The sequence below is a fragment of the Campylobacter sputorum genome, assembly GCF_002220775.1.
Lineage (GTDB): Bacteria > Campylobacterota > Campylobacteria > Campylobacterales > Campylobacteraceae > Campylobacter_F > Campylobacter_F bovis.
This window is the reverse complement of the sequence record NZ_CP019685.1, coordinates 230,687-346,029: the sequence shown is the minus strand read 5'-3', so window position 1 is coordinate 346,029 and position 115,343 is coordinate 230,687. Positions and strand designations below refer to the sequence as shown.

At 29.6% G+C, this 115,343-nt stretch carries 125 protein-coding genes, 2 tRNA genes and 3 pseudogenes (2 of these 130 running past the window's edge); 51 read left to right on the top strand and 79 right to left on the bottom strand.

Annotated elements, in window-relative coordinates:
* The 3 genes in view from CSPB_RS01820 to CSPB_RS01810 are tightly spaced (at most 56 nt apart) and all read left to right on the top strand, a layout consistent with a single transcriptional unit that may run on beyond the window.
* Nucleotides 1-395, top strand: the 3' portion of a protein-coding gene (locus tag CSPB_RS01820) for a transglycosylase SLT domain-containing protein (protein WP_227484203.1). Its footprint begins 196 nt before the window's first position; the window shows 395 of its 591 coding nt (coding positions 197-591); its start codon lies off the left edge, out of view; its stop codon occupies nt 393-395.
* A 56-nt stretch (nt 396-451) separates the two neighbouring features.
* Nucleotides 452-1,795, top strand: a complete 1,344-nt coding sequence (locus CSPB_RS01815) for a TrkH family potassium uptake protein (RefSeq protein ID WP_089192926.1) — start codon at nt 452-454, stop codon at nt 1,793-1,795.
* Nucleotides 1,792-2,442: a potassium channel family protein gene (locus CSPB_RS01810; protein WP_033916594.1), complete on the top strand. Its 651-nt coding sequence runs from the start codon at nt 1,792-1,794 to the stop codon at nt 2,440-2,442. The genes CSPB_RS01815 and CSPB_RS01810 overlap by 4 nt, the downstream gene beginning before the upstream one ends.
* Nucleotides 2,443-2,462: 20 nt before the next feature.
* Here the strand turns inward: CSPB_RS01810 and CSPB_RS01805 are convergent, their stop codons facing one another.
* Nucleotides 2,463-3,179: a TerC family protein gene (locus CSPB_RS01805; RefSeq protein WP_089192925.1), complete on the bottom strand. Its 717-nt coding sequence runs from the start codon at nt 3,177-3,179 to the stop codon at nt 2,463-2,465.
* 149 nt (nt 3,180-3,328) lie between these two features.
* Between CSPB_RS01805 and thrS the strand changes: the two genes are divergently transcribed.
* From thrS to CSPB_RS01790, 3 genes are all read left to right on the top strand, one after another.
* The gene (gene thrS, locus CSPB_RS01800; protein WP_089192924.1) at nt 3,329-5,146 is read left to right on the top strand and encodes a threonine--tRNA ligase; all 1,818 of its coding nucleotides are present in this window, start codon (nt 3,329-3,331) and stop codon (nt 5,144-5,146) included.
* The gene (gene infC / locus CSPB_RS01795; protein WP_089192923.1) at nt 5,143-5,661 is read left to right on the top strand and encodes a translation initiation factor IF-3; all 519 of its coding nucleotides are present in this window, start codon (nt 5,143-5,145) and stop codon (nt 5,659-5,661) included. Before thrS ends, infC begins: the two co-directional genes overlap by 4 nt.
* A 121-nt stretch (nt 5,662-5,782) precedes the next feature.
* Nucleotides 5,783-5,873 (top strand) — tRNA-Ser (locus tag CSPB_RS01790).
* A gap of 21 nt (nt 5,874-5,894) precedes the next feature.
* Here CSPB_RS01790 and modD read toward each other — a convergent pair.
* The 10 genes from modD to CSPB_RS01745 all read right to left on the bottom strand — a co-directional run bounded on the left by modD (nt 5,895) and on the right by CSPB_RS01745 (nt 11,470).
* Nucleotides 5,895-6,722 (bottom strand): ModD protein, encoded by an 828-nt coding sequence (gene modD / locus CSPB_RS01785; protein WP_089192922.1) that lies wholly within the window; start codon nt 6,720-6,722, stop codon nt 5,895-5,897.
* On the bottom strand, nt 6,706-6,879 hold the full coding sequence (locus CSPB_RS08735; RefSeq protein ID WP_227484202.1) for a hypothetical protein: 174 nt from the start codon (nt 6,877-6,879) through the stop codon (nt 6,706-6,708). Before CSPB_RS08735 ends, modD begins: the two co-directional genes overlap by 17 nt.
* An 85-nt stretch (nt 6,880-6,964) precedes the next feature.
* Nucleotides 6,965-7,096, bottom strand: a complete 132-nt coding sequence (locus tag CSPB_RS08900) for a hypothetical protein (RefSeq protein ID WP_256363467.1) — start codon at nt 7,094-7,096, stop codon at nt 6,965-6,967.
* A gap of 256 nt (nt 7,097-7,352) precedes the next feature.
* On the bottom strand, nt 7,353-7,736 hold the full coding sequence (gene modA, locus CSPB_RS01770; RefSeq protein ID WP_089192919.1) for a molybdate ABC transporter substrate-binding protein: 384 nt from the start codon (nt 7,734-7,736) through the stop codon (nt 7,353-7,355).
* 5 nt (nt 7,737-7,741) lie between these two features.
* Nucleotides 7,742-7,894 (bottom strand): hypothetical protein, encoded by a 153-nt coding sequence (locus CSPB_RS08575; protein WP_161492175.1) that lies wholly within the window; start codon nt 7,892-7,894, stop codon nt 7,742-7,744.
* A gap of 164 nt (nt 7,895-8,058) precedes the next feature.
* Nucleotides 8,059-8,898, bottom strand: a complete 840-nt coding sequence (locus CSPB_RS01765) for an ABC transporter ATP-binding protein (RefSeq protein WP_089192918.1) — start codon at nt 8,896-8,898, stop codon at nt 8,059-8,061.
* Nucleotides 8,895-9,554: a molybdate ABC transporter permease subunit gene (gene modB, locus CSPB_RS01760; RefSeq protein ID WP_089193899.1), complete on the bottom strand. Its 660-nt coding sequence runs from the start codon at nt 9,552-9,554 to the stop codon at nt 8,895-8,897. The genes CSPB_RS01765 and modB overlap by 4 nt, the downstream gene beginning before the upstream one ends.
* 16 nt (nt 9,555-9,570) lie before the next feature.
* Entirely contained in the window at nt 9,571-9,957 is a 387-nt protein-coding gene (locus tag CSPB_RS01755; RefSeq protein ID WP_161492174.1) for a TOBE domain-containing protein, read from the bottom strand.
* A complete protein-coding gene (gene modA, locus CSPB_RS01750; protein ID WP_089192916.1) occupies nt 9,944-10,678 on the bottom strand; it encodes a molybdate ABC transporter substrate-binding protein in 735 nt (244 codons plus the stop codon). The genes CSPB_RS01755 and modA (CSPB_RS01750) overlap by 14 nt, the downstream gene beginning before the upstream one ends.
* Nucleotides 10,679-10,687: 9 nt before the next feature.
* Entirely contained in the window at nt 10,688-11,470 is a 783-nt protein-coding gene (locus CSPB_RS01745; protein WP_089192915.1) for a TOBE domain-containing protein, read from the bottom strand.
* A gap of 172 nt (nt 11,471-11,642) precedes the next feature.
* On the opposite strand from CSPB_RS01745, the gene CSPB_RS01740 reads away from it, so the two are divergent.
* Both CSPB_RS01740 and dsbI read left to right on the top strand, forming a co-directional pair.
* Nucleotides 11,643-11,810: a hypothetical protein gene (locus tag CSPB_RS01740; protein WP_033916012.1), complete on the top strand. Its 168-nt coding sequence runs from the start codon at nt 11,643-11,645 to the stop codon at nt 11,808-11,810.
* 9 nt (nt 11,811-11,819) lie between these two features.
* Nucleotides 11,820-13,330: pseudogene (dsbI, locus tag CSPB_RS01735) on the top strand (disulfide bond formation protein DsbI).
* Nucleotides 13,331-13,361: 31 nt separating this feature from the next.
* Here the strand turns inward: dsbI and CSPB_RS01730 are convergent.
* Both CSPB_RS01730 and dnaE read right to left on the bottom strand, forming a co-directional pair.
* Nucleotides 13,362-14,051: an SIR2 family NAD-dependent protein deacylase gene (locus CSPB_RS01730; protein ID WP_089192914.1), complete on the bottom strand. Its 690-nt coding sequence runs from the start codon at nt 14,049-14,051 to the stop codon at nt 13,362-13,364.
* A gap of 11 nt (nt 14,052-14,062) precedes the next feature.
* A complete protein-coding gene (gene dnaE, locus CSPB_RS01725; RefSeq protein WP_089192913.1) occupies nt 14,063-17,647 on the bottom strand; it encodes a DNA polymerase III subunit alpha in 3,585 nt (1,194 codons plus the stop codon).
* A gap of 204 nt (nt 17,648-17,851) precedes the next feature.
* Between dnaE and CSPB_RS09010 the strand changes: the two are divergent.
* The 4 genes and pseudogenes from CSPB_RS09010 to CSPB_RS01710 form a co-directional block, all read left to right on the top strand.
* Nucleotides 17,852-18,418: pseudogene (locus tag CSPB_RS09010) on the top strand (cache domain-containing protein); the annotation flags it as partial.
* A gap of 1,023 nt (nt 18,419-19,441) precedes the next feature.
* Nucleotides 19,442-19,843, top strand: a pseudogene (locus CSPB_RS09005) (methyl-accepting chemotaxis protein); the annotation flags it as partial.
* A 321-nt stretch (nt 19,844-20,164) separates the two neighbouring features.
* On the top strand, nt 20,165-20,473 hold the full coding sequence (locus CSPB_RS01715; protein WP_089192911.1) for a thioredoxin family protein: 309 nt from the start codon (nt 20,165-20,167) through the stop codon (nt 20,471-20,473).
* Nucleotides 20,474-20,574: 101 nt separating this feature from the next.
* Complete coding sequence (locus tag CSPB_RS01710) at nt 20,575-21,060, top strand: lipoprotein (RefSeq protein ID WP_089192910.1); 486 nt, start codon at nt 20,575-20,577, stop codon at nt 21,058-21,060.
* Here CSPB_RS01710 and CSPB_RS01705 read toward each other — a convergent pair.
* From CSPB_RS01705 to pheS, 16 genes are all read right to left on the bottom strand, one after another.
* Nucleotides 20,975-22,609, bottom strand: a complete 1,635-nt coding sequence (locus CSPB_RS01705; protein WP_089192909.1) for a lytic transglycosylase domain-containing protein — start codon at nt 22,607-22,609, stop codon at nt 20,975-20,977. The two genes, CSPB_RS01710 and CSPB_RS01705, sit on opposite strands and share 86 nt — an antisense overlap.
* The gene (locus CSPB_RS01700) at nt 22,587-22,880 is read right to left on the bottom strand and encodes a YggT family protein (RefSeq protein ID WP_089192908.1); all 294 of its coding nucleotides are present in this window, start codon (nt 22,878-22,880) and stop codon (nt 22,587-22,589) included. Before CSPB_RS01700 ends, CSPB_RS01705 begins: the two co-directional genes overlap by 23 nt.
* Entirely contained in the window at nt 22,877-24,169 is a 1,293-nt protein-coding gene (gene gltX, locus CSPB_RS01695; RefSeq protein ID WP_089192907.1) for a glutamate--tRNA ligase, read from the bottom strand. Before gltX ends, CSPB_RS01700 begins: the two co-directional genes overlap by 4 nt.
* A gap of 254 nt (nt 24,170-24,423) precedes the next feature.
* Nucleotides 24,424-24,780 carry a 50S ribosomal protein L19 gene (rplS, locus tag CSPB_RS01690; RefSeq protein ID WP_033916840.1) on the bottom strand — a complete coding sequence of 119 codons (357 nt, stop codon included), beginning with the start codon at nt 24,778-24,780 and terminating at the stop codon, nt 24,424-24,426.
* The gene (gene trmD, locus CSPB_RS01685) at nt 24,777-25,481 is read right to left on the bottom strand and encodes a tRNA (guanosine(37)-N1)-methyltransferase TrmD (protein ID WP_089192906.1); all 705 of its coding nucleotides are present in this window, start codon (nt 25,479-25,481) and stop codon (nt 24,777-24,779) included. Before trmD ends, rplS begins: the two co-directional genes overlap by 4 nt.
* The gene (gene rimM / locus CSPB_RS01680) at nt 25,482-26,012 is read right to left on the bottom strand and encodes a ribosome maturation factor RimM (protein ID WP_089192905.1); all 531 of its coding nucleotides are present in this window, start codon (nt 26,010-26,012) and stop codon (nt 25,482-25,484) included. It abuts the gene before it with no gap.
* A complete protein-coding gene (locus CSPB_RS01675; protein ID WP_089192904.1) occupies nt 26,005-26,247 on the bottom strand; it encodes a KH domain-containing protein in 243 nt (80 codons plus the stop codon). Before CSPB_RS01675 ends, rimM begins: the two co-directional genes overlap by 8 nt.
* Nucleotides 26,248-26,249: 2 nt before the next feature.
* Nucleotides 26,250-26,480: a 30S ribosomal protein S16 gene (gene rpsP, locus CSPB_RS01670; RefSeq protein WP_033916844.1), complete on the bottom strand. Its 231-nt coding sequence runs from the start codon at nt 26,478-26,480 to the stop codon at nt 26,250-26,252.
* A gap of 79 nt (nt 26,481-26,559) precedes the next feature.
* Nucleotides 26,560-27,897, bottom strand: coding sequence for a signal recognition particle protein (gene ffh, locus CSPB_RS01665; protein WP_089192903.1), 1,338 nt, complete (start codon nt 27,895-27,897; stop codon nt 26,560-26,562).
* Nucleotides 27,898-27,973: 76 nt separating this feature from the next.
* The gene (serA, locus tag CSPB_RS01660) at nt 27,974-29,557 is read right to left on the bottom strand and encodes a phosphoglycerate dehydrogenase (protein ID WP_235606513.1); all 1,584 of its coding nucleotides are present in this window, start codon (nt 29,555-29,557) and stop codon (nt 27,974-27,976) included.
* A complete protein-coding gene (locus tag CSPB_RS01655) occupies nt 29,551-30,030 on the bottom strand; it encodes a hypothetical protein (RefSeq protein ID WP_089192901.1) in 480 nt (159 codons plus the stop codon). The genes serA and CSPB_RS01655 overlap by 7 nt, the downstream gene beginning before the upstream one ends.
* A gap of 9 nt (nt 30,031-30,039) precedes the next feature.
* Nucleotides 30,040-31,707: a 30S ribosomal protein S1 gene (locus tag CSPB_RS01650; protein WP_089192900.1), complete on the bottom strand. Its 1,668-nt coding sequence runs from the start codon at nt 31,705-31,707 to the stop codon at nt 30,040-30,042.
* A 113-nt stretch (nt 31,708-31,820) separates the two neighbouring features.
* Nucleotides 31,821-32,648, bottom strand: coding sequence for a 4-hydroxy-3-methylbut-2-enyl diphosphate reductase (locus CSPB_RS01645; RefSeq protein WP_089192899.1), 828 nt, complete (start codon nt 32,646-32,648; stop codon nt 31,821-31,823).
* Nucleotides 32,638-33,912, bottom strand: a complete 1,275-nt coding sequence (aroA, locus tag CSPB_RS01640; RefSeq protein WP_089192898.1) for a 3-phosphoshikimate 1-carboxyvinyltransferase — start codon at nt 33,910-33,912, stop codon at nt 32,638-32,640. Before aroA ends, CSPB_RS01645 begins: the two co-directional genes overlap by 11 nt.
* The gene (gene pheT / locus CSPB_RS01635) at nt 33,909-36,242 is read right to left on the bottom strand and encodes a phenylalanine--tRNA ligase subunit beta (RefSeq protein ID WP_089192897.1); all 2,334 of its coding nucleotides are present in this window, start codon (nt 36,240-36,242) and stop codon (nt 33,909-33,911) included. Before pheT ends, aroA begins: the two co-directional genes overlap by 4 nt.
* Entirely contained in the window at nt 36,236-37,231 is a 996-nt protein-coding gene (gene pheS, locus CSPB_RS01630) for a phenylalanine--tRNA ligase subunit alpha (protein ID WP_033916852.1), read from the bottom strand. The genes pheT and pheS overlap by 7 nt, the downstream gene beginning before the upstream one ends.
* Nucleotides 37,232-37,367: 136 nt before the next feature.
* Here pheS and CSPB_RS01625 point away from each other — a divergent pair, with 136 nt between their 5' ends.
* Nucleotides 37,368-37,730, top strand: coding sequence for a histidine triad nucleotide-binding protein (locus CSPB_RS01625; RefSeq protein ID WP_089192896.1), 363 nt, complete (start codon nt 37,368-37,370; stop codon nt 37,728-37,730).
* A 116-nt stretch (nt 37,731-37,846) separates the two neighbouring features.
* Nucleotides 37,847-38,443, top strand: coding sequence for a peroxiredoxin (locus CSPB_RS01620; protein ID WP_089192895.1), 597 nt, complete (start codon nt 37,847-37,849; stop codon nt 38,441-38,443).
* 143 nt (nt 38,444-38,586) lie between these two features.
* On the opposite strand, the gene CSPB_RS01615 is transcribed toward CSPB_RS01620, so the two are convergent.
* From CSPB_RS01615 to tig, 13 genes are all read right to left on the bottom strand, one after another.
* A complete protein-coding gene (locus tag CSPB_RS01615) occupies nt 38,587-39,174 on the bottom strand; it encodes a cysteine peptidase family C39 domain-containing protein (protein WP_089192894.1) in 588 nt (195 codons plus the stop codon).
* Entirely contained in the window at nt 39,159-39,899 is a 741-nt protein-coding gene (locus CSPB_RS01610; RefSeq protein ID WP_089192893.1) for a hypothetical protein, read from the bottom strand. The genes CSPB_RS01615 and CSPB_RS01610 overlap by 16 nt, the downstream gene beginning before the upstream one ends.
* Before the next feature lie 232 nt (nt 39,900-40,131).
* On the bottom strand, nt 40,132-40,464 hold the full coding sequence (locus tag CSPB_RS01605) for a hypothetical protein (RefSeq protein WP_089192852.1): 333 nt from the start codon (nt 40,462-40,464) through the stop codon (nt 40,132-40,134).
* A 62-nt stretch (nt 40,465-40,526) separates the two neighbouring features.
* Nucleotides 40,527-40,922 (bottom strand): hypothetical protein, encoded by a 396-nt coding sequence (locus CSPB_RS01600; protein WP_089192853.1) that lies wholly within the window; start codon nt 40,920-40,922, stop codon nt 40,527-40,529.
* A 48-nt stretch (nt 40,923-40,970) separates the two neighbouring features.
* Nucleotides 40,971-41,345: a hypothetical protein gene (locus CSPB_RS01595; protein ID WP_089192854.1), complete on the bottom strand. Its 375-nt coding sequence runs from the start codon at nt 41,343-41,345 to the stop codon at nt 40,971-40,973.
* Between the two features lie 219 nt (nt 41,346-41,564).
* Complete coding sequence (locus tag CSPB_RS01590; RefSeq protein WP_089192892.1) at nt 41,565-41,765, bottom strand: hypothetical protein; 201 nt, start codon at nt 41,763-41,765, stop codon at nt 41,565-41,567.
* An 80-nt stretch (nt 41,766-41,845) separates the two neighbouring features.
* Nucleotides 41,846-42,421, bottom strand: coding sequence for a phosphoribosylglycinamide formyltransferase (gene purN, locus CSPB_RS01585; RefSeq protein WP_033916904.1), 576 nt, complete (start codon nt 42,419-42,421; stop codon nt 41,846-41,848).
* The gene (locus CSPB_RS01580; protein WP_089192891.1) at nt 42,412-43,788 is read right to left on the bottom strand and encodes an NAD(P)H-hydrate dehydratase; all 1,377 of its coding nucleotides are present in this window, start codon (nt 43,786-43,788) and stop codon (nt 42,412-42,414) included. The genes purN and CSPB_RS01580 overlap by 10 nt, the downstream gene beginning before the upstream one ends.
* On the bottom strand, nt 43,785-45,302 hold the full coding sequence (locus CSPB_RS01575; protein WP_089192890.1) for a YifB family Mg chelatase-like AAA ATPase: 1,518 nt from the start codon (nt 45,300-45,302) through the stop codon (nt 43,785-43,787). The genes CSPB_RS01580 and CSPB_RS01575 overlap by 4 nt, the downstream gene beginning before the upstream one ends.
* Nucleotides 45,299-45,811, bottom strand: coding sequence for a peptide deformylase (gene def, locus CSPB_RS01570; protein ID WP_033916901.1), 513 nt, complete (start codon nt 45,809-45,811; stop codon nt 45,299-45,301). The genes CSPB_RS01575 and def overlap by 4 nt, the downstream gene beginning before the upstream one ends.
* Before the next feature lie 3 nt (nt 45,812-45,814).
* Nucleotides 45,815-46,864 carry a diguanylate cyclase gene (locus CSPB_RS01565; protein ID WP_089192889.1) on the bottom strand — a complete coding sequence of 350 codons (1,050 nt, stop codon included), beginning with the start codon at nt 46,862-46,864 and terminating at the stop codon, nt 45,815-45,817.
* 9 nt (nt 46,865-46,873) lie between these two features.
* Nucleotides 46,874-47,464 carry an ATP-dependent Clp endopeptidase proteolytic subunit ClpP gene (clpP, locus tag CSPB_RS01560; RefSeq protein ID WP_033916899.1) on the bottom strand — a complete coding sequence of 197 codons (591 nt, stop codon included), beginning with the start codon at nt 47,462-47,464 and terminating at the stop codon, nt 46,874-46,876.
* Nucleotides 47,464-48,783 carry a trigger factor gene (gene tig / locus CSPB_RS01555; RefSeq protein ID WP_033916898.1) on the bottom strand — a complete coding sequence of 440 codons (1,320 nt, stop codon included), beginning with the start codon at nt 48,781-48,783 and terminating at the stop codon, nt 47,464-47,466. The genes clpP and tig overlap by 1 nt, the downstream gene beginning before the upstream one ends.
* 169 nt (nt 48,784-48,952) lie before the next feature.
* On the opposite strand from tig, the gene folE reads away from it, so the two are divergent.
* Nucleotides 48,953-49,510, top strand: a complete 558-nt coding sequence (gene folE / locus CSPB_RS01550; RefSeq protein WP_052137708.1) for a GTP cyclohydrolase I FolE — start codon at nt 48,953-48,955, stop codon at nt 49,508-49,510.
* Nucleotides 49,507-50,817, top strand: coding sequence for a flagellar protein export ATPase FliI (fliI, locus tag CSPB_RS01545; protein ID WP_089192888.1), 1,311 nt, complete (start codon nt 49,507-49,509; stop codon nt 50,815-50,817). The genes folE and fliI overlap by 4 nt, the downstream gene beginning before the upstream one ends.
* Nucleotides 50,818-50,984: 167 nt before the next feature.
* Here fliI and CSPB_RS01540 read toward each other — a convergent pair whose 3' ends face one another.
* From CSPB_RS01540 to CSPB_RS01530, 3 genes are all read right to left on the bottom strand, one after another.
* Nucleotides 50,985-51,371 (bottom strand): hypothetical protein, encoded by a 387-nt coding sequence (locus tag CSPB_RS01540; RefSeq protein WP_089192887.1) that lies wholly within the window; start codon nt 51,369-51,371, stop codon nt 50,985-50,987.
* 160 nt (nt 51,372-51,531) lie between these two features.
* A complete protein-coding gene (locus CSPB_RS01535; protein WP_089192886.1) occupies nt 51,532-52,164 on the bottom strand; it encodes a protein-L-isoaspartate(D-aspartate) O-methyltransferase in 633 nt (210 codons plus the stop codon).
* A gap of 14 nt (nt 52,165-52,178) precedes the next feature.
* The gene (locus CSPB_RS01530) at nt 52,179-53,201 is read right to left on the bottom strand and encodes a ribonucleotide-diphosphate reductase subunit beta (RefSeq protein ID WP_033916893.1); all 1,023 of its coding nucleotides are present in this window, start codon (nt 53,199-53,201) and stop codon (nt 52,179-52,181) included.
* A gap of 148 nt (nt 53,202-53,349) precedes the next feature.
* Here CSPB_RS01530 and CSPB_RS01525 point away from each other — a divergent pair, with 148 nt between their 5' ends.
* The 8 genes from CSPB_RS01525 to CSPB_RS01490 all read left to right on the top strand — a co-directional run bounded on the left by CSPB_RS01525 (nt 53,350) and on the right by CSPB_RS01490 (nt 60,846).
* Complete coding sequence (locus tag CSPB_RS01525) at nt 53,350-54,276, top strand: branched-chain amino acid transaminase (RefSeq protein ID WP_089192885.1); 927 nt, start codon at nt 53,350-53,352, stop codon at nt 54,274-54,276.
* Between the two features lie 8 nt (nt 54,277-54,284).
* A complete protein-coding gene (locus tag CSPB_RS01520; protein WP_089192884.1) occupies nt 54,285-55,367 on the top strand; it encodes an SPFH domain-containing protein in 1,083 nt (360 codons plus the stop codon).
* A gap of 3 nt (nt 55,368-55,370) precedes the next feature.
* Nucleotides 55,371-56,120 carry a phosphoribosyl-AMP cyclohydrolase gene (hisI, locus tag CSPB_RS01515; RefSeq protein ID WP_089192883.1) on the top strand — a complete coding sequence of 250 codons (750 nt, stop codon included), beginning with the start codon at nt 55,371-55,373 and terminating at the stop codon, nt 56,118-56,120.
* Entirely contained in the window at nt 56,117-56,653 is a 537-nt protein-coding gene (locus CSPB_RS01510; RefSeq protein ID WP_089192882.1) for a DUF2393 family protein, read from the top strand. Before hisI ends, CSPB_RS01510 begins: the two co-directional genes overlap by 4 nt.
* Entirely contained in the window at nt 56,653-57,189 is a 537-nt protein-coding gene (locus tag CSPB_RS01505; protein ID WP_151899133.1) for a DUF2393 family protein, read from the top strand. Before CSPB_RS01510 ends, CSPB_RS01505 begins: the two co-directional genes overlap by 1 nt.
* A gap of 181 nt (nt 57,190-57,370) precedes the next feature.
* Nucleotides 57,371-59,461 (top strand): carbon starvation CstA family protein, encoded by a 2,091-nt coding sequence (locus CSPB_RS01500; RefSeq protein ID WP_089192880.1) that lies wholly within the window; start codon nt 57,371-57,373, stop codon nt 59,459-59,461.
* Entirely contained in the window at nt 59,436-59,636 is a 201-nt protein-coding gene (locus CSPB_RS01495) for a CstA-like transporter-associated (seleno)protein (RefSeq protein ID WP_089192879.1), read from the top strand. The genes CSPB_RS01500 and CSPB_RS01495 overlap by 26 nt, the downstream gene beginning before the upstream one ends.
* Before the next feature lie 271 nt (nt 59,637-59,907).
* Complete coding sequence (locus tag CSPB_RS01490; RefSeq protein WP_089192878.1) at nt 59,908-60,846, top strand: phospholipase A; 939 nt, start codon at nt 59,908-59,910, stop codon at nt 60,844-60,846.
* Nucleotides 60,847-60,905: 59 nt separating this feature from the next.
* On the opposite strand, the gene rpmA is transcribed toward CSPB_RS01490, so the two are convergent.
* The 3 genes from rpmA to CSPB_RS01475 all read right to left on the bottom strand — a co-directional run bounded on the left by rpmA (nt 60,906) and on the right by CSPB_RS01475 (nt 62,678).
* Nucleotides 60,906-61,163, bottom strand: coding sequence for a 50S ribosomal protein L27 (rpmA, locus tag CSPB_RS01485; protein ID WP_089181975.1), 258 nt, complete (start codon nt 61,161-61,163; stop codon nt 60,906-60,908).
* 9 nt (nt 61,164-61,172) lie between these two features.
* Nucleotides 61,173-61,481, bottom strand: coding sequence for a 50S ribosomal protein L21 (gene rplU / locus CSPB_RS01480; protein ID WP_089192877.1), 309 nt, complete (start codon nt 61,479-61,481; stop codon nt 61,173-61,175).
* Nucleotides 61,482-61,649: 168 nt separating this feature from the next.
* Nucleotides 61,650-62,678: a cytochrome-c peroxidase gene (locus tag CSPB_RS01475; RefSeq protein ID WP_089192876.1), complete on the bottom strand. Its 1,029-nt coding sequence runs from the start codon at nt 62,676-62,678 to the stop codon at nt 61,650-61,652.
* A gap of 177 nt (nt 62,679-62,855) precedes the next feature.
* Between CSPB_RS01475 and flhB the strand changes: the two genes are divergently transcribed.
* Complete coding sequence (gene flhB, locus CSPB_RS01470) at nt 62,856-63,923, top strand: flagellar biosynthesis protein FlhB (protein WP_089192875.1); 1,068 nt, start codon at nt 62,856-62,858, stop codon at nt 63,921-63,923.
* A 5-nt stretch (nt 63,924-63,928) separates the two neighbouring features.
* Here the strand turns inward: flhB and motB are convergent, their stop codons facing one another.
* The 5 genes from motB to uvrA form a co-directional block, all read right to left on the bottom strand.
* Nucleotides 63,929-64,639: a flagellar motor protein MotB gene (gene motB / locus CSPB_RS01465; protein ID WP_089192874.1), complete on the bottom strand. Its 711-nt coding sequence runs from the start codon at nt 64,637-64,639 to the stop codon at nt 63,929-63,931.
* A gap of 8 nt (nt 64,640-64,647) precedes the next feature.
* Nucleotides 64,648-65,418, bottom strand: a complete 771-nt coding sequence (motA, locus tag CSPB_RS01460; RefSeq protein ID WP_033916880.1) for a flagellar motor stator protein MotA — start codon at nt 65,416-65,418, stop codon at nt 64,648-64,650.
* A 65-nt stretch (nt 65,419-65,483) separates the two neighbouring features.
* Complete coding sequence (gene polA, locus CSPB_RS01455; protein WP_089192873.1) at nt 65,484-68,108, bottom strand: DNA polymerase I; 2,625 nt, start codon at nt 68,106-68,108, stop codon at nt 65,484-65,486.
* A gap of 9 nt (nt 68,109-68,117) precedes the next feature.
* Nucleotides 68,118-68,423: a hypothetical protein gene (locus tag CSPB_RS01450; RefSeq protein WP_089192872.1), complete on the bottom strand. Its 306-nt coding sequence runs from the start codon at nt 68,421-68,423 to the stop codon at nt 68,118-68,120.
* A complete protein-coding gene (gene uvrA / locus CSPB_RS01445; protein ID WP_089192871.1) occupies nt 68,420-71,242 on the bottom strand; it encodes an excinuclease ABC subunit UvrA in 2,823 nt (940 codons plus the stop codon). Before uvrA ends, CSPB_RS01450 begins: the two co-directional genes overlap by 4 nt.
* A 128-nt stretch (nt 71,243-71,370) precedes the next feature.
* On the opposite strand from uvrA, the gene CSPB_RS01440 reads away from it, so the two are divergent.
* The 3 genes from CSPB_RS01440 to CSPB_RS01430 are packed head-to-tail and all read left to right on the top strand — an operon-like array spanning nt 71,371 to nt 73,009.
* Nucleotides 71,371-71,739, top strand: coding sequence for a CidA/LrgA family protein (locus CSPB_RS01440; protein ID WP_089192870.1), 369 nt, complete (start codon nt 71,371-71,373; stop codon nt 71,737-71,739).
* Nucleotides 71,736-72,428 carry an LrgB family protein gene (locus tag CSPB_RS01435; RefSeq protein WP_033916875.1) on the top strand — a complete coding sequence of 231 codons (693 nt, stop codon included), beginning with the start codon at nt 71,736-71,738 and terminating at the stop codon, nt 72,426-72,428. Before CSPB_RS01440 ends, CSPB_RS01435 begins: the two co-directional genes overlap by 4 nt.
* Before the next feature lie 17 nt (nt 72,429-72,445).
* On the top strand, nt 72,446-73,009 hold the full coding sequence (locus CSPB_RS01430) for a cytidylate kinase-like family protein (RefSeq protein ID WP_161492173.1): 564 nt from the start codon (nt 72,446-72,448) through the stop codon (nt 73,007-73,009).
* Between the two features lie 2 nt (nt 73,010-73,011).
* Here the strand turns inward: CSPB_RS01430 and CSPB_RS01425 are convergent, their stop codons facing one another.
* Complete coding sequence (locus CSPB_RS01425) at nt 73,012-73,749, bottom strand: sulfite exporter TauE/SafE family protein (protein WP_089192868.1); 738 nt, start codon at nt 73,747-73,749, stop codon at nt 73,012-73,014.
* Nucleotides 73,750-73,867: 118 nt separating this feature from the next.
* Between CSPB_RS01425 and CSPB_RS01420 the strand changes: the two genes are divergently transcribed.
* Genes CSPB_RS01420 through CSPB_RS01410 form a run of 3 tightly spaced genes read left to right on the top strand, consistent with a single transcriptional unit; the run spans nt 73,868 to nt 77,304 of the window.
* Nucleotides 73,868-75,127, top strand: coding sequence for an anthranilate synthase component I family protein (locus tag CSPB_RS01420; RefSeq protein ID WP_089192867.1), 1,260 nt, complete (start codon nt 73,868-73,870; stop codon nt 75,125-75,127).
* On the top strand, nt 75,111-76,712 hold the full coding sequence (gene trpD, locus CSPB_RS01415; protein ID WP_089192866.1) for an anthranilate phosphoribosyltransferase: 1,602 nt from the start codon (nt 75,111-75,113) through the stop codon (nt 76,710-76,712). The genes CSPB_RS01420 and trpD overlap by 17 nt, the downstream gene beginning before the upstream one ends.
* Nucleotides 76,663-77,304: a phosphoribosylanthranilate isomerase gene (locus tag CSPB_RS01410; protein WP_404813377.1), complete on the top strand. Its 642-nt coding sequence runs from the start codon at nt 76,663-76,665 to the stop codon at nt 77,302-77,304. The genes trpD and CSPB_RS01410 overlap by 50 nt, the downstream gene beginning before the upstream one ends.
* Before the next feature lie 50 nt (nt 77,305-77,354).
* On the opposite strand, the gene CSPB_RS01405 is transcribed toward CSPB_RS01410, so the two are convergent.
* Nucleotides 77,355-77,696, bottom strand: coding sequence for a hypothetical protein (locus CSPB_RS01405; protein WP_089192865.1), 342 nt, complete (start codon nt 77,694-77,696; stop codon nt 77,355-77,357).
* Between the two features lie 155 nt (nt 77,697-77,851).
* Here CSPB_RS01405 and trpB point away from each other — a divergent pair, with 155 nt between their 5' ends.
* The 5 genes from trpB to CSPB_RS01380 all read left to right on the top strand — a co-directional run bounded on the left by trpB (nt 77,852) and on the right by CSPB_RS01380 (nt 81,422).
* Nucleotides 77,852-79,033, top strand: a complete 1,182-nt coding sequence (trpB, locus tag CSPB_RS01400; RefSeq protein ID WP_089192864.1) for a tryptophan synthase subunit beta — start codon at nt 77,852-77,854, stop codon at nt 79,031-79,033.
* A complete protein-coding gene (gene trpA / locus CSPB_RS01395; RefSeq protein ID WP_089192863.1) occupies nt 79,026-79,775 on the top strand; it encodes a tryptophan synthase subunit alpha in 750 nt (249 codons plus the stop codon). Before trpB ends, trpA begins: the two co-directional genes overlap by 8 nt.
* A 65-nt stretch (nt 79,776-79,840) precedes the next feature.
* Complete coding sequence (locus CSPB_RS01390; protein ID WP_089188987.1) at nt 79,841-80,260, top strand: restriction endonuclease; 420 nt, start codon at nt 79,841-79,843, stop codon at nt 80,258-80,260.
* Nucleotides 80,257-80,580, top strand: a complete 324-nt coding sequence (fliN, locus tag CSPB_RS01385) for a flagellar motor switch protein FliN (RefSeq protein ID WP_033916868.1) — start codon at nt 80,257-80,259, stop codon at nt 80,578-80,580. The genes CSPB_RS01390 and fliN overlap by 4 nt, the downstream gene beginning before the upstream one ends.
* Nucleotides 80,580-81,422, top strand: coding sequence for a hypothetical protein (locus CSPB_RS01380; protein ID WP_089192862.1), 843 nt, complete (start codon nt 80,580-80,582; stop codon nt 81,420-81,422). The genes fliN and CSPB_RS01380 overlap by 1 nt, the downstream gene beginning before the upstream one ends.
* On the opposite strand, the gene CSPB_RS01375 is transcribed toward CSPB_RS01380, so the two are convergent.
* From CSPB_RS01375 to CSPB_RS01340, 9 genes are all read right to left on the bottom strand, one after another.
* Nucleotides 81,419-82,870 (bottom strand): Ppx/GppA phosphatase family protein, encoded by a 1,452-nt coding sequence (locus CSPB_RS01375; protein WP_089192861.1) that lies wholly within the window; start codon nt 82,868-82,870, stop codon nt 81,419-81,421. The two genes, CSPB_RS01380 and CSPB_RS01375, sit on opposite strands and share 4 nt — an antisense overlap.
* Nucleotides 82,870-83,118 carry a YfhL family 4Fe-4S dicluster ferredoxin gene (locus CSPB_RS01370; protein ID WP_033916865.1) on the bottom strand — a complete coding sequence of 83 codons (249 nt, stop codon included), beginning with the start codon at nt 83,116-83,118 and terminating at the stop codon, nt 82,870-82,872. The genes CSPB_RS01375 and CSPB_RS01370 overlap by 1 nt, the downstream gene beginning before the upstream one ends.
* A 64-nt stretch (nt 83,119-83,182) precedes the next feature.
* The gene (locus CSPB_RS01365; RefSeq protein ID WP_227484229.1) at nt 83,183-84,493 is read right to left on the bottom strand and encodes a sensor histidine kinase; all 1,311 of its coding nucleotides are present in this window, start codon (nt 84,491-84,493) and stop codon (nt 83,183-83,185) included.
* Nucleotides 84,472-85,143, bottom strand: a complete 672-nt coding sequence (gene hsrA, locus CSPB_RS01360) for a homeostatic response regulator transcription factor HsrA (RefSeq protein WP_089192860.1) — start codon at nt 85,141-85,143, stop codon at nt 84,472-84,474. The genes CSPB_RS01365 and hsrA overlap by 22 nt, the downstream gene beginning before the upstream one ends.
* A gap of 74 nt (nt 85,144-85,217) precedes the next feature.
* Entirely contained in the window at nt 85,218-85,532 is a 315-nt protein-coding gene (locus tag CSPB_RS01355) for a dihydroneopterin aldolase (protein ID WP_089192859.1), read from the bottom strand.
* Nucleotides 85,529-86,146, bottom strand: a complete 618-nt coding sequence (gene plsY / locus CSPB_RS01350) for a glycerol-3-phosphate 1-O-acyltransferase PlsY (RefSeq protein WP_089192858.1) — start codon at nt 86,144-86,146, stop codon at nt 85,529-85,531. The genes CSPB_RS01355 and plsY overlap by 4 nt, the downstream gene beginning before the upstream one ends.
* A gap of 9 nt (nt 86,147-86,155) precedes the next feature.
* The gene (locus CSPB_RS01345) at nt 86,156-88,441 is read right to left on the bottom strand and encodes an ATP-binding protein (protein ID WP_089192857.1); all 2,286 of its coding nucleotides are present in this window, start codon (nt 88,439-88,441) and stop codon (nt 86,156-86,158) included.
* 120 nt (nt 88,442-88,561) lie between these two features.
* Nucleotides 88,562-88,675: a S24 family peptidase gene (locus CSPB_RS09000; RefSeq protein ID WP_227484230.1), complete on the bottom strand. Its 114-nt coding sequence runs from the start codon at nt 88,673-88,675 to the stop codon at nt 88,562-88,564.
* An 85-nt stretch (nt 88,676-88,760) separates the two neighbouring features.
* The gene (locus CSPB_RS01340) at nt 88,761-89,207 is read right to left on the bottom strand and encodes an SEL1-like repeat protein (protein ID WP_089192856.1); all 447 of its coding nucleotides are present in this window, start codon (nt 89,205-89,207) and stop codon (nt 88,761-88,763) included.
* A 125-nt stretch (nt 89,208-89,332) separates the two neighbouring features.
* On the opposite strand from CSPB_RS01340, the gene CSPB_RS01335 reads away from it, so the two are divergent.
* The 4 genes from CSPB_RS01335 to CSPB_RS01320 all read left to right on the top strand — a co-directional run bounded on the left by CSPB_RS01335 (nt 89,333) and on the right by CSPB_RS01320 (nt 93,234).
* Complete coding sequence (locus tag CSPB_RS01335; protein WP_089192855.1) at nt 89,333-91,576, top strand: hypothetical protein; 2,244 nt, start codon at nt 89,333-89,335, stop codon at nt 91,574-91,576.
* A gap of 444 nt (nt 91,577-92,020) precedes the next feature.
* A complete protein-coding gene (locus CSPB_RS01330; protein ID WP_089192854.1) occupies nt 92,021-92,395 on the top strand; it encodes a hypothetical protein in 375 nt (124 codons plus the stop codon).
* A 48-nt stretch (nt 92,396-92,443) separates the two neighbouring features.
* On the top strand, nt 92,444-92,839 hold the full coding sequence (locus tag CSPB_RS01325; protein ID WP_089192853.1) for a hypothetical protein: 396 nt from the start codon (nt 92,444-92,446) through the stop codon (nt 92,837-92,839).
* A gap of 62 nt (nt 92,840-92,901) precedes the next feature.
* Nucleotides 92,902-93,234: a hypothetical protein gene (locus tag CSPB_RS01320; protein WP_089192852.1), complete on the top strand. Its 333-nt coding sequence runs from the start codon at nt 92,902-92,904 to the stop codon at nt 93,232-93,234.
* Nucleotides 93,235-93,409: 175 nt separating this feature from the next.
* Here the strand turns inward: CSPB_RS01320 and CSPB_RS01315 are convergent.
* Nucleotides 93,410-93,484, bottom strand: a tRNA-Asn gene (locus CSPB_RS01315).
* Between the two features lie 82 nt (nt 93,485-93,566).
* Here CSPB_RS01315 and CSPB_RS01310 point away from each other — a divergent pair.
* Entirely contained in the window at nt 93,567-93,989 is a 423-nt protein-coding gene (locus CSPB_RS01310) for a Sua5/YciO/YrdC/YwlC family protein (protein ID WP_089192851.1), read from the top strand.
* A gap of 98 nt (nt 93,990-94,087) precedes the next feature.
* Here the strand turns inward: CSPB_RS01310 and CSPB_RS01305 are convergent, their stop codons facing one another.
* From CSPB_RS01305 to dnaG, 5 genes are all read right to left on the bottom strand, one after another.
* Complete coding sequence (locus CSPB_RS01305) at nt 94,088-96,181, bottom strand: rhodanese-like domain-containing protein (protein ID WP_089192850.1); 2,094 nt, start codon at nt 96,179-96,181, stop codon at nt 94,088-94,090.
* 62 nt (nt 96,182-96,243) lie between these two features.
* Nucleotides 96,244-98,139, bottom strand: coding sequence for a cytochrome C (locus CSPB_RS01300; RefSeq protein ID WP_227484210.1), 1,896 nt, complete (start codon nt 98,137-98,139; stop codon nt 96,244-96,246).
* Between the two features lie 241 nt (nt 98,140-98,380).
* The gene (gene miaA / locus CSPB_RS01295) at nt 98,381-99,265 is read right to left on the bottom strand and encodes a tRNA (adenosine(37)-N6)-dimethylallyltransferase MiaA (protein WP_089192848.1); all 885 of its coding nucleotides are present in this window, start codon (nt 99,263-99,265) and stop codon (nt 98,381-98,383) included.
* A 2-nt stretch (nt 99,266-99,267) separates the two neighbouring features.
* Nucleotides 99,268-100,251, bottom strand: coding sequence for an argininosuccinate synthase domain-containing protein (locus CSPB_RS01290; RefSeq protein WP_089192847.1), 984 nt, complete (start codon nt 100,249-100,251; stop codon nt 99,268-99,270).
* Entirely contained in the window at nt 100,248-101,897 is a 1,650-nt protein-coding gene (dnaG, locus tag CSPB_RS01285; protein WP_324248618.1) for a DNA primase, read from the bottom strand. Before dnaG ends, CSPB_RS01290 begins: the two co-directional genes overlap by 4 nt.
* A gap of 162 nt (nt 101,898-102,059) precedes the next feature.
* On the opposite strand from dnaG, the gene CSPB_RS01280 reads away from it, so the two are divergent.
* The 9 genes from CSPB_RS01280 (at nt 102,060) to CSPB_RS01230 (ending at nt 108,449) form a co-directional block, all read left to right on the top strand.
* Nucleotides 102,060-102,842 (top strand): pirin family protein, encoded by a 783-nt coding sequence (locus CSPB_RS01280; protein ID WP_201260248.1) that lies wholly within the window; start codon nt 102,060-102,062, stop codon nt 102,840-102,842.
* Nucleotides 102,843-102,895: 53 nt separating this feature from the next.
* Nucleotides 102,896-103,423, top strand: coding sequence for a cysteine hydrolase family protein (locus CSPB_RS01275; protein WP_089192845.1), 528 nt, complete (start codon nt 102,896-102,898; stop codon nt 103,421-103,423).
* Nucleotides 103,424-104,029: 606 nt separating this feature from the next.
* A complete protein-coding gene (locus CSPB_RS01260; protein ID WP_089192842.1) occupies nt 104,030-104,227 on the top strand; it encodes a hypothetical protein in 198 nt (65 codons plus the stop codon).
* A gap of 102 nt (nt 104,228-104,329) precedes the next feature.
* Complete coding sequence (locus CSPB_RS01255) at nt 104,330-105,352, top strand: tetratricopeptide repeat protein (protein ID WP_089192841.1); 1,023 nt, start codon at nt 104,330-104,332, stop codon at nt 105,350-105,352.
* The gene (rnhA, locus tag CSPB_RS01250) at nt 105,330-105,755 is read left to right on the top strand and encodes a ribonuclease HI (protein WP_033916935.1); all 426 of its coding nucleotides are present in this window, start codon (nt 105,330-105,332) and stop codon (nt 105,753-105,755) included. The genes CSPB_RS01255 and rnhA overlap by 23 nt, the downstream gene beginning before the upstream one ends.
* The gene (gene rnc / locus CSPB_RS01245) at nt 105,756-106,436 is read left to right on the top strand and encodes a ribonuclease III (RefSeq protein WP_193625338.1); all 681 of its coding nucleotides are present in this window, start codon (nt 105,756-105,758) and stop codon (nt 106,434-106,436) included. It begins immediately after the preceding gene.
* Nucleotides 106,433-107,512 carry a chorismate synthase gene (gene aroC, locus CSPB_RS01240; protein WP_089192839.1) on the top strand — a complete coding sequence of 360 codons (1,080 nt, stop codon included), beginning with the start codon at nt 106,433-106,435 and terminating at the stop codon, nt 107,510-107,512. Before rnc ends, aroC begins: the two co-directional genes overlap by 4 nt.
* Nucleotides 107,513-107,514: 2 nt before the next feature.
* Nucleotides 107,515-108,129 carry an RdgB/HAM1 family non-canonical purine NTP pyrophosphatase gene (rdgB, locus tag CSPB_RS01235; protein WP_089192838.1) on the top strand — a complete coding sequence of 205 codons (615 nt, stop codon included), beginning with the start codon at nt 107,515-107,517 and terminating at the stop codon, nt 108,127-108,129.
* A 2-nt stretch (nt 108,130-108,131) separates the two neighbouring features.
* Nucleotides 108,132-108,449: a c-type cytochrome gene (locus CSPB_RS01230; RefSeq protein WP_089192837.1), complete on the top strand. Its 318-nt coding sequence runs from the start codon at nt 108,132-108,134 to the stop codon at nt 108,447-108,449.
* 12 nt (nt 108,450-108,461) lie between these two features.
* Here CSPB_RS01230 and CSPB_RS01225 read toward each other — a convergent pair whose 3' ends face one another.
* Genes CSPB_RS01225 through recA form a run of 4 tightly spaced genes read right to left on the bottom strand, consistent with a single transcriptional unit; the run spans nt 108,462 to nt 111,780 of the window.
* The gene (locus CSPB_RS01225) at nt 108,462-109,211 is read right to left on the bottom strand and encodes an AMIN domain-containing protein (protein ID WP_089192836.1); all 750 of its coding nucleotides are present in this window, start codon (nt 109,209-109,211) and stop codon (nt 108,462-108,464) included.
* A gap of 12 nt (nt 109,212-109,223) precedes the next feature.
* Nucleotides 109,224-109,496 (bottom strand): hypothetical protein, encoded by a 273-nt coding sequence (locus CSPB_RS01220; RefSeq protein WP_089192835.1) that lies wholly within the window; start codon nt 109,494-109,496, stop codon nt 109,224-109,226.
* Nucleotides 109,493-110,743, bottom strand: coding sequence for a phosphopyruvate hydratase (eno, locus tag CSPB_RS01215; RefSeq protein WP_033916942.1), 1,251 nt, complete (start codon nt 110,741-110,743; stop codon nt 109,493-109,495). The genes CSPB_RS01220 and eno overlap by 4 nt, the downstream gene beginning before the upstream one ends.
* Complete coding sequence (gene recA, locus CSPB_RS01210) at nt 110,743-111,780, bottom strand: recombinase RecA (protein ID WP_033916943.1); 1,038 nt, start codon at nt 111,778-111,780, stop codon at nt 110,743-110,745. The genes eno and recA overlap by 1 nt, the downstream gene beginning before the upstream one ends.
* A gap of 139 nt (nt 111,781-111,919) precedes the next feature.
* Between recA and CSPB_RS01205 the strand changes: the two genes are divergently transcribed.
* Nucleotides 111,920-113,212: a Na+/H+ antiporter NhaC family protein gene (locus CSPB_RS01205; protein ID WP_033916944.1), complete on the top strand. Its 1,293-nt coding sequence runs from the start codon at nt 111,920-111,922 to the stop codon at nt 113,210-113,212.
* A gap of 45 nt (nt 113,213-113,257) precedes the next feature.
* On the opposite strand, the gene CSPB_RS08645 is transcribed toward CSPB_RS01205, so the two are convergent.
* The 5 genes from CSPB_RS08645 to CSPB_RS01195 form a co-directional block, all read right to left on the bottom strand.
* Nucleotides 113,258-113,407: a hypothetical protein gene (locus tag CSPB_RS08645; protein WP_193625335.1), complete on the bottom strand. Its 150-nt coding sequence runs from the start codon at nt 113,405-113,407 to the stop codon at nt 113,258-113,260.
* Nucleotides 113,408-113,429: 22 nt separating this feature from the next.
* Nucleotides 113,430-113,585 (bottom strand): hypothetical protein, encoded by a 156-nt coding sequence (locus CSPB_RS08640; RefSeq protein ID WP_201260247.1) that lies wholly within the window; start codon nt 113,583-113,585, stop codon nt 113,430-113,432.
* A 22-nt stretch (nt 113,586-113,607) separates the two neighbouring features.
* Entirely contained in the window at nt 113,608-113,760 is a 153-nt protein-coding gene (locus CSPB_RS08635; protein ID WP_193625334.1) for a hypothetical protein, read from the bottom strand.
* 51 nt (nt 113,761-113,811) lie between these two features.
* Nucleotides 113,812-114,408, bottom strand: coding sequence for a hypothetical protein (locus CSPB_RS08510; RefSeq protein WP_151899132.1), 597 nt, complete (start codon nt 114,406-114,408; stop codon nt 113,812-113,814).
* 670 nt (nt 114,409-115,078) lie between these two features.
* Nucleotides 115,079-115,343: the 3' portion of a hypothetical protein gene (locus CSPB_RS01195; RefSeq protein WP_089192833.1), read on the bottom strand. It continues 200 nt past the right edge of the window; the window shows 265 of its 465 coding nt (coding positions 201-465); its start codon lies beyond the right edge, outside the window; the stop codon is at nt 115,079-115,081.

Here is a 115,343-nt window from a genome sequence, read left to right as displayed (position 1 = left end):
CTAAATTATTCAAAACATATGAAACTTCTTTAGCTTCAATAAAGATAGGTAAATATAGTTTAAACAGATCAATGTGGATTGTAAATATATTTCCAAAAAGCGAAGATATAGCAAAACTTATAATAAAAAATCTATTAAAACTAGATTATAGTATAGATGTGGGTTTAGGTCAAATAAACTCGGCAAATTTCACTATAAATGAAATAGATAAAATTTTAAATCCCACTTATAATCTTTCAAAATCAGCTAAAGTTTTAAGAGGGTGTTTTAATGGCAAAAAACAAAACATAAAACATACCATAGAATGTTACAATTACGGTATGAGAAAACGAAACTCTTATCCGTATTTTCAAAAATTTATAAAAAACTATAGACAAGATTTTTTAAAAAAGTAGCCTAAATTTTATAAAATTAGAGTAAAATCAGTATTTTTAAATTTTAAAGGAAAAATTTGAAAGAAGCAATTTCAGATAGAAAAACTATAAGAATATTGTCTATTGGTTATATCGCAATAGCTCTAATAGGTGCTTTTTTGCTAACATTAAATTTTGCACACAAGCATCAGTTATCATTTTTAGATGCACTTTTTACAAGCACTTCAGCTATAAGCATGACTGGACTTATAGTTAAAAACACTACAACTGATTTTACTTTTTATGGACAAATGATAATTCTTGCTTTAATTCAAATAGGCGGTTTTGGATACATAGGAATTGGACTTGTTATATTTATAATAGTAAGAAAAAAAATAGGTTTTGAAGGTAAGAATTTATTAAAAGAGTCTTTGATATATCCGAATATGGACGGGGTATTAAGATTTTTAAAAAAGATAGTAATCTTTATAGTTTTGATAGAATTTATTGGTGCTCTTTTGCTATTTTTTAAATTTATACTTATTTATGATTTCAAGCATGCTTTGTGGCACTCTATATTTCATGCAATATCTGCATTTAATAATGCTGGATTTAGCACATTTGAGACAGGGCTTGTTGATTTTAAAACTGATCTTTATGTAAATTTAATCATAACATCTCTTATAATAACAGGTGGAATTGGTTATTTTGTTATATTAGAGCTGTATTTTTTTCAAAAAAAGAGATTGGCAAATCTAAGCTTACATTCAAAACTTGTTCTTAGTGGAACTGCTATACTAATAATATTTGCAACGCTTTTGATATTTATTTTCGAATACCACAATACAAAAAGCATAGGCTCCCTTTCTTTTTTTGATAAAATTTTAACATCTTATTTTACTGCTGTAAATTATAGAACTGCTGGTTTTAACACCCTTGACTTGGGTGTATTAAAAGATGCTAGTTTATTTTTTGGATCTCTTTTTATGATAATAGGTGGTGCTCCTGGTGGAACAGCCGGCGGTATTAAGATAACTACTATCATAGTGCTATTTGTTTATACATATTGGATTATTAAAGGTGGAAGGATAAGAGTTTTTAGTCAAGAAATACCGCAAGAAACTATAAATAAAGCATTTACTATTACTGTTTCTTCGATATTTTATATATTAGTTTGCGTTACACTTTTATCTTTTTTTGAAGATAAAATACAATTTTTGCCACTACTTTTTGAAACCTCATCAGCTTTTGCAACAGTTGGGGTTTCCATAGGGAATGGCGGAACATTATCGCTTAGTGCTCTATTTTCTACAAATAGTAAAATATTAATTATAATACTTATGATGAGTGGTAGAATAGGAATATATGCGTTTTTCTTATTAATTTTTAGACAAGAAAAAGAAAAATTTATAAAATATCCACAAGGAAAGGTGTATTTATGAAAAATTTGTCTTATGGTGTGATAGGGCTTGGGAAATTTGGTTTTGTTGTTGCAAATGAACTTTTATTGCAAGGAAAATCAGTTGTTATAGCTGATAAAGATGAAGAAGTTTTAAAAAAATTACAAGATTTAGCAAGCCATACTTATATACTTGATTCTACAAATATAACTGCTTTAAAAGAAGCTGGTTTTTCTAGTATAAATATGGTTATAGTAAGCATTGGTGCAAATATAGAAAACAGCATACTAACACTAATGGCATTAAAAGATATAGGCGTAAAAAATATAATAGCAAAAGCAAGCACGCCCATACATGGTCAAATTTTATCAAAGCTTGGTGCCACAAAAGTAATATATCCAGAAAAAGAAAGTGCTAAAAGACTTGTAAAAGAATTTTTAATACATCCGGAATTTGAAATATTTGATTTATCTGCAAACACGCTTAGAGTCGTAAAAATTGTAATAACACAAAAACAAAATGCACATACAATAAAATCAATAGCAAAAAATATGAAAATACTTGCATACAAAAAAGAAGGTAAAGAGTGGGAAATTTTTCCTGATGAAAATTTAGATGTTTTTGTAGGAGATAATGTAATTTTATTTGGTGGGATACAAGAATTTACAAAATTTATAGATGAAATTTAGTTTCATCTATAAATCAAAATTTAACTCTTATTTTTCTTTCTCATAGCTATATTTATCATCTCTACAGCTAGTGAAAATGCCATAGAAAAATAAATATAACCTTTTGGTATATGAAAACCAAGACCATCTGCTATCAAAGAAACTCCAACAAGTATCAAAAAAGAAAGTGCTAAGATTTTTATAGTTGGATTATTTGAAACAAATTTACTTATTGCACCACTTGCAATCATCATAACACCAACAGCAACTACAACTGCTGCTATCATAATCTCAATATGATCAGCCATACCAACAGCTGTTATAACACTATCTAGTGAAAAAACTATATCAAGAATAGCAATTTGAATTAGAATGGTTCCAAAAGTTGCCTTGGCAATATCTTTATTTTGTGTATGTTCTTCTCCCATAACACTTGAGTGAATTTCGGTTGTAGATTTAAAAAGCAAGAACAAACCACCTAATATCAAAATAATATCTCGTCCAGAAATTTCTATATTAAAAACACTAAAAAGCGGGGTAGTAAGTTTCATAATCCAAAACAAGCTAAAAAGCAATAAAATTCTACTAATCATAGCAAGTCCAAGCCCTAAAATTCTAGCTTTACTACGCCGAGAAATAGGCAATTTATCGCACAAAATAGCTATGAATATTATATTATCGATTCCTAAGACAATCTCAAGTGAGGTAAGGGTTAAAAAACTTATCCAAGCTTCAGGAGAGATAAAAAGATCTAACATACATTTCCTTTTGTTTTTAGTTTAAATTTGAATTTTACACTATTTTGTTTAATACAATTTAACTTAAAGCTAAAGTTAATTTACATTTAGATAAAATTAAGTTTGGTTCTTTTAATGTAAAAAAGACAATTTGGTAAAAAAGGAAAAAGATGAGCGATATAATCGCATATAAAGTTAATGATGTTATTATAGATACACAAAGTTACAGTGGAAATGGTGGCGAACCTATATATTTTGATAATTCAAAGGAAGCCCTAGAAGTCATAAGACACTCATGTGCACATTTGATGGCTGAGGCTATAACAAAACTATATAAAGATGCCCAATTTTTTGTAGGTCCTGCTATAGAAGATGGATTTTATTATGATTTTAGAGCAACAAAAGAAAATGGTGAAAAACTTGGAGAAAGTGATTTAGCCGACATTGAAAAAAAGATGAAAGAGTTAGCTGAGGCTAAAGTTGAGATTGTTAAAACATTCTCTACTAAAAAAGAAGTAACGCAGAAATTTAAAAACGATGACCTAAAAATGGAAGTGCTTAAACGCATTCCAGATGGCGAAGTTAGCATATATTCGCAAGGAAGTTTTGAAGATATATGTCGTGGCCCACATGTGCCAAATACAAAATATTTAAGATTTTTTAAACTAACAAGAGTAGCTGGTGCTTATCTTGGTGGCGATGAAAATAAAGAGATGCTTACAAGAATTTATGGTGTAGCTTTTGCTGATAAAAATAGCCTGAATCAACACATAAAAATGCTTGAAGAAGCTAAAAAAAGAGATCATAGAAAACTTGGTGTAGAGATGAAACTCTTTACATTTGATGAACAAATTGGAGCAGGTCTACCTATATGGCTACCAAATGGTGCGAGAATGCGAAGCAAACTTGAAAAACAACTTTTTATCGCACATAGAAACAGAGGTTATGAACCCGTTCGGGGTCCTGAAATACTAAAAGCTGACGCTTGGAAAATTTCTGGTCATTACACAAATTACAAAGAAAATATGTATTTTACAAACATAGAAGAGCAAGAATATGGCATAAAACCTATGAATTGCGTTGGCCATATAAAAGTTTATCAAAGTGAAATAAGAAGTTATCGTGATTTACCACTTAAATTTTTTGAATACGGCGTAGTTCATAGACATGAAAAAAGTGGCGTTATGCATGGGCTTTTTAGAGTTAGAGAATTTACTCAAGATGATGCTCATATATTTTGTATGCCATCACAAATCAAAGAAAATGTGCTTGAAATTTTAAGTTTCGTCGATAATATAATGAAAATTTTTGGTTTTGAATACGAAATGGAAATATCAACTAAACCTACAAAAGCTATAGGAGATGATGAGGTTTGGGAAATCGCAACCAAGGCTTTAAAAGATGCACTAGATGAACACAACTTTAAATACGGAATTGATGAGGGTGGTGGTGCATTTTATGGACCAAAAATTGATATAAAAATAACAGACGCATTGAAAAGAAAATGGCAGTGTGGAACCGTGCAAGTTGATTTTAACTTACCACAAAGATTTGAGCTTGCATATATAGATCAAAATAACGAAAAACAACGCCCTGTTATGATTCACAGAGCCATACTTGGTAGTTTTGAGAGATTTATAGGTATTTTGATAGAACATTGTGCTGGCGAACTTCCATTTTTTATGGCACCACAACAAGTTGTTATAATACCGATAAGTGAAAATCACGAAAATTATGCTAAAGAAATTCAAAATAAACTCCAAAATACCGATATAGATAGCGAAATTTACAATAAAAACGAAAGCTTAAACAAACGCATAAGAACAGCAGAAAAAGCTAGAGTTCCTATGATTTTAGTCATTGGAGATAACGAAGTAGAAAACAAAACAGTTGCTCTTAGAGATAGAAGGGCTAGAACTCAGTCTAATATAAGTTTAAATGAGTTTTTAAAATTAACAAAGGAGAAACTTGATGAGGTGCATTTTTGAGTAAAGAAAAAGAAGTTTTGCTCAACGAAGAGATAGAAGCAAGGGAGGTAAGATGTATTGGGGATGATGGCACAGTTTATGGTGTGATATCATCGGATGAAGCATTAAATATAGCTTATAAAATGGGACTTGATTTGGTTTTAATAGCTCCTGATGCAAAACCGCCAGTTTGCAAGGTGATGGACTATAGTAAATTTAGATACCAACAAGAAAAAAAGAAAAAAGAAGCTAAGAAAAAACAGAAAGTTATAGATGTAAAAGAGATAAAACTTTCTTTAAAAATAGCTCAAAATGATATAAATTATAAAGTTAAGCATGCTATAGAATTTCTTGAAGAAGGCAAACACGTAAGATTTAGAGTTTTTCTAAAAGGTAGAGAAATGGCAACACCAGAAGCAGGGGCTGAACTTTTAGAGAAAGTTTGGGCAATGGTTGAAAATATTGCACAAAGAGATAAAGCTCCAATCTTCGAAGGAAGATATGTAAATATGCTTGTATTTCCTAAAAAAGGATAGGCATATGCACAAACTGGAAAATTTATCCAGTTTGTGTGTAAAAATTTATTAACTACATTACAAATTAAGCATTTTATTAGCTTTTTGTATGTATAATTAAATTTCATTTAAATTTTAAATTGGACAGATGGGTGAGTGGCTGAAACCACACCCCTGCTAAGGGTGCAGCTCTTAATCGGGGCTCGAGAGTTCAAATCTCTCTCTGTCCGCCATTGTAAATTATACATTGATAATTAAATTTTTAAAATCCTAGCTTTTAAATCATCTTTTACATTATAGTACATAGCACTAGTTACTATACCATCAACTCCTACTTTTGCATATTCTTTTATATTTTGTAAATTTATACCGCCAGCTGAGATAATTTTAACATTTTTATATTTTTCATCTCTTAATTTTAAGATATTTTGCGTATCATCTAAGCTCATTTTATCAAGTTGTACGCAGTCGCAAATTTTAAGTAAATTTATAGCATCTTCTATACTTAAAGCCTCAACTACTAACTTTTTCTCAATAAATTTAAGTTTTACATCACTTAAAAATTCATAAAATTTGGAGTCATCTTCGTATAAAATTCTATGATTTTCAAAAAACAAAATGCTATCACTTAAGTTTAATCTATGAATCATACCGCCTCCATCAATTAGTGCTTTTATACAAAATTCTTTAGCATTTGGAAAAGTTTTTCTAGTTCCTAAAATTTGACAATAATTATTAACTTTTCTAATTTCATTAAGCATTTTACGACAATATGTTGCAATTGCAATCATGTATTCAAGCAAATTCTGTATTAACTTCCAAATTTTATGTATATTTTCATAACTTCCATTTGCTTTAAAAATAAGGGAATTTGCATTTATCATCTCACCATCTTTTGCTATAAATTCACTCTTACAATTAAATTTAATAGCTATTTGCTTAGCAAATTCACCACCGCTCATTATAGAAGTATCTCTTGTATATATTTCTAATATCGCTTTTATATCCGCAAAATTTTGCAATGATGTAGTTAGATCAACATACGGCAGATCCTCGTTTATATATCTATTGATTATATCCATTATTTTTCCTTAGAAAATGTAGTATCACAAAAAATATCATAGATATCAAAACTAAAATCAAGCTTAATTTCATGGCTAAATCATATTCTCCATCAAATACAGCATTATAAATTGCTAATGATAAAGTATCTGTCTTGCCTATGATATTTCCATCCAATATAAGACTTATTCCAACTTCTCCTAATGCTCTTCCAAGAGCGATTATGAGAGCCGAAAATACACTTTTTTAATACAAGGTAAAACTAAAAAATAAGAGTTTGAAGTCTATTCTTTCCGCTTAAAATAGCTGCATCAATAACATTTGATGGAAACAACTCTATACTAGCTTGCAAAGGCTTGACAAATAAAGGCAAACCAGCTATAAATGCTGCCATTACCAAGCTTTTAAACTCAAATATAAAATATATCAAATTTAATAAATATTTTACCTAAAACTCCATTTTTACCAAATAGTAATAGCAAAAAAATCCTATAGCAACTGGCGGAAATATCAGTGGAAGCGTTATAAGGCTATCTACTAAAAATTTGAATTTTGACTTTGAAGTGGCTAAAAAATAAGCCACAAATACGCCAAAACTCATAAATAAAATAGCACACCAAAAAATAATTTTTGCACTTAAAAAAAATGAACTATAATCCATATTTATTAACTATTGCCTTTGCCTTATCACTATTTAAAAATTCTAAAAATTCATTACAAAGTTTATTTTTATTACAAGGTTGTAAAACAAAAGCTACAATTGAAATCTCTTTATATAAATTTTCATCTATTTTATAAATTCCACCTATTTTATCTTGTATACTCAAAGCTTCACTTAAATTTACAAAACCAGCATCAACCTCTCTGCTAATGACATATGATGCAGTTTGCGGAACTGTGCTTACAAAAAGTAATTTATTGTCTATTTTTAAGTTAGTATTATTTAAAACTTCCGTGGCAGCTATACCATAAATTGATTTTTTGTTATCAGGCGTAGCAATTCTAGTAAATTTTTTATTTTCTAAACTTTGCAAAGTATCTAATTTTTGCCTTTTGCATAAATAATAACTAGCTTTCCAGCACCTATTTTTTGATCTTTTACTTTTTCTAAATCGGTATTGTCTAAATACTTTTTATCTCCAATAATTATAGAAATATCCGTATTTTTAGCTTGTTGGGTAACTTGTTTCATATTGCCTAAACGGCTTATATTTTATCGCTTTTAGAGAAATTTTCTATAATCTCTGATGTCATTTTTATACCCAGCACCTGCTGCAATTCTTAACTCAGATGCACCTAAAAAACTTATACAACATAAAATTAATAACAAATTCTTCAAGCTTTCCTCCTAAATATTTAAATTTTGCTTAAATTTAGATTAAATGCTTTAGTATTTATATTAACATCTTCACCGATCTTAAGCCCTTCATCGCTATCTATAGCAACTTGAGTAATTTGTTGTCCGATAGATAGAGTAACAACAAATATAGCATCAACTTTTTGTATATCTAAAATAGTTCCCATAAATGAAAATTTCTGGCTTCCATTCTGTTTTAATAGAACTTCCTTTGGAGTTCCGTTTTTAATGATATGACCATTACTCATCTCTATTATAAAAGTTGCTAATTTGTAAATTTCACTTGGGCTATGGCTAACTAGCATTGTTGTAGTGCCAAACTCATTGTGGATTTTCAAAATTTCATCTTGAAGCTTAAGACGCAAACTAGGATCTAATGCAGAAAGAGGCTCATCAAGAAGTAAAAGTATAGGCTTTCTCATCATCGCTCTACCAAGTGCAACTCTTTGCTTCTGTCCGCCACTCAACTTAGATGGGTGGCGATCTTTATGTTTTTTTAAATCAAGCATATCAAGAAGCTTATCACACAACTTATAATCTTTCTCAACAAAAAGAAAATTTTTTTCTACACTTAAATTTTCAAACAGAGCATAATCTTGAAAAACAAAGCCTATTTTACGATTTTGAGGTTTTAAAAATGTTTTTCCATCCTGCCAAATTTCTCCATTAATTTTTATAATCCCACTACACTTTTCAAGACCAGCTAAACATCTAAGAAAAGTGGTTTTACCGCTTCCACTAGCCCCACTTATAGCTAAAAATGTCTTATCTTGAATCTGTAAATTTACATCTAAAAATATATCTTGATAGAGAGGTTTTTTTATAGCTATTTCTATCATGATTTTGCCTTTTGGTTAAAAAAATACACACTAAGCAAGACAACAAAAGATATTATTAACATGATAGCACTATAAATATGAGCCGAGCTATAATCCATAATTTCAGAAAATTCATATATCGCTATACTAGCAACTTTTGTCTTTCCTTCCACGCTTCCGCCAACCATTAAAACTATACCAAACTCACCAACAGTGTGAGCAAATGTTATAACAAAAGCAGTTATTAAAGATGGTTTTATATTTGGAAGGGCTATAAAAAAAAGGGTTGTAATCTTACTTTTACCGCTTAGATATGAAGCTTCTATAATATTTTTATTTAAACTCTCAAAACCTGATAACAAAGGTTGGAACATAAATGGGAGTGAGTATATACAACTTGCAAAAACAAGTCCGCTAAAGCTAAAAACAAGTTCTATGCCAAAATTTTCAAATAAAAACCCACCTATAGTTGAATTTTTTGAAAATGTAAAAAGCAAATAAAAACCCATAACAGTTGGAGGTAAAACAAGCGGGAGAGCCGCTATACTTTCTATAAAAGGCTTTAATCTACTTTTACTGCCACTAAGAGCATAAGCAACTGGTAAAACAAGTATAAAAAGCACTAAAGTCGTAATAAACGCTAACTTAAAAGATACAACAAATGGTGTAAAATTTATCAAATTTCACCTCACTTTACACTAAAAACATATCAGTTGATTTTATAAGAAATACTACATTTTCACCAACTTGTAAATTTAGTCTATTTGTTGAATTTGTAGTTATCAATGAAGATATAAATATCCCATTTTTACAACCTACTATTTTTGTTAAAATTTCTCCTTTTTCTATACTAGAAATCTCTACTTCAATTTGATTTAAATAGCTTAAATCATCTCTTTTTGTTTTGCAAATTGCAACTGCTGATGACTTAAAACCAACAACTACTTTATCATTTAAAGATAACAAAATATCCAAAGAAACAAACGCAAGATCACCAACATCACTAGATAAATTTATTAAATTTAAAGAGCCATTAGTCTTTATGCTAACGACTCTTGAATAAATCTTATTCGTATCCATGTTTTGCAAATATGGATTTAGCGACATCGCTTTTTATAAATTTATAAAAATCTTGTGCCAAAGTGTTGTTTTCATATGCCTTTATCAACACCATAGCTTGATCAATAGGAGTATAAAGTGATCTATCAACTTCCATAAAGTTCTCACCCTTTTTATATTCATCTTTTCCAGCAAGTCCAGATTTTGGTATAAATCCTATCTCAGCTGCAGTTAATGCATAAGGTAAAACTCCAGAAATACTATCTGCTTGAACTATTTTATCTTTTATGCTCTCATAAACTCCACTTTTTTTAAAAGCTTCAAGAGACGCTATGCCATATGGTGCTGTTTTTGTATTTGCAACAGCAATTTTATGAATTTTATCATCCTTTAAAAGTTCTAAACCTTTATCCATATCTCTTTTTTCTTTGCTAAACATCATCAAAACACCACGAGTATAAATTTCAGGGGCATTTTTACTAAACCCATTTTTATATAAGTCATCAGCAAAATCCATATTTGCTGCCATAAAAATCGCATAATTCGCTCCTGCTTTAATTTGTGCATTAAGTTTTCCACTGCTTCCAAGCGTAACCTCAACTTTATCATTTGGTCTAGTTTTTAGAAATTCTTTTTTAAGTTCTTCAAAAACATAGCCTATATTTGCAGCAGCAGCCACTCTTATGCTTGCAGCATTTAGCAAACAAGCGCTAACTAAAATTAGCAAAAACAATCTTTTCATTTTTTCTCCTCATAATCCTATCATAACTTCACTTGATTTTATCACACCATAAACCAGTTTTCCTTCTATTAGCTCAAGTTTTTGAGCTGAGTTTTGAGTGATAATAGCTGTTAAAATTTGCCCACCGCCTATATCAAGCTGAATTTCTGAGCTTATGTCATCTTTTATAACATTTATAATCTTTCCTTTGATGATGTTTCTAGCACTTATTGTGATATCTTTGCTATTTGCTATCATAACTGAACTTGATTTTATTATAACTTTGACATCTTTGTTAACCTCAAGCCCAAGATTTTGAGCAGAAGTAGTTGTTATGGTTGAAGAAATCTTTGCTCCGCCATTTAAACAAACTAACACATCTGAGTTTATATTACCATTTTTTATGCTTTCAACTTTACCGCCAAAAACATTTCTAGCACTTATTTGCATTGTTAATCTTTCTAAATTTATTATTTTTCCACTATCAAAATCAACATTTTTAGAAATTTGTTTTAAAAATCTTTTTTGAATATCTACTATATTTTCATATGTTTTTATGAGTGTTTTTCCATATTCACTCAAAAAACTTCCTCCACCATTTTTTCCACCAGATTTACGCTCTATAAGTGGTTTTTCTGATAAGTTATTCATCAAATCAATAGTATCCCAAGCTGCTTTATAACTCATTGGTATATTTTTGGCAGCTTGTAAAATAGATCCGGTTTTATCTATTTCTTTTAAAAGATTTATGCGTTTTTGTAACACAAAATCACTACTTCCAGATTTAATAATAAAATTTGAAACCAATTCCATTTTTTTCCTTTTGGTGGAATTATAATGATTTTTTTCTTAATTATATATTATAGTATATAACGATTTAGATATTTTGTTAAATAAAACTTAAAATTAAAAATTTCCTATTAATATTTATATTTAAGTTTTATTATATTAATATGACGATTTTAAAAAATTTAAAGGAGTAATAATGGAATTTTTACAGCTGCTTTTAGTTTTAATAGCTTTAATAGTTATTATAGTAAAACCAAAGATGGAAAATATAGCATTTGGCATAGTTGCTTTTTCTTGGTTGTTTATGATTTATCTTTATATAGGACATAAATCATCAGCACTACTAACAATAATGAATTTATAAAGGAAAGAGATGAACGAGATAAAGAAAGTAAAATTATTTTATGCTTTGATGTGTTTAGCTGGATTTTTAATTATACTTTTGCCAGTTGGCATAGCAAATTTGTATTTTGGATATGTGTTAAAAGATAGTCCGCGCACATTGTGCTGGGGACAACGAGAAGCGATGATATTTATAGGAGTGCTTGCACTTTTTATAGTAAGATATGGCTTAAAACCAAAATATTTAGCAATGCTTCTTATAGTTACAGCATTTGGACTTTGGCAATCATTTGCACATTTTGGAAACCACGCACACAGAGATCTTGATCAAGGTTTTGGATTAGCTGTATTTGGTATACATACTTATTTTTGGGCTGAAGTTGTATTTTGGGCTGTTATCATAATACTTGGTATTATATTTTTATTTGCACCTAAATTTAGCTATTTTGCAAAAGAAATAGGAGAAGACAAATATAGAAATTTAAGCAAGCTTTCTATGGGTGCATTTATAATATCAGCTTTTATTATAGCATCAAATGTTTTTCAAGCTTTTGTTAGTACTGGCATACCGCCGTATTCTGGTCAAGGAGATCCAGTTAGATTTACTTTAGATAAAAAATATATCATTTGGGATAAAACAGGAAATGATAATAACTTTAAAACAATATCATTTTTAGGCAAAAGAGATGTAAAAGCTCCGGATTATGCTTTTGCTCCGGCTACAAAACTAGGGATTAGCTTCGATAACGATTCATCAAAAGCTCCTTTAAACATAGATGAAGATTTAAAAATATCTTCAAGACAAGATATAAATTTATCAAAACCCATAAATTCTCTTGAGTTTGCAAATAGCGAGTTTATAGCAAGTTCAAAATGGAATGTTTATTTTATGGATACAAATTTTATATTACAAATGAACTAGAGATAGATCCTTATTTTTCCGCAACCATAGATCCTATAATATCGGTTAATGCACTTAGCGAAAATAAATTTATATTAATGGGTTCAAACAAAACTTTTTTAAAATTTGCTAAAAATGACAATGCAGATGAAGTAGCTGGTTATGCCGATTTCATAAAAGGTAGAGATAAATTTGAAACAAATAAAAAAGATCTTGGCAGAGGTAGAATTAGCACAGTAAGGGCAAAACTAAATCATATTGCTAGTATGACAAATGATGGAAAATATATTTATATAGCAACAGTTCCAAATAATAAAGATAAAAAAACTTTTGTTATATCTAAAATTTTGATAGATAATATGACTTTATCAGCAGAATTCACACCAGATGTAAATTTAAAAGACAATGCGAGTTTAGGAGATCTTTATATAACTTCTATGATATATGATAATGATAAAATTTATGCACTTAGTAAAAATCATAATGTGATAATATCAATTGATCCAAAAAGCGAAAAGATAGAAAAAACTTTGTCTTATCCAAGCGAAATTACAAATGCAAGAAGCATAGTATTAAAAGATGGTAAATTTAATATATTATCTTACCAAGATGGTAAAAACATACTATTTACACTAGAGTAATCTAAGCCTTTAATAGGCTTAGATTGTGTGTTTAATTACTTAAAAATTCTTCTATATCTTTATAAATTTTAGAGGCTGCACTAACTGCTGTTTCGTTATAAACTTTATCAAAATTTTTATCTATTTTAGAAGGCGATAAATTATTTAAGATACTAAATTTAGCAATCCTAGCATAACTTGCGACATCTAAAACCTCTCCACTTGAACCTATACAAACAAAAAGTTTCATCTCATTAAGTCTTTGAAACAAAATTTCATAAAAAGGTGCCATTTCTCCAAACATTACTACATGATGACGCAAAAATTCGCTCCCACATTTTGGACATTTTTTGCCATTCATTCCATCATACCCTATATCAAATATTTCGCCACACCTTTCACACCTAAGTTTTGTTAACTCGCCGTGTAAATGAATCACATCCTCACACCCTGCTCTTTCTAATAAATCATCAACATTTTGCGTTAAAACAGAAATTTTATCTTTAAATTTTGATTTTAATCTAGCTATATTAAAATGTGCTTCATTTGGCTTTACATCTTTAAGTTGGACTCTTCTTTTATCATAAAAATCAAGTACTTTTTTTCTATCCTTTGCAAACCCACTGACAGAACAAACTTCCATAACATCATATTCTTCCCAAAGACCGCCATTATCACGAAAAGTTTTTAATCCACTATCTGCACTAAGTCCAGCACCACTTAGTATCAAAACTTCATTCATACTAACTCCTTTTATGCGATATTATGGATATTTTCTTCAAAGCCATCAGTAACTAAAAAATCAGTTTTATATATAAAATGTTGGCTTTTAGTTTGTACGATAAGAGTTAATTTTTTATCTCCACCATTTTTATGTTCAAAATGGGCTCTTGAGTAAATTTTATTTATGATTTCTTGATTTAAATTTTGGATATCTATAGACACTTCTAAATTTTCATAAACTTTTTGTGTTTCATTTTTTTGCGGTTTTTGATAAAAATTTCTATTTTTTCTTGGAGTAAAAACAAAATTTTCAGCCTCATCTAAATTTGCCATACTTAAAAATCTTGCATTTATTTGAGAATTTTCATTTGTCAAATTTATAGCAAATATAAATGGTTTTTGTTTATCTTCACTACTTAAATTTAAAAACAAATCAAGTGATTTTTCAAAAACACTCATAGAAAAAGTTCCATAAAGATCTAAAAGTTTTATTATGCCCATTTTATTACCTTTTTTGGTAATTTTGGTTTCAATATCTTCTATTTTTGCAACAATTTTTATATCTCTTGAGCCGTTAATATCGCCAAAAGAGTTGCTAAATGTTATATCTTTTAAGACTCTTATCTTCTCTTCATACTCTTTAAGTGGATGACCAGAAAGGTAAATTCCAAGAGTTTCAAGCTCATAACCTAAAATTTCCATAAGAGGGAGCTCTTCATCGGTTTTTAAAAGATCAACCCTAACAACACTCATACTCTCATCTTCTCCAAAAAGCGATTCTTTGGCGTTTTTCTTTATACTATCAGAGCTTTTGCATGCTTCTAAAATATTTTCAACATTTCTTAGTAAGCACATTCTAGTTAATCCAAGTGCGCTCATGGCTCCTGATTTTATTAAAGATTCTATAACTTTTTTATTTACTTTAAAGCTATCAACTTTTGAAACAAAATCATCAATATCTTTAAAACCATCTCCTCGTTGTTCTATTATATTTTCTATAGCACCAAGACCAACACCTTTGATAGCACCAAGACCATAAATGATTGATTTTCCATCCTTTACAACACTAAATTCCCTTATGGACATATTTATACTAGGCGGTAAAAGTTCTATATCAAGGCGTTTTATCTCATCCATATATCTTGATAATTTATCAGCATTATTCTCTTCACTTGTTAAAAGTGCAGCCATAAATTCTGCTGGATAATGAGCTTTTAGATAAGCTGTTTGAAAAGTAATCAAAGAATACGCCGCAGCATGCGATTTGTTAAAACCATAAGAGGCAAATTTCATAATAAGTTCAAAAAGCTCATCAGCTTTTGAGACATCATAACCTAGTCTTTTTGCACCATCTAAATACTTTTCTTTCATAGCGGCAAGTTTTTTCTCTTCTTTTTTACCCATTGCACGGCGAACCAAATCTGCTTCGCCAAGGCTAAAACCACCTATTTTTTGAACAATTTGCATAACTTGTTCTTGATATACGATAATCCCATAAGTCGGCTCTAAAATCTCTTTTATATCATCTATAAGATACTCAACTTTTGCTTTTCCATGTTTTCTATCTATAAAATCAGGTATAAGATCCATCGGTCCTGGACGATACAAAGCAATCATAGCGATAATATCTTCAAAGCAGTCTGGTTTTAGCCTTATGCCAAGCTCTTGCATACCGCCACTTTCTATCTGAAATACACCAAGAGTTTTTCCACTTTGTATAAGCTTATATGTATCTTTTTCATTAAAATCTATCTCTTCCCAAAGTATATCTTTATCATATCTTCTTTTTATAAGCATTAAAGCATTATTAATAACAGTAAGTGTTTTTAAGCCAAGAAAGTCAAATTTGATTAAATCTACATCTTCCAAATAATCTTTTGTATATTGTGTTACATAATGCCCATCTTCTCCATTTGATTGTTTAAAAAGAGGGGTTTTATTCCAAAGAGGCTCATTGCTTATCACAACGCCTGCTGCGTGCATTCCTGCATTTCTGTTTAGTCCTTCTAAATCATTTGCAAATCTCCAAATTTGATTTGCCAAAGGATTACTTGAAATGAGCTCTGTTATCTTTGGTTCTTTTTGCAAGGCACCATCGACCATTTTACCATCTTTTCCAAGATATCCACTAAGAGTTATTTTAAGCTCATCTGGTATAAGTTTTGCCATCTCATCAGCTTCTTTATAAGGCATATCGCAAACCCTTGCAACATCTCTAATAACACCTTTTGCAAGCAACTTACCAAAAGTTGCAACTTGTGCAACATTATAACAACCATACTTTTGTATTACATAGTCAATTATCTCACCTCTTCTATCTTGACAAAAATCCACATCTATATCTGGCATACTTATACGATCAGGATTTAAAAAACGCTCAAAAAGTAGATTGTATGGTAAAGGATCAATGTCAGTTATCTTAAGGCTATAAGCTACAAGTGAACCAGCAGCAGATCCTCTACCAGGACCAACTGGCACACCTCTATCTTTTGCCTCTCTTATAAAATCCCAAACTATAAGCATATAACCAGGAAATTTCATCTTATCTATGATGGCTATTTCATGATCCAATCTATCTTTATATAACTTGTGTTGATCTTGTGGAATAAATTTAAGTCTTTCTTCTAATCCTCTTTTTGAAATTATCTCAAAAAAAAGTGCATCATTTGCAAAGCTATATTTATTATCAGGTTCTGGTAAAGTTATATCCATCTCTTTTGCATATTGTGTTGTAAATTTAAAATTTGGCGGAGTTGGATCACCTAGATGAAGCTCTAAATTGCACTTATCTACAATTTCGGCTGTATTTTCTATAACTTCTGGAATATCTGCAAAAATTTCCCTCATCTGCTCATCTGTTTTTACATAAAACTCATGCACACTATGTCTTAATCTATCTTTGTCATTTAATGTTTTTTTCATAGCTATACACATAAATACCTCATGAGCTTCAGCTCTTTGTTTCAATGTATAGTGAGCATCATTTGTTGCTATAACTTTTATGCCAGTTTCTTTTGAAATTTGTAAAATTTGATCATCAATTGCTCTTTGTTCATTGATGCCATGACGCATAATTTCAAGATAAAAATCATCTCCAAATATATCTTTATACTCAAGTGCAACCTCTTTTGCTCTCTCATAACCTTTTGCACCATATTTTGTATTTCTCTCACTTAAATTTAAATGCCAGTTTACTTCACCTGCTAAACATGCTGAAGAGCAAATAAGCCCATCGCTATGCTCTCTTAAAACTTTTTTGTTTATTCTAGGATAATAATAAAAACCTTTTATATAAGCCATAGAGCTTAAATACATAAGATTTTTATAGCCTGTTTCATTTTTAGCTATTAAAATGAGGTGAAATCTCTGTTTTGTACTTTTATCTTCTATATCATCACCATTATGCACATAAGCTTCCATGCCTATAAGTGGCTTTATGCCGTTAGCTTTCATTGTTTTATAAAAATCAATCGCACCAAACATATTTCCATGATCTGTTATTGCACAAGCCCCTATCCCTTGTTCTTTTAGCGTAGAAGCAAGCTCTTTTATCTTATTAGCACCATCAAGAAGTGAATATTCTGTATGTAAATGTAAATGTGTAAATTTGCTCATAATTTTTCCATATCTAACTTAATATTACATTTTATATTACAGTAAATTTAGTTAAAAAACTCTTTTATATCCTTTATCAAAAATTTTAAAACATTAAAATATCTTAATAAATTTTATTTAAATAAATTTTATTATTTTTATCTTGACAAGGGGGGGGGTAGTAGTGCTATAATTTAAATTCAATTTTTAAATAGGAGCACTATAATGTTAAATAAAATTTCAAATAAATTGGCTGTATATATTTTAGTTCTTTTGGTTATTTGCTTTTCTGTGTTTACATTCATTAGTTATAAGCATACACGAGATATAATTATAAATACAAGTGAAGCTAGCAAAAGTTCTATGTCTTTTTCTGCAGATTTATTAATTGGTGAGTTTTTTACAGATAAAATTAAAGCAATTGAAAATTTTGCAGATTTTTTACAAAATAATCCGCAATATATTATGGATAGAGATTTATTAAATCAACAAATAATGTTTATATCAAAAACCTCTAGCTTAGAAAACATATTTTTTGCATATGAGAGTGATGGAAATTTTTATAGAACAGATATTGAAGATAATAAGAAAGTTAGTTTTATTTTTAGAACTATAGAAAAAGATAATTATGAACCAAGAAAAAGGGAGTGGTATAAACTCGCAACTAATAGTGATAAAATAATTTTTACAAAACCATATATAGCAAAAACAGGCAATAAACCAACAATATCCATAGCTCAAAAAGTGGTAATAGACGGTAAATTAATAGGAGTTATTGCAAGTGATGTATTTTTGGATAGATTAGGTTTAGTGTTAGCAAATATTAAAGATTCTTCAACAAGTTTAATTACTGTTATAGATATCAACTCAAAACAGTTTGTCTCTCATGCAAAAAAAGATATGATAATGTCTGATAATCCTGAAGTAAAACAAATTGCTACAGATTTTATAAACTTTTACAATAAATTTGGAAACAAACCTTTTGAATATGACTTTATGGGAGATCATAAAGTTGGTGCTTGCGAAAAATACGAAGCTGCTAACTGGCTTATTTGTTCAGCAAACTCAATGAGTGATTATGATAGCACACTAAGTTATATAATTAAAAGTCAAAGTGTAACTTCAACTATATTTATTATACTTATAGTATCTATCTTAACTTTCATAATAACAAGAGCTTTAAAACCAATCTCTATAATCCAATCAGGTCTAAACAATGTATTTAAATTTATAAATCATGAATCAAAAGATGCTAATACAATAAATGTAAAAACAAAAGATGAATTTGGAGCTATGGCTAAAGCTATTAATGAAAACATTGAAAAAACTAAAAAGAATTTATCTGATGAAGAAGTATTTATAAAACAAGCTAATACATTTGTAGATGAGATAAAAGAAGGTAACTTCTTAGTATCATTTGAAGCAAATTCTTCAAATCCAGCACTTAATAATCTAAAAGAAGCATTTAAAGAGTTACAAACAACATTAGTCTCACTTATAGCAGATAATGGACATAATATACTAAATTTATTAAAATCTTTCCAAAACAAAGACTTTACAACTTCTATAGAAGATAAAGGTGTTATTGCTCAAGGTATAAATACTTTAGGCATTGAAATATCAAATATGCTTAAACAAAATCTATCTCAAGCAGAGAGCTTACAACAAAAATCAGATCTATTATCTAAAGCAGTAGATCAAATAACAGCTTCAGCTAAAAAACAAGCTAGTTCACTTGAAGAAAGTGCAGCTGCAGTTGAAGAGATGTCTAGCTCAATGAACTCAATTAATCAAAAAACAACAGAAGTTATAGCTCAAAGTGAAGAGATTAAAAATGTTATAACTATTATAAAAGATATATCAGAACAAACTAATCTTCTAGCACTTAATGCTGCTATAGAAGCAGCAAGAGCTGGAGAAGCAGGAAGAGGATTTGCAGTTGTTGCTGATGAAGTTAGAAAACTTGCTGAAAAAACAGGTAAATCTTTAACTGAGATAGAAGCTAATGTAAATGTTTTAACTCAATCAATAAATGAGATGAGTGAAAGCATTAGAGAACAAACTGAAGCAATATCTATGATAAATAACTCTGTAGCTGATGTAGATGCTTTAACAAAAGAAAATGTTAATATTGCAAACAATACAAACAGCATTACAAAAGAACTTGATACTATGTCTAAAGATATAGTTGAGAGTGTAAGGAATAATAGGTTTTAAATTAATCCCCCTTAATATATAAATTTTCTAGATGCTTAAAGCATCTAGAAGTAAACTATTAAAATAAACTATATCTTATAAATACTTTGTTTTTGTTTATCAGTAATTAATGCTTTTGGTAAATTTAAGTTATTAAATGCTTTTTGTAATTTCTTATACAATTTTTCAAAATCAACACCAGCTACTCTAGTTTCGCTTATGGTTGTGATAAGTATGACATATAGAATTTTTAGAATTTGAAATTTAGAGATAAACTTTGTTTATATTTTATAAATTTTTACTATTTATAAGTATAATATTAAAAATTCCAAAGGAGAAAATATGAAAGTATTAAATCAAGATGAGATAAAAAATGTAATGTCAAGTGGAAGTGGTGTAGTTTATTTTGGTGCGCCTTGGTGCAAAGACTGTAAATTTGCAAAACCTATACTTCAAGAACTAGAAAAAGCGTATTTAAACATAAATTTTTATGATGTAAATGTAGATGATAGTGAAGGTGTGAGAGATGAATACGCAATAAGACACATACCAACTATATTTTATCTAAAAGATGGTAAAGAAATTTATGATAGAGTTGTAGAGCCACGCAGCAAAAGCAGTATAGAAGAAGGTATAAAAAAACTTATGTAAATTTAGTAGCTAAATAGCTACTAAATTTTATAAAATCAATATTATGATTTATTTTTTTATCAAAATTTGGCTAAAATAACAAAAATGATATAAGGTATTTTATGAAAAAAATTATTTTTACAATTATAATAGCCATTTTTTTAAGTGCGTGTTCAAATAAAAATATAACCCATGATCCAATAAAAAATGAACTTTTAGCTTATACACAAAAAACAGAAATCATAAATAAAAACGAGAGAATTTTAGCCTTAGGAACATATCTAAATCCAGTTTATCCAAATTTAGTCAGCAAAAACCTTGAAGAACATTTTATAGTGGCAATTTATCCAAAAGAAATAGATATAAACGAAAATTCATTTACTGTAAATAGTAGCATTCAAGATGTTATGATAAGAGAATTAAAAGAAGGTGATGAACTTTTGAAAAAAGTTGCTTTTAGTGTTCCTTGGGGAAAATACTATGAAGTTATATCTCCAAGGAAAAACACAGATGTGCTTAGGCTTAATTTCGAAATTTATCCATCGGCTCGGATTGAACTAGCATTTCAAAAAGTTTCTGTATCGATGTATTGGCAGCCAAAGCGTTAAGATAAACAACATAGTTTGACAAAACTTTCTTACCATAATCCCTAGTTTCATCAGCTTTTACTAATTCCATACTCAAAAATGGTTCATATTTGCCTTTTAAAAACATAGCATCGTTTACAAGCATTTTTTTAGTAAAACCAATCCCGCCATTATACGCATAGGCTATGAAAATAGGATGATAAAGATATTTTTCAAGATAATCCAAATGAACATTTGCAAATTTATATGCAACTTCTGGTTTAAACATATCATCTTGATCAAAATTCTCTATATTTAACTGTTTTTTTCCGATATCATTTGCTAAAAATGGCATAAATTGCATCATTCCTAAAGCATAAGAAACAGAAATAGCACTTGGGATAAACCTGCTTTCCTGTCTTGCTAATGCAAAAATAAGTGCTTTTCTATGCACATCAACGCCATCAAGTAAATAATCATACGCCATTGGATAGTAGTGATTTTTATAATTGCTAGCTTTTTCCATCATATAGCTATAATGCCCAACTGTATCTATAGTATAAAATTTAGCTGCAAAATCAGTAAGCTGCGAGCTATTCATATCTTTTATAGTTTTTTTAGTATACTCCCAAGTAAAAGGATCGCTAACGCTATAATATTTTAACGATGTAACTTTTGGTCTTGGAACAAAAATATCTTTTTTATCAACACGAGTAAGCTCTCTAGCATAAATACTATAAATATTTATATCATCACTATTTGCTATATCCAAAAGAGTAGTTTTATCTTTACTTAGATAATAAACCCAAAAATTTGCGTTGTCTTTAAAACTTTGATAGGAAGTCATATTTGAAGCTTGTTTAAAAAATTTTATTGCAATATCTGGCTTATCAAAAAGCAAAGCATTTACACCTAAATAAAAAGCAACATTATAAGAATATGAGTTTTTTGGATCTGCTTTTAGCAAGGATTTTCTAAATTTTGACATATTTTTGTTTATAACAAAACTTTTTATTGTGTTTTCAAATCTTTTTTCATTTATAAGTTTATTGATAAAATCCAAATTATATCTTTTATCAAAATTTTTGTTTTTATTATAAATATTATAATATGTTATAAAATTTGAACTATCTAATGTCTTTTCATAGTATAAAGCAGGATCTTTTGAATTTAAACCCATTAACATATTGGCAGAATTTGAATAAGAAAATTGATATTTTTCTATAAGTTTGTTTCTATCTTCATTACTTAAATTTAAAACCCTACCCATATAAAGAAGTTTTATTTGACAACTCTCATTTGCATCCATTATATTTGGATAAGTCATTTCGCACTGCGAAACAACTTCTGGTTTTGATCCAATTACTTTTTCTATGGCTGTTTTAAGTTTACCCCTATATCTATAAACATCGTCTCTAAGAGCATAAACATCGTCTTTTGTATAATTGCCTTCAGTTAAAAGCCTATAAAAATAATAATCTTTTACTAAACTTTTTGACTCTTTTTTTAAATTTTGAACATCAATAACTGCACTAAAAGAAAAACTTAAATATAGAAAAAATACTAAACTACATCGCAGCAGCAAAACCAAATAAACTCCTTACTACAAAAAGATCTAAAAATTGTATTATAAGAATAACAATAACTGGTGCGATGTCAATACCGCCAAATGTTGTTGGCACAATGCTTCTAATCTTGGCATATACAGGCTCTGTAAGTCTATATAGGGTTTGGACTAATTTATTGTATGGATCTAGTCTAACCCAAGAGATTAGAGCCGCAATTATTATGACCCACATATATCCTACTAAAACAAAATGAAGTATGCTTGCAATTGCAAATATAAGATTACTTACTATCAAATTATCTCCTTTATATCATTTTTTATAAAATCATAAAGCTCACTTAACTCAGGTCCATGTTCTTTGCCTGTTATAAGAAGTCTAAGTGGCATAAAAAACTTTTTACCTTTTAGGGAAGTTTGACCCATAAGAGCTTTTTTAAACTCATCAAAACTATCTTTATAATCTAATTTTAATATAGCATCTTTTAAGATTTTCATCTCATTTTCATACTCACCTTGTATGTTTTTAGGCGAATAAATATGTGAAATTTTATCTTTTATCTCTACAATCAAACTTGATTCTTGTGTATAAAAACGAATAAGTGAAGCAAATTTAATAGGCATTTCAAAAAGTTGTGCTAATCTTTCATCGCTTGCTCTTTTTATGTGTTCTCTATTTATTTGCGAAAGCTTATCTATGTCAAATTTAGCTGGGCTTTTTGATACTTTTTTTATATCAAACCACTCCACTGCTTCATTCATGCTAAATATTTCACATGGGGTTTTATTGCCTAGCATAATTAGATAATTTGCAATTGCTTCTGGCATATATCCAGCTTCTAAAAGCCATTTTACAGAAGAACTATTTTCTCTTTTGCTCATTTTTGTGCCATGTTCGTTTAATATTATAGGTAGATGAGCATATCTAAATTTACCAGTATAACCAAGATATTCTCGTATCAAATCTTGTTTTGGCGTATTACTTATATGATCTTCACCTCTTATAACAAAATCCACACCTTCGAGCATATCATCAACTGCACAAGCAAAGTTGTAAGTTGGAGTTTTGTCTGTCCGCATGATAACAAAGCTATCTATATTTTCTGGCTCAAACGAAATTTTACCTTTTATTTCATCAATAAAACTCATGGTTTTATTAGGTTTTTTCATCCTTATAACAGATGGCTTTTCGCAATTTAAAACCTCTTCATCGCTTAACTTTTCACAAGTTCCATCATATCTATAAGCAATATTTTTTTCTTTTGCAAGTTCTTTTTTCTTTGCTATATCTTCATCAGAACAAAAACACAAAAATGCTTTTTTATCCATCAAAAGCTTTGCTGCTAATTCTCTATGAAATTTAAGATTTTTACTTTGGTAATAAAGAGTATCCCATTTTATGCCAAATTTTGTTAAAATTTCTAAAATTTCAGCATCTTTGCCTTCAATGTTTCTTTCTTTATCAGTATCTTCTATACGAAGTATAAAACCGCTTTTATCTTGCAATGAACAAATATAGTTAAATATAGCTGCACGCAAATTTCCAATATGCATATCACCAGTTGGCGATGGCGCAAAACGATACATTTTAATCCTTCATTTTTTTCTTACGATTATACTAAAACTTTCTTTATAAAAAAGAAAAGATGAGTATTGTTGTATGATTACAACTGTAAAAATATTTTTACAAAATATATTAAATTTATTTTTATTTTTTAAAATAGAAATTAAGACTTGAAGCAAAAAAAATATTGAATAAAATAATGTTTAAATTTGATACTAAATATAAAAGTTGAAAATAGTATAAATTCAAAATCGAATTTATACTAAAGTTTGAGAATTTATTTTTTAAGTTCTTTGATTCTAGCAGCTTTACCACGAAGTTCGCGAAGATAAAACAATCTTGCTCTTCTAACACGACCTCTTCTTAGAACTGTGATTGATTCTATGCTATCACTATAAATAGGAAAAATTCTCTCTACCCCTACACCATTTGCACCAATTTTACGAATAACAAATGTTTGGTTTACAGATTCTCCTCTTCTAACTATGCATATACCCTCAAAGTTTTGAACTCTAGTTTTTTCACCTTCTTTTATGCGAATAGCAACTCTTAGTGTATCGCCTGCTCTAAACTCAGGCACTTCTTTATCGGCTTTTTGAGCTTTTTCAAAAGCCTCAATATATTTATTTTTCATTTTATTCCTTTGTTTAGCGACTTTGATTTTATATACAAATCTGGGCGATGGAACCTAGTTTTGCAAATCGCCATATTATCTTTCAAAGCTTTTATTCTACCATGATTTCCCTTTAAAAACTCTGAAACTACTTTTAAATTCTGAAAATTATCTGGCTTTGTAAAAGAGGGAGCTTCCAAAAGAGTGTTTTCAAAACTTTCTTCTACTAAAGACTTACTATTTCCCAAAACACCTTCAATATTTCTACTTATGGCATCACACATACAAAGTGTAGGAAGCTCTCCGCCTGTTAAAACAAAATCCCCTATACAAAACAGTTCATCTGCAAAAAGCTCATAAATTCTTTCATCAATACCTTCATATCTACCGCAAACAAAACATACATGAGAAAAATTTGATAGTCTTTTCGCGTCTTGTTGTGAAAATTTTTTACCAACTGGTGTTGCAAAAATGATTTTTACATTTTTATCCATTTTTTTTAAATGAATCAATAAATCATAAAGTGGTTGAGCACTCATCAAAAGCCCAGCACCACCACTTATCATATAATCATCTACTTTTTTATATCTGTTTTTGCTAAAATCTCTTGGATTTAGAAAATTTATATCAATTAGCTTTTTTTCTATAGCTCTTTTTAATATAGAATCACAAAAATAAGGTTCTACAAGATTTCTAAAAAGTGTAACAAAGGTAAATTTCATTTATGAATTTTCAAATATGTCTATACTATCTTTTGAAAATATTGTTTTATTTTTTATATCAACGCTTATTATATATCTATTATTATAAGGTATATAAAAGTTTTTTGGCATATTTTTTTGTATAAGTTCATCAGATGTTTTGATTAGCAACATATGATTCATAGGAAATTCTTCTATGTCATCAACTATACCCAAAATTTGCTTGTTTTCTACAATTTTACAACCAATGATATCAAAATAAAAAAATTCATCTTTTTTTAATTTACAATTTTTAATAGTATCTGCTTTTGTGGTATATAAAATCTTGTTTGTGAGTATTTTTGCACTATCTATATCGTTGTAGCCGGTAAATTTGATTAAAAGTTTAGCTTTATCAAAACTCTCAACCTCAAATTTATTTGAATTTTTATCGTAAAAGATAGCACCTTTTTTAAACTGATTTATAAAATCACTTTTATTATTTAATTTTAATTGCCCTTTTAACCCAACAGTCTTACCAACAACAGCAACTTCTAGAAATTCACTATTCAATAGATTTTACCGTAACTCTATAAGAAAGAGAATTTTTTGCCTTACATCCTATGATAACAGCCTTAATGGCATTTATTATCCTACCATCTTTACCTATAAGTTTTCCGGCATCAGACTTTTTTGCAAAAATAGTAAGTTCGCAAAAATTATCATCAATTTGCTCTTCTTTTATATCAACTTGATCCGGAAATTCTGCTATTAATTTAGAATATTGTAATAAAAAATTTTTTACCATTTTTATTTGCTAGTTATTCTAGCCACCCTATCACTTAGTTTAGCACCAACACTCTTCCAGTACTCAAGTCTTTGAGAATCAAATTTAATAACTTCTGGATCTACCATTGGATTATAATAACCAATGCTTTCTATCCAGCCACTATCTCTTCTTTTTCTACTATCTGTAACTACTATACGATAAAAAGGTCTTTTTTTGCGACCAGCTCTTGTTAATCTAACAACTGTTGCCATATTTTTTACTCCTTAAATTTATAAATAAAGCTTAGGTATAGCCTTTGCCATAACTAAACTTTATTCTCAAAACTTCCCATTATCTAGGGAAATTTTGAGCTCCACCTAACATACTTTCAATACCACGCATACTATTTTTATTTGATAGCTTTTTGGCTATTTTAGACGCATTGCTAAACTGTTTTAAAAATTTATTAACTTCCATCTGAGAAAGTCCAGCTCCACTAGCAAGCCTTCGTTTTCTAGAATTATTTAAAAGATCTGGATTTTCACGCTCTTTTGGAGTCATTGATTGTATCATAGCCTTTATATGTTTTATTTCATCAGATCCTTCTAAATCAATATCTTTTAATTTTCCAGCAACATTTGAAAGCCCAGGAATCATGCCTATAAGATTCTTCATATTCCCAAGTTTCTTAACGCTTTCTAATTGTTCTATGAAATCATTGAAATTAAACTGACCTTTTTTTATTTTTTTATTTAATCTTTTTGCCTCTTTTTCGTCTATTATAGCACTTGTTTTTTCCACAAGTGTTGCTAAATCGCCCTCGCCCATAATACGACTTACTATTCTATCTGGGATAAAACTTTCTAAATCTGCAACTTTTTCTCCAATACCAACAAATCTTAAAGGAATTTCAAGCTGTTTTGCTATACCTATAGCAACACCGCCTTTAGAATCAGAATCAAATTTACTAAGTATTACACCAGTTAAATCAAGTATTTCATCAAAACCCTTGGCCGATCTTACAGCATCTTGACCACTCATAGAATCTGCAACATAAAATATCTCATTTGGGCTTATAGCTGATTTTATATCTTTTAATTCACTCATAAGCTCTTCATCTATAGCCAAGCGTCCTGCGGTATCAACAAGCAAAACATCATACAAGCCATCTTTTGCTTTTTTTATAGCTTCTTTTGCTACATTAATAGGACTATTTTCTCCATCTAAACTAAAAAGCTCTATTTCATTTTCAGCACAAAGCTGTTTTAGCTGCTCAACAGCAGCAAGTCTTTGCAAGTCACATGCTGCAACCAAAATCTTTTTTTTGCGCAGTTTTAGAAAATTTGCAAGTTTAACTGTTGTGGTTGTTTTTCCACTACCTTGAAGTCCCGTCATTAAAACTACTGTTGGAGGATTTGATGCATAAACAAAACCTTGATTACCAGGAGCTGTCAATGTAGTAGTCAAATTTTCTTTAATACTATCCAAAAACTGTTTTTGACCAATACCCCTACTTTTAAGATCTTTTTCTATATTAGATAAAAGATCTTTTACAACTTTATGATAAACATCGGCTTTTAATAGTGCTTTTTTAAGAGTTTCCATCGCATTTTTGAGTGCTTTTTCATCATCAATGGTTTTTAGTTTATTAACAGCTGCCTTAAAAGAATCACTTATTTGCTCAAACACTAATCCTACCTCAATAAAAAATTTATATACAATTAATAAAAGTTCTAATTATACTGTATTTTTCTTAAATTAAAATTTATAAAACAGCATAATGTGCCCAAACACAATTTGATAAATTGCTTATTTTAGAGATAATATCTTTGCTTATATTTTCATCTAATAATATAACGGCAAGAGCATATCCTTCTTCGCCTCTTCCAAGTCTAAAATCCGCTATATTTATATTAGCATCTTTTAATATAGAAGCTACAGACATGATAACCCCAGGGACATCTTTATTTTTAAATACTATCATTTTGCCTTTTGGCTTAAAGTCTGTTTTAAAGCCATTAATACTGATAATTCTTTGTTCTGTTTGTGAAAATACTGTTCCAGAAATTTCAGTAATTCCACTTTGAGTAATCAAAGAAATAGTTGCTTTATTTCTATAATCTTTTTCTTCTAAAGTTGTAACAGATGTTTTTATATCTTTTTCTTCTGCAACAAATTTGGCATTTACATAGTTGATATGATCTCCTAAAATATGTTTCATTGAACCAACTATAGCAAAAATCAACATTGACTCAGCATAACTTCCAATATCGCCTTCTGTTTTAAGATGAATCTCCCTTATAGATCCATTTGATATCTGTGCACCAAAATAAGCCATTTTTGAAATAAGTTCTATATAAGGCACGACAAATTCAGGAATACTATCTTTTCTTATAGGTAAATTAAGTGCATTTGGATAGCTAATACCTCTTATTGCACTTATAGCCTGCTCTGCTGCCGCAACGGCTATCTTTTCTTGAGATTCATATGTATTTGCTCCAAGATGTGGTGTTACTCCAACATTTTCAAATTCTAATAATTCGTGATTTGTTGCCGGTTCTTTTTCTAGCACATCTATACCAAGAGATGCTATTTTACCACTTTTTAAGCCTTTTACAAGCATTGCTTCATTGTAAAGACCACCTCTGGCACAATTAATTAATCTAACTCCATCTTTTAATTTATCTAAATCTTTTTGTGAAATTATATCTATAGTCTCATTCGTTTTTGGCGTATGTATGGTTATAAAATCTGAATTTTTTAGTATATCATCTAAATTTTCAGTATAAACTCCGCCCATACTTGTAACTTTTGTAGGATCTATATATGGATCATAAGCAATAATATTCATACCAAAAGCCATTGCTCTTTGTGCTACTCTTGATCCGATATTACCAAATCCAATTATACCAAGAGTTTTTCCAAAAAGTTCTATGCCGTACCATTTTTCACGTTTCCAGTTTCTATTTACCTTAAGATCATTACTTGAGTTTATAAATTTTCTAGCACAGTTTAATATATGACACATAGTCATTTCAACAGCTGCTATAGTATTTGCTGTTGGAACATTCATTATGATGATACCTTTTTTAGAAGCATTGTCTATATCAACATTATCAACTCCGACTCCAGCTCTTACTATCGCAGTTAAATTTTTACCAGCATCTAAAAATTTACTACCAATCTCAGTTGGACTTCTTGTTATAGCAACATCTGCGTTAACTATAACTTTTAAAAGCTCATCTTTTGTTAAATTTGTAGCATCTACAACTTTTATATCGTCTTCTTTTTCTAGAAGCTCAAAACCTTTTTGATGAATAGCGTCACACACAACCACTGTTTTCATAATACAATTTCCTTTGTTTTAGAATTTATATCGTATGTTTTTAAATTAGATACAATTTTTTGCAATAACTCTTTATCCCCAGTATATAAGTAGATTAAATTTTGTGTCTCGTCTTTTATAACACTAAACTCAACACCCAAATGCTTAAGGGTTTGAGAAACACAAAACATAGAGTAAAAACTATTCTTATCTATAATTAGTTGAGTAATCTTGCCTAAATTTTTTGGGCTACCAACTTTTATATAAATTTTATTTACAGGAAGAGAATAATCACTATTTTTTCTAACCGCAAATTCTTCAATCCACGAAAAATATTTTTTCTCTTTATGCTCAAAAATCTGTTTATTTAATGATTCAGAGGAGTTATTTTCCACAAAAAGACTTGTATTTGCATAACTCCACAGATAAAAAACAAAAACTAGTAACAAAATAGCCAAAAACGATATAGTGCCAAATGTTAATAGTCTTTTTTTCATGATAATATATTAAGATAGTTGGTCTTTTATGATATCGCCTAAATTAAAACTATCATTATCATTTATTTCTTTTAAAACTTCTCTTTCTTTTTGCTTAGAAAGACGCTTTATGCTAAGTCTAATTCTATTTTTTTTATCGTCTATAAAAGCTATTACAGATTCTATAGTATCACCAACTTTTAAAGTAGAAACATCAACACTAGAGCCTATATCCTCATTTCTTATAAGAGCTTCAATATCGTCTTGTAATTTTACAAATATTCCAAAATCCTTAATATCTCTTATGGTTCCAGTAACAACATCTCCAACATTATGTTGTTTTGCATATTCACAAACTGGGCTATTTGTTAAATCTTTTAAAGAAAAAGATATTTTTTCATTTTCTTTATCTATTTTTATAATTTTTACTTCTAATTCATCTCCAGATTTAAACATATCCTTGCATTTTATGTTTTTATCCCAAGATGCATCTTCGTTATGCAAAAGTCCTTCAAGTGAGCCTACTTTTATAAAAACACCAAAATTTGTAATAGTAGTTATCTCTCCTTTTACTATGTCACCTTCTTTAAATTTTGACATAAACTCATCAAATGGTTTAGGTAACATATTTTTCAAAGATACTCTAAGCCTTCTATCACTAGCATCTATTTCGATAACTTCGACATCTACTTCTTGACCCTCGCTTATGAAATCTTTTGGATTTTTTATATTTTTATCCCAAGAAATTTCACTTATATGCAAAAATCCTTCTATATCGTTTCCAAGATCAACAAAAGCACCATATGGTTCTATATTGCTAACTAGAACTTTTATAGTATCGCCAACATCAAGACTATCTTCTATCTCATCCCAAGGATCTGGCATAGCAGATTTTATAGATAAAGAAAGATGATGCTTTTCATTATCGTACTTTGTAACTTTTACTAAAACCTTATCTCCTTCTTTATATAAAGTTTTAGGATTAACAGGACCTTTGTAGCTTATTTCACTATAATGAACAAGTCCATCAACTCCACCAACATCTATAAACATTCCATAAGTTGTAATTTTTTTAACAACTCCTTCTAAGACATCATCATTTTGTAAGATAGAATTTATTATCTCTTTTTTCTTTTTTTTGTCTTCTTCCATAATCTTGCGTCTTGATATAACAATGCTTTGCTCTTCTGGATTTACTTTTATCACTTTTGCTGCAAATATTTTACCAAGCACATTTCCATCTCTAAAACCACTTTGTGATCTAGGCAAGAAAAACTCAACTCCATCTTTATTTTGAGCAACAAATCCGCCCTTATTTTTAGATATAATTTTTACATCTACTATATTTTCAGCATTTTCATCATAACTATCTATAAAATCTTTTATTTTTTCTTTTCTAATAGCCTTTTTGTGAGAAACTATCGGCTTTCCACCTCTATATCCTGTTATGACTACTTTTATCTCATCACCTTCTTTTATATCTAGTTTATCGTTATCGTTTTTTAACTCACTAGAATTTAAAATACCCTCAGATTTTTTACCTATATTTAAAAAAATCTCATCTCCCTTTATAGCAACTACAACACCATTACATACAGTATCGTTTGATTGTTTAAAAGATTCTTCTAACATTGTAGCAAAATCTAAATCATCATCCTCAAAAATATCGTTTTGAACTTTATCGTTCACCTCAGCCATCGTCGTCCTTTTTTGTAATTTTTGCATATTTTGAAATACTCATGATTATACTTAAAAATAACTTATTTTCATATTAATTATTAACTTAAATTTAATGCCAAATTTTTTAAAATTTAAAACTTTTCTAAATTTCTTATAATATTTTGTATTATCCAATCAGGTGTACTAGCACCAGCGCTAACACCACATATGTTTTTATTTATAAACCAATCTTTATTCAATTCTGATTCATTTTCTATAAGATAACTATCTTCGCAAAATTGTTTAGAAATTATAAAAAGTTGTTTTGTATTTGAAGAGTTTTTACCACCAACTATAACCATAACATCGGCTTTTTTAGCAAGTTCTTCTACTGCTTCTTGATTTAAAAGAGTTGCATTACAAATGGTATTAAAAACACGAACTTCCTTTGATTTTTCCATTATAACATTTACAATTTCTTTAAAATGTTCTATTTTTTTAGTTGTTTGTGAAATTACGGCTACTTTATTTCTAAGTTGTATTTGTTTTATTTCATCTGTACTTAATACAACATAAACATTGCCTTTAGTAGCGTATGATTTTACACCTTTTACTTCTGGATGATTATCATCTCCAAAAATAACTATATCATAACCTTCATCACTCATTTTCTCTACTATTTTTTGTGGTTTTGTAACATATGGGCAAGTAGCATCAATGATATCTATGTTTTTTTGTTTTAATATACTTAAATCATCTTTTGTTATACCATGTGTTCTTATAATCGCCTTTTTCTCATCGCTTAATTCATCAATATTATTAAGAGTTTTTACGCCAAAATTATCTTTAAGTCTATTTATCTCTTCTTTATTGTGTATAAGCTCACCTATAGTCGCTGAATTTGGTGCATTTTCTGCTAATTTTATAGCTCTTTTTACTCCAAAACAAAAACCACAACTCTTAGCAAGCTCAATCTTCAACTTTAACTCCAATATCTCTTAAAATTTGAGAAAAAGATGGAAAAGATGTATTTATACACTCGCTGTCTTCTACTATCATTCCGCACTTTAAACCCAAAATTGCAAAGCTCATAGCTATTCTATGATCCCCGCTTGGTTCGATTATAGCCGCATTTGGTACACCACCAACTATTTCAAAACCATCATCAAGTTCTTTTGCATTTATACCACAAGTTTTTAATCCATCAACCATAACTGCTATTCTATCACACTCTTTTACCCTAAGCTCGGCAGCGTTTCTAAGAGTGCTTTTTCCATTTGCACAAGCAAAAGCTATAGCAAGAGCTGGTGCTTCATCGATGAGCCAAGATGTATTTTGACTTACTGAGATGCCATTTAACTGCGAATATTTAATCTCTATATCCCCAATATCATCATATGAGTTTTCTTTTTTAATAAACTTTACATACACACCCATTTGTCTTAAAACATCATAAGCCATTGTTCTTGTTTTATTTAAAATGACATTTTTTAAAATTATATGAGAATTAGGTATTATAGCCGCAATAAGTGCAAAATAAAATGCCGAACTTGGATCATTTGCAACATTTATATTTAGTGGTTTTAATGGTTTTAAAAGCGGCTTGACTTCTATGCTAAAGCTATTTATAGATATATCTGCACCCATTGATATAAGCATTTTTTCACTATGATCTCTACTTAACTCAGGTTCACTTATCTCACAACCATTTGAATTAAGCCCAGCTAAAATAAGTGCTGTTTTTACCTGTGCAGATGCTATTTTGCTATTAAACTCAAAATAATCTAGTTTTGTTCCTTTTATGCAAAGTGGTGCTAAATTTCCATCATTTCTACCATAAATTTTAGCTCCAACTTCACTAAGTGGAGCTCCGACTCTTTTCATTGGTCTTGAGTTTAAATACTTATCACCGCTTAAAACAAAAAATCCGTCTATGCTAGCAAGAAAACCCATTAAAATTCTCATTGTAGTTCCAGAATTTCCACACTCTAAAACACAATTTGGTTCTATTATTTCTTTTGGCGGAGTTATGACTATAAAATCATCATAATACTCAACAATAGCACCAAGTTTTTCTATTATTTTAAGAGTATTTAGCGTGTCTCCAGCCTTTAAATAGTTTTTTATAACACTTTTTTGATCGCTTAGTAACGAAAATATAGCGCATCTATGTGATATTGACTTATCAGAAGAAATTTTATCAATACTTGCTTTAATAGGCTCTTGTAAAGCTATAATCTTCATCTTATTTCCAAATTTAATTTATCTTTTAATGAATCTAATATCACTTGCATTTTATCTGCTATTTCATCATCTTTTAATGTATTTTCTATATTTTGGAAAACAAACTTAATACTCAAACTAAAACTATCATTTAAATTTTTATCTTTATAAATGTCAATAGGCATAAATTCTTTTAAATCTTGTATATTTAAAGAATTTATGCAGTTTTTTATATCTTCATAACGCATAGAATTTGGCACAACTAAACTCAAATCTCTACTGATGCTTGGCATTTTAGAATACTCTTTGGCTATAATTTTTTCAAATTTAAGTTTATTAAATTCTATCTCACAAATATATGTTTTAGGCAAATCCATTTTTTGCTCTATTGCTAAATCTAATCTACCAATATATCCTATCTCAATGCCTTTTTGATAAATTTTTCCTTGTTCAAATTTATTTAAAAACACCAAATCATCGCTAACTTTTATTTCTATCTTTCCGATACAATTTTGTACTTTAGTAGCAAATCTAAGAAAACTTATATCCTCGCCTTTTGAACCATTTAAAAGACTTGGTTCGCTATTTAAGCCAGAAATTAAAAATGCTAAACTTAAATTTTGATTTGCATTTTCATCAAAAACTTCACCTACTTCAAAAAGTCTAACCGATTTTTTCTGATTTTTTACATTTCTTGATGCTGAGTTTAAAAGATGGTTTATCAGCGTTGGTCTTAACATATTAAGTTCATTGTTTATAGGATTTGTCAATTTTAACTTACACTCTTTAAAACCCAATTTTAAAAGCTCATCTTTATTGTCAAAAACATAATGCATACACTCAAAAAATCCATTATCAACAGATCTATTTTTAATACTTTTTATGTTAGCATAGTTATAAAATACACTATTTAATCTATTCTTCTCTTTAAATTCTAAAGGCTTAGAAGCTATGTTATCAACACCAAGAATTCTTACTATTTCCTCACAAATATCATGAGAATTATCTATATCGTGTCTAAAACTAGGAATTTTCACATTTAAAAATTTCTGTTCAGCACTAGAACTTACATCAAAGCCTAATTTTTTTAATATTTTTAAAGCCTCGTTTTTTTCTATTTCTATACCAATCATACTGCTTTGTTCGGTTATGTTTATAGTAACCATTTTTTGAGAAATTTCATTATTTATATACTGCGAACCAGCATAAATAGATATAAAATCAAATTTATCAAAACATTTAAAAAGATATCCAAATCCAAACTCTAAGTCAGGCTCACTTCCTCTGCTAGATCTATAAAGATGTTCATCACTTTTTATATTTTTATTTTTATAAACAATCCTAGATATCAAATTTGGATCAGTATAATTTGCTTCTATAATAATAACTTTGCTATTTTCATCAGGCATAGCAATATCATTTTGATAAATTCCAGCTATGCTAAGTTTTTCATTTTCAGCTTTTACAATACTAGCTGTCGTGCTATCTTTTATTATATCTAAAGAAATTTTTTCTCTACCATTTGCTATCTTATCAAAATCATAAGCTCTAAACAAAACTCCAGTTGTATGTGTAGCATATGATATAATTTTTTGTATTATATCTGTTTTTTGCATACCTATATAAGCAAGTCTTAACTTTAGTAATAATTTTTCTTCTATGTCTGCGTTTAATTTTATAGCTTTGTATTGAAAATTTGAAATAGGCTTTTCATCGGTTTTTATACTTAAAATTCTACCAATTCCAAGCAAATTCTCGCCATCTTCATATAGCTGGGCTTCTTTTAATGCTATATCTAGTGCAGCAGATAAATCCCTAGCAACACCATAAATACTTAAACAATCTCCCCTATTTGCAGTTAAATCTATCTCTATAATATCATCATTTAAAAGCGGATAATTTTTAAGTTCTTCTCCGAGTTTTAATTCGCCAATACTTGCATCAAGAGGCATTATTCCATCATTTATCTTAGGCATTCCAAGTTCTGTGGATGAGCATATCATTCCCATACTTTCAACACCTCTTAATTTAGCCTTTTTAATCTCCATTCCATTTGGCATAATGGCACCTACCATTGCAACTGGCACAAACTGACCTGGTTCAACATTGCTAGCACCACAAACTATGGTTAAAATTTCTTTTCCAACATCAACTTCACATACATTTAAATGATCTGAATTTTCATGCTTTGAGCGACTTTTTACATATCCAACGACTATATTTGAAGGTATTCTAACTTCTTTAAAACTATCAACTTCTAGTCCGATAGAATTTAGAGTTTTTAATAATAACTCATTACTAACACCACTTATATCTATCCATTCATTTAACCAATTTCTAGTAACTACCATCTAAACTGCTCCAAAAGTCTTAAATCTCCCTCAAACATACTTCTTAAATCAGGAACTTGATGTAAAAGCATTGCAAATCTCTCAACTCCAAGCCCAAAAGCATATCCACTTACATCTTTATATCCAACAAATTCAAAAACATTAGGATCAACTATGCCACTTCCTAAAACTTCTAGCCAACCACTATTTGAACATACTCTACAGCCTTTTCCGCCACAGAAAATACAGCTTATATCAACTTCTGTTGAAGGTTCTGTAAAAGGAAAAAAGCTTGGACGAAATCTTACTTTAACATCGCCAAACATATGAATCAAAAAATCTTCTAACATATATTTTAAATTTGCGAAACTTACGTTGTTTCCATTTTCAACCACAAGTCCTTCAACCTGATGAAACATAGGCGTATGTGTTAAATCCAAATCACGCCTAAAAACAGAACCAGGTGCTATCATTCTAATAGGTGGTTTTTGATTTTGCATAGTTCTTATTTGAACAGGACTAGTGTGAGTTCTAAGCAAACTACCATTATCAAAATAAAATGTATCTTGCATATCTCTAGCTGGATGATATTTTGGTAAATTTAATGCTTCAAAGTTATGAAAATCATCCTCTATTAGTGGTCCTTCTTCTACAGAAAAATTTTGCGAAACAAAATAATCAATGATTTTATTCATAGTAATTGTTATCGGATGTAATGCACCACTACTTGAAAGTTCATTAAAAAGAGTTATATCATAAGCTTCTTTTTTCATTTTTACATTAAGCTCTTCTTGCTCAAACTCTAATTTTTTTAAATTTAAGAGCTCACTAAGAGTGTCTCTTTGTGCGTTTAAATTAGCAGCAAAGGTCTTTTTTTCTTCCCCATCTAACTCTTTTAATTTAGCAAATCCTTGAGTTATAATGCCTTTTTTACCAAAAAGATTAACTCTTATTTCTTCTAGCTCGCTTAGGTTTTTGCTATTTTTTATGCTATTTTCAATATCTTTCAAAATAAACCTTTTTGAATAAATTTTTGTTGATTTTACTGTTTTTATGCTAATAATATGCTTTAATGGATATGTTGTTTTATTGTTATGAATTTATAGTATAATGTTTAAAATTTTTACATCAAATAAAGGATAAAAAATGGCAGAAAAAACAGTATTTGAAAAGATAATCGATGGCGAACTTCCTTGCAATAAAGTTATGGAAGATAGTGATTTTTTAGCTTTTCATGACATAAATCCAAAGGCTCCTATACATATTTTAGTAGTTCCTAAAAAACATTTTGAAAATTTTCAAGAAGTTGAACCTGCTACAATGGCAAAAATGACAGAATTTATTCATAATGTAGCAAAATTATTAGGAATAGACAAAAGTGGTTATAGACTTATAACAAATTGTGGCAAAAATGCAGGTCAAGAGGTTATGCATTTGCATTTCCATATGATTTCAGGCGGCGAATTTACATGGAGCGATAAAGGCGTAAATCCTCAATCGACATTTTAATTATAAATGAAAATTATTTTCATAATTTTATATTATTTTGTTGTAAATTTATCTTATTTTAATAATTTTACAGATATAATTTCTCAATTAATAAAATTTATTTAAAAGGATACAATATGTTAGTAACAAATAAAGCACCTGATTTTACAGCACCAGCTGTTCTTGGAGACAATCAAATAGTTGAAGATTTTAATCTTTATAAAAATATAGGAAAAAACGGAGCCGTAGTATTTTTTTATCCAAAAGATTTTACATTTGTTTGCCCAAGTGAGATTATAGCTTTTGATAACAGATTTAAAGAATTTAAAGATAGAGGTATAAGTCTTATAGGCGTAAGTTGCGATAACGAATACACTCACTTTGCTTGGAAAAATACCTCAAGAGATAATGGCGGTATAGGAAATATCCAATTTCCTTTAGTAGCTGATCTTAAAAAAGAGATAGCAAGGGGTTTTGATGTGCTTTTTGATGATGCAGTTGCACTTCGTGGCTCATTTTTATTAGACAAAGACGGAACAGTTCGTCATGCGGTTATAAATGATATGCCTCTTGGAAGAAACATTGATGAAATGATAAGAATGGTAGATACAATGTTATTTACAAACGAACATGGCGAAGTTTGCCCTGCTGGATGGCACAAAGGCGAAGATGGAATGAAAGGCTCAACCGAGGGCGTAGCAGAATACCTTGCCAAAAACGCTTCAAAATTATAATTTTTAGAGTGTCCTTTGACACTCTATCTTCTTTTTTAATGCACAATAATTTTTTATAGATTTTATATTTTTTTAGAATTTTAATTAGTTTTTAAGCAAAATAATATAAATAAAAATTTAATAAGCTATATTATACAAATATCTTATTTTTCAAACAATATTTTATTTGGTAATTTTAGTTTATTATACAAATTTATATTTTTTATATTAGGAGCCACTATTAGTGCATAACCACCATTACCTTGCCTGTCCCATAGATTAAAGAAATCATTTTTGAGACTTATATACTCTCCAAAGCTTGGATCAAGTATAGTTATAAAATCACCTTTATGATTTATTGCAACAACAAAATGTGGATACCTAGGGTCATTTTCTACTTTAACAATAACTGGTATATTTAATTTATCAAACAAATTTCTATCCATTTGATAACCATTTGATTCATATCCTATTTTATTTAATACCTCTTTTAACTCTTTGAAACTTACCATATTTGTATTTATTGTCTTATTATCATCTAATAGATAATTTAATATATCGCTCTCGCTATACTTTTTTATATCAAATAAATTTATCAAAGTCGCAATAGATGAAGCACCGCAAGACTCCTCATAGCTTTGCCTTACTACTCTTTCATTTTTAATTTCATAATATGATTTTACTGCAAACTCAGCATTTAAATAAATACACAAAGACACTATAATGATTAATATTTTTAGAATTTTTTCCACAAACTTATGCCAAATATACTATCAGGAGCAGCACTTGAGCCACCCATTGTAGCAGAAAAAGAAATAGCTGTATCGATATCTAAGCTATAAGTAGAGCCAACACTATAAGTTGGTATGGAGTGTATATTTGTCATTCTTTCAATATCAGCAAAACTAAAATTTCTTGGGCGATTATACCCGACTCCTGTATACATAGAATAAATTACTGGATCAGAATAGCCCTTTAGAGTTCCTTTTAAAGAGTATGATTTAAAATTAAAATTTTCAGTTTCATGATATGCTCTTTCTCTTTGCAAAACAGCTGTTTGCAAAGTAACCATTGGTATAAGCTCTCCTATACTATCTCCAGTATAATTTAACCCAATCCAAGCAGAACCAAAATCTAAATTAGTTTCACTTTTTGGCTCTAAAGTATAATAACTCATATACTCACTACGTCTATAATTACCATCTACTGTTGCTAAAATATCTATTTTATCTGTTAATGTATACATTATACTTTGACTTAGTGTGAGCTGCTTTGTATCATCCCACACCATAGAATCACCATTTATCATCAAACTTGGATAACTTGAGTATACATTTGGATTACCAGAGCTTAAAAAAGACAAAGTTGTTACACTTCTTAGACCAACTTGTTTTTTAAAAACACTATCTATAGTAATTGGGTCCGAAGCTAAAGCTAATGTAGCACTAAGCAAAATAACTGATGATAATTTATTCATAAAATATTCCTTAAATATTGTTTTATAAGTAATTATACATTAACTTTTTTATAAATTTATTTAAGCCCTAACATCAACCCCAATCTTTTTTCTAATTTCTCCATAAGTTCTAGAAAAGTTTTACATCTTCTTTGTTTTGTCTTTGTAAAAGCTTACTAGTATAAAATAGTCTTGGATCATTTTGCATATCATAAGTTTCTTTATTAAATGTTTTTACTTTATTGGTTTATACTTATCTAGCATCTCTTTTTTTCTCTTTTGCTAGTTTTTCATTATATTCTCTTATTTCTTTATTTTCTTTCTCAACTTGTGCTCTTTTTGCAGCAGTTGATTTTTCTCTATCTTCTGTGTATAATCTTTTAAATTCTGTTATATCTTCATCAAAATAATTTCTTAAAAGCCAAGATCCAAAATCTCCTATTGAATATGCTCCTTTAGGAAGAGAATCAAAAAAATCCTCCAGCTCTTGCTCTTGTTGCATTGTTCCCCAGCCTAGCCTTCTATCCCAAATAGATAATTTTCCACCTTGTGCAACTTTATCTTTTAAATTATGCAACCAAGTCACTAAATTATTATCTATTAAAAGATCTGCATCTCCTATAGTTTCTATATCAAATATTAATATATTTAATATATATACTCTTGTTCTTGTTTTGTATATTTTTTATTTAGCAATTCTTCTAATTGAACTATAGATTTTTCTTTCCAATCAACTTCATTTCTATCAAATTTAACAAATTCTCCAAGGATATCATAATCTGATTTATTATAAAAGTAGTTTCTAAATCTAGCATTTTGTTTAGCCATCTCTTCTTTTGATTGTGTTTTTTGTTTTTCTTTGATTTTTGTAATTATATCTTTTGTATTTTCTTCTAATTTGTTTTCATTAGTTTGATTTATGATTTGTTCTTTGATATTAGAACTATCTTGTTCTAATTGTTGTTTTGCATGATTTTCTTTTAAATTTATGTTTGTATTGTAATAACTTAAATTTGATTCAAATCCATTTATACTACTTATCATTTTAAATCCTTTTAATATTACCCGCTTTTTTAAAGCGGGTAATTAAGTTTATCTAGCTGTCCAGCCGCCTAACTCGCTTTCTAGTCTTGTTTTAAAATTATCTCTTAGTCTTGAAATAATAGAGTTATTATTCATTATACCACTATTATTTATAGAGTGATACTCTTTTGCTATATCATCATATGCTCCCATATCATATTTAAATACTACATACCTGCCATATCTTGAAGCTTCTATATTTCTAGTAACAGCATACATAACAAAGTATCTATTCATATCATAAACAAATGGTCCAAGAGCTGCCTTGTATTCTTTTAGCAAATAAGGACCATCTTTCGACTCATACTTAGCAAAAACACCAGCTTGGTTTGAACTTAATCTCTTAATATCACTATAATCTAACCCACCTTTAACTTTTTGCATATTTGCATCATCAAGGCGTGTAATACCAATAGAATTATTGCTTAATTCACCATTTGTTACACTAGAAAAAAATCTCCAGCATTTATTGCAACAGCCAGCAAAGAACTTAAAAGTATGGCTTTTAAAACTTTAACATTGTCTCTACTTTGTGTTAAAATGTTTCATTAGTATATCGCAATCATAAATCCATAATTGTCAAATTTAAAAAGTATTAAAATATTAATCATTATAAATCATTCCATAAGTAGCATTTATTAGCCCAATTTGTCTTCTTTCATACTCTTCAACTGACAATCTAACATCATTTACTTTTATTATCCTGTTTGCTTCTTCTAGCTCTTGTTTAGATATTTTTGGAAGTGGCTGAGAGAATGTTGTATTTATCTTTATATCATCGCTACTAAGTGAGCTTATATTCATTATAAATCCTTTTGTAGTTATATGACTATAATCGGCTAAAATGATAATTTTTGTAAATATATTTGTCGATAGATTTATATTTATTCTGTTAGTAAATTTATGATACTTTGTGGCAAAATTTCATGTTCTAGTGAGTGGATTTTTTCTTCCCACTTTTCTAAACTCATATTTTTTTCTCGTTTGAAAGTTTCTTGTGCTATGATTTTTCCACCATCAAGTTCTTCGCTAACCATATGAACACTAACTCCGCCAACCATCATTCCGCTTTGAAAGCTCTCCTTTATAGCGTGAGCTCCTTTAAAAAGTGGCAAAATGCTTGGATGAAGATTTATGGCTTTTATTTGTGATGTAAAAACTGGCGTTAAAATACGCATAAAACCAGCTAAAATCACCAAATCTATATCATATTTTTGTATCTCATCAACCAAAGCTTTATCAAAATCTTCTCTTGTTTTGAAATTTTTGTTTTCTATGATAATTGTAACTAAGCCAAATTTTTTTGCTCTTATAATGCCGTAAGCATCTGGTTTATTTGATATGCAAAGAGTGCATTTTATAGTTGTATTACCAAAAGTTTTATTATGAACTTTATTTAAAATAGCTTCTAAATTCGAACCATTTCCGCTAAATAATATTGCTATATTTTTTACAGACATTTTAAACCTTTTATTAAATCAAATGAGTTAAGTGAATATGAGCGTTTTTTGAATTTTTTTGCAGCATATGCATGCATCAAAACTCCACTTATGCTTGCATCTAAAAGAGTGTAATTTTGTGCTAAAAGACCACCTATAATGCCAGCTAAAACATCGCCACTTCCGCCTTTTGCCAAAGCGTTTGTGCCTTTTGTCATAACAAAAAGTTTGCCATTACTAGCGATGATTGTATTTGCACCCTTTAGCACGAGAACACCTCTAAAATTTTCACTCCAAATTTTAGCATATTTAAATCTATTTTCTTGCAACTCTTGTGTGTCAATTTGAGCTAAATTTGCAAGTTTTAGAAGAGATGAAAATTCTTTTGGGTGCGGAGTTATAACAAAATTTGGGTTTTTTTCTATAAGAGTAATGGTCTTTTGCATATAGCACATATCTGCATCTATTACTAGAGTTTTGTCTTGTAGTTCATCGAAATTTACTTCTTTTTTACCAAGACCGCAGCCAATTACTACAACTTCTGCATTTTTTAACGAATTTTTTTGCATTATGATAGGATTTATACGCATATTTTCTCCGACTATGCTTATAAGTCCGCTTCCAACGGCATTTGCACTAAGGGCTGCTATCTCACTTGCTCCGTTCATATCTCCACAAACTACATAAGTATGCCCGAAGTTTCCTTTATTTGTATTTTTATGTTTTCTAATTGGCAAAATCATATCTTGTTTTTCGAGTAAATTTACATTACTCTCTTTTTCAAATTTATCTCTAGAAATTCCTAAATTTGCAACTATGATTTTTCCAACAAAATCTTTTGCAATATCCGAAAAAAGAGCGATTTTTAATGCCCCCATACAAATAGTAATATCAGCTTTAAATGAAATTTGTTTGATTTGTCCGTATAAATTTATACCACTTGGGATATCAACTGCGATTTTTAGAGCTTTTATTTGATTTATTCTTTCTATGATACATTGTGTTTCATTGTCTATTTCGCCACTAAAACCACTTCCATAAATTCCATCTAACACACATTTATAATTATTGTCTAAATTTAAAACTTCTCTAACACCAACTTTTTTAGCTATATTTAGTTGAATTTGTGGCATTTTGTGTAAATTTTTTGATACAAAATAAACATAACATTCATAATCACCACTTAGCTTTCTTAAAGCACAAATTGCGTCTGCTCCGTTGTTTCCACTGCCACAAACTGCTAAGATTTTCGAGTGTTTTTTTACTTTTTTTCTTATTATTGTTTCTATTTTTGAAGCCGCATTTTCCATCAATATCAGCTCATTTATACCTAAGTTTTCGCTTGCGTTTTTATCTAAATCATTTGTTTGTAAAAATACCTTTTTCATACTTCATTCACCATTTTGTAGCTCATTGATTCTAAAATATCGTCTTTTTTGATGATTTCTTGTTCCTTTAAATCAGCAATCGTTCTTGAGGTTTTTAAAATTTTATTTATGCTACGATGGGAAAGTTGATATCTTGAAATAGCCATATCTAGTATATTTTTAGCATCATTTTCTAGTATGCAAAACCTTTTTATATCCTCATCGCTCATTTTACCATTTAGTTCTTTTTGTCCCCGCATTTTTTGTTTTTTAAAAGCCAAAATAACCTTTTCATACATCTCTTTGCTGCTTATATCACTTTTATCGTTTTTGCTAATTTCATCCATCAAAACATATATGTCTATTCTATCTAAAAGTGGTCCGGATATGCGTGATTTGTAGCGTTTTATATCAAGCGGTGAACAAGAGCAAATTTTATCTTTGCTTAGATAATTTCCACAAGGACACGGATTTTGTGCGGCTACAAATATAAATTTAGTATCATATTTTGCTTTTGAATTTACCCTTGAAACTAAAATTTGATTATCTTCAAGCGGTTCTCTTAAGGATTCTAAAACCTGCTTAGAAAAGTGCGGGAATTCGTCAAAAAATAGCTCACCCCCATTTGCCAAAGCTACTTCACCGATTTTAGCCCTATTTGAGCCTCCACCGAAGATTGAACTTCTTGTTGAGCTATGATGAGGATTTCTAAAAGATCTAAGTGTGCTAAACTCGACATCTTCATTGTTTAAAGAACTATATGCGCAGCTAAGTAAGATTTCATCTAAACTTTGTGGTGGCAAAATATATCTTAGTCTTTTTGCACACATACTTTTACCACATCCTGGACTTCCTTCAAATAAAACATTATGCATTCCGCTTGCTGCTATAAGACACGCTGTTTTTGCTCTACTTTGTCCTTTTATATCGCTAAAATCCATAGAAAAATCAAAATTTGGTATAAATTTTTCTCCATTTATCTCTATAAAATTCTCAAAAATTTTGTGAGTCTTAGTGTATTTAAATTCTTGTTCATTCTGTTTATCTTCAAAAAATTTAATAGCATCTTGGATAGAATTTATGGCATAAATTTCCAAATTTGGTATCATTGCAGCTTTGTTTGCTATGTCTTTTGGAAGAAGAATTTTTGCTTTTTTAACTTTTGTGCTTAAAAAAAGTAAAATAGAAAAAAGATTTGCCGTGCTTTTTACGCTTCCATCTAAACCAAGTTCGCCAAAGACAAAAATAGGTTCTATATTTTCAAGATGTTGTAAAATTATCAAAAGTGCAATGCTTAAATCAAAATGACTACCTGTTTTTTTAAAATCAGATGGAGATAAATTTATGGTAATTTTTTTAGCAGGAAAGTTAAATCCTATGAAATTTAGTGCAGATTTTACCCTTAAAATACTCTCTTTTATGGTGGTATCTGCAAGTCCAACTATATCAAAACCGGGCAATCCTCTTGCAAACGAAGACTCTACTTCTACTAATTTTAGTTCACCGCAAAAAGTTGCACATTTTAGAGTTTTCATTTGGCTTTTTGTTTTTCTTTAAACTCTTTTTCAAATTTTTTTCTTTTTCTATAGCCGATTTTTTCTATAAAAAGATGCCCATCTAAATGGTCACATTCGTGTTGTATGCAAATAGCCAGTAACCCGCTTGCATCTAGCGTTTGTTTTTGTCCTTGTCTATCAAAAAACTCAACTCTTATATTTTCTGCTCTTTGCACATCTTCATAAAATCCAGGAACAGAAAGACAGCCTTCTTGAAAGGTAGTTAAATTTTCTTTGCGGGTGATAATAGGATTTATAATCTCTATGAGATCATTTTTGTCTTGCAATCCATCATCATTTGTTAAATTTATAACTATTGCCCTTATTGGTTTTCCAACTTGAATAGCTGCTAATCCTATTCCATTTTTATTTATCATTGTCTCATACATATCGTCTAAAAATTTACCAAGTTCTTCATTAAATTCTGTAACTTCTGCTGATTTTTCGTATAAAATTTTATTTGGGTATGTTAAAACTTTCAATATCATAAACTACTCTTGTTCTAAAATATCTGGATCATTTTGGCTAGAATTATCGTTGTCTGGCTGTATTACAAAATACAGACTATTTTCTTTAATGCATTCTTTAATACCATTTAATAAAATATCTATATTTTCTTTTGAAGTTTTACTAGCATCAAGTGATAAAACTGAAATTTCTGTTAGGATATTAATTTCCATATTGTTTATAAAAGTAATTGTTGAAGAAAGCAGTTTTGATATCCTATCACACGCTTGAATGGCACTTTTTAGTTCTGTATGTTTAAGCAAAATAGCAAAAGTTTCTTTTTCATAATATGCTATAACATCGCTTCTTCTTGATGATTGGACGAGTATTTTGCCAGCATTTCTTACTATAGATTCTTTTTCTTTTAAACTTGGAATTTTGTCTAAAATTTTATCACTTATTTTTACCATCACCATTGATGAAGTAAATTTATATTTTCTTATGTTTGCAATTTCTGTTTCTAATACCTTAGTAAAATAATTTTTGTTAAAAACTTCAAATTTAGAATCATAAACAGACTGACCCTCTAAACTTCTATGTTTTTTGATAACCTCTTCATAGCCATCTTTTAATATATTCATATGTTTTTCTAGCAAAATATCTAGTTTGCTAATGCTATCATCTAGAGTTAAAAGAAGATTTTTAACGGCTAGTGGATTTGTATTTGTTTCTATCTCTGAAAGTTTTTTAGATATTATATTTTTTAGTATAGAGAAGTTTTTATAAATCACAGCAACTGCTTGAAGCATACTTTTTATCTTTACAAAAACTTGCTTAATGTCATTTTCCATGATGATTCTAGCATTATTGCTATCCATGGTATCAAAATCCAAAAACTCTGACATCTGTTTTTTAAAATTTTCTGGTTTTTCATCAAGCATTTGGTTAAAATAAATTTCAAAATTCTCTGGCGTTGGCGGGATATTTTCTTTTGCAAGTTTATCCAATACATTCTTGGAAAAAGAGTGTATATTATCTGATTCAACGCCAATATCGTCATCAACTTTTGATGTAGTGTTATCTAGTTTAACCATAATTTTTCTCTATTTAAAACTCTTTTCTAATACTTTATCTATAAGTCCATATTCGCATGCTTCTTTAGCACTCATAAAGAAATCCCTATCAGTATCTTTAGCTATTTTTGCTACTTTTTGACCTGTATTTTTAGCTAAAATTTCGTTTATAGTCTCTTTTAGTCTAAGAATTTCTTTAGCTTGTATTTCAATATCTGTTGCTTGTCCTCTTGCACCACCTAGTGGCTGATGTATCATTATGCGTGAGTTTGGCAAAGCATATCGTTTGCCTTTTTCACCACAACTTAGCAAAAACGCACCCATTGAAGCCGCTTGTCCAATGCATATAGTGCTAACAGGGGATTTTATGTAATTCATAGTATCATATATGCTAAATCCACTAGTAACAACACCACCTGGGCTATTTATATAAAGATATATATCTTTATCTGGATCTTCGGCTTCTAAAAATAAAAGTTGAGCTACAATAGAGCTTGCAACTTCATCATTTATCTCGCCACTTAGCATTACTATCCTATCTTTAAGAAGTCTTGAATAAATATCATAACTTCTTTCTCCTCTGCTAGTTTTTTCTACTACATATGGAACATAATAACTCATTATTTTTCCTCTTTTTCTTTTGACTTTTTATTATCTTTTGAAAAAATTGAGTTAAATAATTTTTCTTCAATCATAGCCATTTTTATAATTGGCAATGCGCCTTGATTTTTATAAGTTTCTAAATGTTTTTTAGGATCTATGCCGTATCTATAAGCTTCAAAATATATAGCTTGTAAAAGCTCTTGATCATTTACACTGATATTTCTAGCTTTAGCAAGTTCGTCTATGATAAATGTTAAAGCCACACTTTTTTCGGCCTCAGCTCTTTGCTCTTCGCGTTTTTTTGTAAGAGTGTCTTTATTTTCTCTAAATTCTTTCATCTCATCTGGAGAAAATTTTTGCCACTCGTTTCTAAAACGCATGTCTATTTCTTGCTCAACTAAATTTTTTGGCAAGTCAAATTTAAATTTTTCAATCAAAGCATCAACAAGCTTTGGTTTTAAATCTTCATTTATAAGTTTAGATAATTTTTCATCTCTTATTTGATCTTTGAGGTGTTCTTCTAGTTTTTCTTCTGTTGGATTCTCTTCACCTGGCACTAGTTTTTTTAGCATATCTTCATCTAATGTTTCAGGTATTTTTTTAGATTGAATTTCATTTAATTTTACTTTAAATACAGCGTCTTTTCCTGCAAGATCTTTAGCACCATATTCATTTGGAAATTTAACATTTAAATCTTTTTCTTCGCCAACTTTCATGCCAATCATTTGATCTTCAAAACCTGGTATAAATTGATTTGATCCTATTTCTAGTATGTAATCTTTTGCACTTCCACCATCAAATTTAACACCATCTACAGAGCCTTCAAAGTCAAATTTAGCATAATCTGATTTTTCTAAAGTGGTTTTATCTGATTTTTCAATAGGAGCAAAAAGCTTAACTAACTCCTCTTTTTTGGTTTCTATCTCTTTTTTAGTAACTCTTGGAGTAGAATACTCTGGAATAATATCATCGATATTTTCAACTTTTACTTCCGGTCTAAAAGAAATTTCTATTTCGATATCAATGCCATCATCTTTTTTATCAAATTTAGTAATAAATGGTTCGCCCATCATATCTTCTTGTTTTTTGCCTGTATTCTCGATAGCCTTTGTTAATACTTCTCTTAAAATTTCTTGCTCAGCATCTTTTTGTAATTCATTTAAATATCTCTTCTTTACAACGCTAACAGGAACTTTTCCAGGTCTAAAACCTGCTATTTTAATATTTTTTGAGGCTTTTTTTGCCATATTTTCTACTTGATTATCAAGCATATTCGCATCAACTTTAGCACTAGCTACAGCGTTAGCTTTATTTGTTAATTTAGCCTTAACTTCCATTTATTTCCTTTGTTTTTCAAAAATTATCTTTCTAGTTTATCAAATTTTTGTATAAAATTAAATAAAAAATATATTTTATTCATAAAAAAGAGAAAATTTGATAATATTTAAAGAAATTTAAATATTTAAAAAGGTTTAAAATTTGGACTTATCAAGAAAAGATGAATTTATGCAAGCATTTAAAACAATGCTTGAAATAATGGGAGAAGATGTAAATAGAGAAGGGCTTTTAAAAACACCAGAGAGAGTTTTTAAAGCTTATGATTTTATGACAAGTGGATACGACAAAGATCCAGCAGAAGTATTAAATGACGCTTTATTTAATACTTCTAATAGCGAAATGGTGCTTATTAGAGATATTGAATTTTATTCACTATGCGAGCATCATATACTTCCAATTATAGGAAAAGCTCATGTTGCATATATACCAAACAAAAAAGTTGTTGGGCTTAGCAAAATTCCGCGTATGGTAAATATCTTTGCAAGAAGGCTTCAAATTCAAGAGCAAATGACAGAGCAGATTGCAAATGCTATACAATCAGTTATAAAACCACTTGGTGTTGGCGTAGTGCTTCAAGCAAGACACATGTGTATCGAGATGAGAGGAGTTGAAAAAATAAACTCAACTACCACAACTTCGGCACTTCGCGGAAGTTTTATAACAAATCCAGATACTAGAAAAGAGTTTTTTTCATTGATAAACTCGCCTAGGGAGCCTAGATTTTGAGCTTAAATTCTCTTAAATCAAAACTTAAATCAAAACCACAACTATCAAATATATTCGGCATAGTAAGTAAAATTTCATCAACCGCCATAGAGATAACAGGACTTAGGCCAAGCATAGGAGATATTGTGAAAATTATATCAAAAAATGGCTCAAAAGAGGGACTTGGTATGGTTACTGAGGTAAAAAAAGAGTGTGCCTATGTTTCGCCATTTGGTTTTGTAGAAGGATTTAGGATAGGAGATATGGTTTATCTTAGTGAAAGTGGTATGAATATACCTGTTGGATGTGAACTTTTAGGACGAGTTGTAGATCCTCTTATACAGCCAAAAGATGGCAAAGGTAGCATAAATTGCACAGATTATACTCCGATAATGCGTCCGCCAATTGATGCTATGAAAAGAGGACTTATAGATGAGAAATTTAGCGTTGGCATAAAGACAATTGATGGTCTTTTAACCTGTGGCAAGGGTCAAAAACTTGGTATTTTTGCCGGAAGCGGTGTTGGTAAATCAACTCTTATGGGAATGATAGTTAGAAACTCATCAGCTCCTATAAAAGTTGTTGCGTTAATCGGTGAAAGGGGACGCGAAGTTCCTGAGTTTATAGAAAAAAATTTAGGTGGAAATTTGGACTCTACTGTCATTGTTGTTGCAACTAGTGATGACAGCCCTTTGATGAGAAAATACGGGGCATTTACTGCAATGAGCGTTGCTGAATATTTTAAAGATCAAGGACAAGATGTGCTTTTCATTATGGATAGCGTTACTCGTTTTGCTATGGCACAGCGTGAGATAGGACTTGCGCTTGGAGAACCTCCAACTAGCAAAGGTTATCCTCCATCTGTTTTGGCTTTACTTCCTCAACTTATGGAAAGAGTTGGAAAAGAAGAGGGAAAGGGATCAATAACTGCTTTTTTTACAGTGCTTGTTGAAGGCGATGATATGAGTGATCCAATAGCTGATCAAAGCAGATCTATACTAGATGGGCATATAGTTTTAAATAGAGCACTTACGGACTTTGGCATTTATCCTCCAATAGATATTCAAAACTCGGCTTCAAGAATTATGAATGATGTAGTAAGCAAAGAGCACCGCGAAAATGCTATTAAATTTAAAAGATACTACTCTTTATTAAAAGAAAATGAGGTTTTGCTTAGAATTGGAGCGTATCAAAAAGGCAGCGATAAAGAGCTTGATATAGCAATTTCAAAAAAAGCTTATATGGATGATTTTTTAAGACAAGGTGCAAATGAAGGCTTTAGTTTTGAAGAAGTTGAGAAAAAACTAAGCGAAATAAATAACAAATAGTTTTAAATGTTGTATAAATTTTTTAAGCCTATTAAAATTTAAGTGCATAAATTTCAATTTTATCTATCAAAATTTGTAAAATACATAAATTTAAGTTAAATTTTTTGTATTTAGCGTCAAGCGGAGTTGGTTTACCAAACAAAAGACTTTGCTTGGTAAATGAAAATTTATTTGCAATCTTCTTTAGAAGTTTTTAAAACAAAAAGGAATTTAGAATCTTTGCTGTAGTAATTTTGTTCTACACCTTTAAGCATATTTAAAAATCCACGCATATTTTCGTTTGAGCAAAAATTATTTGTAACTTTTTCTTTCATCAATGTCTTTAATTGCTCAATTTGTTCGCTAGTTAGTTCATCCTTTTCAAAATTTATTCTGTAGTTGTAAGTAAAAACATCATTAATACAAATAGAGCCAGAAAAAATAGTATCACGATCTATTTGCATTGGAGCTTGCTTGTTTAGAGCATCTACAGTAGCTTTCATCTCATCTTTTAAACAGACATCTTTACAAAATCCAAAAGTACAAAATAATACTAAAAATATTAATTTCTTCATATTCCCGCCCCCCCCATTTGTTAAAATTTAGTGATTGTAACAAATTGTAAATTTGATAATACATAAATTTATCACATTTATAAATTTAAGCAGCTCAAGCAAAAAATGATTTTATTAAAAAGGATGTGTAAATTTAAATTTGCAAATTTATTAAATTTATCTACTCTCTTCCACTTAAAAGCGGAACAAAAAGGCACTCCTCTAGCTTTTCTTTTGATATATTTCCATAAAAATCTTTTTTAAATTTATAGATAAACTGCTTGCCATTTTCTTTCATAGGGGCAACCAAAATGCCGCCATCTTTAAGTTGAGCAAATATCTTTGGACTTATCTCTTCACAAGCACAAGAAAAAATTATCCTCTCATAAGGAGAGTAAGTTTTCCATCCATCAATCCCATCATCATATCTTATATTGATATTTAACACATTTAATTCTTTAAAGCGTAATTTAGCACCATCTGCTAGTTTTTGAATTCTTTCTATACTAAAAACCCTATGTGCAAGTTTGCCTAAAATCGCAGCTTGATAACCACTACCACAACCTATTTCTAATACATTATCTATATCTTCGCATTCCAAAGCCATAGTCATTTTTGCTACAGTTAAAGGAGAACTTATCCACTGATTTCCAGAGATTGGATGTGGATTTAGTTCATAAGCATGTGCTTTTATGGGTACAAAAATTTCCCTTGGTGTTTGGCAAAATGCTTTATAAACCTTTGGACTAAGCGTGGTTAAATCGGCTATTTCGTTAGCCATTTTAAGACATTTTGTATATTCTAAACTATTCATTAAACAAATCTTTACTAAAAGTCATCAAAACTAAGGCTTCCTTTGCTATAGTTTGTAACTTTGCTTTCAAAAAAGTTGCTTCTTTGATCATTAAATTTAGAAAAATCATCAACCCATTTTATAGGGTGAGATGCACCATATTTTGCTTTTAATCCTATGGATGTTAATCTTTGATCTATAAGATAATGAATGTAAGTTGTGATGATATCATCTGTAAATCCCATAATTTGGTTTTGTGTAATATATTTGCCCCATTTTATTTCAAGTTCGCCAGCTTTTTCAAACATATCATAAATTTTTTCAATGATTTTTTCGCTAAAAAGATCTGGTCTTTCTTTTCTAACTGAATTTATCATATTTTGAAAAATCAATAAATGAGTTATTTCATCTCTTTGAATAAACCTTATCATCTGAGCAGAACCTAGCATTTTTCCAGCTCTTGCAAGTGCATAAATAGATGTAAAACCGCTGTAAAAGTAAATTCCTTCTAGAATTTGATTTGCAACCATTGCAAGAAGTAGTTTTTCATCACTAACATCACCAGCAAGCTCTTCATAAACACTTGAGATATAGTCATTTTTTTCTCTTAAAACTTCATCATATTTTTCCATCTCATATATCATATCAGTATTATCACAAATCGCTTCAACCATAACTGCATAACTTTTAGAATGATTTGCTTCTTCATAAGCTTGTCTTGCTAAAATAGCATTTATTTCAGGGGCCGTTATGTATGGATTTATATTATCAGCCAAATTATTTGTTTGAAAACTATCCATTGATATAAGTTGACTCCAAACTAAATCATACATTCTTTTTTCAGCTGGAGTTAAGTTAAAGTTATAGTCCCTAACATCGTCTGTTGTATCAACTTCTCTTGGAAACCATGTGTTTGCTTCCATCAAATCCCATAATTTTAATGCCCATTGATATTTTGCTTTTGTAAAATTTAAAATGCCATGAGGATTTCCACTAAAAATTTTTCTATCGGTTAAACTTTCGTTTGAGCTAGGGTTATAAATTTTCTTTCTTTTCATAAAAAATTCCTTTATAAATTTTTATAAATTTTTATTATAACGAAAAATAGTTTAAATTATTAATATAAAATAAGCTTTTATACTTTATATTAAGAAAATTTAAGATAAAATTAATACTAGATTTTGATTACTTAGAAAGGATATTTTAATGGCTAGTATAAATGAAGCAAAAAATATATGGATGAATGGTAAGTTAATTCCTTGGAAAGATGCCACAGTCCATGTATTATCTCACTCTTTGCATTATGGAAATGCTGTTTTTGAGGGGGTTAGAGCTTATCAAACAAAAAAAGGTCTTGCTATTTTTAGATTACAAGAACATACAAAAAGACTATTTGATTCTGCAAAAGCTTGCCTTATCAAGATACCCTACTCTTATGATGAGGTATTAAAAGCTCATGTTGATTTGTTAAAAAGCAATGATTTTAAAAACACTGTTTATATAAGACCGATTGCATTTTTTGGTTATGGAACAATGGGCGTTTCAAATGAAGGCGCACATAATGATCTTGCTATTGCTGCTTGGGAATGGGGGGCATATATGGGCGAAGAAGCCCTTAAAAAAGGTATAAGAGTTAAAATTAGTTCATGGATGAGATCTGCGCCATTTTCTATGATGAATAGAGCAAAATCGAGTGCAAATTACTTTAACTCACAAATGGCAAATTTCGAGGCTAAACAAGCAGGGTGTGATGAAGCGTTATTACTTGATCCTCAAGGTTATATAGCAGAAGGTAGCGGAGAGTGCTTTTTCATAGTTAGAGATGGTAAAATCATTACTCCGTTAAACAATACTAGCTTGGAAAGTATCACTCAAGCAACTGTTATAGAAATTGCTAAGGATTTAGGATATGAGGTTATAAGAAGACCTATAACAAGAGATGAAGCTTATATAGCAGATGAAGCGTTTTTTACAGGAACTGCTGCTGAGGTAACGGCTATTAGCGAGATTGATTCAAGGATTATTGGAAAAGGTTGTATGGGTGAGATAACATCTAAACTACAAAAAGCTTATTTCGATATAGTTATGGGAAATAACGCTAAATTTGAACACTATTTAACATATATAAAATAAGGAGAAATATGCCAGCTGATTTAAACGATTATTTTAACAAAAAAAGAAATGAAAACTCTAATAATAATGGTGGAAATGGATTTAAAAAACCAGATTTTAACTTTAAAAAACCTAATTTTGGTAAATTTTCGGGACTACTTTATGCTCTTATAGTTATAATAGCTATTTTTGCTATAGCAAGACCATTTGCTATAATACAATCAGGTCAAGTTGGAATTCTTTCAACTGCTGGTAAATTTGAACCAAATCCGCTTCAACCAGGACTTCATTTTTTTATACCATTTATACAAGAGATTATACCTGTTGATACAAAGGTTCGTATTATAAACTATACATCAAATGAGGATTCTGGCGAGATAAATGTAAGGGGCTCTGGAATTATTAGAAAAGCCTCTGTTTCTGTTTTAGATTCAAGAAATTTACCAGTTAGTGTTGATGTTACGGTTCAATATAGACTAAATGCTACAAACGCACCTCAGACCATAGCGGCTTGGGGACTTAGTTGGGAAAATAAAATCATAGATCCTGTCGTAAAAGAAATAGTAAGGGGCGTGGTTGCAAAATACACAGCAGAAGAACTTCCGTCAAATAGACAAGTAATTGCAAAAGATATAGATAAATTTATAAGAGATTATATAGACAATCTTCCAAATAAACCAGTAGAACTTTTGGCTGTTCAGCTTAGAGAAATTATTTTGCCACCAAAAGTTAAAGAGCAAATAGAGCGTGTTCAAATAGCTAAGCAAGAGGCCGAGAGAACAAAATATGAAGTTGAAAGAGCAAATCAAGAAGCTCTTAAAAAAGCAGCTCTTGCAAAAGGTAACGCTGAGGCTGTTAAGATAGAAGCACAAGGTAGAGCTGATGCTGTTAAAATAGAAGCGGACTCAACTGCGTATGCAAATAAAGAGATAGCAAAAAGCCTAGATAGATCTTTGCTTGAGTTAAAACAGATAGAAACTCAAGCTAAATTTAATGAAGCTTTAAAAGAAAATAGTGATGCTAAGATTTTCTTAACACCAGGCGGAGCTGTGCCAAATATATGGGTAGACACAAAGGATAAACCAAAACAAAGTGCTATTGAAAGTAAATAACAAATGAGTGAAATAAAAGTAGATTGGATAAAGATTGGCGGTCTTTTGCCAGTTATAGTTCAGGGCTTAGATAAAGAAGTTTTAATGCTTGCTTATATGAACGAAGAAGCTTTAAGATTAAGTTTAGAAACTAAATTTGCCCACTACTTTTCACGCTCTAAAAATAGAATTTGGAAAAAGGGTGAGGAAAGCGGAAATATCCAAATAATAAAAGATATATATTTAGATTGTGATAACGATACGCTTTTAATCATAGTTGATCAAGTAGGCGGATGTGCTTGTCATACGGGATCAAAAAGTTGTTTTTATAAAAAAATTGAGTTAGAAACAAGTGATATAAAAGAACAAAAAGCAGATATCAAAACCCGCTCTTATAACTTTTCAGATGAACTTTATCATACTATCTTAGATAGAAAACTAAATGGCGATCCAAAAATATCTTATGTGGCAAAGCTTTTTAACAAAGGTGAAAATTATTTTTTAAAGAAAATTTGTGAAGAAGCAAGTGAGCTAGCATTTGCGTGCAAAGATCTCAGCAAGGCTCAAAAATACTTTAAATTTAATCTTGAAAAATTTGGAGAGCATAGCGAAGATCCAAAATATGATGTTATTTATGAATGTGCTGATTTGATATTTCATATTTATGTTGCTTTGGCAAATTACAACATTCATCCAGAACAAATTTATGCAGAGTTACAAAAAAGATCCGCAATTAGCGGTATAGAAGAAAAAAATAGTAGAAGCAATAAATGAAATTTCTAAATCAGATAAAAGAATTCTTTGTTTTTTATCTTGATCACTGGTATTGGATAGATTTTGCATCAATTGTTTGGATAGTAATACTACTTTTTTTGTTGATTTTATTTTCTATTACTATTTTTACTAAAACACCCTTAGTATCTGTTTTTTTGCTAATGATTTCTTTTTTGATTGCTATTTTTTCTATTTTTTATGTTAATGATTATGTTGATAACATTGTTCGCAAAAGAGATACGAGCGTTGTTTTAACTAAAGAAATGAAATATTCTGATATATTACTTGTGGATGTAAATTTAACAAATTTATCAAAACATAAATTTAAATATTGTTCTATAAAACTTAAATTTATAAAAGATGGAAAAAACTTTATACAAAATTTTATCTATAAATTTAATCCGATTTATACCACATCTCAAAAAATATCATCGCCGCTTGATTTAAATGAAACCAGAAAAATTAATTTTTTGATAAAAAATTTTGGATATAAACCAAGTTATAAAATAATGGCAGATTCGGAGTGTTTTTAATGGGTTACTTTACTATATGGCATATTGCAGTGCTGATTTGTGCGATTTTGATATTTATTCTTATTTTATTATTAATGTATCTAAATAAAGACAAAATAAAAAATTTTTATGTCCTTATAGGACTTACCTTGTTGATAATCTCTATGGGTTCTTATACTATCATGATTTCACTAGATGATAAACTTAAAACGGCGGTTATTTCAGATGTTAGCACACAAAGAGTTTATATTAACGAAACCATAGTTTTCAAAGGTAATATCAGAAATACTAGTAAATATAATCTATCTAGATGCGATATTTACATTCAAATGAACTCTAGTCCTGGAAAATTACAAGATTTTAGCCGACATTTAACTAAGAAAAATGATTTTTTTAGCTTTTTGTATAAAAATGAAACAGAGGATTTAAAACCAGTGAAATCAAATGTGTATGTAGAGAATATCAAACCTTTTGAAATTCGTAGTTTTAGTGCTGTACTTTCATTTCCCCCTAATTTTACAGATCCTAAATTTGTTTATAAAGTTGATTGTAAATAAATTTATATTATTTATAAATTCTAATTTATTATATTATTTTTTTTATATAGTATAAATTTAGTTATATATTGTTACATTATTTAATATTGTTATTAACTATTAATCTAAATTTACAAAAAATTTATTTTATATTAAGTCTTATAGTGAGAAAATATAAAAATCTTAAGCTAAGGACAAATTAATGAAAAGCAAAATTTTATGGGGTTTACTTTCTATTTTGGCTGCATGGTGTTTTGGTGTACTTGCACTTCATAAAGGAGAAAGCATTAGTGCTATATGGATGATTGTAGCAAGTGTATGTATTTATATGATAGGATACCGCTTTTATGGTCGTTTTGTAGCTTATAAGGTTTTGGGGCTTGATGATAATCGTGCAACTCCCGCTGTGATTCGCAACGATGGGCGTGATTTTGTTCCAACAAATAAATATGTTTTATTTGGTCATCATTTTGCTGCTATTGCAGGTGCTGGCCCATTAGTTGGTCCTGTTGTTGCCGCTCAAATGGGCTATTTACCATCAATGATATGGTTACTAGTTGGCGTTGTCATAGCCGGTGCGGTGCATGATTTTGTCGTGCTTTTCATCTCAGTTAGAAGAAACGGAAAAAGCTTAGGTGAAATGATAAAAGAGGAAATGGGCACAGTAACTGGGGCTATTGCAATGATAGGAATTTTCTTTATAATGCTAATCATCGTAGCAATTCTTGCGATGGTTGTGGTAAATGCTTTAGCAAACTCTCCATGGGGATTTTTTACTATCGCCATGACAATTCCAATAGCAATTTTTATGGGGCTTTATATGAGATTTATTAGACCAGGTAGAGTTATAGAAGCTTCAATAATTGGTTTTGTACTTTTAATCTTAGCACTAATTTATGGCAATCATGTAGCAGCAGATCCAGTACTAGCAGCTTATTTTAGTTTTTCAAAAACTAGCCTAGCATGGATAATAATAGCTTATGGTTTTATAGCTTCTGTTCTTCCTGTTTGGTTTTTACTTGCTCCAAGGGATTATCTTTCAACTTTTCTTAAAATAGGTGTTATTGCTGGTATGGCTGTTGCTATTTTAATCGTAGCACCCGATCTTAAAATGCCTGCAATTACAGAATTTACAAACGGAACAGGACCAGTTTTTGCTGGAAAACTTTTTCCATTTTTATTTGTAACTATTGCTTGCGGAGCAATTTCAGGATTTCACGCATTGATTTCAAGTGGAACAACTCCAAAAATGGTTGAAAAAGAGGGTCAAACTCTATTTATCGGATATGGCTCAATGCTAATGGAAAGCATGGTTGGAATTATGGCATTAATTGCAGCTTGTATATTAACTCCTGAAATTTACTTTGCTATCAATACTCCTGCTTCTCTTTTGGGAGCTACATCAACAAGTGCAGCCGAATATATAAACACAACTCTTGCAAGCTTAGCGCAAATTGGCTTTCATATTACTCCAGAAGAAATTGATACTCTTGCAAAAAATATAGGGGAGAGCACAATTTTAAGCAGAACTGGTGGTGCTCCAACATTTGCTATAGGATTAACAATGCTTTTGCACGAAATTATGGGCGGAGAAGCTATGATGGGATTTTGGTATCACTTTGCGATACTATTTGAAGCTCTATTTATATTAACAGCTGTTGATGCAGGGACAAGAACAGGTAGATTTATGGTACAAGATATCTTAGGAAATATCTACAAACCAATGGCTAATACTTCAAATATGTTTTATGGAATAATCGCTACTTTAATATGTGTAACTGGATGGGGATACCTACTTTATGCAGGAGTTACAGATCCAATGGGCGGAATTTATACATTATGGCCACTTTTTGGTGCTTCAAATCAAATGCTTGCTGGCATGGCTCTACTTTTGGCAACTGTTATTATCTATAAAATGGGTAAATCCCAATATGCTTGGACAACAATAATACCTGCTATTTGGGTTTTGATAACTACGATGTATGCAGCCATTCAAAAACTTCTACCAGCAAATGGAGATAAAATTCACGATGCAGTTAGCCATGTAGCAGCAGCTCAAAATGCAGCAGCTAAGCTACCAACTTTAAATGATCCATTGGTAATTGCAAAAACTGAAGCAATTATTAGAAATAACATTGTTGATGCCGTGCTTTGTGGTTTATTTATGTTTGTAACCGTTGTTGTGATAATACAAACATTTAGAATTTGTAAAAAAATAAAAGATGGTAATAACACAGAATATCCACTTAGAGAAAGCGAGTATATAAATGCAAGTAAATTTAGTATGGAGTAAGATAAAAAATGGTTATAAAAATTTAGATAAAGCTTTATATCCATTAATAGGTCTTCCAAGCTATGAAAAATACTTAGAACATTTTAAAAAACACCACCCTGATAAAACTCCTCTTTCTAGAGGAGAGTTTATCAGAGAAGCACAGCTTGATAGATCCAAAAATGTAAAATGCTGATAAGCTTTTAATAAGCATAGTTTATGCTTTACATAAATTTAAGCTTTCAGTATGAATTTTGTTTATGGAAGTGTAATATTTATAACTAAGAAAATTTGATAGTTTTATAAATTATCTTAGTTAATTAATTTATAATATGCAATATGGTTTTATTAAATTTAGTAATATTTTTAATATCTTCAAGTTGAATTTTGATAGTATACAAGTTAATACAATATTAAAACGATATATTATATAATCTAAAATTAATTGATTTTAAGGTAAATATATAATGAAAAAGGTAATTTTATCGTGCATTTGTGCTTCTATGCTTTTTTGTGAAAATGCCGAAGAGCTTTATAAAAAAGCATTAGAATTTGAACAAAATGGCGATTTCAAAAGTGCTATGAAATATTATAAGATAAGTGCTAATCAAAGTTTAGAATTTGAAAATAAACTTCAAAAAGATATCACTTATAAACAACCTGTAATTCAAACCAAAACATCTTCTAGAAAAAGCTTATCTAATGATACTTTGGAAAATACTTTAGGTATTGAAATATATAAGCCTAATTATTTTGTATACGCATATGATTTTAGTGATAAAAATGATAGAAAAGATGGTGAAGCTAAATTTCAGATAAGCTTTCAAAAGCCAATTTCTTATGACTTGTTTGGTTTAGATGAGACTATTAGTGTTGCTTATTCGCAGCAGTCTTTTTGGCAAGTTGAAAAAGATTCATCCCCTTTTAGAGAAAGCAATTATGAGCCTGAAATGTTTATAACTATACCGGATAATTTTACAAATTATGGTTTTATAGATTGGGTTCGCTTTGGGATAAATCATCAATCAAATGGAGAAGATGGCGTAGAATCCAGATCTTGGAATAGAGCGTATGTATCTACTAAGCTTTTATTTGGTAATTTAAGCATAACGCCTAGAGCTTGGTATTCATTTAATCCCGATAAATATAATGATGATATAAGTAGCTATATGGGTTATGGCGATATAGAATTTGTTTATGATTTATATGGCCACAAACTTGCTGCTATGCTTAGGAATAATTTAAATTTCCATGATAATCGTGGTGCGGTAGAGCTTTCGTGGTATTTTCCATTATTTAATGATGTTTATGGATATTTACAATACTTTAATGGATATGGAGAAAGTCTGATTGATTACAATAGACAAGTAAATAAAGTTGGACTTGGTATAGCTATTTTAAAATAAATTACATTATAATATCAGATATAAACCTTGATATTTGGCTTTATCAAGGTTTATAATTTTTAAGCAGCTGGATAAACAGAAACTTTTTTTCTAGTTTTGTCTTTTCTTTCAAATTTAACAAAACCATCAATCAAAGCAAATATAGTATGGTCTTTGCCTATACCGACATTGCTGCCTGGATGAGTTGCTGTTCCTCTTTGGCGTATAATTATATTTCCAGCACGAACAAATTCGCCACCGAATTTTTTTACACCTAAGCGGCGGCCGATAGAATCACGGTTATTTTGAGTTGAACTCTGACCTTTTTTATGTGCCATTTTATCTCCTTAGGCTTTTATACTTATAACTTTTACGCGAGTAAATTGTCTTCTAAAACCGCGTTTTAGTTTTGAGTCTTTTCTTCTGCGTTTTTTATAGATAACGACTTTTTTATCTTTACCTAAATTAATCACTTCTAAGACAACTTTTGCACCCTCAACAAATGGTGCACCTACCTTTAAATTACCATCATTTACAGCTAAAATATCTGTAATTTCGATAGTATCTTTCTTCTCAGCTTCAAATCTATCAAGGTTAAGATAGTCACCCTCGCTAACCTTATACTGTTTGCCGCTGTGTTTGATAATAGCATACATCAAACTATCCTTTAAATTTTTGGTAAGACCAAAAAGCACTTTTTTATTATACTTAAAAAGATTTATGGAGCTTTTTTGGCTGTAAATTTTTATTATAGTTAAAAAATACTTAAAATATCGTAAAACTATCCTATAAAAATGCAGGATAGTTTTTAAAGACATTAAATATTAGAAACTAAAATCTGGTTGTGGTGTTTTTTGAGTACTAGCTGGAAACATAGGGTAGGTTACTTGTGGCATTTTGCCAGTTAGTGATTTTAAAAATGTTTTTATACTTTTTGTTTCCTCATCTGTTATTTCTATTCCAAGTTGAAGACTCCCCATTGTTTTTATCGCTTCTTCTATGTTCCAAATTGCGCCATTGTGAAAATATGGTGCAGTTAGTGTAATATTTCTAAGAGTAGGTGTTTTTACCATTCCGTTTGCATCACCTTTAAAATCACCAAGATTAGCAAATTTGTATTTTTTAGCAAGGTCAAAAGTTTGTATATTTCCACCTAAATTTATACCATTATGACAGGTTGCACAGCCTTTATCTAGGAATAGTTTTAATCCGTCTTGTTCGGCTTTGCTTAATGCTTTTTTGTCGCCTCTTAAAAATTGATCATATCTTGAAGGAGTTATAAGTGTTCTTTCAAACATAGCTATAGAATCTGCAATGTTATCAAATGTAACGCCTTCTTTTCCATATATTTTTTTAAAATCATCAACATATTGTGGCAATGAAGCGATTTTTTCGACAGCTAAATTAGCCGGAGTTGCCATTTCAACTGGATTTTCAATAGGACCTTTAGCTTGATCTGCTAAAGTTGAAGATCTTCCATCCCAAAATTGCGTTGTATTAAAAATAGAATTATATACAGTCGGAGAGTTAAGATGATGAGGGTTTTCTTTCCATCCATGCCCAACTGCTGCACTTACTCCATCAGTGCCTCCAAGACCTAGATTATGACAGGTATTGCAGCTTATAATTCCACTTTTTGAAAGCCTAGGTTCAAAATATAATTTTTTACCAAGTTCTGCTTTTTCTTTTGTAAATTTACCTGATTTTATACCAATATTTTTAAGTGCCTCATCAATTTCTTTTTGCGATTGAGGAAGAGGCTCTAAACCGAAGTCTTTTGCACTTTGTACTAAATCTGTGGCAAATGTAGAACTTGCAATTAGCATTGAAGCAACGATAGAAAAAAATTTCATTTTTACTCCTTAAAAAATTATTAAATTGAATTTTTATTCTACAATAAGATTTATTAAATAAATATAAAATAGTTGTAATAATGTTTTAGTTGCGTATATTTATAAATTTAAAATTACATTATTTAAAGATATATATTGTTATAATAGTCCTTAAATTTAATAATCTAGAGTTTACAAATGGCTGATGACGAAAAAACAGAAGAACCCACCTCCAAAAAGATTGAAGACGCTAGAAAAGAAGGAAATGTCCCAAAAAGTCAAGACTTATCGGGATTTATAACACTTCTTGTTGCACTTGTTTTGGTTTTTGTGATGATTCCATTTATTGGCAAACAACTTATTTTTTTATATCATTATTATCAAGGTTTGATTGGATTAGAATTTACAAAAGAGCTAGTTTATCAAATAGTTATAACCTCAATTCTAAGAACACTAATGATGGTGCTTCCGATAACTATCAGTGTTGCTATAGCTGGAATTATAGGAAATGTTATGCAGTTTGGATTTATATTTACAACAAAACCTCTTGAGTTTAATTTGAATAAAATAAATCCATTAAGTGGCTTAAAAAAACTCTTTTCCGTTAAAAAACTTATTGAGAGTGCAAAAATTATCTTAAAAGTTAGTTTAGTTTTTATAATAGCATTTTATTTTTTGCTATCTTTTGTAAAAGAGTTACCGCGAACTCTACTTTTTACAATGTTTTCTCAACTGTTGTGGTTGAGAGAAAAAATTATGATATTAGCAGCAGTTATGCTAATGCTTTTTTTGGTAATTTCTCTTTTAGATATTTTGCTTGTGAGATTTCAATACTTTAAAAGTCTTAGAATGAGCAAACAAGAGATAAAAGATGAATATAAACAAATGGAAGGAGATCCGCAAATAAAAAGTAAAATCAGAAGTTTGCAACGACAAATGGCACAGCGTAGAATGATGCAAAATATTCCAGTTGCCGATGTTGTTATTACAAACCCAACACATTATGCAGTTGCACTAAGATATGACAAAACAAAGGAAAATGCTCCAATTGTGCTAGCAAAAGGCGTTGATCATTTAGCTCTTAAAATAAGAGCCATCGCAACCGAGCATCAAATTCCTATAATAGAAAATCCACCTCTTGCAAGAGAATTATATAAAGTTTGTGATATAGAAGATGAAATACCTGCTAATTTATATAGGGCGGTTGCCGAAGTTCTTAGTTTTGTATATACAAGCAATAAAGCTAAATTTAAAAATAGACTATAACTAGACTATTTTTGCACATTTTCAATACTATCTAAAACTGATTTTTGTGTTTTAACATCGTTTTTATTTACTTTAAAATAAATTTTTACAGATTTAGAATTACTATTTTTAAGAATATTTTTTGTAGATGTATGTGCTGAAAAAGTTAGCATTTTTGAGTCTATTCCATTTTGTGATAAAAGTTGAGTTACATTGTAAGCTCTTTGTGAAGCTAGTTTAAAATTTTCTAAATCATCACTATAATCATCTGCATAACCACGCACTTCTACATTTACTTGTGGAGGTAATTTTTTAATACTAAGAGATACTATTTTTATAAAATTTATTATATCTGGATCATTTATATCAGAGCTTCTTGGAGAAAATTTTATTGAAGCAGGAAAATCAAGGGCAACTTGCGATTCTTTTTGATCTAATAGCGACATAAGCTCTTCACCAACTTCAGATTCTGCATTTGCAGATGATTTTTTACTACCTAGTGCATCTTTATTTGTATTTTCCGTTCCGCCAGGTTTTTGTCCTTTTAGTGTAACTGTTTTTGGATGATCAAAAATTTTTATAAATTCAGTCTGTAATGCTTCTGTCTTGCTTTTACTTGAATCAGAAATAGCCCAAAGAGCAATAAACAAAGCTAGCAGTAGTGATAAAAAGTCCGCATACGGAACAGCCCATCTTTCTCCAGCTGGACACTCTTGGGGTTTTTTCTTTTTTGCCATTTTTATCCTTAACTAAATTGCGAAACTCTAGGTTCACCTTGAGGCAAATAGTTAAATAGTTTTGCTTCTAAATTTCTAGGATTTGCTCCTTCTGAAATTCCAACAATTGCTTCTATTATGATTATTTTTTGTTTTATTAAATCTTTTGCATTTGATGCCATTTTTGTTCCAAATGGTATAAAAAATGCATAAGCACCCATAATTCCAGTAACTGTTGCTGTAAATGCACCAGCAATACCAGCAGCCATTGCAGCAGGATCAGAAAGCAACCCAAGAGCTAGCATAAGACCCATAACAGCACCAACTAGACCAAAAGTTGGAGCACTCTCTCCAGCTCTCATCCAATAATGACTACATTCATGATAATACTCTTCAACTGATTCTAGTTGTAGTTCTAAATTTTCTTTTATTTCATCTATTGGTTGCCCATCTATCATCATCATCATACCGTCTTTTAAAAAAAGATCTTCTATATCATTTGTTTTTGATTCTAATGCTAAAATACCATCTTTTCTAGCTATTGTTGAATACTCAACCATCATGGATATAGTTTGAGCGAAATTGACATTTGCACCTTTAAATACTAATTTTAATTCTTTAAAAGCAGCTTTTACATATCTTTTATGCGTAGCTGTAACAGAAGCAAACATGGTTGTTGGTATAACTATCAAAAATGATGATAGGTGTATAACATGGAGGGGATTTCCGCCCTCAAGTATATCTCCAACTGATATACTTGTGATTGCCAAAACTAGACCTAGTAAAGTAGATAAATCCATTTAATCTCCATTAATAATTATTTTACAATTATACTTCAAATTTCTTAAAAATCGTATTAAATTTATTATTTTAAATCTCCCCAATTGTTAGCCATGTTTAGACTAGTTTTTAGCGGAACATTTAGTTTTATTATATTTTGCATTATATTTTGAGCTTTTATGGCAAATTCATCTATAAGTTCATTTTTTACCTCAAAAACCAATTCATCGTGAATTTGAAGTAGCATTTTTATATCCTTATTTAGATATTTTGAAATTTCAAACATAGCAAGTTTTATGATATCAGCCGCACTTCCTTGAAATTTAGTATTTACTGCCTCTCTTTCGTAAGCAGCAAGTTGCATAGGTGTTGCTTTTGAAAAATCAAAATACCTCTTTCTACCAAGTAAAGTTGTAGTAAAACCACTATTTTTAGTATCATTTTTAATATTTTCTAAAAAATCTTTTATAGTTGAAAATGCTTGAAAATATTTTTCTATATACTCTTTTGCTTCACTTTTTGATATATTTATTTGGTTTGCTAGTTTGTTTGAACCCATTCCATAGATAAGTCCAAAATTTATGCTTTTTGCTATAGCTCTATATTCTCCCTCGCTACTTCCAAATATGCTAATAGCCGTTCTTGAGTGTATATCTTCATCATTTTTAAAAGCTTCTAAAAGCGCAGGATCTTTACTAAAATGTGCAAGAAGTCTTAGTTCTATTTGCGAGTAATCAAGTGAAATTAGCTTATATCCACTACTAGCTTCAAATACTTCTCTCATCTGTTTTGCTAAACTTCCCCTTGCTGGTATATTTTGTAAATTTGGATTTTTACTTGAAAGTCTGCCTGTTGCTGTGCCTGTTTGGATAAAGTTTGTAAAAACTTTATTTTCTTTATCTTTCATAGCTAGGCTAAAAAGAGGTTCACAATATGTGCTTTGAAGTTTATAAAGTTCTCTGTATGAGAGAATTTTTTCTATTACAGGGTGCTCTTTTAAAAGTGAGTTTAATACATTTTCATTTGTACTATAACCAGTTTTTGTCTTTTTACTAGTCGGTAATTTTAGTTTTTCAAAAAGCACTTCCCCAAGTTGTTTTGGTGAGTTTATGTTAAATTTTTCGCCACTCATTTCGTAAATTTCATCAGTGAGAGTTTTTAAATTTTTTTCATTTGAGCTAATGAGTTCTTTTAGTTTTTCTAAATTTAACTTTATGCCGTTATTTTCCATATCTAAAAGGACTTTTATGAATGGAAATTCCAAATTACAAGCCAAGTTAAAAAGATTTTCATCAAGTGAATTTTTTAGTGTATTAAAAAATTTTAATGTTATCCAAGCATCTTCGCTTGCGTATTTTAAAGCACTTTGGACATCTATGCTTGCAAAATTTTCACCCTTTTTAACAACTTCTTCAAATTTTATAGTATCATAATCATAAAGTCTTTTTGCAAGATTATCCATACCAACGCTAAGTTCAGGGTTATCAAGCCAAGCTAGTATCATAGTATCAGCATATTTTTGTGGTAAATTTACACCAAGACAATTTTTTACAATATTAAAATCATATTTCAAATTTTGACCTATAACATAACCTTTGAAAATCTGTTCTACTGCCCATTTAGCAGTTTGTAAACTAACTTGTTTTGGCGCTCCTAAGTATTTGTGAGCTAGTGGTACATAGTAACTTTTTGTATCATTAAAACAAAATGAAAAACCTACAATGTCCGCATTTTTGCTATCAATGCTCGTTGTTTCTGTGTCAAAACTTATGAGAGTATCTTCATTTATATCATAAAGCAGTTCATTTAATGTTTCTTCATCAAGTATCAAAACTGGCTCAAAGCTTGAAATAACTTTATCTGTTTTTGTTTGTAAATTTGAAATAATGCGATTTAATGAGTAATCCTTTAAAATATCTATAACATTTAAAAGCGGATTATATTTAGGGAACTCGGCTTTTTTTATATCTGGAATTTCCAAATCATCATATAAAGAGGCTAATTTTTTGCTAAGAAACGCATTTTCCTTGCCTTCAATCAAAAGATTTCTAGTTCTTTCATTTCTTATAAGACTTAAATTTGAGTAAATTTCTTCTAAATTTTTAAACTCATCTAATAGTTTTTTTGCACCTTTTTCTCCTATGCCTTTAATTCCTGGTATATTATCTGCACTATCGCCACAAATTGCCAAAAAATCTATCATTTGCTGAGGATAAACTCCGTATTTTTCAAAGCAACCATTTCTATCGTAAAGCTCTTTTTTTGCAGCTGAATATATACTAACATTATCTGATATGAGCTGGTAAAGATCTTTATCGTGCGTTACTATATTTATCTGCATATCATTTTTAAATTTTTTTACAACGCTTGCTATGATATCATCTGCTTCATATCCTTCTTTGCTAAGACTGTAAAGTCCCATTTTTTCTATCATATCTATGCAAACTACAAGCTGCTCTTTTAAGTCTTCTGGCGGACTTATTCTATTCATTTTATAGTTTGGATCAATCTCACTTCTAAATGTTTTTCCTTTGCTATCAAGTGCAAAAATTATATAATCGCTTCTAAATTCGTCTTTTAAATTCATTATGAAATTTGCAAAACCATTTACCATGCCGCTTGGCTTACCATCTTTTGATTTTAGTGAAGTCATAGCATAATAAAGTCTGAAAAAAAATCCAAATGTATCAACTATTGTTAAAGTTTTCATGGCACTCTCCTAAATTTTTCTATATTTTTTACAAAAGCTGCAAAGTTTAGAGTTATGTAAGCTTATCCCAAGCCCCATAAGGGTAATTACACCAAGATAAGTTGTAAACATATCTAATAAAAAATAAAACACTAGATCATTTTTTGATAAATTTGTTTTAGAAGTAAAATAAATTGATATTAAAATAGCGATTATAAAAATACCAATATGCTTAACTTTTTTTGGTACTTTTATGAAAAAACTCAGTATAAAAAATGGCAAAAGACAAATTATACCTCTTAACATCGTGCTTATAAAAAGATAAATTGCTATCATTTTTTGTCCTTTAGCTCGTAACTTAGATACTCTCCTGTATAAGAATGAGTCTTTTTGTAGTTTTTAGCTAAGTCTTTTGGAGAGCCGGTTGCTATTACTTTTCCGCCACCACTTCCACCTTCTGGTCCCATATCTATGAGATAATCGCAATTTTTTATGATATCCATATTGTGTTCTATTACAAAAACTGAATTTCCAAGATCAACTAAATGCTGTAAAACTTTTGTCAGTTTGTCAATATCTGCAAAATGAAGTCCAGTTGTTGGTTCATCCAATATATAAAGAGTATTTCCAGTATCGCTTCTACTTAATTCTTTTGCAAGTTTTATCCTTTGAGCTTCTCCGCCACTTAGCGTGGTTGCATTTTGTCCAAGAGTAATATATCCAAGTCCAACATCTTGTAAAGTGTGTAATATAGAGTGTATTTTTGGCACAGCCTTAAAAAATTCCAATGCTTCATCAACGCTCATATTGAGCACATCTGAAATATTTTTACCTTTATATAAAATTTCTAATGTTTGAGCATTATATCTAGAACCATTACAAGCATCGCAAGCTACCGTAATATCTGGTAAAAAGTGCATTTCTATTTTTATTTCACCATCGCCCCCGCATTTTTCACATCTTCCGCCTTTTACATTAAAACTAAATCTACCTATCTTATATCCGCGAAGTTTGGCTTCTTTTGTCGAAGCAAAGAGATTTCTTATCTCATCCATTACGCCTGTATAAGTTGCTGGATTACTTCTAGGGGTTCTGCCAATTGGACTTTGATCAAGATAAATTACTTTATCTAGTTTTTCAAGCCCATCTATGATAACGCCTTTTATTTTTTTTATCTTCTTAGCATGATTTAGTTGTTCTAATGCATTAGGAAGAAGAGTTTGAAGTATAAGAGAGCTTTTTCCACTTCCGCTAACGCCAGTAATTCCTACTAAATTTCTAAGCGGAAATTTGGTGCTTAAATTTGAAATATTATTTATATTTACATTTTTTATCTCTAAGAAGTCATCTTGTTTTCTATTTTTATAATAATCTATACTTTTCTCGCCATTTAGATATTTTGCGGTTTGAGTGTCTGATTTTAACAAAGATGCCACATCTCCGCTAAAAACAACATTTCCCCCGTGCATTCCAGCTCCTGGTCCAATGTCTACTACAAAGTCCGCTTCTTCTATCGTTTTTTTATCATGCTCTACAACTATAACTGAGTTTCCTTTTTCTTGCAAGCTTCTAAGAGTTGCTATTAGTTTTGCTGTATCTCTTTCGTGAAGCCCAATACTAGGCTCATCTAAAACATACATTACACCACTTAAACCGCTTCCTATTTGAGAAGCTATCCTTATCCTTTGAGCTTCTCCTCCACTTATTGTTCTAGCGTCTCGCCCTAAACTTAGATATCCAAGACCAACATTTTTAAGAAAATAAAGCCTTGCATTAATTTCGTTTAGTATAGGCAAAGCTATCATTTTTTCTTGTTCATTTAGATAACTAAAATTTTTTTCATCACTAAAAAAATCTACACATTTTTCTATACTCATATCCAAGATATCGCCAATTCCTTTTCCTGCTACTTTAACACTCAAGCTTTCTGGTTTTAGTCTATGTCCGTTACAATCAGGGCAAATTTTCTCACTCATGAAATTTTCTAAATCTTTATGATCTTTTAAAATATCATATGCCATCTTTACAACGCCTTCAAATTTATGCGTTAGTTTGTGTCTTTTCCATAAAAAGTTGATATCTTTTACGCTTCCATAAAGTAGCAACTTTTGATCATCTTGGCTTAATTCGCAGTAAGGAATATTTGTTTTTATACCCATTTGTTCGCAAAATGCTTGCAAAAATTTAGCATAATAGCTTTTAAAAAAACCATGCATTATCTTTATAGCTCCGCCTGATATAGTTGCATTTTCGTTTATAATTTTTGTTAAATCTAGGCTAAATCTTATCCCAAGACCATCGCAACTTTCGCACGCTCCTTTTGGTGAGTTAAAACTAAAAGATAGTGGTTCAAGTGGTTTAAAAGAAATTTTACAATCAAAACAAGCCATGTGTTCACTAAAATGAATGTGATGATTTTTTATATCAAGTTCTTTTGCATTTGCTATATCAATCTCAACTTCTCCAAAACTCTCGTGCAAAGCTTTTTCTATATCATCTGCTATCCTAGCTGAGTTTTCTTTACTTACTCCAACTCTATCTATGATAATCGAAATAGAGTGTTTTTTTGTTTTGCTAAGCTCTATTTCCTCATCTAAACGCACAATAACACCATCAATTATTGCTCTAACATAGCCTTTATTTCTCATATTTTCTATGATATCTGCAAAAGTTCCTTTTTTTTCGCGAACTATCGGGGAAATAATGGAAATTTTTGCTCCATCTGGTAGTTTTAAAATTTCATTTATGATATCGCTTGCACTCATTTTTGATATTGGTTTGCCACATTTATGGCAGTGTTGAATGCCAATTCTTGCATATAATAAACGCATATAATCATAAATTTCAGTTATAGTTCCAACGGTTGAGCGAGGATTTTTAGATGTTGTTTTTTGATCTATTGCTATTGCAGGAGTTAAGCCTTCTATTTTAACTACATCTGGTTTTGCAATGCGGTCTAAAAATTGCCTTGCATATGAACTTAGGCTTTCTAAATATCTTCTTTGACCCTCAGCATAAAGCGTATCAAATGCAAGTGTGCTTTTACCACTTCCACTAAGTCCTGTAAAAACTACAAGTTTATTTTTAGGAATTTTTAAATTTATATTTTTTAGATTATGTTGTTTAGCACCAATTACATTTATAATATCATTCATTGTTTTTCCTAACTTTGATAAATCAAAATCAATCTTTAATTATATGAAAAAAAGTATAACATATGTTTAAATTTATAAACTTATATTATAAATTGATATATAATTTTGCGAAAATTTAAAGGAGAGAGATGAAATATTTGAAACAAATTATGATTATTTTAGGAATATCTTTTTTAGCCGAAATGCTAAGCTATGATTTACCAGGAAACATACCAAGTAGTATTTATGGGCTTGTTATTATGTTTTTTGCACTTTATTTTAAGGTAATAAAAGTTCATCAAATAAGAGAAAGCGTAGTGTTTTTTATCGAAATTATGCCAATAATTTTTATACCAGCTGGAGTTGGACTTATAAATTCACAAAATGAAATTTTAAAAAATTTTTTTCCAATTATTACTATAACATTTATTAGCACTATTGTAGTTATGCTTGCAAGTGCTTTTATGACACAGATTATCTGTAATGCTACTAAAAAAGATAAAGAAGATAATCTATGAGAGAAGTTTTTTTAAATTCTGCATTTTTTGGTGTATTTTTGTGTTTATTTACACATCAAATTGGTCTTTTGATAAAAAGAAAGTTTAAATTTGCTATATTAAACCCACTTTTAATAGCGATAATTTTGTGTATATTATGCTTGTATTTTTTTGATATGCCTTATGAGAAATTTAATGCAAGTGCGAAGCATATCAGCTTTTTTCTAACTCCAGCTACTATTTGTCTTGCGGTTCCACTTTATGAACAACTTGAATTATTAAAACATAACTATGTTGCAATATTAATGGGGCTTGTAAGCGGTGTATTTTTTGGATTATTAAGCATTTTTGCACTAAGTATGCTTTTAGGGTTAGATCACCAAATGTATGTAACAATGCTACCAAAATCCGTAACAACGCCAATTGGCATAGGCATATCTCATCAATTAGGTGGCATAGTTACCATAACTGTTGGTGTCATACTCATAACTGGTATTTTTGGTAGCGTTATAGCAGATAGTTTATTTAAAATTTTTAAAATAAAAAATAAAATAGCAAAAGGCATTTCACTTGGTTGCGCATCTCATGCTATGGGAACTGCCAAAGCTATAGAATATGGCGACATAGAAGGTGCGATGGCGTCTTTATCCATAGCAGTAAGCGGGCTTTTAACAGTTGTAGGTGCATCTATATTTGCTAGATTTTTTTAAAATTATAAGGATAAATAGTGATAATATCTATAGGAAGACAAACAGGAAGTGGCGGTAGAGAGATAGCTTATAAGCTGTCAAATGAGTTAAATTTTACATATTTAAATAAAGAAAAATTACTTCAAAAAGCCAAAGATTTTGGTTATTTTGAAGAAATGAATAGACTTTATAAGGAAAAACCGGTAAATTCGCTTTTACAAGCTATTGTAAAAAATGAAGTTGCACTAGAAAAAAAAGATAATATAAGAAAAATTTATAACGAACTTACAAAAGATGGAGATTATATCATCGTTGGTAGATGTGCTAATTATTTTTTAAGGCAAAACAGAGAGTTTTTATCCGTATTTTTACACGCTAGTGCTGAGTTTAAGACTAAAAGAATTATGGAACAAGAAAATTTAAATAAGCAAAATGCATTAGAATATATGGAGCTAGAAGACACAAACAGAGAGTCATTTCACAACTACTATACAAATGAAAAATGGGGAGATAGCATTTATTATGATTTATGCATAGATACATCTAAATTTGGTATAGAAAAAACTATAAAATTTATAATAAATGCCATAAAAAATTTATAAATTTATCCAAACACAACCTCTTTAAGAGTTAATAAAAACATGGAAACATAAAGGACTAAAAGCCACATTTTTTGAGTAGATTTCTCTATTTTGTGGCTTGTTATAGTTCCAAAATATACCCCCACAAGACTACCAAGTCCTAAAAGAGTGCCAGCTATATAATTTACATGTCCATTTATGGCAAGAGAGATAAATCCACTTACTGCACTAAAAATAACAAAAAATAGCCCCATAGAAACTGCTTTTTTGATATCAACACCAAAGAATCCAACCAAAATAGGCGTTAAGAAAAGTGCTCCACCAATGCCCATACTTATCGCAAATGCTCCTATACAAAATCCTATTATAAAAAGTATAAAGTTTGATGGATTTTTTGGATTGGAGTTTAAATTTGATTTAAAAAATTTTAAAATAGCTATAAGAAGTGCCAAAAGCAACCCAATTTCAAGGACTTTTGAACTAACTGCAGAGACTATAAAACCACTAAATCCAGCTCCTACAAAGCCACCAAGTCCTACAAAAATTCCCTCATCAACTTTGAGTTTACCTTTTTTGTAATTAACATAAGAGCCAAAAGTTGAACTAAAAAGCATTTGAAGTATTGAAATTCCAACAGCTGTTTTTATGTCATATCCCATACTCATAACAAGTGGAACTACGATAGTTCCGCCACCTATGCCAAAAAATCCACCACAAAAACCAGCAAATATACCAGAAACGATTAAAAGAATGATTTCCATCGTGCCAACACAACTTTATTTTAAATTTTTATTCTTTTCATTTTATCGATATTTTTGTTAAAAGATGGTAAAATTGCTTTACTAAATAATTCATTTTTTTGTATAAACTTGGAGTTATATGCTTTTATTAGAACCTTTGATATATTATGAAGAAATTTTAAAAATTTATAAAAATAGCTTTTTAGCAGAAGATAATTTGCAAGCTATCATAGGCGTTAATTGCTCTTATGTCAGTGGCAATAATATAGATGAATTGAGAGATATTTTTAACTCTTGTAAATCAAATAAAATTGCTCCTTTTGCCGGACTTTTTGGTGTAATGAGTTATGATATAGTAAAAACTATAGAGAGTATTGGCGATAAAAAAGATAGTTACTACGAATTTCCAAATTTTTATTATGCAAATGCAAGTTCATACATTCATTACGATAAAATGAGTAAAATTTATACATTTTATGGTAATTTAAACCTAGAAAATTTGCTTTTAAATGTAGAAGAAAAAATTGTAAAAAACGAATATAAATTTAAAATTTTAACAAATTATGATAGTGAAAAAAAACATTTTTTTGATATGTTAAAAAAAGCAAAAACTTATATAGAAAATGGCGATGTTTTTCAGGTTGTTTTAGGAGAAATTTTAAAAGTAAAAACAGATTTATCCAGCTTGGAATTTTATAAAAAGCTAAAAACAAACAATAAAAGCCCGTATATGTTTCATTTTCCTACGATTTATGGTGATGTGGTTGGGAGTAGTCCGGAGCTAGTTTTTGAGATAAAAGATGATAATATTTTTGTAGCTCCAATTGCAGGAACAAGAAAAAGAGGCGAAAACTACGAAAAAGATATGGTTTTAAAGAGTGATTTGCTATGTGACGAAAAAGAGTTAGCAGAGCATAAAATGCTGATAGATTTAGCTAGAAATGATGTTGGAAAGTACTCAAAACCAGCGTCTGTCAGAGTTGCAAAACCTATGGAAGTTGTATTTTACGAAAGCGTAATGCATATAATCAGTGAAGTTTGGGGAAAAAAAGACAAAAATAGTGATAATTTCGATATTTTTAAAAGCATTTTTCCAGCTGGAACTCTTAGCGGAAGTCCAAAGATAAGGGCTATGCAAATTATTGATGAGTTAGAGCTAAAAGAGAGAAAAATTTATGGCGGTGGTATAGGTTTTTGGCATTTTAATGAAAATGTTCAAATGGCAATTTTAATAAGAAGTGCTATTTTTGTAAATGGCATTGCCTATATAGGTGCGGGTGCTGGCATAGTTTATGATAGCGTTGAAGAAAATGAATATGCCGAAATTTGCAACAAAAGAAACTCATGTCTGAAAGTTATAAAAGAGTTGTGCAGGGAAGAAAATGATACTTATAATTGATAATTACGATAGTTTTGTTTATAATATATATCAGTATATAAAACAGATGAGTAGCGATGATGTGATGTGTGTTAGAAATGATAAAATCACACTTGATAAGATAAAAAATCTAAATCCAACTCATATCATTTTAAGCCCAGGCCCAAAGCATCCAAAAGATAGTGGAATTTGTTTAGAAATTTTAAAATCAAATTTAAATATACCTATTTTAGGCGTTTGTCTTGGACATCAGGCGATTGGATTTGTTTTCGGTGGAGAAATTTCTAAGCTTAAAAAACCGCTTCATGGAAAAACCTCAAAGATAAAAATTTATCAAAAAGGTGTGATATTTGAAGGCCTAAGCGACGAATTTAGCGTTATGAGATATCACTCTTTGTATGTTAGCAAGATTCCAGAATATTTTGAAATTTTAGCAAAAAGTTTAGATGATAATGTAATAATGGCTTTTAGACACAAAACAAAGCCTATTTTTGGAGTTCAGTTTCATCCAGAGAGTTATTTTAGTGAGTATGGCAAAAAAATCATAGAAAATTTTATAAAATATGACAAAAATTTAAAAGGAGAAAATATGACAAGTTTCGCACCATATATGACAAAACTTCAAAAAGGATATCCACTTGATAGCTCTGATTATGAGGTTATTTGTAAAGCGTTAAACGATAAAGATTATGATATAGTTCAGCTTGCAGGATTACTTGTGCTTATAAGCGAAAAAAGTCTTTATGCAGATAGTCTTGCGGCGTTAGTAAAAAATATATTAAAATACTCACTTACTTATAGTGATGATGGTGAATTTTTTGATATCGTTGGAACTGGTGGCGATAGACTAAAAACTATAAATATATCAACAACTACAGCCTTTATACTTGCGGCACTTGGAGTTAAGGTTTCAAAACATGGAAATAAAGCAATTACTAGTAAAAGCGGAAGTAGCGATACTCTTAGTGCTCTTAACATACCCATGAGTGGAAACATAGAAGAAAATAGAAAACTTTTAGAGCAAAAAGGTTTAGCATTTTTTCACGCACCGCTTTTTCACAAAATCACAGCTGAGGTTAAAGAAGTAAGAGATAGGCTTAAAATCGGAACCGTTTTTAATATGCTAGGACCTCTTTTAAATCCAAATTTATCACTTCGTTATCAAATAGCAGGAAATTATCTTGAAGAAGTTAATGAACTGATGGCAAAAACGCTTATGAATTTAGGAAGAAAACACGCTCTTGTAGTTCATGGAATGGATGGAATGGATGAGATTACAATTTGCGATGAAACTTTAATCCATGAAGTAAAAGATGATAAAATCATAGAGTATAAGATAACGCCAGAACAATTTGGTTTTAACAGAGCGTTTCATAAAGACGTTGAGGGTGGAACAAGCGAAGAAAATGGCAAGATTTTAGAAGCAACCTTACAAGGCACGATAAGTGGAGCTAAATTTGATATAGTTATTTTAAATGCTATGTTTGGTATGTATTGTGCTGAGAAGGTTAAAACTCCAATGGATGCAAAAGAAATTATATTAAAAGCTATAAAAGATGGCAAAGTTTGGGAGTTTTATCAAAACTATAAAAATGCAAAAAATTAAAATTTGTGGTATAAAAAGCGTTGATGAAGCCAGAGTTGTTTTGAGCTTTGATATATTTTATATCGGCGTTATATTTGCTAAAAGTAAAAGAAAAGTTGGCTTAGATCTTGCTATAGAAATTTCAAATTTAGTCCATAAAAACGAAAGAAAAATAGTTGGTGTTTTTGCTGATATTAGCGAAGATGAGATTTTAGAAATTTCTAAAAAAGCAAATTTAGATGTAGTTCAAATTTATGGCGAAATTTCGCCAAATTTATATAAAAATTTGCACTTAGAAAATATAGAAATTTGGAAAGTTTTTAGCGTTAGCAACGAACTTCCAAATTTAGAAAATGATTTTTATGATATGCCTCTTTTTGATTGCAAAGGCAAAAATCTTGGTGGAAATGGAATTAGTTTTGATTGGGGTATTTTAAAAAAATTAAAAACTAAATTTGGCTTAGCAGGTGGCATAGGTGCCCATAATATCTCTCTTGCTAACTCATACAATCCAGAAGTTATCGATATAAATAGCATGGTTGAAGATGAAAATGGTATAAAATCATCTAAAAAAATTTCTCTAACATTAAGAAGTTTAATGGAAGTAAAATAATTTTAAAAATATCTAAATACAAAATTTCAGCCCATTTTTTGGGCTAAAATTTATTTTTTTATAGTAACTGGAATTTCTTTTCCATCAACTGTTATAAATGCATCAACATCTGTAAAAAATACTTCTGTATCGCCATCTACCAATCTTATTCCATTTGCGGATGGCTCTCTTTTAAGCGTTAAAATTTTGCCAGTTGCGTCTGTAAATTTGGCAGTTTCATAATTATCTGTAGTGTTTACTGTATATATTCCTCCATTTTTATCAACAAAAACACTTACTTGGACATTATCAGCCACAACCACTGGATCACCGGTAGGCTCAGATTTGTTTGTTGTAGAGCAACCTACAAGTAAAGCAGCAAGACCGGTTGCTAAAAGTACATTTCTTAACATAACTAAACTCCTTGATTTTTAAATTAAGTTGAAAGAATTATATATATTTTTTGTAAATAATATTAAACTAAAAATAAATTAATAGATTTAAAAAAAGCCAAATTTAACACAAATTTGATTATAATAAACCAAATTTTACACACAAGGCTTATAGCATGAATAAAAAATCGTATTTTGGTGATTTTGGTGGGCAGTTTGTACCTGAAACAGCTATGTTTGCACTTGAAGAGCTTGAAGAGGCTTATGAAACTATAGCAAAAAGTAAAGAGTTTAAAGAAGAGTTAGCTTATCTCTTAAAAGAATATGTTGGTCGTCCAACTCCTCTTTATCATGCAAAAAGATTAAGTGAGCATTATGGTCATGAAATTTATCTTAAAAGAGAAGATTTAAATCACACAGGTGCACATAAGATTAACAATGCCTTAGGTCAAACTCTGCTTGCTAAAAAAATGGGGAAGAAAAAAGTAATTGCTGAAACTGGTGCCGGACAACACGGCGTTGCTACAGCTACAGCTGCGGCACTTCTTGGACTAAAATGTGATGTTTATATGGGTGAAGTTGATGCAAAAAGACAGGAATTAAATAAATTTAGAATGCACCTTTTGGGGGCTGATGTTGTAGAGATAAAAGATGGCTTAAAAACACTAAAAGAGGCCACAACGGCTGCCATTCAAGCTTGGGTAAATGAGATAGAGAGTGTTTTTTATGTAATTGGTTCTGTTGTAGGCCCTCATCCATATCCAACTATAGTTAGAAATTTTCAACGCATTATTGGCGATGAAACTAAATTGCAGTTAAAAGAAAAAAATATCAATGCAAATTATATTATAGCTTGCGTAGGCGGTGGAAGCAATGCTATGGGAATTTTTACATCTTTTATAGATGATAAAAATGTAAATTTAATAGGTGTTGAAGCTGGTGGACTTGGTATAAATACTCCATATCATGCCGCAACTATGACAAATGGGAGGGTTGGTATAATTCATGGTATGAAAACCATGGTTTTACAAGATGAATTTGGCAGAAATTTACCAGTTCATAGTATATCTGCTGGTCTTGATTATCCTGGAGTTGGTCCGGAACATTCATATCTAAATAGTATAAAAAGAGCAAAATACGAAGCCATTAATGATGATGAGTGTATAGAAGCTATAAAGCTAACATCTAGGTTAGAAGGAATAATACCAGCTATAGAAAGTGCACATGCTTTGGCTTATTTAGATAAACTTTGCCCAACTTTAAAAGAAAAATCAACAATTATTGTCAATGTCTCTGGTAGAGGCGATAAAGATGTAAATACTATAATGAATTACAAAAAAGGAACTATTTATGGATAAGATATCAAAAGCCTTTGAAAATAAAAAAGCAAATATCGGATATATTGTTGCTGGTTATCCAAATTTGGAATACACAAAAGAGTTTATAAATTCCCTTGATGAAAGTTCTCTTGATATGCTTGAGATAGGCATTCCATACTCCGATCCATTAGCAGATGGAAAAGTGATATTTAATGCTAGCTTTAATGCTATGCAAAACGGAGTTGATACAAAAAAAGTTTTTGATATGTTAAAGCATTGCAAAACTGATAAATGCTTGGTTTTTTTGGTTTATTATGGGCTTATGTTTTCTTATGGTATTGATAAATTTTTAAAAAATACCAAAGAATGTGGCATAAGTGGGCTTATAGTGCCAGATTTGCCTTGTGAGGAAAATGAAGAGTTATATGAAAAATGCAAAAATTTAGGAATTTCTTTGATTCCATTAATAAGCGTAACATCGGAGCATAGGTTAGATAAACTTTTAAAAAGATCAAGTGGATTTATATATGCAGTTGGGTCAATAGGCGTAACAGGTGGCAAACAAACTCCAATTGAGCGTCTTAAAAATATGATTTCAGATATAAAAAAATCCACAAATTTACCAGTTGCGGTTGGTTTTGGAATAAGAACAAATGAGGATGTAAAGCTTACTAAAACATATGCCGATGGTGCTATAGTTGGAACAAGTATAGTAAAACTTATAGAAAATTGTAGCGTTAAAGATGCTATGAAAGAAATTTCAAAAATATTTGAGGATTAAATTTATAAACATTTTACGCTTTTTAAAGTATAATTGTATAAAACTAGCTTAAAAAGGATAAAAACATGCTTAGTGCTATTGAGTATTCTGTGAAACATTTTTGTGTTGATATATTAGGTTATGAACTTCAAAAAGGTAAAACTTTAGGTAAAGATTATTATGGTGCATCAATACCTATTTTTAAAAATGGTGTAGAATATAGTTTTTATCTATATTTTAAAAAAGAAACATTAAATAGTTTTGGTAAAGCCTTGTTAAACAACGATAAATTGCCAGAAGACGATCTGTGCGATATATGTAAAGAAGTCGCAAACCAGATAATAGGTTATGCTAAAAATTTACTAGTAGATAGAGGCAAGGATGAATATAAACTAGGTACTCCTGAGTATTTGGGTATGACAAAAAACTTTGGTTTAAGATTAAATGAAAAAATTATTTTTAAAATGAACAATAGAACATTTCAAATCGGATATAAAAAAGTATGAGCGAAGATAGCACTTTAAATGTTGCAAGTGAAGCTATAAGTGAAGGGCTTTTTTCTGATTATAGCGAGCTTTTAGATATTAGTGTATATTTTACAGCAGAGCTTGGCACTACAACACTTAGTGTAAAAGAGTTTATGAATCTTGAAAATGGTTCTGTGATTGATCTTGAAAAGCCAGCTGGTGAGAGTGTAGAGTTATACATAAATAACAGAATCTTCGGTAAAGGCGAAGTTATGGTTTATGAGAAAAACTTAGCAATTAGAATTAATGAAATTTTGGACTCAAAGTCTGTAGTTCAGTATTTTAAAAAAGAGCTATAATGAGATATTTATTACTTATATTTTTATCTTTGCCGCTATTTGGCGTAAATCTTCTTACTTATAATGTTTATGAGCGAGATCAAAGAGTTGATTTGATGCTTAGCTTTGATGCTCCATATGAGGGAAAAATAGTTCAAAAATTAGAAAACGGCATAAACATACTTACATTTGATGGGGTAAGTTTTTCGCAAACTATAGATAGAACACTTGATTCTATGATTTTACAAACTATGTCTATAGAAGGTTCGCGAAACTCTACTAACTTGGTTTTATGGGCAGATAAACCAATAAGTATTGAAGCTGCTATGACTAAAGATAGATATGGTCTAAGAGTTAGAATTTTAAGTGGAAATACTACTATAAATACGACTACCGCAACTCAAAACAGTATAAAAAATAGTGCAATACAATTTGCAAATGAAGATTCAATGTTTGATACAAAATATATAATAGTAATGGTATTTTTATTTATTTTGATAATAATACTATTTTTTATAAAAAGATATATCACATCTAGTAAAAATATATCTTATGGTGTTAGAGATATAAAAAATCCATTACAAAAATTTATAAAAAACGATAATAAAAATGGCATAGATATCATTTTTCAGCGTCCGCTAGATAGACAAAATCAAATCATGCTATTAAAACACGAAAATAGAAAATATCTTATTTTGGTTGGAAGCTCAAATGTGGTTTTAGATAAATTTGGAGCTGATAATATACAAACGAGCGATGATTTTGAGGTATTTTTTGAAGAAAATAGACAAAGACTAGGTAAATTTTTAGAAGAAAGACAAAACTCGCTTAGTGATTATAAACAAAAAGCGAGTCTTAATTAATCAAAAGATATAGCAAAAGTTGCGGGTTTTGGTAGTTTTTTAATCTGTTCTTTTTGGATATTTATGTTGTCTAAATTTTCTATATGCAAAGTTTGATTTGATAGCGTAAAAACTAGTTGTTTTTTTACAAACGGCACAAGTATTTTTGTAAAAGCTAGTATAAAGCTAAGCCATAATATAGTTTTATTATCTGGCAATAAATCACCGAATAATAATAATTCATTTTTATCAATCTCTTTTTTTCCATGATTTTTTATTATAAGCGATATAAGGCTTTTTTGCGAGTGAGTATAGCCATAATTTAAAGAATTTAATACAAAATAACTACTATGCAAATGCTGTGAATAAAATCCTAAATACCCCCCGATATTATGAATTTTTGCTGCTGTTATAAGTTCAAAAAGATATTTATCATCTATATTGTGAATGGGTTTTAAAGCTATGAATATTTCTTTGCAATATTTACAAATGATTGAATTATTAGTATGTAGAAATCTATCTTGCAAGGATTTTAAACTTGGATTGAAATTTTCAGGAAATTTACTAAATTTTCCTAAAATACTATTTAAAAATATACCTTCTCTTACGCCAACTCCGCTTGTGCAGATATTTTTAACTTCAAGGTAATTAGCTATTTTTAAAAATATCATAACCCCTTCTCTGATCGTATCAAGTCGTTCTTGTTTGATGGCATAGTTTTTTAGCTCTGTGACATGAGAGTTGTAAATATCGGATATATAATCTTTGTATTCATCAAAATCATATAAAAAATTATGCACTATTTTTAAAGGATAATTCTTTTTTTGCATTATAGAATTTGAAACCGCTCTAAGACTTCCTCCAATTGCTATTAAATTTTGATTTTTAAAATTTGGTGGTATTTGTAATAATAATGTATCGATAAATTTTTTTGCACCATCTAAATCTTTTTTATCAAAAAACAGCTCTTTTAATCTAACTGTGCCTAAATTTAGCGATATTGTATCAACTACTTTTGAATTTTGTATGAGTGCAAGCTCTGTTGAACCGCCTCCTATATCTATAGTTGTTGCATTTGTTACATTGTAAAGTAGATTACTAGATGCAATTCCTCCAAGTTTTGCCTCTGTTTTACCATCTATGCATTTTAAATTTAAACCAAATTTTCTTTTTACAATTGATATGAACTCACTAGCGTTTGGTGCATCTCTTAAAGCAGATGTTCCTACACAATAAAATTTATTGCATCCATGCTCTTTGGCTACTTTTTTAAAGTAATCAAAACCATTTAGAACTTTTTGCATTGCATTTGGCTGTATGTAACCACCATTTTCGTATGCATTTTCGCCAAGTCTTGCTCTTACTTTACTTTCATTTAATATATAAAAGCCATATCTACTAGTCCTAGCAAATATGGCCATTCTCATAGAATTAGAACCAAGGTCAATAACGGCGGTTTTCTTTGCCATTACGCTTCACTTGATTGTTCGTGTTTTAGTCTAAGTTCCTCTGCTGTTTCTATATTATCAGGATCAAGTATAATGCACTCTGTTGGACATACAACTATGCAAGCAGGTTCCGCATAATCACCAATACATTCACTACACCTATCAGGATCTATGATATAAATAGGACTATCTTCAAAAATAGCGTCATCAGGACACTCTTCTCTACACGCATCGCAACTTATACAATCATTTGTTATCATTAATGCCATTTTTTACCTTTGATAAATTTTTAGTGAGTTTATACAATAATTCTTTTTAAAAGAAGCTAAAATTCTATTTATTGCGAGATTTTTGTTTAAATTTTATTGATAATGGTAATAATAGATAAGAAATTGCTCCATCTTTTGTTTCTTTATTTTTTATTCCTATACTAGCGCCTATTGCTTGAGCTGCATTTAGTGCCAAAAACAGCCCAAGTCCAGCTCCTGTTTTATTTCCGCTTCTAACAAATGGCGCAAACAGATCTTTGTTTTCATCTATCCCACAACCCCCATCTATGACTTCAACTGTAAATTTGTTATCTTTTGTTATATATGATTTAATCACAATTGTAGATTGTGGTGGCGAAAATTTAATAGCATTTTGAACAAAATTTTGAATTATATGTAAAAATAGAGTTTGTTGTATCATAATCTCGAGTTTATCTGGTTTTAAGTCTGTAAATATTTTTATATTTTCTAAATGTGATAAAATTCTAAAACTATTTGTTAATTCATTTATGTAAGATATTATGTCTATCTTTTTTGGTTCTTCAAATTGAGCACCTTCTTGTCTGCCAATTTCTAAAACAGAATTTATCATAGAATTCATTTTATTGATGGATTCATTATTGTTTTTTAGAGCTTCTATATATTTTTCGCTATCTCTTTGTTTTATTAAAGTTACTTCATTTTTAGTTTTCATAACAGCAAGTGGAGTTTTTAATTCATGCGCAACACCGATAAAAAGTTCCTTTTGATATTGCAAAAAAGTTTGAATTCTAGATATTAAATGATTTATTCCACCAATTAATGGAATAAATTCTTGTGGAACATCTTTTGGATCAAATTCTTTCAAATAGCCTTCATTTAAGCTACTTAATTTATATGATAAGGTTTTAATAGGGAAAAGTAGCATTCTTGAAAGAAATAGTGCATAAAAAAGAACTAACAATATAGATGTCGCATTTACAACTATAATGTCAAATAAAACTTGTTTTATTATTTGGTTATATTGCGTTGTTTCTTTTCTTATAAGTATAGTAAAATTTCTTTGTTTGTCTGGAAATACCAAAGTAAGATAATTTGTATCTTCTCTTAAAACATTTTTAAAAAATGGTTTTTGAACAGATGAGTTTAAATCAACTATTTTTATTTGAGTTGTATGATCTTTTAAATAACCATTATTTAAATTTGCTTTTTGTAACTCTTCTTTTGATAGATTTTTAAGCGAATTTGCTTCTTGTATGATATTTTGAACAACTGTTTCAAATATAGTGATTTTTATATAATGGTAAAGCATAACCGATATTATGGTTATTAAAACAGTTGATGCTAGCACCAACTGTAGTATAAATTTACTTCTTAAGCTTTTTTTGGAAAACAAAATCTATATCCACGTCTTCTGACTGTTTCTATTGTAGATATGTTAAGAGGTTTGTCCATTCTTTGTCTGATTTGATTTATTGCAACTTCAATGACATTTGGTGTTACAAGCTCTGGTTCTTCCCAAATTGCATCTAAAAGTTGCTCTTTTGAAACGATTTGATCACTATGTCTTGCAAGATGTGTTAAAACTTCAAAAGGTTTGCCTTTTAGTTCTATTTCTTGCCCTTTATATATGATTTTTTCTTCATCTGGGTCTATTGTTAGTTCATCTATTTTGATTGTATTTGTGCCACCAAAGCGTAATCTTGCTTCTATTCTAGCAACTAATATATCAAAATCAAATGGTTTTTTTATAAAATCATCCGCACCTATTTTTAGAGCTTTTATCTCTGTTTCTTTGTTATCTTTTGCAGATAAAACTATCACAGATGTTCTTGCTGATTTTTGTTTTATGATATCGATTAAATCGATTCCATCTCCATCTGGAAGCATTAAATCTGTTAAAACTAAATCATAATTTCTTATGCCTATAAAATATTCAGCATCTTTGAAGTTTTCACAACTATCTGTTTGATATCCAAATTCTTGCAGACCTTCAACTATAGTTTTATTTAGTGTCAACTCATCTTCTACTATTAAGATTCTCATAATTTTTATCTCTCTTTCATAATATTTTAAGGAATTGTATCAAATATTAAGAAAAAATTCAAGATAGCACAAAATCAGTAAACTATTTCATCCATAGCACCTACTTTGCAGTTTTTAAGGGCTTGAGGCTTTATAACTCTAATCTTAACAGATATTAAATTTGGAAATTTTAATTTAAGTTTTTCAAAAGTTACCTTTATAGACTCTTCTACAAATTCAAATTTACCATTTTTATAAATTAGCTCAATTTCTTGCATAACTAATCTATAATCAATAATATCGCTACTTTGATATTCTATATCTAAAGTAATGATTTGCTTGTGCTCTTTTTCAAATTCCAAGCATCCAATGATTGTTTTAAACTCAAAGTCTTTTATGATGGTTTTCATATAACTTTACTCTCTGTTTTGCTTAAAAGTCTTTTTATGTTTGGAATGTGCTTATAAGTAACAATAAATGCGATTATAAGTATTGGTGCGTGAGTATTGATTCCAGGCATATCATAATGAAAGATAAATGATAAAATAACCATTGCTAGAAGTGCACAAAGACTAGCAAGAGATGATATTTTTAGCACTTTTCCTACAAAAAACCAAACAGCTAACGCACCAATTAACTCAAGCGGTAAAAAACACGCAAACACACCAGCTCCAGTTGCTATACCTTTTCCGCCTTCAAATTTAAGATATGGTGAAAAGCAGTGTCCAAGAACCGCAAATACTCCCATACTCCATAGTGTAGTTATATGTAAATCGAAAATATATTTTCCTATGAGTATAGGGATTATTCCTTTTAAAGCATCAAAAACCACCACTAAAATGGCTGCTTTTTTGGCTTCTTTAGAGCCATGTTCTTTTAAAACTCTTAAAACATTTGTAGCACCTATGCTATGGCTACCTTCTTTTCTTATATCTATATTTGTAAATTTTTTACATAAAATAAGCCCAAAAGGTATCGCGCCTATGAGATACGCAACTAAATACGCAACTAAATTTTCATTCATTTTTATCCTTTAACTTTTCCATACTAATGTAATTTTTTCATCAAAAATATCGCTTTTTTTAGGGCTTAATGCAATCTCTTGTATTTGTATATTTTTGATATCATATCTATTTTTTAATTCATTTATCTCGTTTTCAAAATTTGCAACAATCGCACTAAGCTCTTCGTTTATACTTTCTATACTTTGACTTGCATACTCTACATCTTTTTTTTGATTTAATACACGCCCAGCACTTCTTGCACCTGTTGCAACTTTGCTCATACTTGTTCTAGATGCTATTTTTCCACCAAAAATAGCTCCTAATATAGAAGTTCCTATGTTTATTACAGCATTTATGCCTTCTGATTTTAGATCGTTTTTCTCTTTTTCAAGTTTTATCATCGCTTTTGATAATTTATCTTCTATTTTGTTTTTCTCTTTTTCAAATTTAGCAGTTATCTCATCTGTAGTTTTTTCTAAAATTTCATTACATTTATCTTGCAATCTTATCATAAATTCCTCTTTGCTCTCATTTGGAATTGAAGTCATATCAAGAGCCGAATAGAGGTAAAGTTTGACATTTCTATAGATATAATCTTTTAGATCTTTTTCTTGTGAACTGAAGTTTTTTAAGCTTGATATAAAAGATGGCAAAGATGAATACTTTGAATTTTCTTTTGATTCATTTTGTAAAGCAAATTGCAAATTTTGTGAAGCATCGTCCCAGTTTATAGAATTTTCTCCATCTAAAAAAAGTAACATTTGTGTATCTTTGATAATGTCTATATTTTTTTTACTATCAAAAAATCTGATTTTTGCATTTGCCAGCAAATAAGGTTCTAAATTTAAATCCTCTCCATAGCTATATTTTTGCGTTATATCCGAAGATAAAAGTGGTTTTGATGAGCTAAAATTCATTTTTTTATGTTCATTTATCGGTGTTTTATAATCTTGCATTAAATTTGAAATTTGTTCTTTGTTAAGAGGACCCTTAAGATAACTTAAAGCCCATCTTGTATTTATTACATCAAGCCCATTTGCGTTTATATTTTTTACCAAGAAATTTCTTTTTGGTAAATTTGAAAGCAAATTTTCTAGCTCAGTTTTGTCTAAATTGCTACCGCTAATTCCGCTAAGTCCCGATATAACTTTATCTTTATCCTGAGCTGTTTGAAGTCTTCCTATAAACCATGTTCCTATATTTGAAAGACCTTTATAATCCAAATCTACAGGGTTTTGCGTAGATAAAACAACGCCAAGCCCAAATGCACGAGCTTGTTTTAAAAGTGTAAGCATAGGTGTTTTAGATGGTGGATTTGAAGTTGGCGGGAAAAATCCAAAAATTTCATCCATATATAAAATAGCTCTAAGAGAGCTTGTACCTTCGCTTGTTCTCATCCAAGCTATCATTTCGTTTAAAAAAAGCGTAACAAAAAACATTCTTTCGCTATCGCTTAAATGCGGTATGGAGAAGATATTGCACCTTGCTTTGCCATCTTTGTTAAAAAACATATTTCTTATATCTAGTTTTTCTCCAACTCTCCACTGCGAAAATGATGGGCTTGCTATAAGTGAGTTTAATTTCATAGCAAGTTTTAGCCTATCATTTGCTGGGAAAAATGTATCTACACCAAAAACTCCAACTTTTTGAAATGGCGGATTTGCTATAAATTCTATTAAATTTACAAGACTGATATCTTTTTTATCTTTAAATTCGTTTAAAAAAATGTTTGATATAAGGACATATTCTCTTGAGCTGATATCATTTGTATCTATTCCAAGTAGTGATAAAAGCGATGATGTAAGAGATGATATGTATTCATTTAGACTTTCTTCATCGCTTAAATTTGGCGCATTAAAATCATTAAGTAATGATATTCCGATACCATCAGAACTTTTTGGTGTGTAAATTTTAAACTCTGCACTTTCCTTAAAAAGTTTAACTCTATCTAAACTTTGAAAACTATTTTCTATGCCTTCTTTCCACTCTTTTGCAGTTTTCGTAGCTAATTCATCAATACTAAGAGAAGCGTTTTGAGCTTCATTTTCATCCATATATGGCAAGAAATCTTCTTTTTTCATATCTGGAAATGTAAGACATAGATTTGTGAGATCTCCTTTTGGATCTATAATAAAAGTTGGAATATTATCAATGCAAGCTTCTTCTAAAAGCGTGATTCCAAGACCAGTTTTTCCACTTCCTGTCATACCTATAATGGTAGCGTGAGTTGTTAAGTCCTTATTTTTATACAAATATGGCTCACCATCTTTTAATCCAAGATAAAAAAGTTTTAAATTTTCTTGCAAATTTTTCATAATAAATTCCCTAAAATATTTTGAATTATTATATCAAGTGAAATTTATAAAATAAATTAAAAATACAATTTTATAGGTTTTAAATAAGAAAAATTTATAAATAAAAACCTAAAAGTGAGATTAGAAATTCTTAACTCTTATATCATAACTTCCTATTACTCTTCCTAAAATTTCAATCTCTTCTAAATCTTTTATCTTTATAGGTTTATATTGGGGATTGTCACTAATAAGCATTAATGGAAATGAAGTAAATTTTAAATCGAGAGAAAGGTAATATCGAGTTAGCTTTTAATGGATTTTAGTTAAAATGCAAAAGAGTTTAAAGCTCTTTTGCGTAGTTACAACTAAGCTGTGAGCCCAATTTACAAGCTTTTTTATAATAAAATTTTGCTTTTTTTATATCTTTATTTAAACCATAGTCTCCCATTTTATACGCCAAACCTAATTGCTGACAACTTGTTGGATGATTTAGGTTTTCACAACCTGTTTTTAAGCATTGTAATGCCTCTATAAATTTATTTTCAAAAATGTAAATAGAATGCAAGTTAAGGCAAGACATACCATTTCCGAGATCGCAACCATTTTGAAATAGTGGTTTTTGCAATTCTCTTCTTTTTATGATATCTTTTTCTTTGCTATCATAAAAAACACCAGCCTCAAGGCAAGCTTTTGAATCGCCATTGTTGCATTTTGAAATATATTCTTCAAGCTCTTCTCCAAAAGAAAAACAAAAAAATAGTATAAATAAAAATAATTTTTTCAACATAATATTTCCTTTTAAATTTAAGTAAATTATGTATTTTAATAATATATCTATAAAAAATTTATAAATTTAGTTTATTAATTATCATTTTAGCCGATTATAGTCATATAACTACAAAAGAATTTATAATGAATATAAGCTCACTTAGTAGTGGTGATATAGTCGTCTATAATGACAATTTGAAATTTGATAATGTGCAGAGATTACAATCTCAAAAACAGGTAGAGCAAAATCCACGCACCATAGATATAGATACAAAGTATGAAGAATACACAAAGTATGAAATAACTCAAAAAAATTTAGAAAACTCCGCTAAAACTTATATATTATCATCTATAAATGCTACTATTTCGGATTATAAACCAAGTTTTAAAAAATACGATTATTATCATATGCAAGATTTCAAATTTGATGAAGCAGAAGAAAACAGAACTTATGTTGCGTATAATAGATTTACAAATGAGTATGATACAATTACCATTCATTATGATGCACTTAAACCCATACATAACATAGAAACATTTGGTCATGGGTTGGAGTATAATAGTAGCTTTAGAAGAACTTATGACGCAATTGCAAGCTATGGTATGGTAGGTTACTTCGCAACAGATAGGTTTTACGATATGTCTGATCGAGATATTAAAAAACCTGATTTTTCTACCATGAAAAATAGTTTTTGTATTTGTAAAAACTCATACTTTGAAAATATAAACTATGATGGGATAATAGACCCACTAGTAATCTTTGACACCAAACCCCTAAACCTAAACTCATATGCAAACTCTAATCTTTTAAAAACACCTTATGGTGAAGTAACTATATTTTATGATGAGTTTGATGATAATGATAAACTAGGATTTGGAACATTCTCATCAAATTCTCTACTTTTTAACTTTGATTCAAATGGCGATGGATTTGTTAATGCAAGTGATAAAGATTTTAATAAACTAAAAGTAAGAGGATATGATATAAATGGTAATGAAAAGATAGCTAAGCTTAGTGATGTTATGCCAAGCATAAATTTAAGAGATTTTATAAATGATGATATAATCAATTATAATGATAAATATATAGATGAGCATAACTTAAAATATCCACATCAAAAAATAGACAAATCAAAGCTTGATTATAGACTATCATATAATGCTTCAAATCCATATACCAAATTTAAAGCAGAATATAGATATGAGATGATTAAAGAAGATGAGTTAAATAAATTCTTTGAAATGTATGCTAATGAAGATGGTTGGGTTGATTTAACAAATAATCATAATGCTATTTTTAATAAAAACTCAGCTTTTCATAACTTTGCTTATATGAAAAAAGATTTAAATGGTGAGTTAAGCCTTAGTGAGTTTAATCCTATATTTAGTGATAAAGAACTAGATAAAAACTTCTCATATACAAACTATCAAAAACAAAATTTTATGAAGTTTTATAATGACTATTATAAAGAGTTAAATTCTCATAATAAAAATATAGAGTGGCTAAGTAAAAATCTAAAAGATTATGATGTAAAAGATGCTGATATTTATATAGATAAATTAAAAGATATAAAATCTCCTTATCTTATAGCTATGGAAAATGAATTCAAAGAAGCAACTGGGCTAGATTTTAGTTTAGAAAATTTAAACAAAGTAAAACAATATTTTGAGATAAATTCAACTAAAACAGCTAATGCTCTAAAAGATACAGATAGTGTTGTTGCTATGAAACTAAATAAAAATGGTTCTATAACACTTAAATTTAATAGCGGCAGACAAATAGTTGTAAATGAACTATATAGTGATACAGGCAAACTTTTAGGTGATAAAGATAAACAAGTAAGTGTAAATTTAAAAGCTAAAAATATGAATGAAGATGAGTTAAATTTATTAGTAAGCACTAAATCAGATAGCATAGGTATAAAAACAGAAAATAACAGATACCAAACTCTAAAAGACTTAGGAGTAAAAAGCATTAAAAAACTATCAAATAATAAATTTATACTTTACTTACAAGATAATACATTTATAAGCACAAAAGAGCTTTATAATATAACTTATATAGATAGATTTTTAAATGATAATAGTGGTTTACATAATAACAGCAATAATTTAAAGAAAAACTCAAATAACAATAATAGTAATTTAAATTTAAATGATAACAACTCAAATAATTTAAATAACAATAACAATTTAAATTCAAATTTAAACAATCACAATGAGTTAAATTCAAATAACAATATAAATAATAGCATAAACAACAATGAACTAAATTTAGATAACAACAGCTCAAATTTAAATAACTTATCTTTAAATTTAAATAATACTACAAATAAAACAATTCATCCAAATGATATGTTTTATAGAAAAGTTGATGTTAGAGTATGAAAGTGTTTAAACAATACAAAAAAGAGTTTTTAAATATAGCTTTAAAAGATTAGTTAAAATCTAAAAGTTTTAAATAAGAGCCGAGAAATTTAACTTATTAGCTGCTTTACAAACATAAAAAAGATTGTAACAAAAACATAAAAAATAATTCAAATTTAAAAGATATTTTATGAATGTTTTTGTAAGGATAATCATATAAGATACTTTACATTACTAGAAATTTATAACTAAATTTTATTTTAAATTTGACAATTATGGATTTATGATTGCGATATACTAATGAAACATTTTAACACAAAGTAGAGACAATGTTAAAGTTTTAAAAGCCATACTTTTAAGTTCTTTGCTGGCTGTTGCAATAAATGCTGGAGATTTTTTTCTAGTGTAACAAATGGTGAATTAAGCAATAATTCTATTGGTATTACACGCCTTGATGATGCAAATATGCAAAAAGTTAAAGGTGGGTTAGATTATAGTGATATTAAGAGATTAAGTTCAAACCAAGCTGGTGTTTTTGCTAAGTATGAGTCGAAAGATGGTCCTTATTTGCTAAAAGAATACAAGGCAGCTCTTGGACCATTTGTTTATGATATGAATAGATACTTTGTTATGTATGCTGTTACTAGAAATATAGAAGCTTCAAGATATGGCAGGTATGTAGTATTTAAATATGATATGGGAGCATATGATGATATAGCAAAAGAGTATCACTCTATAAATAATAGTGGTATAATGAATAATAACTCTATTATTTCAAGACTAAGAGATAATTTTAAAACAAGACTAGAAAGCGAGTTAGGCGGCTGGACAGCTAGATAAACTTAATTACCCGCTTTAAAAAAGCGGGTAATATTAAAAGGATTTAAAATGATAAGTAGTATAAATGGATTTGAATCAAATTTAAGTTATTACAATACAAACATAAATTTAAAAGAAAATCATGCAAAACAACAATTAGAACAAGATAGTTCTAATATCAAAGAACAAATCATAAATCAAACTAATGAAAACAAATTAGAAGAAAATACAAAAGATATAATTACAAAAATCAAAGAAAAACAAAAAACACAATCAAAAGAAGAGATGGCTAAACAAAATGCTAGATTTAGAAACTACTTTTATAATAAATCAGATTATGATATCCTTGGAGAATTTGTTAAATTTGATAGAAATGAAGTTGATTGGAAAGAAAAATCTATAGTTCAATTAGAAGAATTGCTAAATAAAAAATATACAAAACAAGAACAAGAGTATATATATTAAATATATTAATATTTGATATAGAAACTATAGGAGATGCAGATCTTTTAATAGATAATAATTTAGTGACTTGGTTGCATAATTTAAAAGATAAAGTTGCACAAGGTGGAAAATTATCTATTTGGGATAGAAGGCTAGGCTGGGGAACAATGCAACAAGAGCAAGAGCTGGAGGATTTTTTTGATTCTCTTCCTAAAGGAGCATATTCAATAGGAGATTTTGGATCTTGGCTTTTAAGAAATTATTTTGATGAAGATATAACAGAATTTAAAAGATTATACACAGAAGATAGAGAAAAATCAACTGCTGCAAAAAGAGCACAAGTTGAGAAAGAAAATAAAGAAATAAGAGAATATAATGAAAAACTAGCAAAAGAGAAAAAAAGAGATGCTAGATAAGTATAAACCAATAAAGTAAAAACATTTAATAAAGAAACTTATGATATGCAAAATGATCCAAGACTATTTTATACTAGTAAGCTTTTACAAAGACAAAACAAAGAAGATGTAAAACTTTTCTAGAACTTATGGAGAAATTAGAAAAAAGATTGGGGTTGATGTTAGGGTTTGATGATGGCTCCGGATGCTGGATTCGAACCAGCGACCAATCGGTTAACAGCCGACTACTCTACCGCTGAGCTAATCCGGAATGATTAAAAATGAAATGTAATTATACATAAAAATTAACCAAATGTCAAGAAATTTTAGAAATTTATGGTAAAATAAATCTTATGATATATTTAGCACAAACAGATACAACTGCAGGTTTTTTAAGCAAAAATCTAAAAGAACTTAATAAAATAAAAAATAGAAACAAAAATCAACCTTGTTTAATCACAGTTTCTAAGCTTAAAGAGCTTAATAAACTTACTAGAATACCTGATAAATTTAAAAATTTAGTAAGAAAAGCAAAAAAAACCACATTTTTATATCCAAATAAAAAAGCCATTAGAGTGGTTAAAAATTCTCCTCATAGCAAATTTTTAGATGAACATGGCTGGATGTATTCAACTTCAGCAAATTTACACGGAGAAAAATTTGATTTAAATTATGCAAAAAGTGTGTGTGATATTGTAGTAGATAATGAATTTTTTGAAGACTTACCATCAAAAATATATAAAATTTCAAATACAAATATCAAAAAAATTAGATAATGAAGTATAAAATCGCAGTGTTTTACGATAAAAATTAATAAATATAAAAATCTTTTAAAAATAAAGTAATCCCGCAAAAGCGGGATTACAAACAAAACTTATCCAAATATCATTTCAAAATATGCGTAAATGATAAGGAATAAGAACACAAGACCTGTTATAAGCATAGCAAAACCAACCAACTTAGCAATTGTACTATAACTACTAAATTTGCTATTCATAATCTTAAGTTCTTCTAATCTACCTGATTTAACAAGCCTATCATACCATACGCTTCTTTCTTGTTTTAACTCTTCTTCAGTAATATGTCCAGAGAATATAACCATATCCATCGGGAATCTATCTGCTCTAAAGTGAGTATTAAAGAAATGCACAGCAAATATAAATCCTGTTGCAAGCAATGCTTCATCTGAGTGAACTAGTGTTGATAAATTTAGCGTCCAACCAGGCAAGAATGATGTAAATGCTGTTGGGAACCAAAGCACAAGACCAGAAAATCCGATAATAAACATACCCCAGAACACTGCAAGATAATCGAATTTTTCCCAATATGTCCATCTATCAAACTGAGGTCTAGGACCTTTACCCATAAACCATTTAAAATGATCTCTCATATCTCTAAAATCTTGCATATTTGGCATTAAAGAATCTGGTCCAAAAAGTGCTCTCATACACAATCTAAAGCTAATTTTACCGGTTTTAGGATCTCTAACTTTATCTCGTTTTTTCCAAGAATTTACACAAATTTCCACAATATTTAGTAAGAAACAAGCTATCATAATAATAGCAGATATATGGTGTATCTTAGTTGCCATTATAGGTCCGCCCATTAAATCTATCATATCCTGAGCCCAAGAAGCTGTATAGAATTTTTGTGGCAATCCAGAAAACGCAAGCCCTAAGAAACTAGCCGCAACAAAGAAGTGTTGAATTCTATGCATTGTGCTAAATCTAGAAATTTTAACCTTATCGTTATGTGATTTTTCTTTAGCTGCTTTCCATTTTTCTGGATTATTTATTCTAGCCATTATCAAGCGAACTGACCATAACAAAGTATGCAAACCAAAGAAACCAAATACAGCTATAACTAGCCCTGTCATAAACACATACGAATAATAAAGAACTGGATAATTATCTTTATCTTTATGATCAGCATGTGCTACAAACTCTGAAAAATTGATATTTGAGCCGGCATGACACTCTTTACAAGTATCTATACGATTTTGACCTTTAAATAATGTAGATTTAGGATCATCAACCTTAAATATATTATGAGTTCCATGACAATCAAAACAAGCAGCAACTGTCGGTGCTTTTGTAGGTGAATTTAAAAGCATTGCTTTACCATGGAATGTTTCATGATAGTGCATTTGCTCTTTTTCATGACAAGAACCGCATTTAAAATCACTAAGTTGTTTATAAGTAGTTTTATGGCCTTTTGCATCTGTTGTATGTACAGAGTGACAATCAGAACAGTTTGGCAACTCTTTGTTAAAGCCTTTTTCTCTAACTATCTTTTTGCTATGAACACTACCTTCAAATGTTTTACCTATGCCTTTGTGACAAGATACACAGTTGTTATTTACAAAGTCTTTATCCCTAAAAAGCTCTTCTTTTCGCTCTTTACTAGCAAGCATTATTGCCTTTGAACTATGGCAATCTCTACAAGAAGGCATATCTCCAAATCTTAATTCACCATGCACCCCATCTTTATAACTTTCAACTTTTTTATCCGTTAGTTTTTCTTTCTTTTTTCCAGAAAAATCTGTTTTTTCTATTTTTCTACCTGAAAGTATCCAGCCTTCAATTCCTTCAATCATTATATAGACATTTTTATATCCAGCATCAAGAGCTTCTTTTGCAGCCATTGAACTAATATGAGAATATCTATTCATACAATAAAAGACTAATTTAGCATTTTTATCTTTAGGCAAAGAAACTAATATATTTTTAGCATTTACATAATCTAAAAATATTGCATCTTTTATATGAGCATTTTCATACACTGATTGGGGATTGGTATCTACAAAATATACATCTTTGTTACCAAGCAATTCTTCTGCTTGTTTCATATTTATAGATGTAGCTCCCTCTACTCCTAGATTAAAATCACCAGGAGCTGATGCAAAAAGAGATACAGACAAGCCTAGAACAAAAAAAAGAGCTATAAAACGAGTATATAATTTATACATATTTTTCTCCTCAATTATAAGCATAAGCACCAAATTTAGTGCTTATGCTGTATTTTGGCAAATTATTTCTTGCCGTCTAAAATGTTCTGAGCTTGTTTTATGTAAACTAAAGCCTCATCAACTATTTTCTTAGAGTAAGCAGGTCCATGAACACCCCATGATCCATCTTTTTGAAGTTTTTCTAAAATTTCTTGAGCTTGTTTAGTTAAAGTTATAACTTTAACTTTTTTCTCTGTTGAAAGACTTGAATTAGCCATAGCCTTATCTATTTTCTTGATACCATCGCTAATTTCAGCAAAACCAGTTTTTATAGGTGTTTGCCATTTCATTACAACATCATAAATTTTCTCTTGATCTGTAAAGTGTAAATCTTTTGGTAATGTTGATTGAACAGCACTATGGCATCCACTAGCATTTGGTCCAGCCATAAGATCAGGATCGCTAAAGCTTGTTCTACCGCAACTCCACATCAAGTCAACAAAGAATCTACCATTTTCATCTCTTTCAAATCTCCATCCCTTAACTTTTAGAGGATCTCTTGGTTTTCCTGCTGGAGGATTGATTGATTTAGCTGTTTTATCAACTTTTATATTCCATATGTGACTTGCTCTAACATTATCAAATCCAGCTTTATCAGGATTTTGAACTGCTGCAAAGTTTTCACAACTCATCATATTTGGCATATGGCAACCTGTACAATTATCTTTTGCATGAATTCCGCCTTGTTTAAAGAAACTAGCTTGTGTTTCATGACAATCTTGACAAGTTTTCTTAAGACCTGTTCTTGTATATCCATCTTTCCAGTCATTTGCTGTAACTTCATGTGGATCGTGGCAAGTGTTACATCTCATACCTTTATCGTAGTGAGCTGAACTATACATTTGAGAACCCTCTGTTCCACAAGATGGGCAACTTGATTTGAAATAAACATTGAATGGTTTTCTAGGATTTGGCTCTGCTTCATCTGCATGGTATGCAAATCTTTGGTGACATCTTTCACAATTTGATGGCATTCCAGCACCTCTTGCACCATATAAGTGAGCACCAGCACCATGACACTCTTCACAGCTTATACCTTTTGATATCGTGTGTTTTCTAAGTTCTTCAACATTTCCGATTGCATTGTAAAATTCTTCAGTTGATTTAAAATCAAATTTAAAACTATGACAAACTTCACAATACGAACTTGCAGGTTGGAACATCATAGTTTCAGCATATTTTGAACCATATGAGTTTGTTCCCCAAACAGTTGATCTTGAGTGAGCAAACTCTTCCATTTTTGTTGGGAAACCTGGTGAAAATTCAGCTATTTTTTTAGCCATATCAGGGGTTATGTTTTCTGACCAAAGTCTTGAGAACTGATTACCTCCAGCAACCATTTTACCGCTTAAATCGCTTAAATTTCCATCTTGAACATGATAAGTTCCACGAACTAACCATCTATCTATAAAACCATATTTTGTTCTAGGTGTTCCAATAACAGCATAAACATCGTTAGCTTCTATACCCAAAGGCAAAATACTAGAAGGAGAATTATACATTTTCTTTTTAGGATCTCCGCCAACTTCTTCTAATTCATCTGGAAATCTAACAACTTTTGCGTGTCTTGATCTAGCCCATTGTGTATATTGAGCAGGGTGACACTCGCCACATTTTTTAGGACCTACAAATTTATTAGGAAAATCTAATATTGATTCCATACCAAGTCTGTAAGTTACAGCAGCATGCTCCAAACCAACTTTTTCAGCATATTTTGGACCACTATTAATCTCGACAAATTCTTCCATTCTATCGCTAATTGTATATTTTCCAACCAAGCGACCATCTTTTTCGTATTTAAACATTGGGTGTTTATCAATGAGTAAATCCATAAATTTATCGGCACCACGGACATAATCATCTAATGTTCTAGGTGTATTACCATCTTTTTCTGGATATCCAGCACTATTTAACTTCATTTGATATTTTTCTGCAGTTGTTTGTTCGGCATATACACCAGTGCTTAAAAAACAAGCACCAGCCAAAATCAAACAGGCTTTAGAAAAACGTCTTAACCAAGCATTCTCCATAAAATCCTCCTTTGGTGATTTTAATTTTACAAAATTAATATAACTTTATATATTAAGTTATGTATTTTAATTCATTTTTTGTTAAAAATAGCTTAATATTAAATGTAAAATAAATGTAATAAAAATGTCACTATGTGTATTGTTTAGATAAATACGAGCTTAGAGCCAATTTAACTTCATCTATAGAGGAGGAGAATTTATTAATAATAAATTGTGATTTATTAAAAGTTCGTTGTCTTTTGGCAAGTTGTATAGTATGTGTATTTATAAGCTCTATAAGATTTTGTTTTGAAATTTCATCTCTTAGATAACTAAATGTTTCTTTTAAACCTATGCAATTAAGGGATTTATGATGTGTTCCGTATTTTTTAGATAGATATTTTGCTTCATCTATCAAACCCATATTTAACATTTTTTGAGTTCTAATATTTATTTTTTTATTTAATAATTCTTTTGGAACTTGAATTTCAAATATTTTAATATTTTTTATAATCGGCTCTTGCCTATTTTCTTTTAAATATTTACTAGGAATTTGAGATGTTGTTTTGTAAATTTGATACCATTTATGAAGCCTAAATTTATCGTTTTTACTAAATTTATTTACAAAATTTGTATCAAATTTACAAGCTAACTCCCAAATTTCATCATCGCTTATATCTATTGTAATATCATCAAATTTAGGTGCAAGTCCTTTTAACATGGCATTTAAATAAAATCCGCTTCCGCCTGTTATTATAAGATTTTTGGAGTGCTTTTTAGCATAATCGCTTGCTTTTTGATACTCTTTTATAAACTCTCCAACGCTAAAATACTCATCTGGATATACCAAATTTATACCAAAATGTAAAACCAAGTTTAACTCATCTAAACTTGGCTTTGCTGAGGCGATATTTATCTCTTTATACAAACAAAGAGAATCAAGGCTTAAAATTACTGCATTATATCTCAAAGCTAACTCTATAGCTAAATCGCTTTTGCCGCTAGCAGTTGTTCCTATGATAGCTAATTCCAAGATGGCTACCTTATTAAGTATTTTGATATCAAAGCTTTATCTTCAAAAGGTGAAATTTGAAATTTTTCACTGCCTATAAAAACATCATATATTGAATTTGGATCCGTTTTTGCGTATGTTATGGCTATTTTTGAAGCTAGAAGTTTATCTTGATATGAAGAGTTTTTACTTATGAGGCTATATGCACCTATGTTTGGACTTATGTCGATATTTTCAAATTTAGTGTTTTTTAAAGAACTTAGTATTTCATTTTCTTTTTCATCTCTTCCCACTATCATTTTAGCTCCACCTTTAAGCCTTAAATGTCTGCCGTATCGTAAAAAAGATATATCAGAAGTTTCAAGTTTTTCGCCGTAATTTAACATATCTTTTATCTTATTTGAAAAATGCTCTAATGTAAGCAAACACCCACCAGCTGGGCTTGCATACTCTTTGATATCAAATTTCTTTACAAGCTCTAACTGCTTATCTCTACTTCTTCCGCTTATATCAAGCAGCAACTCTCTATCTACCCAGCCCATATTTTCGGGTTTTGTTGGACTTAAAAGCTTGGCACAAAGTGGGCGAAGTATGAGATTTTCTTCATCTCCACTAAGTCTAGCAACACTATTCATAGCTTCTCTTCTTTGGCTCATCGGTCTTTGACCTAAAACTTCGCCACTTATGACAAAATTTGCACTAAATTTATCAAGCAAATTTAGTGCTGTTTTAAACATATATCCATGACAATCTATACAAGGATTAAACCACTTTCCATAACCAAATTTAGGATTAAACAAAACATCTTGTAGATATCTCTCTTGCATATCAATAACTTCAAAATCAGCACCCACACTTGCTGCTCTATGTCTTAAAATTTTAAAATGCTCACTTGTTGCACCAAATCCATTATCCATATAAAGTGCAGTTACTTCTAATCCTTGCAAAGTTATCAGCTTTATAGCAAGCATACTATCAAGCCCTCCGCTAAATAGTGCTAAAGCTCTCATTTTAAGCCTTTTAACTTCATAATTTTTGAGTTTATTTTTTCTATCTTTTCAAGTTTATTTTCTATATTTGCATTTTTCATAGCTTCTAACATACCCTCGTAATATTTTATCTTTAACATTTTTATAGCTTGCAAAAATGTATCTTCGTTTTTATAAATTTCCACGCTCTCATCAAAATCAAGTTCCCTTAATACGCCTTCATCTTCTTCATTTTTTGCACCATAAACAACAGCTCCATACTCTTTTTTATGAACTCTAAAATAACTTTTCTCACAAAGTTCAACCAAAATGCGTTTTAAATTTGAAAAACTCATTGCACTTTTTAAAATACTAAGTTCTAAATAATCTTTATTTTTAAATTTAATCTCAGGCTTTGATTCTTTTTTTGCGTAGCGATAGTTTAATCTAAAATTATCTAAATTTAACACTTCGCTCACAACACCCTCATAAGACATAGCCATAACCTTTGGCAGAGATCTTAAAAACTCACTTATCTCATCATAGGCTTTTTGTTTTTGAATAGGACTTGTTATATCGTATTTTTTAGAAATCATTTTTATGTAAAACTGCCCTAGCTCCATTCCGTTATCAAAAAGCTCTTTTAATCTATCTATCTTGCGTTCTTTTACCATATCGGCTGGATCTTCGCCATTTTCTATGATAACAACACTTCCTTCTATCCCATTTTGTACTAAAAGTGCTGAGCTTTTTATGGCAGCATTTATACCAGCATTATCGCCATCAAAACTAAGGATTACTTTTATATCGCCTCTTTTTATAAGCGGTATGTGTTTTTGGGTTAAAGCTGTTCCAAGTACGGCAACTGCATTTGTAAAACCAGCTTTATGAAGCATAATAACATCCATATATCCTTCAACAATTATCATCTGCTTTTTTTCATAAATGCTGGTTTTTGCCTTGTCATATCCATACAATAAAGTGGATTTATCAAAAATTTTACTTTGTGGGCTATTTACATACTTTGCTGGATTATCTTTTGCCAGAGTTCTACCGCCAAAGCCAACTAAATTTCCAGCATGATTGCGTATAGGAAAAGTAACTCTTGATATAAAACTAGCATAAAGCCCATTTTGATTTTGTTTTATAATGCCTACATCAAGCGCATCGTTTTGATCTATTTCTTCATTTTGCAAAAGCCTTATAGTTGAGTTTGAATCAGGTGCAAAACCAACCTCAAATTTCTCTATCATAGCATCATTAAGTCCTCTATCATAAAGATAATTTAGTGCAAATTTATTTTGAAAGATAAGACTTCTATAATATGCATTTACGATATCAAGTATCTTTTTATCTGGTTTTTTGATATCATTTTGTGTTTTTATATAATTAAGTGCGAAATTTGAAATACTAGCTATTTTTTCAACAGCCTCTGGATAACTAAGCTTCTCGTAATCCATTACAAACTTTATCGCATCCCCTCCAGCACCACACGAAAAGCAGTGAAAAAGCCCTTTGTCGCTACTTATACTCATACTTGGATTTTTATCATCATGAAAAGGGCACAAACAAGTGCAATTATGTCCTACTCTTTTAAGTGGTATATAATGACCGATAATGTCAGCAATGTCGATTCTAAGTTTTAATTGTTCGATTGAATTAGGATCTATCATGGAAAAATTATACATTTATTTTGCTATAAATTCATTTAAATTTGCTATTTTCCATCAAAATTACATTTGATTTGTATTTATAAAACTTGCTTAAATTTAACAAAAATTTGAAAGGAAAATTATGAAAAGAGAAGTAAAAAAGCGGTTAAAGGATACAATACAATTGATGAAAATGGAGTGCATTTAGTAAGAGTTTTAGGAAATAAAACTTATGATGATTTTGACCCTATTTTAATGCTTGATTCATTTGATACAAAAAATTATGATGATTATAAAGGCGGTTTTCCTCTTCATCCACACAGAGGCATTGAAACAATAAGTTACATTTATCAAGGTGCTATGGAACACGGTGATTCTCTTGGAAATAAAGATATGATAAGCAATGGAGAAGTTCAGTGGATGTGTGCAGGCTCTGGCATAATGCATGAAGAAATACTGCCAAAAAGCAATAGAATGCTAGGAGTGCAGTTGTGGCTAAATTTGCCAAAAAACGACAAAATGACAACACCAAATTATAAAGCTATAAAAAACAGTGAAATCAAAGAAATAGATATAAAAGGTGGAAAAATAAGACTATTGGCTGGTAAATTTGGAAGCCAAAGCGGATACCTTAGCAAACATCTTCCGCTTGATTATTATGATATTCATCTAAAAAGTGGAGAAAGTTTTAGTTTAGATGTAGAAAATAATGCCTCAATAATGCTATTTACGCTGATTGGAGAAATAGAAATATCAAATCAAATTTATACAGAAAAAACAGCCATAAAACTAAGTAATGGAAATAAAGTAGAATTTAGTGCAAAAACCGATACGCAAGTTTTATTTATATCATCAATTAGACTTGATGAACAAATCGCTTGGGGTGGTCCAATTGTAATGAATACAAAAGAAGAGCTTTATGAAGCTTTTAGAGATCTTGATAACAATACATTTGTAAAAGAAAAGATAGAGGGGTTTTAACTCATAAGATTTGTTTAAATTTGATATAATAAAATCAAAAAATAGGATAAATTATGAAAAAACTTCTCGTTGTTGTGGATTTTCAAAATGACTTTGTTGATGGGGCACTTGGTTTTGATGGTGCTAAAAATTTAGAAAACATTATAGAAAACAAAATTATAGAATTTAAAAGCAACTCTTATGATATAGTTTTTACTCTTGATACTCACAAAAACAATTATTTACAAAGCGAAGAAGGTAAAAAATTACCAATTCCTCATGTAATCAAAGGCACAAAAGGACATGAAATTTATGGTAAGATAAAAAAGTATGCTACAGATTATCCGTGCTTAGAAAAATACACCTTTGGGTCTGATAAGCTAATGGAATTTATAAAAAGTAAGCCATTTTATGATGAGATAGAGCTTTGTGGATTAGTTAGTTCAATATGCGTAATCTCAAATGCAATTATAGCTAAAGCCGCAAGCCCAAATTCTCACATAGCAATAGACGCGAAAGCAACAGATTCCTATGATAAAACTATGCAAGAAAAGTGCTTTGATATTTTAGAACATTTACATGTCGAGATAAGAAATAGATAATAAATATCTAATGTATAAAAGTAAATTTATATTAAATAAAAATATAAAATATTTATTTTTATATAATATTTTTTAATGATAAATTTTATAGAATTTATGTAAATTTAATATTTAATTCGAGAAATCATTTATGGACAATACAGAACAAAAACCAATTTTTGTAATGAAAAGAAAAAAATCTTTTATGATAACTTTGTATTATATATTTGCTACTCTTTGGTATTTAGCAACAGCATTGGTTTGCTTTGGCTTACTGTTTAATGATAATATCACTTTTAATATTATTGGATTTGTACTTTTAATTTTTTTACCATATAATTTTTTTTGCATGTTTGATATAAAAGAAATTATTTGCTATGAAGACTATTTTATAACTAAAAAAAGTTTTTTACCAAAAAATGCCATTATAATGAATTGAGAAATGAATATAGTATAATTAGAACTATACTTCTAAAATGTATTGTTTTAAAATATAAAAAAATTAAACCTGGTGGTAATCTTATAAATTTAAATATGTTTAAAAAAGATGACATCAATAAATTTATAGAGTTTTTAGAAAGTAAAAATATCACTAAATATAAAATGTTTAAATTATAAGGAGTATTTATGCAAGGATATGCTTACACAAGAGACAACAATGGAACAAAAGAGGTAGTTGTATTTGATAAGAATATTGGTAAAAATATATGCAATAACTCACCATATAACGGATTCTTTATAAAAAGTAATCAAATAGCCAAGATAATACAAGATTTAAATGCATTTGCAAAAGACAATGGTATTGCAAATATAACTAATAGCTAGTTATCTTTATTCAAATTTAATCATATACATAAAATCAAAATTATTTATAAACCTATAAAGCATATTGTGTTAAAATTATACAAATCATAAAAAAGAGTAAATTTGGAAAATTTTTTTATAGAGTATCGTGATCCTATTTTTGGACTTATAGTCTTGATTGGAATCTTTTTCTTGATAGCATTTTTTAGCTATATTTGGGGGATTTTAGGCACAAAAGATGACAAAAAAAAGATACAAAATTTCATAAAAAAATTTGAAAGCACGCCGGGTTTAAACGATGAGCATAAAAAATTGCTTTTTGATATAGATTTAGACGCACACTCATTTGCAGTTTTAGCTCAAACTTTCGCAAAAAGTGGAAGCTTTGAAAAAGCTATCGTGATATATCTTGTTGCGATTGAAAAAAATAGTAAAAAACAAGAAAAAATAGAGCTTTTAGTAGAGCTTGGAAAAGTTTATTTTAAAGCTGGTTTTTTACAAAGAGCTGAAGATGTTTTTTTAGACACTTTAAAACTAAAACCTAGAAATAAAGAGGCGCTAACATACCTAATGCTAATATATGAAAGTTTTAAAAAATTTGATAAAGCGATGGAAGTTTTAGATGCATTAGAAGAACAAGGTGCAAATGTAGATAAAAACAAAATTTATATACAGATAAATGAGATAATAGCCCAAAAAATACCTCTTGAAGAAAAAATAGAAAAGATTTTAAATTTCGATGATGTATATGAAATTTCAAAAAGAATATGCATAGAACTTTTGCTTAAAAATGGCAAAAAACTGAGTGAATTTAAAAATTTTCCAAGCATAGATGGAGTTATAGACATACTTTGGCATGATAATGAAATCGTAAATTTACAAGATGAAGAGTATAAGGCTTTGTATTTCGCAAAAGGTATGATAAATAAACAAGCTAAAAGTAAATTTTTTGAAATTAACGCCATTGGAATTTTGAGGCAAAATAATTACAATTGCGCCGATATAAGTTTTTCATATATGTGTAAAAACTGCAAAAATTCGCTTCCAATGCATTTTTACAGATGTCCGATATGCCATAGTTTAGATGGTGTAAATATAAGTATGAATATAACAAAGAGTTATAATGAAAATAGTGAAACTTTTTAGCGATGGGAGTTGCCTTGGAAATCCAGGAGTTGGGGGCTGGGCTTATATACTAGAGTATAATGAATACCAAAAAAAAGATAGTGGTGCAAGTGAAAAAACAACGAATAATCAAATGGAATTAACAGCTGCTATAATGGGTATAAAAGCACTAAAAGAGCCTTGCAAAATAGAGCTTTTCACAGATAGTTCTTATGTAGCAAATGCAATAAATTCTTGGCTTAACAACTGGATAAAAAAAGATTTTAAAAAGGTGCAAAATATTGAGCTTTGGAAAGAGTATATAAAGGTAAGCTCAATACACAGCATAAAGGCATTTTGGGTTAAAGGACATAGCGGTCATAAACAAAATGAAGAGTGTGATAAAATGGCAAGAGATGCGGCAAATAAATTAAAAAATGGATAGATTATGAAATTAGACAAAATTCAAAACCTACTTGGTTATAAATTTAAAAATGAAACTCTACTCATAAATGCATTAACACATAAAAGTTGCAAAAAAAAGCATAGCAACGAAAGGCTTGAGTTTTTAGGTGATGCTGTTATGGATCTAATAGTAGCTGAATATCTTTGTAATAAATTTAAAGATATGAATGAAGGAGATTTATCAAAACTAAGGGCAGCTTTAGTAAACGAAAAAAGCTTTGCAACGCTTGCAACTTTGATAGATTTGCAAAATCATATCATATTATCAACCGCAGAAGAAAACAATAAAGGAAGACAAAAGCCATCTTTACTCTCAGACGCTTTTGAAGCAATAATGGGAGCCATTTACATAGAAAGCGGCATAGAAAAAGCAAAAGAAGTAGCAATAAATTTACTAAAAAAAGAGTATGAAAATATAAATTTAAAAACTATCAGCAAAGATTATAAAACACAACTCCAAGAAATTACTCAAGCAACTTATGGCAAAATACCGCAATATGTATTGATATCTTCAAAAGGGCCAGACCATAAAAAAGAATTTACAATGGCTTTAATGCTTGATAATAAAGAAATATCCAGTGCTAGTGGTACAAGTAAAAAAGAAGCCGAACAAAATGCAGCTAAACTTGCCATAGAAATTCTATCAAAAGGAAAGAAATGAATACTTTTGGCACAAAGCTTAGGCTGAGCACTTTTGGAGAAAGCCACGGCGTGGCAATTGGTGGTATACTAGATGGTTTGCCATCAAATGTAAAGATAGATGAGAGCTTTATACAAAATGAGCTTGATAAAAGAAAACCAGGAAGTAAATTTGCAACTTCAAGAAAAGAAAGTGACAAGGTGCAAATTTTAAGTGGTGTTTTTAATGGATTAAGCACCGGATGTCCAATTGGCTTTATAATACACAATGAAAATCAAAAATCATCCCATTATGAGAATATAAAAGACATCTTTCGCCCAGGACACGCTGATTACACATATTTTATGAAATTTGGTATAAGAGATTATAGAGGTGGCGGAAGAAGTAGTGCAAGAGAAAGTGCTATAAGAGTTTGTGGCGGGGCTATATCACAGCTTTTGCTATCAAATTTTGATATAAATGTTCAAAGCGCAGTTTATAGCGTAGGAAATATATCATCAAAATTTGAAAATATAGATTTTAAATATGCACAAAATTCCGAAATTTATGCTTGTTCAAAAGAGTTTGAAGATAAATTTAAACAAGAGATAATAAATGCAAAAAACTCTCACAACAGCGTAGGTGGAAGTGTTATAACTAAAATAACAGGAATTCCAGTTGGACTTGGAGAGGTATTATATGCTAAATTTGATGCTAAGTTAGCAGAAGCTATGATGGGTATAAATGGAGTAAAGGGTGTTGAGATAGGAAATGGCATAAACTCAGCTAAAAGCAATGGCTTTGAAAACAATGATTTTATGGATAAAAATGGCTTTTTAACTAACCATAGCGGCGGCATACTTGGTGGAATTACAAATGGCAATGAAATAATCATAAAAACCCACTTCAAACCAACTCCATCCATATTTTTACAAGAACCAACAATAGATGTAAATTTAAAAGAGTGTATTTGTGAACTAAAAGGCAGACACGATCCTTGTATAGCAATTCGCGGAAGTGTCGTAGCAACAGCAATGGCAAGACTAGTATGTGCAGATATGCTACTTCTAAATGCAAGTGCAAATTTAGAAAATTTAAAGAAAATTTACAAGGATTAATGTTGAAAATAATAGTCGCAACTGGCAATAAAAACAAAGTAAAAGAGATAAAAGATTTTTATACAAATTATGAAATTTACGCACTAGATGAGATAATAAAACCATTTGAAATAATAGAAAATGGCGATACTTTCGCAAAAAATGCTCTTATAAAAGCAAATGCTGTTTTTGATAAACTTAGCAATCAGCAAAAAGATGAATTTATAGTTTTAAGCGATGATAGCGGCATTTGTGTAGATATATTAAATGGTGAGCCAGGAATTTATTCTGCAAGATATAGCGGAGAAAATGCTACAGATAGCAAAAATAGACAAAAACTCATATCAAAGCTAAATGAATTAAGATTAAATGCGACATCAGCACATTATACAGCTTGTATAGCAATAGCTTGTAAATTTGGTAGCTACACAACCCATGGATGGATGTATGGTAAGATTATAAATGAAGAACGCGGAGAGAATGGCTTTGGATATGATTTTATGTTTATCGCAAATGGATTTGATAAAACCATAGGTGAGCTTGATGAAAAAACAAAATTAAAAATTTCTCATAGATCAAATGGTTTAAGAAATGCTGATTTTATTATACGAAGTTTAAAAAAATATTACGAGGTGTAATTATGAAAAAAATCTTTATTTGTCTTATTTTATCCATAGTTTCATTAAGTGCAACACAAACAGATCAATCACAAAAAGATGCTAAAAAAATTTATAAAACTTGTGCAACCTGCCATGGTATAAATGGCGATAGTCCAGCTCTTGGTAAAAGTGCTGCTATAAATTTAATGAACGAAGAGCAGATATCACAAGCTCTTAATGGATACTTAGATGGAAGCTATGGCGGAGAGTTAAAAATTGTTATGAAAATAGAAGCACAAAAACTAACAAAAGAAGAGATACAAAGCGTTGCAAAATATATACAAACACTAAAAAAATAAGCCAAAATTGGCTTATTTTGCTTTTAGTATATAATTATCTCCATCTTTTAACAACTCGTATTTATAATTCTTATCTAAAGATATAACAACTCTATAAAATTTACCATGAGCTCCAAAAGTTGCATTTTTGAAAATTCCGCAACTAATGTCTAAAATCTTTGTTTTAAAACTAGCTTTTTTTCTTGAAAAATCTATAGCTATTTTGTTTTGACCATCGACTTTAAAATCATTTATTAAAGTGTCATTTGTTACAAATTTTATGCTATTTGTATGAACATCAAGTCTTATTAAATTCTTAAAAGTGATAGTTTTTAGCGGAACTATGATATTTGGAATGATAGAATTTGATATATTTCTCTCATTTGAGATTTCGGTTTTTATATTATTACTTGTTATTTGCTCATCTACCTTTTTACCATTATTAGAACTTTTTGTTACAGATATATCTAAAACTGGTGTTGTAGATGGTTCTGGGGCTTTAACAACGCTTAAAGATAAATCATCTTTCCAGTTTATAGACGAGTTTATATCTACTGTTTTTTCTTTAATGCCGCCATCAACACTTTTATAATAAATCACCACACGATCTATCGCTCTTGCATCATTAGGTAGATTAAAAATTTTTCTATCAAATGGTTTTGCATTTAAATTTACATTAGTAGTTACCAAAGTAGAATTTGCCTCATTACTAGGCAAAAATGGATTTTCCCTAGCATAAATAATAGAAACAATAAAAGCACAAATTAATAAAATCTTTCTCATTTACAACCCTAATTAATGATTAGGCTCTAGGCCAATAAGTTCAAAATATTCTTTTTGGAGCACAGCATTTTCTTGCTTAAGATACTCTAACTCTTTTTTCAAAGACTCTTGTTTGTTTTGTATAAAAATAAGTGTTTCTAAAGATCTTTTTCCAAAAAACATATTTCCAACATAAACTCCAAGTCCAACTACTATAACAATAACCAAAATATACTTAAAAAGTTTTCTTACAAAATGTACTACAACCGACTCTTTTGGGTTATAGTTATCAAGAATTTCACTCAAATACCATTTCCTAAGAATTCATCTGTTTTGTTTTCTATCTCTAAAAGCCTATTATACTTTGCATTTCTTTCACTTCTAGATGTTGCACCTGTTTTAATCTGACCCGTATTTAATCCAACCGCAAAATCAGCTATAAAGCTATCTTCGCTTTCGCCACTTCTATGGCTCATTATGGTTTTATAACCATTTCTTTTTGCAAGTCGAACTGTTTGCATTGTCTGAGATACGGTTCCAATTTGATTCGGTTTTATTAAGATAGCATTTCCAACGCCCCTTGTAATACCATCTCTTAAAATTTTCTCGTTTGTTACAAAAAGATCATCTCCAACAAGCTGAACCTTAGAACCTAATCTTTGAGTAAATTTTTTCCATCCGTCCCAATCATCTTCACTTAACCCATCTTCTATAGAACAAATTGGATATTTTTCACACAAACTTTCATAATAATTTATCATATCATCGCTGCTAAATTCTTTGCCTTCCATGACATAAGATCCGTCTTTATAAAACTCGCTTGATGCCACATCTAAGGCTAATTTTATATCGCTTCCTGCTTTGTATCCACTTTTTTCTATAGCTTGTAAAATAATTTTTATAGGAGCTTCATTGTTTTCTAAATTTGGAGCAAAACCACCCTCATCACCAACTGCGGTGCTATGACCAGCTTCATCTAAAATCTTTTTTAAGTTATGATAAATTTCAACACTAGCTCTTAATGCATCACTAAATTTATCAAATCCATATGGCATTATCATAAATTCTTGAAAATCAACACTATTATTAGCATGCTCTCCACCATTTATGATATTAAACATAGGAACTGGAAGTATGCTAGCATTAATACCACCAATATATCTAAAAAGTGGAACATTGAGTGTTTTTGCAGCTGCTCTTGCTACAGCCATAGATACGCCTAAAACTGCATTTGCTCCTAAATTTGAATAATTTGGAGTTGCATCTAAATTTTGCATAATCGTATCTATATTTTTTTGCTCAAAAACACTTTTACCAACAACTGCATTTAATATAATCTCATTTACATTTTGAACAGCTTTTAAAACGCCTTTACCACAATATCTATAATCTTTATCTCTTAGCTCTAAAGCTTCTCTTTTTCCCGTACTTGCACCACTTGGCACAATAGCACTTTCTATAACACCATTATCTAAATAAACAGTCGCTTTTACAGTTGGATTTCCTCTACTATCAAGAACTTCAGTTGCTTTTATATTTGTTATTGTAGCCATTATTCATCTCCATCAATATTTTTTTCATCTTCATCATAACCAGATAACAAGCCACCAATAGAATTTTTTAACTTATCAATTATCTCTGAGGCTACTTCTGGATGTTCTTTTAAGTAAGCTTTTGAATTTTCTCTACCTTGACCTAGCTTTGTATCTTTATAACTAAACCACGCACCGCTTTTATCGATAATATCAAGCTTTACACCATAGTCTATTATCTCGCCTTCTTTGCTAATCCCTTCCCCATACATTACATCAAATTCAGCAGTTTTAAAAGGAGGTGCAACCTTATTTTTAACAACTTTAATCTTAGTTCTATTGCCTATTGGCTGATCATTTTGCTTTAAAGTTGCAATTTTTCTGACATCAAGACGAACTGATGCATAAAATTTAAGTGCATTTCCTCCAGTTGTGGTCTCAGGATTACCATAATTCATACCACCAATTTTCATACGAATTTGGTTTATAAATATGATAGTTGTATTCATTTTATGAACGACACCTGTTAATTTTCTTAAAGCTTGCGACATAAGCCTTGCTTGCAAACCAACATGGGCGTCTCCCATATCACCGTCTATCTCTGTTTTTGGAGTAAGTGCAGCTACTGAGTCAACAACTATAAGATCAACTGCACCACTTCTTGAAAGAGTTTCGACTATATCAAGAGCTTGCTCGCCAAAATCTGGCTGAGATACAAAAAGATTATCTGTATCTACGCCAAGATTATGAGCATATTTTACATCAAGTGCATGCTCTGCATCTACAAAAGCGCAAATTCCACCATTTTTTTGAGCTTCTGCTATTATATGTAAGGCAAGTGTAGTTTTACCAGAACTTTCTGGTCCATAAATTTCTATAATTCTACCCTTTGGAATTCCGCCAATTCCAAGAGCTATATCAAGACCAATAGATCCAGTAGAAATAGAATCAATCGGCTCTACTTGTTTATCGCCAAGTCTGATAATAGTGCCTTTGCCAAAGGCTTTATCAATCTGTTTTAGCGCCATATCAAGAGTTTTTTTCTTGTTTTCATCCATTATTATTACACCTTCAAAATTTTCTATTATTTTATCTAAAATGATTTAAAAATTAACTTTGATAAAAAATAAATTTATATAAACATTTAAAATATATTTTAGTATAATCTAGTTTTTATTTAAAAATAAGGGAAAATTTATGCTTTTAACAAATCCTGTTTTGATAAGTGTTTGTCTTATGTATATCTTGTGTCTATTTAGATTTAATATACTTTTAGCAATTTTGCTCTCTGGTATAGTAGCTGGTATTATGAGTGGATTTAATCTTATACATACTATGGAAATTTTGATAAATGGCATGCAAGGAAATTTAGAAACTGCACTTAGTTATATACTTCTTGGTGCAGTTGCTGCAGCAATTTCAGGCACAAATTTGACAGCAATTTTAATCCACAAAATTAGCTCTATTTTAAGTAGCAAAAAAATTATATTTGTTTTAACCATAGCTTTCATAGCTTGTTTTTCGCAAAATCTAATACCTGTGCATATTGCATTTATTCCTGTATTGATACCGCCATTACTAAACATTATGAATAAACTAAAAATAGATAGAAGAGCTGTTGCTTGTGCTTTAACCTTTGGTCTTCAAGCACCATATGTAAGCCTTGGGGTTGGTTTTGGACTTTTATTTTATAATATATTAAAAAAAGAACTTGCAAATAACTCTGTAATAGTAAGCATAGCAGATATACAAAGCATTATGTGGATAGGTGGAGCTGCAATGTTTTGCGGATTAATATGTGCGGTTTTATTTTATAGAAAATCAAGACAATATGTAAATTTAGAAAAATCCATGGATGAAAATTTCACCTTACATATGGGCAAAAAAGAGTGGGTTGTTTTAATAGGAGCAGCTGTAACTTTCGGTATTCAAATTTATACAAGTTCTATACCACTTGGCGGACTTCTTGGACTTTTATTTATGATAGTTTTTGGCGGAATTGACTACAATAAAGTTCAAGAAGTTATGGATAATGGTATGTCTATGATGGCTTATATAGCTTTTATAATGCTAGTTGCTGCTGGATTTGGTGCAGTACTTAGAGAAAGTGGCGGCATAAATGAACTTATAAGCGTAGCAAGTGCTTTATCTGGCGGTAAATTTGGTGGGGCTTTGCTTATGCTTCTTATTGGACTTCTTGTTACAATGGGTATTGGCACAAGCTTTGGAACAATCCCTATAATAGCGGCAATTTATGTGCCTTTATGCATAAATTTAGGCTTTAGCGTAAGTGCAACAATACTTCTTATAGGCATTGCTGCTGCTATTGGTGATGCTGGAAGTCCTGCTAGTGATAGCACACTTGGACCAACATCTGGACTAAACGCGGACGGGCAACACGATCACATATATGATACATGTGTTCCTACATTTATATTTTTTAATATACCAATGATAATTTTTGCTCTTATTTTTTCTATGATTATATAAAACAAAAAAGCATACATCTTTTTTAAGATATATGCTTTTATAAAATTATTTTAAAAGTATGTAATAAATAACATAAAGCCAACTTAAAAATCCGTGTATTATAGCCCACAATATACTATGATTTGCCGACCATGAAAGAGCAACTGCTATAACCGTTCCTAATGAAAATCCGCCTATTCCTAATGATCTTCCCATAAATAATCCTTTGAAAATATTTTTATCTATTTTTTACTATAAAATAGTAAATCACATAAAACCAGCTAAAAAACCCATGCACTATAGCCCAAAGTATACTCTTGTTTGCAGACCATGATAGTGCAACTGCTATAACCGTTCCTAATGAAAATCCGCCTATTCCTAATGATCTTCCCATAAATAATCCTTTGAAAATATTTTTATCTATTTTTTACTATAAAATAGTAAATCACATAAAACCAGCTAAAAAACCCATGCACTATAGCCCAAAGTATACTCTTGTTTGCAGACCATGATAGTGCAACTGCTATAACCGTTCCTAATGAAAATCCGCCTATTCCTGCTGCTTCCATTTGTCACCTTTCTTTTTAGGATAAAAATTATAAATAGCCAAATTATATATTTTAATTTACAATATTTTTTTCATGCACATGAAAATCATAATATATACCAATATTCTTATCTTTTGTAAAATTTAAAAATAGTTTATGATAATTTTTAACTTCGGTTACATTTGAGTCGCTATTGTATATAAAATAAGTATTTTTTGTAGTATTCTCATCTATTTTCAAAATTTTAGATGTTCTCTTTTTTATGTCTATACTTTTTTCATCTTCATCTTTATCTGTCTTTAAAATACTTTTTGTTAAATTAAAATCATCTTTTAAATTCATATTTGCACAAAAATGATATCTACCGTCTGATTTTACTCTTACTAAAAGATTTTTTATAGTAATTTTATCTTCTTCATTAGTAAGATTATATGTGCAAGCTTCATTATAACTATAAAAGCAATTAGGTAAATTTAAGATAGGTTTTGGAACAAATTCTTTTTTTATTGTAAAATCATCCTTATAATTTGCTAATTTTACTCCTCTAACAAAATTAGGACTTATTAGACATATTGTAAAAAAAATGAAAATACTAGATAATGAAATAATTAATTTATTTAAAGGTTCTTTTGATAAATTAATTATTTTTAATAAAAATAATATAAACATTGAAATGACAAGAACAGATAAATTTATATTGTTATAATTTAAATAAACAGCATATAGTATAAAAAAATCAAAATAAACCGTAATAATAAAATACAAAATTATATTAGGAAATTTATTTGTTGACTTGGATATAAAAAATACTAAGCAAAAAATTAATAATATTACAACATATACTATTAATATAATATTGAAATTATTAAGTATGTATTCAGAAATAGACTGTATAAAATAAAAATCAGGTGCAAATGGGGTCATTATTATCGCAAAAAATATAACCCAAGAAATTGAAGCTAAAAACTTAATAATATTATTTATTTTTTTATTATCTATATTAATTAAAATATTAAAAGACAATTGATTCTGAAATACAAAACCTACATATATGAGCGTACCAATCAATAAGCCAATAGTAGATATAAAAAATAAAGTTGGTATTGCAGAATCTATAGAAATATCAGGAATCAAACCTATTTTAAAAAAATAAGGACAACAAAACAAAGCCCCGATAAATAACATAATATAAAAAGACAAAACCAAATTCTTAAGACACCATTTTCTAACAATAAAAACAAAATTATAAATAGAATTTTTAGAATGCTCCCCAATAAAGTTTGACATTTTTATATTATTTGAATAAATACTCGCTCTATTTTCATAAATTTCATTTACATCACTTTTCACATTTTAAATATTCATTATATAATTTATTTTTATATTTTTGATCACTTGAATGTATATAATTTTCTATTATTTTTTTCTCGGAATTTAGAATACCTATAATATTTACTATAGATATTCTAAAGTTGTGTAAATTATCTTCATTGTATAATACATTTATTCCATTATTTTGTATTTCTTCTAAATTATCTTTGCAATCAAGAATTTTGTTTTTTATATTCTCAGAGATATCGTCTGAATTTATAAAATCATCTAAT

What these genes read in the sequence shown, in the direction of transcription:
- CSPB_RS01810 (WP_033916594.1), top strand. Translation starts at nt 1,792, where the DNA reads ATGAAAAATTTGTCTTATGGTGTGATAGGGCTTGGGAAATTTGGTTTT.
- CSPB_RS01805 (WP_089192925.1), bottom strand. Translation starts at nt 3,179, where the DNA reads ATGTTAGATCTTTTTATCTCTCCTGAAGCTTGGATAAGTTTTTTAACC.
- thrS (WP_089192924.1), top strand. Translation starts at nt 3,329, where the DNA reads ATGAGCGATATAATCGCATATAAAGTTAATGATGTTATTATAGATACA.
- modD (WP_089192922.1), bottom strand. Translation starts at nt 6,722, where the DNA reads ATGGATATAATCAATAGATATATAAACGAGGATCTGCCGTATGTTGAT.
- CSPB_RS08900 (WP_256363467.1), bottom strand. Translation starts at nt 7,096, where the DNA reads ATGGCAGCATTTATAGCTGGTTTGCCTTTATTTGTCAAGCCTTTGCAA.
- CSPB_RS08575 (WP_161492175.1), bottom strand. Translation starts at nt 7,894, where the DNA reads ATGAAACAAGTTACCCAACAAGCTAAAAATACGGATATTTCTATAATT.
- CSPB_RS01765 (WP_089192918.1), bottom strand. Translation starts at nt 8,898, where the DNA reads ATGATAGAAATAGCTATAAAAAAACCTCTCTATCAAGATATATTTTTA.
- CSPB_RS01755 (WP_161492174.1), bottom strand. Translation starts at nt 9,957, where the DNA reads ATGGATACGAATAAGATTTATTCAAGAGTCGTTAGCATAAAGACTAAT.
- modA (WP_089192916.1), bottom strand. Translation starts at nt 10,678, where the DNA reads ATGAAAAGATTGTTTTTGCTAATTTTAGTTAGCGCTTGTTTGCTAAAT.
- CSPB_RS01745 (WP_089192915.1), bottom strand. Translation starts at nt 11,470, where the DNA reads ATGGAATTGGTTTCAAATTTTATTATTAAATCTGGAAGTAGTGATTTT.
- CSPB_RS01740 (WP_033916012.1), top strand. Translation starts at nt 11,643, where the DNA reads ATGGAATTTTTACAGCTGCTTTTAGTTTTAATAGCTTTAATAGTTATT.
- CSPB_RS01730 (WP_089192914.1), bottom strand. Translation starts at nt 14,051, where the DNA reads ATGAATGAAGTTTTGATACTAAGTGGTGCTGGACTTAGTGCAGATAGT.
- dnaE (WP_089192913.1), bottom strand. Translation starts at nt 17,647, where the DNA reads ATGAGCAAATTTACACATTTACATTTACATACAGAATATTCACTTCTT.
- CSPB_RS01715 (WP_089192911.1), top strand. Translation starts at nt 20,165, where the DNA reads ATGAAAGTATTAAATCAAGATGAGATAAAAAATGTAATGTCAAGTGGA.
- CSPB_RS01710 (WP_089192910.1), top strand. Translation starts at nt 20,575, where the DNA reads ATGAAAAAAATTATTTTTACAATTATAATAGCCATTTTTTTAAGTGCG.
- gltX (WP_089192907.1), bottom strand. Translation starts at nt 24,169, where the DNA reads ATGTATCGTTTTGCGCCATCGCCAACTGGTGATATGCATATTGGAAAT.
- rplS (WP_033916840.1), bottom strand. Translation starts at nt 24,780, where the DNA reads ATGAAAAATAAATATATTGAGGCTTTTGAAAAAGCTCAAAAAGCCGAT.
- trmD (WP_089192906.1), bottom strand. Translation starts at nt 25,481, where the DNA reads ATGAAATTTACCTTTGTTACACTTTTTAGAAATCTTGTAGAACCTTAT.
- CSPB_RS01675 (WP_089192904.1), bottom strand. Translation starts at nt 26,247, where the DNA reads ATGGTAAAAAATTTTTTATTACAATATTCTAAATTAATAGCAGAATTT.
- rpsP (WP_033916844.1), bottom strand. Translation starts at nt 26,480, where the DNA reads ATGGCAACAGTTGTTAGATTAACAAGAGCTGGTCGCAAAAAAAGACCT.
- CSPB_RS01655 (WP_089192901.1), bottom strand. Translation starts at nt 30,030, where the DNA reads ATGAAAAAAAGACTATTAACATTTGGCACTATATCGTTTTTGGCTATT.
- CSPB_RS01650 (WP_089192900.1), bottom strand. Translation starts at nt 31,707, where the DNA reads ATGGCTGAGGTGAACGATAAAGTTCAAAACGATATTTTTGAGGATGAT.
- aroA (WP_089192898.1), bottom strand. Translation starts at nt 33,912, where the DNA reads ATGAAGATTATAGCTTTACAAGAGCCTATTAAAGCAAGTATTGATAAA.
- pheT (WP_089192897.1), bottom strand. Translation starts at nt 36,242, where the DNA reads ATGGTAGTTACTAGAAATTGGTTAAATGAATGGATAGATATAAGTGGT.
- CSPB_RS01625 (WP_089192896.1), top strand. Translation starts at nt 37,368, where the DNA reads ATGGCAGAAAAAACAGTATTTGAAAAGATAATCGATGGCGAACTTCCT.
- CSPB_RS01620 (WP_089192895.1), top strand. Translation starts at nt 37,847, where the DNA reads ATGTTAGTAACAAATAAAGCACCTGATTTTACAGCACCAGCTGTTCTT.
- CSPB_RS01610 (WP_089192893.1), bottom strand. Translation starts at nt 39,899, where the DNA reads ATGAATAAATTATCATCAGTTATTTTGCTTAGTGCTACATTAGCTTTA.
- CSPB_RS01600 (WP_089192853.1), bottom strand. Translation starts at nt 40,922, where the DNA reads ATGATAAGTAGTATAAATGGATTTGAATCAAATTTAAGTTATTACAAT.
- CSPB_RS01595 (WP_089192854.1), bottom strand. Translation starts at nt 41,345, where the DNA reads ATGCAAAAAGTTAAAGGTGGGTTAGATTATAGTGATATTAAGAGATTA.
- CSPB_RS01590 (WP_089192892.1), bottom strand. Translation starts at nt 41,765, where the DNA reads ATGAATATAAGCTCACTTAGTAGCGATGATATAAAGATAAATACAACA.
- purN (WP_033916904.1), bottom strand. Translation starts at nt 42,421, where the DNA reads ATGTCTGTAAAAAATATAGCAATATTATTTAGCGGAAATGGTTCGAAT.
- CSPB_RS01580 (WP_089192891.1), bottom strand. Translation starts at nt 43,788, where the DNA reads ATGAAAAAGGTATTTTTACAAACAAATGATTTAGATAAAAACGCAAGC.
- CSPB_RS01575 (WP_089192890.1), bottom strand. Translation starts at nt 45,302, where the DNA reads ATGAAAACTCTAAAATGTGCAACTTTTTGCGGTGAACTAAAATTAGTA.
- def (WP_033916901.1), bottom strand. Translation starts at nt 45,811, where the DNA reads ATGATATTGAAAGTTTTAACATACCCAAATAAAATTTTATACGAAAAA.
- CSPB_RS01565 (WP_089192889.1), bottom strand. Translation starts at nt 46,864, where the DNA reads ATGGTTAAACTAGATAACACTACATCAAAAGTTGATGACGATATTGGC.
- clpP (WP_033916899.1), bottom strand. Translation starts at nt 47,464, where the DNA reads ATGAGTTATTATGTTCCATATGTAGTAGAAAAAACTAGCAGAGGAGAA.
- tig (WP_033916898.1), bottom strand. Translation starts at nt 48,783, where the DNA reads ATGGAAGTTAAGGCTAAATTAACAAATAAAGCTAACGCTGTAGCTAGT.
- folE (WP_052137708.1), top strand. Translation starts at nt 48,953, where the DNA reads ATGCAAGCATTTAAAACAATGCTTGAAATAATGGGAGAAGATGTAAAT.
- CSPB_RS01540 (WP_089192887.1), bottom strand. Translation starts at nt 51,371, where the DNA reads ATGAAGAAATTAATATTTTTAGTATTATTTTGTACTTTTGGATTTTGT.
- CSPB_RS01535 (WP_089192886.1), bottom strand. Translation starts at nt 52,164, where the DNA reads ATGAATAGTTTAGAATATACAAAATGTCTTAAAATGGCTAACGAAATA.
- CSPB_RS01530 (WP_033916893.1), bottom strand. Translation starts at nt 53,201, where the DNA reads ATGAAAAGAAAGAAAATTTATAACCCTAGCTCAAACGAAAGTTTAACC.
- CSPB_RS01525 (WP_089192885.1), top strand. Translation starts at nt 53,350, where the DNA reads ATGGCTAGTATAAATGAAGCAAAAAATATATGGATGAATGGTAAGTTA.
- CSPB_RS01520 (WP_089192884.1), top strand. Translation starts at nt 54,285, where the DNA reads ATGCCAGCTGATTTAAACGATTATTTTAACAAAAAAAGAAATGAAAAC.
- hisI (WP_089192883.1), top strand. Translation starts at nt 55,371, where the DNA reads ATGAGTGAAATAAAAGTAGATTGGATAAAGATTGGCGGTCTTTTGCCA.
- CSPB_RS01510 (WP_089192882.1), top strand. Translation starts at nt 56,117, where the DNA reads ATGAAATTTCTAAATCAGATAAAAGAATTCTTTGTTTTTTATCTTGAT.
- CSPB_RS01505 (WP_151899133.1), top strand. Translation starts at nt 56,653, where the DNA reads ATGGGTTACTTTACTATATGGCATATTGCAGTGCTGATTTGTGCGATT.
- CSPB_RS01500 (WP_089192880.1), top strand. Translation starts at nt 57,371, where the DNA reads ATGAAAAGCAAAATTTTATGGGGTTTACTTTCTATTTTGGCTGCATGG.
- CSPB_RS01495 (WP_089192879.1), top strand. Translation starts at nt 59,436, where the DNA reads ATGCAAGTAAATTTAGTATGGAGTAAGATAAAAAATGGTTATAAAAAT.
- CSPB_RS01490 (WP_089192878.1), top strand. Translation starts at nt 59,908, where the DNA reads ATGAAAAAGGTAATTTTATCGTGCATTTGTGCTTCTATGCTTTTTTGT.
- rpmA (WP_089181975.1), bottom strand. Translation starts at nt 61,163, where the DNA reads ATGGCACATAAAAAAGGTCAGAGTTCAACTCAAAATAACCGTGATTCT.
- rplU (WP_089192877.1), bottom strand. Translation starts at nt 61,481, where the DNA reads ATGTATGCTATTATCAAACACAGCGGCAAACAGTATAAGGTTAGCGAG.
- CSPB_RS01475 (WP_089192876.1), bottom strand. Translation starts at nt 62,678, where the DNA reads ATGAAATTTTTTTCTATCGTTGCTTCAATGCTAATTGCAAGTTCTACA.
- flhB (WP_089192875.1), top strand. Translation starts at nt 62,856, where the DNA reads ATGGCTGATGACGAAAAAACAGAAGAACCCACCTCCAAAAAGATTGAA.
- motB (WP_089192874.1), bottom strand. Translation starts at nt 64,639, where the DNA reads ATGGCAAAAAAGAAAAAACCCCAAGAGTGTCCAGCTGGAGAAAGATGG.
- motA (WP_033916880.1), bottom strand. Translation starts at nt 65,418, where the DNA reads ATGGATTTATCTACTTTACTAGGTCTAGTTTTGGCAATCACAAGTATA.
- polA (WP_089192873.1), bottom strand. Translation starts at nt 68,108, where the DNA reads ATGAAAACTTTAACAATAGTTGATACATTTGGATTTTTTTTCAGACTT.
- CSPB_RS01450 (WP_089192872.1), bottom strand. Translation starts at nt 68,423, where the DNA reads ATGATAGCAATTTATCTTTTTATAAGCACGATGTTAAGAGGTATAATT.
- uvrA (WP_089192871.1), bottom strand. Translation starts at nt 71,242, where the DNA reads ATGAATGATATTATAAATGTAATTGGTGCTAAACAACATAATCTAAAA.
- CSPB_RS01440 (WP_089192870.1), top strand. Translation starts at nt 71,371, where the DNA reads ATGAAATATTTGAAACAAATTATGATTATTTTAGGAATATCTTTTTTA.
- CSPB_RS01435 (WP_033916875.1), top strand. Translation starts at nt 71,736, where the DNA reads ATGAGAGAAGTTTTTTTAAATTCTGCATTTTTTGGTGTATTTTTGTGT.
- CSPB_RS01425 (WP_089192868.1), bottom strand. Translation starts at nt 73,749, where the DNA reads ATGGAAATCATTCTTTTAATCGTTTCTGGTATATTTGCTGGTTTTTGT.
- CSPB_RS01420 (WP_089192867.1), top strand. Translation starts at nt 73,868, where the DNA reads ATGCTTTTATTAGAACCTTTGATATATTATGAAGAAATTTTAAAAATT.
- trpD (WP_089192866.1), top strand. Translation starts at nt 75,111, where the DNA reads ATGATACTTATAATTGATAATTACGATAGTTTTGTTTATAATATATAT.
- CSPB_RS01410 (WP_404813377.1), top strand. Translation starts at nt 76,663, where the DNA reads ATGGCAAAGTTTGGGAGTTTTATCAAAACTATAAAAATGCAAAAAATT.
- CSPB_RS01405 (WP_089192865.1), bottom strand. Translation starts at nt 77,696, where the DNA reads ATGTTAAGAAATGTACTTTTAGCAACCGGTCTTGCTGCTTTACTTGTA.
- trpB (WP_089192864.1), top strand. Translation starts at nt 77,852, where the DNA reads ATGAATAAAAAATCGTATTTTGGTGATTTTGGTGGGCAGTTTGTACCT.
- trpA (WP_089192863.1), top strand. Translation starts at nt 79,026, where the DNA reads ATGGATAAGATATCAAAAGCCTTTGAAAATAAAAAAGCAAATATCGGA.
- CSPB_RS01390 (WP_089188987.1), top strand. Translation starts at nt 79,841, where the DNA reads ATGCTTAGTGCTATTGAGTATTCTGTGAAACATTTTTGTGTTGATATA.
- fliN (WP_033916868.1), top strand. Translation starts at nt 80,257, where the DNA reads ATGAGCGAAGATAGCACTTTAAATGTTGCAAGTGAAGCTATAAGTGAA.
- CSPB_RS01380 (WP_089192862.1), top strand. Translation starts at nt 80,580, where the DNA reads ATGAGATATTTATTACTTATATTTTTATCTTTGCCGCTATTTGGCGTA.
- CSPB_RS01375 (WP_089192861.1), bottom strand. Translation starts at nt 82,870, where the DNA reads ATGGCAAAGAAAACCGCCGTTATTGACCTTGGTTCTAATTCTATGAGA.
- CSPB_RS01370 (WP_033916865.1), bottom strand. Translation starts at nt 83,118, where the DNA reads ATGGCATTAATGATAACAAATGATTGTATAAGTTGCGATGCGTGTAGA.
- hsrA (WP_089192860.1), bottom strand. Translation starts at nt 85,143, where the DNA reads ATGAGAATCTTAATAGTAGAAGATGAGTTGACACTAAATAAAACTATA.
- CSPB_RS01355 (WP_089192859.1), bottom strand. Translation starts at nt 85,532, where the DNA reads ATGAAAACCATCATAAAAGACTTTGAGTTTAAAACAATCATTGGATGC.
- plsY (WP_089192858.1), bottom strand. Translation starts at nt 86,146, where the DNA reads ATGAATGAAAATTTAGTTGCGTATTTAGTTGCGTATCTCATAGGCGCG.
- CSPB_RS01345 (WP_089192857.1), bottom strand. Translation starts at nt 88,441, where the DNA reads ATGAAAAATTTGCAAGAAAATTTAAAACTTTTTTATCTTGGATTAAAA.
- CSPB_RS09000 (WP_227484230.1), bottom strand. Translation starts at nt 88,675, where the DNA reads ATGCTTATTAGTGACAATCCCCAATATAAACCTATAAAGATAAAAGAT.
- CSPB_RS01340 (WP_089192856.1), bottom strand. Translation starts at nt 89,207, where the DNA reads ATGTTGAAAAAATTATTTTTATTTATACTATTTTTTTGTTTTTCTTTT.
- CSPB_RS01335 (WP_089192855.1), top strand. Translation starts at nt 89,333, where the DNA reads ATGAATATAAGCTCACTTAGTAGTGGTGATATAGTCGTCTATAATGAC.
- CSPB_RS01330 (WP_089192854.1), top strand. Translation starts at nt 92,021, where the DNA reads ATGCAAAAAGTTAAAGGTGGGTTAGATTATAGTGATATTAAGAGATTA.
- CSPB_RS01325 (WP_089192853.1), top strand. Translation starts at nt 92,444, where the DNA reads ATGATAAGTAGTATAAATGGATTTGAATCAAATTTAAGTTATTACAAT.
- CSPB_RS01310 (WP_089192851.1), top strand. Translation starts at nt 93,567, where the DNA reads ATGATATATTTAGCACAAACAGATACAACTGCAGGTTTTTTAAGCAAA.
- CSPB_RS01305 (WP_089192850.1), bottom strand. Translation starts at nt 96,181, where the DNA reads ATGTATAAATTATATACTCGTTTTATAGCTCTTTTTTTTGTTCTAGGC.
- CSPB_RS01300 (WP_227484210.1), bottom strand. Translation starts at nt 98,139, where the DNA reads ATGAAGTTAAATAGTGCTGGATATCCAGAAAAAGATGGTAATACACCT.
- CSPB_RS01290 (WP_089192847.1), bottom strand. Translation starts at nt 100,251, where the DNA reads ATGAGAGCTTTAGCACTATTTAGCGGAGGGCTTGATAGTATGCTTGCT.
- dnaG (WP_324248618.1), bottom strand. Translation starts at nt 101,897, where the DNA reads ATGTATAATTTTTCCATGATAGATCCTAATTCAATCGAACAATTAAAA.
- CSPB_RS01275 (WP_089192845.1), top strand. Translation starts at nt 102,896, where the DNA reads ATGAAAAAACTTCTCGTTGTTGTGGATTTTCAAAATGACTTTGTTGAT.
- CSPB_RS01260 (WP_089192842.1), top strand. Translation starts at nt 104,030, where the DNA reads ATGCAAGGATATGCTTACACAAGAGACAACAATGGAACAAAAGAGGTA.
- rnhA (WP_033916935.1), top strand. Translation starts at nt 105,330, where the DNA reads ATGAAAATAGTGAAACTTTTTAGCGATGGGAGTTGCCTTGGAAATCCA.
- aroC (WP_089192839.1), top strand. Translation starts at nt 106,433, where the DNA reads ATGAATACTTTTGGCACAAAGCTTAGGCTGAGCACTTTTGGAGAAAGC.
- CSPB_RS01230 (WP_089192837.1), top strand. Translation starts at nt 108,132, where the DNA reads ATGAAAAAAATCTTTATTTGTCTTATTTTATCCATAGTTTCATTAAGT.
- CSPB_RS01225 (WP_089192836.1), bottom strand. Translation starts at nt 109,211, where the DNA reads ATGAGAAAGATTTTATTAATTTGTGCTTTTATTGTTTCTATTATTTAT.
- eno (WP_033916942.1), bottom strand. Translation starts at nt 110,743, where the DNA reads ATGGCTACAATAACAAATATAAAAGCAACTGAAGTTCTTGATAGTAGA.
- recA (WP_033916943.1), bottom strand. Translation starts at nt 111,780, where the DNA reads ATGGATGAAAACAAGAAAAAAACTCTTGATATGGCGCTAAAACAGATT.
- CSPB_RS01205 (WP_033916944.1), top strand. Translation starts at nt 111,920, where the DNA reads ATGCTTTTAACAAATCCTGTTTTGATAAGTGTTTGTCTTATGTATATC.
- CSPB_RS08645 (WP_193625335.1), bottom strand. Translation starts at nt 113,407, where the DNA reads ATGGGAAGATCATTAGGAATAGGCGGATTTTCATTAGGAACGGTTATA.
- CSPB_RS08640 (WP_201260247.1), bottom strand. Translation starts at nt 113,585, where the DNA reads ATGGGAAGATCATTAGGAATAGGCGGATTTTCATTAGGAACGGTTATA.
- CSPB_RS08635 (WP_193625334.1), bottom strand. Translation starts at nt 113,760, where the DNA reads ATGGAAGCAGCAGGAATAGGCGGATTTTCATTAGGAACGGTTATAGCA.
- CSPB_RS08510 (WP_151899132.1), bottom strand. Translation starts at nt 114,408, where the DNA reads ATGTTTATATTATTTTTATTAAAAATAATTAATTTATCAAAAGAACCT.